Source organism: Bacteroidota bacterium, assembly GCA_016718825.1.
Taxonomy (GTDB): Bacteria; Bacteroidota; Bacteroidia; order J057; family JADKCL01; genus JADKCL01.
Map to the genome: position 1 here is coordinate 115343 of JADKCL010000012.1, position 82521 is coordinate 197863.

The 82521-nt window shown below is 50.0% G+C and carries 61 protein-coding genes, 1 tRNA gene and 1 pseudogene (1 of these 63 running past the window's edge); 38 read left to right on the plus strand and 25 right to left on the minus strand.

Features of this window, described 5'->3' with window-relative positions; genetic code table 11:
• Positions 1-494 carry the 3' portion of a type IIA DNA topoisomerase subunit B gene (locus tag IPN95_15470; protein MBK9450772.1) on the plus strand. The gene continues 1375 nt to the left of window position 1, outside the view, so 494 of the gene's 1869 nt are visible here — the last part of the coding sequence; its start codon lies beyond the left edge, outside the window; its stop codon occupies positions 492-494.
• A 127-nt stretch (positions 495-621) separates the two neighbouring features.
• On the plus strand, positions 622-1209 hold the full coding sequence (locus IPN95_15475; GenBank protein ID MBK9450773.1) for a Crp/Fnr family transcriptional regulator: 588 nt from the start codon (positions 622-624) through the stop codon (positions 1207-1209).
• A gap of 43 nt (positions 1210-1252) precedes the next feature.
• On the opposite strand, the gene IPN95_15480 is transcribed toward IPN95_15475, so the two are convergent.
• From IPN95_15480 to IPN95_15535, 12 genes are all read right to left on the minus strand, one after another.
• On the minus strand, positions 1253-1969 hold the full coding sequence (locus tag IPN95_15480; protein MBK9450774.1) for a DUF4386 domain-containing protein: 717 nt from the start codon (positions 1967-1969) through the stop codon (positions 1253-1255).
• Positions 1970-2136: 167 nt separating this feature from the next.
• Positions 2137-4542 (minus strand): T9SS type A sorting domain-containing protein, encoded by a 2406-nt coding sequence (locus tag IPN95_15485; protein MBK9450775.1) that lies wholly within the window; start codon positions 4540-4542, stop codon positions 2137-2139.
• 276 nt (positions 4543-4818) lie between these two features.
• Positions 4819-5517, minus strand: coding sequence for a class I SAM-dependent methyltransferase (locus IPN95_15490; GenBank protein ID MBK9450776.1), 699 nt, complete (start codon positions 5515-5517; stop codon positions 4819-4821).
• Between the two features lie 189 nt (positions 5518-5706).
• On the minus strand, positions 5707-6459 hold the full coding sequence (locus IPN95_15495) for a pirin family protein (GenBank protein MBK9450777.1): 753 nt from the start codon (positions 6457-6459) through the stop codon (positions 5707-5709).
• Between the two features lie 719 nt (positions 6460-7178).
• Complete coding sequence (locus IPN95_15500) at positions 7179-8777, minus strand: SDR family oxidoreductase (GenBank protein MBK9450778.1); 1599 nt, start codon at positions 8775-8777, stop codon at positions 7179-7181.
• A gap of 103 nt (positions 8778-8880) precedes the next feature.
• Positions 8881-9327, minus strand: coding sequence for a DUF4199 domain-containing protein (locus tag IPN95_15505; GenBank protein ID MBK9450779.1), 447 nt, complete (start codon positions 9325-9327; stop codon positions 8881-8883).
• 102 nt (positions 9328-9429) lie between these two features.
• A complete protein-coding gene (locus IPN95_15510) occupies positions 9430-10008 on the minus strand; it encodes a nucleotidyltransferase family protein (GenBank protein MBK9450780.1) in 579 nt (192 codons plus the stop codon).
• Positions 10005-11105 (minus strand): XdhC family protein, encoded by a 1101-nt coding sequence (locus IPN95_15515; GenBank protein MBK9450781.1) that lies wholly within the window; start codon positions 11103-11105, stop codon positions 10005-10007. The genes IPN95_15510 and IPN95_15515 overlap by 4 nt, the downstream gene beginning before the upstream one ends.
• Before the next feature lie 9 nt (positions 11106-11114).
• Positions 11115-12071: an FAD binding domain-containing protein gene (locus IPN95_15520; protein MBK9450782.1), complete on the minus strand. Its 957-nt coding sequence runs from the start codon at positions 12069-12071 to the stop codon at positions 11115-11117.
• Between the two features lies 1 nt (position 12072).
• Positions 12073-14772 carry a molybdopterin-dependent oxidoreductase gene (locus IPN95_15525; protein MBK9450783.1) on the minus strand — a complete coding sequence of 900 codons (2700 nt, stop codon included), beginning with the start codon at positions 14770-14772 and terminating at the stop codon, positions 12073-12075.
• Positions 14773-14776: 4 nt separating this feature from the next.
• A complete protein-coding gene (locus tag IPN95_15530) occupies positions 14777-15310 on the minus strand; it encodes a hypothetical protein (GenBank protein ID MBK9450784.1) in 534 nt (177 codons plus the stop codon).
• A gap of 480 nt (positions 15311-15790) precedes the next feature.
• Positions 15791-15862: transfer RNA gene (locus IPN95_15535), tRNA-Arg, on the minus strand.
• Between the two features lie 226 nt (positions 15863-16088).
• Here IPN95_15535 and IPN95_15540 point away from each other — a divergent pair.
• Together IPN95_15540 and IPN95_15545 are read left to right on the plus strand one after the other, a co-directional pair.
• A complete protein-coding gene (locus tag IPN95_15540; protein ID MBK9450785.1) occupies positions 16089-17474 on the plus strand; it encodes a hypothetical protein in 1386 nt (461 codons plus the stop codon).
• A 109-nt stretch (positions 17475-17583) separates the two neighbouring features.
• On the plus strand, positions 17584-19653 hold the full coding sequence (locus IPN95_15545; protein ID MBK9450786.1) for an ankyrin repeat domain-containing protein: 2070 nt from the start codon (positions 17584-17586) through the stop codon (positions 19651-19653).
• Here IPN95_15545 and IPN95_15550 read toward each other — a convergent pair.
• The 6 genes from IPN95_15550 to IPN95_15575 all read right to left on the minus strand — a co-directional run bounded on the left by IPN95_15550 (position 19650) and on the right by IPN95_15575 (position 27771).
• On the minus strand, positions 19650-20198 hold the full coding sequence (locus IPN95_15550) for a hypothetical protein (protein ID MBK9450787.1): 549 nt from the start codon (positions 20196-20198) through the stop codon (positions 19650-19652). The genes IPN95_15545 and IPN95_15550 overlap by 4 nt on opposite strands.
• An 18-nt stretch (positions 20199-20216) precedes the next feature.
• A complete protein-coding gene (locus IPN95_15555; protein ID MBK9450788.1) occupies positions 20217-21479 on the minus strand; it encodes a T9SS type A sorting domain-containing protein in 1263 nt (420 codons plus the stop codon).
• A 448-nt stretch (positions 21480-21927) separates the two neighbouring features.
• A complete protein-coding gene (locus IPN95_15560) occupies positions 21928-23916 on the minus strand; it encodes an FAD-dependent oxidoreductase (GenBank protein ID MBK9450789.1) in 1989 nt (662 codons plus the stop codon).
• 1349 nt (positions 23917-25265) lie between these two features.
• Positions 25266-26003 (minus strand): hypothetical protein, encoded by a 738-nt coding sequence (locus tag IPN95_15565; protein MBK9450790.1) that lies wholly within the window; start codon positions 26001-26003, stop codon positions 25266-25268.
• A 553-nt stretch (positions 26004-26556) separates the two neighbouring features.
• On the minus strand, positions 26557-27381 hold the full coding sequence (locus tag IPN95_15570) for an IS3 family transposase (GenBank protein ID MBK9450791.1): 825 nt from the start codon (positions 27379-27381) through the stop codon (positions 26557-26559).
• 129 nt (positions 27382-27510) lie between these two features.
• Positions 27511-27771 (minus strand): gliding motility-associated C-terminal domain-containing protein, encoded by a 261-nt coding sequence (locus IPN95_15575; protein ID MBK9450792.1) that lies wholly within the window; start codon positions 27769-27771, stop codon positions 27511-27513.
• 34 nt (positions 27772-27805) lie between these two features.
• On the opposite strand from IPN95_15575, the gene IPN95_15580 reads away from it, so the two are divergent.
• Positions 27806-28093: a hypothetical protein gene (locus tag IPN95_15580; protein ID MBK9450793.1), complete on the plus strand. Its 288-nt coding sequence runs from the start codon at positions 27806-27808 to the stop codon at positions 28091-28093.
• Positions 28094-28365: 272 nt separating this feature from the next.
• Here IPN95_15580 and IPN95_15585 read toward each other — a convergent pair whose 3' ends face one another.
• A complete protein-coding gene (locus IPN95_15585; GenBank protein MBK9450794.1) occupies positions 28366-29844 on the minus strand; it encodes a T9SS type A sorting domain-containing protein in 1479 nt (492 codons plus the stop codon).
• An 85-nt stretch (positions 29845-29929) separates the two neighbouring features.
• Here IPN95_15585 and IPN95_15590 point away from each other — a divergent pair, with 85 nt between their 5' ends.
• From IPN95_15590 to IPN95_15705, 24 genes and pseudogenes are all read left to right on the plus strand, one after another.
• A complete protein-coding gene (locus IPN95_15590; GenBank protein MBK9450795.1) occupies positions 29930-30502 on the plus strand; it encodes a helix-turn-helix transcriptional regulator in 573 nt (190 codons plus the stop codon).
• A gap of 172 nt (positions 30503-30674) precedes the next feature.
• Positions 30675-30887, plus strand: coding sequence for a heavy metal transport/detoxification protein (locus tag IPN95_15595; protein MBK9450796.1), 213 nt, complete (start codon positions 30675-30677; stop codon positions 30885-30887).
• Between the two features lie 83 nt (positions 30888-30970).
• On the plus strand, positions 30971-32191 hold the full coding sequence (locus tag IPN95_15600; GenBank protein MBK9450797.1) for a TolC family protein: 1221 nt from the start codon (positions 30971-30973) through the stop codon (positions 32189-32191).
• Complete coding sequence (locus IPN95_15605; protein ID MBK9450798.1) at positions 32176-33888, plus strand: efflux RND transporter periplasmic adaptor subunit; 1713 nt, start codon at positions 32176-32178, stop codon at positions 33886-33888. Before IPN95_15600 ends, IPN95_15605 begins: the two co-directional genes overlap by 16 nt.
• Positions 33889-33978: 90 nt before the next feature.
• Positions 33979-34998: a hypothetical protein gene (locus tag IPN95_15610; GenBank protein ID MBK9450799.1), complete on the plus strand. Its 1020-nt coding sequence runs from the start codon at positions 33979-33981 to the stop codon at positions 34996-34998.
• Positions 34999-35099: 101 nt separating this feature from the next.
• A pseudogene (locus IPN95_15615) lies at positions 35100-38296 on the plus strand (efflux RND transporter permease subunit).
• Entirely contained in the window at positions 38286-38537 is a 252-nt protein-coding gene (locus tag IPN95_15620; GenBank protein ID MBK9450800.1) for a hypothetical protein, read from the plus strand. The pseudogene IPN95_15615 and the gene IPN95_15620 overlap by 11 nt, the downstream one beginning before the upstream one ends.
• A gap of 26 nt (positions 38538-38563) precedes the next feature.
• Entirely contained in the window at positions 38564-40426 is a 1863-nt protein-coding gene (locus tag IPN95_15625) for a T9SS type A sorting domain-containing protein (protein MBK9450801.1), read from the plus strand.
• Positions 40427-40578: 152 nt separating this feature from the next.
• A complete protein-coding gene (locus IPN95_15630) occupies positions 40579-42150 on the plus strand; it encodes a CotH kinase family protein (protein ID MBK9450802.1) in 1572 nt (523 codons plus the stop codon).
• Positions 42147-43424: a hypothetical protein gene (locus IPN95_15635; GenBank protein ID MBK9450803.1), complete on the plus strand. Its 1278-nt coding sequence runs from the start codon at positions 42147-42149 to the stop codon at positions 43422-43424. The genes IPN95_15630 and IPN95_15635 overlap by 4 nt, the downstream gene beginning before the upstream one ends.
• 145 nt (positions 43425-43569) lie before the next feature.
• Entirely contained in the window at positions 43570-43821 is a 252-nt protein-coding gene (locus IPN95_15640) for a PKD domain-containing protein (GenBank protein MBK9450804.1), read from the plus strand.
• A 238-nt stretch (positions 43822-44059) separates the two neighbouring features.
• A complete protein-coding gene (locus IPN95_15645) occupies positions 44060-44944 on the plus strand; it encodes a T9SS type A sorting domain-containing protein (protein ID MBK9450805.1) in 885 nt (294 codons plus the stop codon).
• Position 44945: 1 nt separating this feature from the next.
• On the plus strand, positions 44946-46442 hold the full coding sequence (locus tag IPN95_15650; protein ID MBK9450806.1) for a multicopper oxidase family protein: 1497 nt from the start codon (positions 44946-44948) through the stop codon (positions 46440-46442).
• Positions 46443-46453: 11 nt separating this feature from the next.
• Positions 46454-47125 carry a hypothetical protein gene (locus tag IPN95_15655; protein MBK9450807.1) on the plus strand — a complete coding sequence of 224 codons (672 nt, stop codon included), beginning with the start codon at positions 46454-46456 and terminating at the stop codon, positions 47123-47125.
• A 137-nt stretch (positions 47126-47262) separates the two neighbouring features.
• Positions 47263-47916 carry a class I SAM-dependent methyltransferase gene (locus tag IPN95_15660; protein ID MBK9450808.1) on the plus strand — a complete coding sequence of 218 codons (654 nt, stop codon included), beginning with the start codon at positions 47263-47265 and terminating at the stop codon, positions 47914-47916.
• 314 nt (positions 47917-48230) lie between these two features.
• Positions 48231-48575: a heavy-metal-associated domain-containing protein gene (locus IPN95_15665; GenBank protein ID MBK9450809.1), complete on the plus strand. Its 345-nt coding sequence runs from the start codon at positions 48231-48233 to the stop codon at positions 48573-48575.
• A gap of 984 nt (positions 48576-49559) precedes the next feature.
• Complete coding sequence (locus IPN95_15670) at positions 49560-50429, plus strand: restriction endonuclease (GenBank protein MBK9450810.1); 870 nt, start codon at positions 49560-49562, stop codon at positions 50427-50429.
• Positions 50416-52764, plus strand: coding sequence for an HAD-IC family P-type ATPase (locus IPN95_15675; protein ID MBK9450811.1), 2349 nt, complete (start codon positions 50416-50418; stop codon positions 52762-52764). The genes IPN95_15670 and IPN95_15675 overlap by 14 nt, the downstream gene beginning before the upstream one ends.
• 332 nt (positions 52765-53096) lie before the next feature.
• Positions 53097-54365, plus strand: coding sequence for an efflux RND transporter permease subunit (locus tag IPN95_15680; GenBank protein MBK9450812.1), 1269 nt, complete (start codon positions 53097-53099; stop codon positions 54363-54365).
• Positions 54362-56257: an efflux RND transporter permease subunit gene (locus IPN95_15685; protein ID MBK9450813.1), complete on the plus strand. Its 1896-nt coding sequence runs from the start codon at positions 54362-54364 to the stop codon at positions 56255-56257. The genes IPN95_15680 and IPN95_15685 overlap by 4 nt, the downstream gene beginning before the upstream one ends.
• 58 nt (positions 56258-56315) lie before the next feature.
• Positions 56316-57560 carry a TolC family protein gene (locus tag IPN95_15690; GenBank protein ID MBK9450814.1) on the plus strand — a complete coding sequence of 415 codons (1245 nt, stop codon included), beginning with the start codon at positions 56316-56318 and terminating at the stop codon, positions 57558-57560.
• Positions 57561-57688: 128 nt separating this feature from the next.
• On the plus strand, positions 57689-58822 hold the full coding sequence (locus tag IPN95_15695; GenBank protein MBK9450815.1) for an efflux RND transporter periplasmic adaptor subunit: 1134 nt from the start codon (positions 57689-57691) through the stop codon (positions 58820-58822).
• A complete protein-coding gene (locus IPN95_15700) occupies positions 58815-59912 on the plus strand; it encodes an efflux RND transporter periplasmic adaptor subunit (GenBank protein MBK9450816.1) in 1098 nt (365 codons plus the stop codon). Before IPN95_15695 ends, IPN95_15700 begins: the two co-directional genes overlap by 8 nt.
• Before the next feature lie 103 nt (positions 59913-60015).
• Positions 60016-61695 carry a multicopper oxidase domain-containing protein gene (locus tag IPN95_15705; GenBank protein MBK9450817.1) on the plus strand — a complete coding sequence of 560 codons (1680 nt, stop codon included), beginning with the start codon at positions 60016-60018 and terminating at the stop codon, positions 61693-61695.
• Positions 61696-61858: 163 nt separating this feature from the next.
• On the opposite strand, the gene IPN95_15710 is transcribed toward IPN95_15705, so the two are convergent.
• Positions 61859-62284 carry a PKD domain-containing protein gene (locus tag IPN95_15710; protein ID MBK9450818.1) on the minus strand — a complete coding sequence of 142 codons (426 nt, stop codon included), beginning with the start codon at positions 62282-62284 and terminating at the stop codon, positions 61859-61861.
• A 303-nt stretch (positions 62285-62587) separates the two neighbouring features.
• Between IPN95_15710 and IPN95_15715 the strand changes: the two genes are divergently transcribed.
• Positions 62588-63388 (plus strand): T9SS type A sorting domain-containing protein, encoded by an 801-nt coding sequence (locus IPN95_15715; protein ID MBK9450819.1) that lies wholly within the window; start codon positions 62588-62590, stop codon positions 63386-63388.
• Position 63389: 1 nt separating this feature from the next.
• Complete coding sequence (locus IPN95_15720; GenBank protein ID MBK9450820.1) at positions 63390-65123, plus strand: multicopper oxidase domain-containing protein; 1734 nt, start codon at positions 63390-63392, stop codon at positions 65121-65123.
• Positions 65124-65383: 260 nt separating this feature from the next.
• On the opposite strand, the gene IPN95_15725 is transcribed toward IPN95_15720, so the two are convergent.
• Entirely contained in the window at positions 65384-65533 is a 150-nt protein-coding gene (locus IPN95_15725) for a hypothetical protein (GenBank protein ID MBK9450821.1), read from the minus strand.
• Between the two features lie 36 nt (positions 65534-65569).
• Here IPN95_15725 and IPN95_15730 point away from each other — a divergent pair, with 36 nt between their 5' ends.
• On the plus strand, positions 65570-65812 hold the full coding sequence (locus IPN95_15730; protein ID MBK9450822.1) for a hypothetical protein: 243 nt from the start codon (positions 65570-65572) through the stop codon (positions 65810-65812).
• A gap of 294 nt (positions 65813-66106) precedes the next feature.
• Positions 66107-66427 carry a helix-turn-helix transcriptional regulator gene (locus tag IPN95_15735; GenBank protein MBK9450823.1) on the plus strand — a complete coding sequence of 107 codons (321 nt, stop codon included), beginning with the start codon at positions 66107-66109 and terminating at the stop codon, positions 66425-66427.
• Between the two features lie 621 nt (positions 66428-67048).
• Here the strand turns inward: IPN95_15735 and IPN95_15740 are convergent.
• The 3 genes from IPN95_15740 to IPN95_15750 all read right to left on the minus strand — a co-directional run bounded on the left by IPN95_15740 (position 67049) and on the right by IPN95_15750 (position 72197).
• Positions 67049-70300, minus strand: a complete 3252-nt coding sequence (locus IPN95_15740; protein ID MBK9450824.1) for a gliding motility-associated C-terminal domain-containing protein — start codon at positions 70298-70300, stop codon at positions 67049-67051.
• 140 nt (positions 70301-70440) lie between these two features.
• Entirely contained in the window at positions 70441-70944 is a 504-nt protein-coding gene (locus IPN95_15745) for a hypothetical protein (protein MBK9450825.1), read from the minus strand.
• Between the two features lie 95 nt (positions 70945-71039).
• Positions 71040-72197, minus strand: coding sequence for a hypothetical protein (locus tag IPN95_15750; GenBank protein MBK9450826.1), 1158 nt, complete (start codon positions 72195-72197; stop codon positions 71040-71042).
• Between the two features lie 565 nt (positions 72198-72762).
• Here IPN95_15750 and IPN95_15755 point away from each other — a divergent pair.
• Positions 72763-72948, plus strand: coding sequence for a hypothetical protein (locus tag IPN95_15755; protein MBK9450827.1), 186 nt, complete (start codon positions 72763-72765; stop codon positions 72946-72948).
• A 724-nt stretch (positions 72949-73672) separates the two neighbouring features.
• Positions 73673-75115, plus strand: coding sequence for a hypothetical protein (locus tag IPN95_15760; GenBank protein ID MBK9450828.1), 1443 nt, complete (start codon positions 73673-73675; stop codon positions 75113-75115).
• Here IPN95_15760 and IPN95_15765 read toward each other — a convergent pair.
• A complete protein-coding gene (locus tag IPN95_15765; protein MBK9450829.1) occupies positions 75112-75504 on the minus strand; it encodes a hypothetical protein in 393 nt (130 codons plus the stop codon). The genes IPN95_15760 and IPN95_15765 overlap by 4 nt on opposite strands.
• Before the next feature lie 719 nt (positions 75505-76223).
• Between IPN95_15765 and IPN95_15770 the strand changes: the two genes are divergently transcribed.
• The 3 genes from IPN95_15770 to IPN95_15780 all read left to right on the plus strand — a co-directional run.
• A complete protein-coding gene (locus IPN95_15770) occupies positions 76224-79694 on the plus strand; it encodes a hypothetical protein (GenBank protein MBK9450830.1) in 3471 nt (1156 codons plus the stop codon).
• A complete protein-coding gene (locus IPN95_15775) occupies positions 79675-80763 on the plus strand; it encodes a hypothetical protein (GenBank protein ID MBK9450831.1) in 1089 nt (362 codons plus the stop codon). The genes IPN95_15770 and IPN95_15775 overlap by 20 nt, the downstream gene beginning before the upstream one ends.
• A 73-nt stretch (positions 80764-80836) precedes the next feature.
• Positions 80837-82521, plus strand: a 1685-nt coding sequence (locus IPN95_15780) for a hypothetical protein (GenBank protein MBK9450832.1), incomplete at its 3' end; no start/stop codon positions are given.

Sequence of the window (82521 nt, forward strand, 5' to 3'; positions counted from 1 at the left end):
AATTCAACCTGTTGCAGCACGCCCTCAACATCGAGGACGGCATCGAAGGGCTGCGTTACCACAAGATCATCGTCGCGACCGATGCCGACGTCGACGGGATGCACATTCGCTTGTTGTTGCTGACATTTTTCCTGCAATTTTTCCCTGAAATCGTGCGCAACGGGCATTTGTACATCCTGCAAACGCCGCTCTTCCGCGTGCGGAACAAGAAGGAAACCATCTATTGCTACGACGAAAACGAAAAGCAGGCAGCGATGGTCAAACTGGGCAAAAACCCCGAAATCACACGATTCAAAGGTTTGGGCGAGATTTCTCCGAATGAATTTGGAGCGTTTATTGGGGAGCACATGCGTTTGGATCCCGTGATCATCCGCAAGGATTCCAAGATCACGGAAATGCTGGATTACTACATGGGTAAAAACACGCCCGACCGTCAGGATTTTATCATTGACAACCTGCGGGTAGAGAAATTGACGGTGGAGGAGGTGGCCTAGTCGCCACCGGCGACTCCCTCCTCACTCACACTCTCTCTCACGCTCCCACTCTCACTCCCGCAAGAACTCCCCCTCGCGGCCCAAAATCCTATGGCTCTTTTCGCAAATCCTGCCTAAATTGCCTGATATGGGCAAAAATCCGCTGCTGCAAGATTTCCTGGAAAGGCTGCCGATGTTTTCGGAAAACGAGCGGCTTGCGATGTCCGAACAAATCGATATTCTCGAGGCAAAAAAGGGGACTCTGTTGCTTGCTGACGGCGAGGTGGCCTCCAAATGCTATTTTGTCTTGAAAGGCTGCATCCGCCAATATTCCATGGTCGATGGGGAAGAAAAAACAACGGCGTTCTTCACCGAAGAAGAGGCAGCGGTCGCATTCACGAGCTATACACAGGGCGTTCCCTGCTCCCACTTTTGGATTTGTGCCGAGGATTCAACCCTGATCGTCGGTGCCCAAAACATCGAAATGGAGATGTATGAACAATTTCCCCACCTGCAAGCGATGACAAGAATGATGGTGGAGCAGGACTTCGGCAAACGGCAGGAAGAATTTGCGGCCTTCATCGTTTCATCTCCCGAGGAAAGATATTTGCACCTGATGAACAACCGCCCTTCGCTGTTGCAGCGGGTTCCGCAACATCAAATTGCGAGCTATCTCGGCGTGACGCCTGAATCCCTGAGCCGCATCCGCAAGCGGGTGCAATCCAAACAAGCATAGCCTTTCTCAGTAAATGGCGCTTTCTCATTATGCCGAACGGGAATCATTTCGCGGTGGCGATCTTGGTTTTCCCGCCCCTCAGCAGGAGCCAAACGGCCAAACCCACTTCGCTCAAAATTCCTGAAAGGGCTACGACCACGGTCATTCCATCCTTGATTTGCGCATAATCGGGCATCCACAATTTGGCTGCATTGTCTACGCAGTAGGCGCAACCCGCAATGAACAGGAGAACACTCAGCAGCTTGGGCATAAATCCGGATCGCATTACGAGGAAACCAAGAACCAACACATGGATGCCAAAAATGATCATTGCAAATGCCCATTGGCCGTCAAACGCCTGGAATTGCTGCATTGCTTCCATATTTGCCGCCTCGGAACCGCCATTTTGCACCAGCGAAAATCCAAGGAATAGCCTGAAAATCGCAGCACCAAAGAGCAAGGAATACAACAACCGCAGTGCGGCAGAGACCATGGAGGCCCGTGGATGCACCGGCTTAAAAAAGACATACAGCCCCCAGGTGACCAGCAAATCGCAAAGCAAAACCAAGACGAAGCAACCCAAGCCGATGCGCGCAAGGCCGGAAGCCTCCCCGATTTTTGTGGCTGTCAAGCTTGCATTCCCCTGCACGATCAGCCCTTGGTGAAAGGCAAACTCGGCAACCATGGCTGCAACAAACATGACCAAGAGTGAAATCGAAGAAGTTAATGCCGCTTTACGCAGCGCGCCGGAACCAAGTAGTGGATTTTGAGCTGTTTTCATCTTTCCATTTAGTATTGATGCCGCAAAGTTCGGTGACCACCAACCCGCAAGACGTTGACTTTGGGTAAGAAATTCATTGAAGGCGACACTATTCGGAGGGATGGCATAAAAGCAATTGGGGCATCCCTAACGAGATGCCCCAATTGTCATTGGATGGGGAGATGCGCTTAGCGCATCACCTGTACTTTGGCATTCCGCGAAGTGGTTGCGGTTTGCATCCGTACGATGTACATGCCATCTGCGAGGGCATCCATATTGACGTCAATCGTGTTGGCACCTGCGATCAGGTCCACGCTGCGGTTGACCAAGATGCGTCCAGACAGATCCATGATGGTCATGGTGGCGGCACCTTCGGTGGTGGCAAGGTAGTTGACGAAGAGATTCTGGCTCGTCGGGTTTGGCCAGACTTGCATTTCGTCGACCAGCACGTCAACACCTTCCTTGGCGACCGTTTGCTGAGGACCGCTCATGCGGGTCCAATTGGCAGCCTGCGTCCCGGCGCGAAGGGTATAGCTCGTCGCCGTATTGAAGGCGCCGTTGTATCCTACGACCTTAATGCGGTAGGTTGCAGCTACCGTTGAGGTATTGTAGATGATGGCTTCCGAAGTGGTACTACCATTGGTAGACGAACCCAAAAGCGTTGTACCATTGCTAGCATACAGATACACATCATAGTCAGCAGGCAAAGTCGTCAAGGTAATCTTCACCTTTGGTGCCGTGCTGAGCGTGGTAAATGTAAACCAGTCAATGTCGGTTGCCGTGCAAATCTTGGCCAATACATTCGTATTTCTTGTAATCGTTTTGGCAGTTGCGGAGGTTTCATTGGCCTCGTAACTGTCGGTACAAGTTGCAGCCGAAGTGGTAAAGTTGGCGCCTGCAACGTAGGCGCTGTTGCCGCCGGAGCAAACTGCCTGCACTTGCCAGTTGTAAGTTGTTGCAGCTGCGAGACCGGTGAGAGCTTTGCTGTTGGTCGTACTCGTCGTGGTGGTCCAAGTCGTGCCCCCATTGATTTTGTATTGTACGTTGTAGCTTGTGGCGCCAGTGACTGCTGCCCAGTTCAAGGTTGCACCAGAGGAGGTGATGCCGCTCACGCTGAGTGATGCTGGATTGCCGCAAGTGGTGGAACTGCTCAAAGTGACTTGATAGTCCTCGACTTCACCGTAGCTAAAAGCCTCGCACTCCGTTTGTGCAGCATTGTACTTCATGGAAATACGCATGCGCGTGACGGTTGCTGTCGCAGTGGTTGGCACGGTGATGGATCCCGTGCGGGCACCTGTAGCGGCAGAACCGGAATTGTACAACAATTCACCAGCATCGGCGAAATCCTTGTCATTGTTCAAGTCGATCCACAACTTCCACCATTCTGGATAGGCAGTCGCGGTATACCCTGGGGTTAGGGTGATGCCGGTAGCGACACCCTTGGTCAGATTAACGTTGGTGCCTGTGTAGTTGCCGTAACCACCGTTGTTTCCGGAGTTGTTCGTGAATGCTCCGACCGCGACAGTTTGGATCCATTCGTCGGCCGTTGAGCTACCGGAAGATGCACAATAGGTCGTCGTACCAGCACCGCATCCATTGGAAGTGGCAAGGCTAGCACGAGCGCCAGTCATGACAGCGACCATTCTTGCCTTCTGACCCATGGTAAAAATATTCATGGCAGCATCATCGGTATAGTCCATGTAATTCTGGTACATCACCCCTGGGCTGGTGGTGGTGCAACCATCCGTGCGGACCGAGCCGACAGCAGGGTTACCATAGACCATTTCACATTGGTTGGGGGTATCGGTCACGGCATCGGAACCGCTGCATTCACTGCCTGCGGAGCAAGTACCATCCCCTTGGCCGCAATCATCTCCCCAAATGTGGTAAAGGTTGAGCCAGTGACCCACTTCGTGTGTTGCTGTACGTCCTTTGTTGAACGGCGCAGTTGCTGTGCCGCTCGTTCCAAAGGCTGTGTAGTTGATGACCACGCCGTCGGTTGATACCGGTCCGCCAGGGAATTGGGCGTAGCCCAACAATCCACCGCCTAAGGGGCATACCCAGAGATTCAAGTATTTGGTGGCATCCCAAGCAGTTTTGCCACCTGTCGCATTTGACTTCACGGCATCATCGTCGACAAAGGACGTTACAGCTGTCGATGTACGTGTGATACCTGTCGTAGCTGCGCCAGTCGGATCAACCGTGGCTAGACAAAAATTGATTTCACAGTCGGCCGCAATGCTGGTCCAAGCAGCAGGCGTATTTACCTTGTCGGCATTCAAACGGCGGAAGTCATTGTTCAGCACCGTCAATTGGGACTGAATCTGGGCATCCGAGATGTTTTGTGTGGTCGTGTTGTACACGACGTGTACCACCACTGGAATATTGTAGACGACATCTTGTCCTTGATCATCATACTGATCGACAAATGCCGCAGTTTGCGCCTCGATGCGGGCACGTACGCTGGCAAGATTGGGATCCAAAGCCTCCAAACGGGCTTGATTCTCCATCGTATTGCAATTTCTCACCTGCTGCCCGATCAAGCCACTGCTGACGACCAAGCCCAGGAAAATCCCAAGTACAATTTTTTTCATCTGACTGAGTGAATTAAATGACGAATTGATTCGGGGGTGAAGCTACTCAAAACCACGATGCCTACGGAAATCAGCAATGAAAATGAAAGGTTGCAGGACAATTTGCTTCACAACCAACACATTGAAGCCAGATTCGTCAGCGACCAATTTCCGCAAATTCTTCCTAAATCAATTTAGTTTATGCCAGCACCTCCCTTGCAGAACAAGGCGAAACAAGGCATGGTCCCAAACGAGAGATTCAATGATGTAAGAAAAATCAGGAATCCAACCCAAAGATTAGCGCTTGGGCCTAAAGAAGTAGAAATCAGCCTTGGACGAATTGATCGGGTCTTTGGGATCCACCTTGTATTTGTTGTCGATCTTCTTCCAAAATTCCCAATCGGGACGATTTTGGGCGATCCAGTCCGTGAAAACACGGTCAATTTCGTGATGGTTTTGGGCTTTCTGGAAATTGCTGGAATAAACCAGCACGTATTTGCTCGCCGCGTTGAATAGGTGGTTCATGTAGTTGTTGAACACCTCGTCTTCGATCAAGTGATACAGCACGTCCAATGACATCGCCAAATCGACCTTGAAGACCTCGTGGTTGTCTTGGAAAGCACGTGAATCATAGACGAAGAAGCTTTTGCTGTCATCGCCCTTGAACAGATGCATACAATGCCGGATGATCGTCGGCGACACATCCAAGCCGATGTAGTTGGGATACTTGCCCAAAGTCAATTGATTGCCGTCGCCACAGCCAAATTCGATAACGGTTTGGATGTCGTTTTCTGCGACGAAGGCATTGATGATCTCGGCCTTGTGCATCGCAAGCAAGCTATAAGATCCTGCACCGGAATTGCCGCCGGTGGCGTAGCGCGACTCCCAATATTCAGCCGAACCCGGGAATTTTTTCTGGCCAAACACGGCCTTCTTTACCTTGATGGCCGCAGGCCCTAAAACTGGGATGCGATTGACGATTTTTCCGACTGACATACGCGCTGAATTCTAAAAACTTGACCAGACGGGCAAAACAATTCTACCCTGAACAAATGCAAAAATCCGAATCCTTTTCCGGTTTTGCAATGTTGCAGGGATTCACCTGCAGAATCATGTTCAACTTTGAGGCAAAAGTCCCTTTTTCCGGCAAGGAGGATGTTGGGAATGCCCAATGTGCATCAGCGATCAGCGGGCAAACCGCGCGTAGGTCGGATACCCAGGCTCCAGTGGAGACCGGATCACGAACAGCTTGCTGTCTTCCAAGGCATCCAATGTCAGCATTTCCGCATTCGAAGCCGTGAAAAAATCATCCACTTCCAAAGTCGTTCCATGCAATTCCAACTTGCCATCCAGCACATAAGCCGACACAACCTCGCCATTGCCAATGGTGAGCGTTTGCGTTCCTTTTATCATGCGCAACTCCTCGATTGTGACACCTGGCGTGACCATGTGCAAGGGCGAACCCTCGCCTTTGTAGGTTTTGACCACCATGCCTTCGCGCTCCGTCAAAGGAAAGGCTTCGGTGGGATAATCGTCATAACTCGCAGGCTGCCCGAGGGTGACATTGAGGTTGGGATCCATCCAAATCTGGAAGATGGAGGATTTTTCCTTGATTTTCTCCGAATGCGAGACGCCGTTGCCGGCGCGAATGATTTGGGCATCGCCCGCCCGCAAGGTCCGCCATTCCCGAAGCTTGGTATCGTAGTGCTCAATTTCTCCGCGCAGAACGAAGGACATGATTTCGAAGCCTTTGTGGGGATGCAAGCCGATGGTGCTGTCACCGCCGGGCGTCCAGGCATGGGCCCAATAAAAAAGATTGGAATAAGGCTTGCCGCGGCCACCGTCGCCGGGAAATCCGATCGGTTTGTTTTCCAGAATCGCGCCAAAGTTGAATTCACCTTGGCCCTGTTGCGCTTTGTGGAGGATGTCGAGATGCATGTGCAATCGTTCTTTTGGATGTAATAACATGAATTCTGGAAACAATGTTTTTCGCGCTGTTAGTCCATTGATTCAAGGACCAAATTGGTGAATCCTTGCCTTTTATATCTTGGTAACTAAGTGTTGAAGCTGGAAGCGCGTCATTAAGCAAGGCATCTTGACCTCGATTGGGACTCGAAAAGCCCGTGGGCATTTCTGGGGTTATTGTCTCCGCGATGTAATCGCACGCAAACGTGCGACACTTCCACTCGTTTCAGGTCTGGAACGACACCCAAATCATGGCAAGCTGGAGCAGAGGGTTCGCCACTATGTCCTCGCATCTCCCCACTCATTGCCTGCTCGGCCTGAAATCCCGTGTCATGGCAGGTCGGAAGTCTCGGGGCGCTGGAAAAGTGGCGGAATCCAGCTATGGCCCGCACCGGCCTTTGCGGTCGGCGGTGGGGACGGGCTTTTTTGGGCGCCTTGCTACGGGCTTTTCCTGGCTTTCCTCCTGCGCCGCCGGTCGCCTGGTTTTTGGGATTTTTGTTTGTTGGTCGGTTCGCGGATGCTTTTCATCAACGAAAACTTCTACAGCGAACTCATGCCGTGGATGTCATGGATCCTCGCCAAAAAGGTCGAATACGTGATCACTTTTTTCCTGACGCCGTTTTTCCTTATGTTTCTCAGTCAGCTGTATCCTAGAGAATTCCGGCCTTGGGCTTCCAAAATTTTGCTGGGATTCAATGGATTGCTTGCGCTTTTGCAGCAGGCCATTTACGTGCGGGGGGTGGCGGGCGTTTCCGCCCCGATTTATGGATTGCTGATTTTGGTGCTGACCCGCCTCTCCCTGTGCCGGGGCCTCGGCGCGCCGGGGCCGCCCGGCTGCGCGCCCCCTTAGAATCCCTGTATGCGGCGATCCTGCGAATCATCCCGCGAAACACAAAAAAATGGAGTGGCACGACGGCATACCAATAAAGCCTTCCCAATAAACCTTTGGGTCTGAACGTTGCGGTTTGGATGAGCTTATCTCCTTGCGGGCTTGACACGATCTGAAACTCCAGCCAAGCCTCTCCGGGAAGCTTCATTTCCGCAAACAGCAGCAGGCGTCCGGCTGTGAAGTCCGCCTCCAGGACCCTCCAGAAATCCAAGGCATCGCCTGCTTCAATATTTGTGTCGTGCGTACGGCCGCGACGCAGGCCCACGCCACCCATCAGTTTGTCCAAAAATCCACGAATTTTCCAGAGCCAATTCCCGTAGTACCAGCCGCGTTGTCCACCGATCGCCCAGATATTCTCCAGAACCTGTGTACGGTTGCCCGTGATATCGAGCTCCCGCCTGTCTTTCAGGCACCCGAATTCAGGTACGCCTTTGAATATGTCCAAGCCTGACCCCGCAAAGCTCGAGCTGAGCGCATCCTTCCAGCTTGAAAACAGGCCTTGACCTTCGTAGAGGCTCAAGGCCATTTTGATCGCTTCGGGATAGGGAATCAGGTCAATATTGAGCTCCCCGGCAAGGTTGTTGGGCTTGCAGATCACATCGATCTTCATGCTGTTCACCAGATTGACCGCCAAAGGATAGGAAACCGAGGTCACAAAATATAACCAGTACGAAGATAGCCGTGGCGTCATCACGGGCACAGTAATGATCGTGCGACGCAAGCCACGCACCTTGGCAAATCCCAGCAACATCTCCTTGTAGCTCAGCACTTCGGAGCCACCGATATCAAAGCTTTTTCCGTAATAGTCCGGCTTCAAGGCAACGCCGGTCAGGAATTGCAGCACATTGGCGATTGCAATCGGTTGGCATTTGGTATCCAGCCACTTGGGGGTGATCATGACGGGCAATTTCTCGACGATGTCACGGATCAGTTCAAAGGAGGCGCTTCCAGCCCCGACAATGATGCCTGCACGAAGCGCTGTGACCGCAGCAGTGCCGCTGCGCAGCACCTCCTCCACATGTAGCCGCGAACGCAAATGCTTTGAAAGCGTCTGTTCGTTGGAGATCCCGCTCAAATAGATCACTTGCTGAATGCCGCAATCCCTTGTGAGCTTCAAGAAATTCAATGCCGATTTCGTCTCCAAATCATCAAAAGAATCCGTGGATGCCGCCATTGAGTGGATCAAATAGTAGGCAACATCGTACTTTCCGGTAATGCGCCGATCCTCCTCCATTTTCACAAAATCAACCTTGAAGAGATCAATTTGCGAATCCGCCCCTTTGGGCATGCGGAAAAGCGATGGATTCCGAACGCAACAGGTGACGTGATGACCTTCTCCCAGCAATTTGCGCAAGAGGTGCTGGCCGATGTAGCCGGTGGCGCCGGTAAGTAATACATTCATTTGTAAGAATTTAAAAACAATCGACGCGTAAAAAAGGGTATCTCCAAAGATTCATCCGGGAAGCCGGAAATGGAGTTTTCCTCCAACAAATTTACTCCCTATTTCAGACAACAGGTGGTACCTTTTCCATCACAGTGAGCATACGCATTCCCACATAGGAGGTGAAAATCGTAACGCCAAGGCCTTCCATCACCAAGAACACCGATGCGAAGGCCGGAGTCAAATAGCTCCCCATGATGGCGTTTTGATGAATGTAGACCATAAAATTGGGGTCAAGGAATTGTAGGTAAATGAATTGAAAGAAGGCAAAAGTGATGACAGCCCACATCGATGTACGAAATCCGACGGCAAACGTCTCGAGAAATTCAAACGGCGTTGCGTTTCGTTGCCGGAAGGCGCGCATCGCCAGAAATGCAAATGTGCCATGGATCAGGATATTCAATCCCCTCAAATTGAGATTAGTATAAAGCCCCAAACCTTTCATCGCGAAGAAAAAGGCGACAAAGCCCAGCAGCATATAGAGACCGTATTGAAGTTCTGTGCGTTTCATAAGACTAATTCTGTTTAACGTTTTATATACAAACATTAAACAGAATGGGGCCGCGAATGTTTCGGGGAAAGCGAAATGCAACCTTCGTCTCGAAAAGGAAGTTCAGCGAATGTCCCCTGACGCATCCCAATCGATCATTGCTGTCGGCATATCGACGGTCAACAATTGATCGGCAGGCAAGTTGCGAATGACAGCACGCGCCCCTTGATCACCTGTCAAGCGCATCAGCATCGGGAAATATTTGCGTGGAAGGATCACCGGCGCACCCGGTTGGCCACCGTAAAAAGCTGCGACCACCTTGTCAGGCTCCTTTTCCGCTGCTTCTACCAAAGCGTAATAATGTTCCGCTTCCACAAACGGCTGATCGACCAGGGCAAACATCAAATGCGTCAGGTCCGGATAATGGGCTTCTACAAAGGAAACCGCACAGCGAATCGACGTCGCCATGCCCGACTGCCAATCCAAATTCTCGAGGATGTCGAGTTCATATCCTTGCAGATAAGGCAGAATTTCCCTCGAATGGCCACCCAAAATCACCGTCGTGGGAAAGCATCGGCAGGCCAGAAGCCGCTCTGCGACGATTTGAATCAGCTTTTTCCCTTGAAATTCGATCAATTGTTTGGGGAAACCCATCCGCGAACTTCCACCCGCCGCCAGCAAAACGATTCCGACTTTGGTCATGTTTGCAATTCTTTTCGGTCATGGATAAAGCCTTCGCGTTGCTTCAAAAATCCAGCATTGCGTCTCGAAAACACGGCTTGAATCTCGGCCACAACGGCCACGGCGATTTCCAACGGCGTCTGCGCGCCAATGTCGAGCCCGATGGGCGCGTGAATCGCTTGATTGTCGTCCAAAACGCCGCCGAGCTCGGCATTCATGCGGTCAAAGCGCTTGCGTGGACCCAGCAAACCAATGTAGGCAACGTCGGTGCCCACCAATTCCTGCAAAATGGCCTTGTCGTAGCCGTAGTTGTGCGACATCAAGACCGCGGCGGTGAACCGATCGGGCTGCAATTCCTGCGCTGCCCGCTCGCGTTGAAGCTGCAAGACGCTTTCGGCCTCTGGAAACCGAATCGGCAGGGCCTTGGCCCCGCAATCGTCTGTCACTGTCACACGCCAACCCAGTTGCGCAGCCAATTGCACGAGCGGACGGGCGTCTTCGCCACCGCCAAAAACCAGCAGCCGGGTCGCAGGTGTCACGCATTCTACGAAAACTTGAATGGTAAACAGGCCGGAATGGAGGATTTGGATGCCAGGTTGAGCGAGCAACTCCTTTGCATCGCCCTCCGAAAAAATATCGGGATCATCGTCGGATGTGCCGAGGAAGCTCCATCTCCCGTCAGCCATGGCGTTGACCACCAAATCCCGCGCAAACCAAGATTCTGATTTTCCCAGAAATGCCTGTTTCAATGCCTTCAATATCGGCAGAGCCTCGGTTCCCGCCATCGGTTCGATCCAGACCTCGATGATGCCGTTGCAACCCAAGCTTGCGCCCAAAATTTTGGCGTTTTCATCGGTTCGGGTATCGTAGGCAATCAGGCGCGGCTTGCCCAAACGCATGACCTCGCGCGCGATGCGCAAGGCATTGCCTTCGAGACATCCGCCGGAAATCGAACCGACCCAGTTGCCATTTTCCAAAATCAACATCCGCGCGCCGATGCGCCGATAAGCGGAACCCTCGACATCCACCACGGTCGCAAGCGCCATCTGCTCCAACGGCAATGCTGAAGCCTCAATCGCGGCCAGGATATTGGAAATTTCTTGATGCGATGCGCCCATGGTGACAGCTCAATCCTCGCCCTCCAAGGAGATAAATGCGAATTCTATGGTTTCAGCCACCGTTCTTGCCACAAGTTCGACCTTGTATTGGGTTCCCGGCAACGGATTTGCACCCTCCACAGCGAGGCGACCGGCTGCATCGTAAACGGCGCGACGCGCACTGCGGCCGCTGAGATAAGCCTCGACTTTGCCCAAGCGCAAGGGCACATTGGCAACGCCGCCGATCACAACACGCACATTTGCCATCGCAATGGGTTTTGTTGCGTTGCCGATCACAAATACCTCGACCAATGGCCATTCAGCGCGTGCGCGGCTGATGGTCCGGGAATAGGCGGACAATTCGTCGGGGAATGGGACTGGCAAATGGACAAAGGTCAGCATTTCATGGGCGGCTAACAGATGGTCGGCAGCCGCTTGTTTGCCGTCACCGTAAAGGGCGGCAACGCTCCGGCGTCCTGCTCCGTCGACGGTGATTTCGGCATCATAGGCCATCAAAACCATGCCCAAGGTGCTTGGATGCGGTGCCACACAAGGCCCAAGATCAAAGCAAACACCATATTGATGGTTGCCTTCGCGCATGGGGCAGGAATTGCCGCCTTTTTTGAAGCAGGTGAATCCCTCGTGGCGATAATACCAGCAACGGCTGCGTTGCAGCAAGGATCCGCCGATGCTCGCCGCCCGCCGAATCTGCGGATTCGCCAATTCACCAGCTGCTTTCGCCAATCCAGGATAATGCTTTTGAATGACAGGGCTCTTGGCAACTTGGTCGATGGTTACGAAAGCGCCGATCGTGCACGTACCGTCATCGTTCATCACAATTTGATCCAGTCCAGGAATCCGCGAAATGTCAACAATGTCGCCCGAGGTCACGTGGTGCCGAAGGCGGTCCATCAAGTCCGTTCCACCTGCGCGGAATTCGCCGTTTGCAATTTTTGCGGCGGCAATGGTCGTTGCGATTGTGCTCATATCAGTTTCCCTCCCCTCCTTGAACGGTTTTCAGTCCCGCCAACAAACGTTCCGGCGTGATCGGTGCGACGAGCGGACGGTAGCCTGTCGCGTTAAAAATCGCGTTGGCAACGGCGCCTGCGACGGGGGTGGTACACAATTCGGCGAGCCCGATTCCCTTTTGTTTGACCATTTCAAAACCCTCCTCGATAAAGTCAATGCTGATGGGTGGAATGTCTCCCATGCCCGGCAAACGGTAATCTTCCAATCCGCGGGAAAGCAGCTTGCCTGTTTTGCTGCAGACGGCACGGTCTTCGTACAAAACGTGGCCGATTCCCTGAATGACACCCCCTTGGCATTGGCTTTCCGCAAGCGGACGCACGTGCACCTTGCCGACGCGCATGGCGCCGTTGACCTCGGTCACACGGGTTTTGCCGAGCCATGTATCGACTTCGACAGCAATCACATACACGCCATAAGCGCGATTTTGTCCCAATTCCATTCCTTCGGGCAGCGGCAACATTCCCATAGGATTGAAGCCGTCGTTGTGCCCACGGGTCGCCTTTTCGCGTATGAAGTCAATTTTGGAAAAGGCATCAAACCACGACATTGTCCCTGCCGCATGCACGATTCCCGTGAGACCTGCCTTTGCATCGACCAAGGATTCACTTTTGGAAACCTGCTTCAGGATCGTGTCACGGAGTTTTTCTGCGGCTTCGAATGCGGCGGGGTAAATCGTCGCGGTGGTGCGGCTTCCGCCGGAGGTTGGTCCGATGGGAAGGTTATTTTTTCCGATTTCGACGTTGACAGCATTCGCAGCTATGCCAAAAACATCCGCGACAGCCTTGGACAACACCGACCTTGCACCTTGGCCCATGTCTTGAACTGCATTTCGAATGGTAATTCCGGCGGGAGTGGCTTCAATTTCGACCTCGGCGGGTGGCATATAGATGTGCATCCATCCGCCGAAGGAAACACCAACTCCGGTTCGGTAACGACCGCCTTGGGAACCCACAGGTTTGCGACGATTCCAAATCGACAATTTCTCCACCCAATCAAAGAGCTGCAAATACCCCTCATGCTTTTCCCATTTGCGGCGAAGGGCGATCGGATCCATTTTCATTTGATGCGCCATGTGGTCAATCGATTGTTCCAAGGCAAAACATGCGGCAGGTCCGCCCGGCCCCCGGAAGGCCGCGCCGGGTTGGAAATTGGTCAACACATCGTAATCAAGCAGAGACTTGGCGATGCCCGTGTAGCCCAAGCCGGAAATGTCGGCCACATTGGAGCCGATTGCAAAACCCGAATTGCCGTAAGCCGTCATCGTATAGGCGGCGTTACTCCCGTCTTCCTCCGCGGTCAAAACCACTTCTATTTCGGCAGAGGGACGGTAACCCGTCTCACTGAATTCCTCAGCACGGTCGTAAATCACCGCGACCGGCCACTTGGCTGCGCGGGACAATTCGATGGCGGTTTTGATGGCCGTGTACATGGTAAGCTTGGAGCCGAATCCCCCGCCGACATATTCTGCGAAGACTTGGACGTCGTCTTCCTTGAGTTCGTAGCGCTCCGCGATTGCCTTTCCAAGTGCGTGAACTCCTTGTGTGGAGGCGTAAACGGTGAGCTTGCCGTCTGCTTTCCAATCTGCCACCGCACAATGCGGTTCAAAGGTCGTATGGAATTGCGTGGGTGTCTGGAAAGTCGCTGCAAAATGGGTCGCAAGCTTGGGATCGGATTTTTCAGTGAGGCGTTGTGCCTTGCCTTTGTCGGAGGAGGAGAGGCTGAGCAGCGTCTTGCGGACGTTCCCCTCCCAACTTCCGGGAAATGGCGGGGCTTCGGAAGCAGCAGCGATCTCCTTTTTGTCTCCGGAAAATAGCGGAACCGCATCCGGTTTCATGGATTCGCGGATTTCAAGAACAAATGGAAGTGGCTCGTATTCAACGACAATTGCTTGCAAAGCGGCGTAGGCAATCGCTTCAGTTGTAGCAGCGAGGGCCACAAGGGGTTCGCCCTCGTAACGGGTGATTTCGTCTTGCTTCAAGCGCAAAACGGCCTTGACTCCATCCATTTTTTCTGCAGCAAGGGAGTCGATGCGCAGAATCTTACCATGCGGGATGGTCGAGCGCAGGATTACCCCCACCAATTGCCCGGGAAGCTGAATGTCAGCGGTGTATTGGGCGAATCCCGTGACCTTTTGCCGGCCATCGTTGCGGAGAAATTCCGGGATTTCAGGCCCGTCAAATTTGCCTTCGCAGGCGTCCATCATGGCCTGAAAAATGCCTTGGTAGGCACCACAGCGGCAATAATGGCCTGCCATGGCGGCAGCAATCTCGTCGCGTTCGGGTCGCTGCCCTTTGTGTTTGGCCTGCCAATCGTTGTAGAATGCGATGCCCTCGTTGATGAAACCGGGGGTGCAAAATCCGCATTGCAGCGCATCGTGGGCGAGGAAGGCCTTTTGGACAGGGTGTGCATCGCCCTGTGTCGCATGGCTTTCGATGGTGTCGATTCGTTTGCCTTCCATGTGCAAGGCAGGCATGATGCAGCTGCAACGCGCCTCGCCATCGACGAGGATCGTACATGCACCGCAGGCGCCCGAACCGCAAACGAGCTTCGTCCCGGTGAATCCAGCCTGTTGGCGGATCACTTCGAGGGCCGTTGTTTCAATTTCGGCTCCAAATGTTCGTGTCTCCCCGTTGAAGGTGGTGGTGATGCTGTATGCCATGAGATTATTGATGAAGGAGAATGTCACAGAAAAGCGAATTCGGACCGTTTACAGGCAAATCCAGGCGTTGGCCATAGCGGAGCATGGCAGCATTCAGCCCCGCTTCCACCGACGCATCACTGGAATCATGTGCCACCACGGTTTCTTTGGAGAAATTCGCAGCAAGCCAATGGTTGCGTTCCATTTGCAAGGGCCGTTTTTCGTCGAAAACCAGCTGCATTTGCGCCCGAATTTCGTCTTGGGAAAACCGGGGAATGACCAATTTTCGCCAGCCGAACGGGGTACAAATCCGCATGCCGAGCAAGTCAGATTCAAGCAAACTCGTCGCGGCAAAATCTTCTGAATGGCCGAAAACTTCGCAAGGACCGACGGTCGCGTCCGCATAAGTGGCACCACAAGCCTGCGCGTGGGCAACAGCAAATTTCACCGCGTCTTCCGCTTTCCACTGCTCCGTCCATGCCGAAGCCAGCAAGGTCGGGACAAGGAAGGCAGCACCTGCGCCCAATCCGGTGAGTTTGAAAAAATCCCTTCTGTTCATTGCAAACTGTCTTTTCTCCTTGTCCATTGAATTGACGCACCCCATCTGCCTCGTCTTGCTTCAATCAATAGGCAATGTACACGATTTGTAGTTCAGCGGCTTGGAAATTCAAGCCCACCACGGCAATGCAAACGCAAATTATATGATCTGCTACAAGCAAATTTTCCTTCCGACAACATTCCAAGACATCCACTTACATGGCATGAATGCTTTTGGATACGTAATTCGTACCGCAAGTTGATTTTACGAACGTCCCCGAAACCGCGAATATTGGTCATTCTCAAGAATTGAACTTCTCAGCCCAATGAAAACAGCATTTAAGATTACCCGCACAACATTGACGCATATTCGCCCTCCACGGGGCAATGAAATGAAGCTGCATGCCTGCTAGGACCTGCAAGGAACAAGGCTTTGAGGGCAAGCAGCGCATGATGATGGACATCCAAAATTGAAAAAGTCGGCCACTGCCGACTTTTTTTGTAGCCCCGCCAAGGATCGAACTTGGATCTGGTATTTAGGAAACACCTGTTCTATCCATTGAACTACAGGGCCATTTTGGATAGTGGCTGCAAATTTGCACACATTTCGGCCTACTGCCAAACCATTCAGTGGGAAATTTTGGCTGTTGCGGGGGTGGTTGCGGCAGTTGCGGAGGCACGCAGGCCTTGCAAGAAGCTGAGGCTCGGCGGACAAACCTACTGAAAGTCAAGCCACTTCATGACACAGATCACAAACATCCCACTTTTTTCTTCCGAATTTTGATCAAAGAACCATTTGTATGAGAAAGATCTACATTTTGTTGCTTGTTGTTGCGACCTGCTTCGGCTCGACATTTGGTCAGGCTGTACCCAACCCCAGTTTTGAGCTATGGGACGTCGATACGACTGAGATTCCCGCTACATGGTTCAATTCCAATCTGTATGCTCAAATGTTTTTTGGCGCTCCGAATGTGACCAAAAGCACTGACGCACATGGTGGCCAATATGCCATCCGCCTGGAAACCTTTGCCAACGCCAACGATTCACTGTTTGCATACATCGCAAATTGCCCAGGCGATCCCAATTCGGGGGAAGGTGGCGTACCCTACAATCAACAACCCACAGCAATGACTGGCTGGGTAAAGTATGATTTGGTACCGGGAGACACTTCGATCATCATCGTGCTTTTCAAAAGCGGAGGAATTGTGCTCTCAACGGACTATTACTGGTTTACAGGGACTGCGAATACCTATACCTCCTTTCAAATGCCGCTGACCCTGAGTGCAATGCCAGATTCGGTAATCATTGCTGTCGGATCGAGCCTCGCAGATGGTCCAGGCCTTGCGGACGGAAGCTGGATCTTGCTGGACGACCTTGCATTTGACTCGCCCAATCCGATCCCGAATGGCGATTTTGAAACTTGGAGCACCTCCGTTCGCACGGAGCCGATCGGTTGGAGTTCGCCTGATATGTATGGCGATACTGCAGAAGTGGTGACCCGCACGACGGATGCCATTACGGGTCAGTTTGCGGCAAGCATTGAAACCCAAGCCATCTTTGGCGGGCAAGATACCATGGGATACATGACCTCGGGGGTCTTCAGCGGCGGCAATCAGGCTGGCGGACAGCCCTACAGCCTGACGACGGATACGCTCTGCGGCTATTACAAGTACAATGGCGTTGGATCTGACAGCGCCATCATCGGGGCCGTTTTCTTCCAAGGCGGGATTCTGACCAATGTCGCTGCGATCGTGCTCAATGATCAGGCATCCTACACCTATTTTGAGATTCCCTTCCAATTGCCCTCCGCTCCAGACACCGTGAGGATCGACCTGTGGTCCTCGCATCCGAACGGAAATCCGCAGCCGGGCAGCGTTTTGATCGTCGATTCGCTCCGGTTCAAATCAGATCCGCTGGCAGGGCTACCCAATCCGGCGCAAAGCATGCAATGGACTGCATTCCCCAATCCGGCAAGCGATGTGCTGTGGATCGAGGCGGTCGCTGAGCACGCGGAGACTTGCACATTGCAAGCATTTTCCATCACCGGCCAGAAGATCCGGGAGCAGGAAATGCAGGTTGGTCCGGGCTTGAACCGTATTCCCATGGACATTCAAAGTTTGCCGACAGGCCTGTATGTGATCCGGATCAAAGGGTTTGCATCGGCCATCAAGGTGCTGGTCGAATAAAAGAATAAGTTGAAGAAGTTGGCCAAAAGGCGCGGTCGCAAGGTTGCGCCTTTTTGGCATTGGGAAAGAGGGCTGGAAAAACGCTTCGAATTTCGTCTAAATTTGCAGCATGAATCTTTGGATCACCCGCCTACTGATACTGATTGCCCTTTTGTCGACCGAAGTTTCGCTGGTAGCCCAGGACTCGATTCAGGCGCGTTTGATGCTGGCCATCGAGCAATTTGACTTGCGCACCACCAAGGAATGCGTCAAAAAGGGGGCGGACGTGAACATGACCGTGGTTGCCACAAGCCCCAACTACATGTTTTTCATCAGCCGGCGGCTTTACCTTGAGGGATTGGCCAAAACCCGTCCCGGCGAGGTGGTTTATGTCGGTCCGATCCATGCCAATGCCGACCATGCCGACATCAAAATCCTGCAGTTTTTACGGCAAAAAAAGGCCAATATCGATGCAGGTGACAGCGACGGCAAGACGCCGCTGATGTATGCGCTTCGCAACCGCGGTGGCGAGGAATATGCACTCTACCTTCTCAAAAAGGGAGCCAATTACCGCGCCATGGACGTCGCTGGCAATACTGTGATGCATTATGCTGCCTACGGCGGCAACATTGAAGGCATCCGCATGACCGCAGGTGGCGGTATCGACATCAATGCCCGCAACCTCGAGGGCATCGCCCCCATCCACGCGGCAGCCGTGTTTTCAGATGTGACCGTTCTCCAGGAAATCGTCGGACTTGGTGGAGACATCCATGCCGTGGACAACATCGGCATGAATGCCTTGCATTACGCAGCGGCATTCGGGAACCGCGACAAGCTCGAATGGATCCTTGCGCAAGCCCCCGAACTCAATGTCGCCGCCAACAATGACTATACGCCACTGGATATCGCGCGTTTGTCTGAAAATCAAGAGGGCACCATCTACCTCCAACGCAAGGGTGGCAAATATTCCGTTTACCGCCATCAAGAAATGGTGAATGCGATCCAAACGCGTCAGCACGACGCCTTGCGCTTGGTACTTACGGACGGCGCGGACCCCAATCGCAAGGTGGATGAATGGCCGCTGCTGATCGCGGTCATGGCTGGCGATCATACCTCCACCGAGCTCCTGCTTGCTGCCGGCGCAGACATCGCACGCGTGAGCAAGGGCGGAAAAGGCCCTTTGGATATTGCACTGGAGAATGGCAATCCCGGAATTGCACTTTCGCTCCTGAAAAAAGGCGCAAAACCTCAAACCAAACATTTGATGGCCTGCCTCGATCAATTGGCGGGAAAACCCTGGGAACCTGCCACTTGGATTGACCTGGCAAAGGTCATTGCAGTTGCCCTTCCCAACGTGGACAGTGCGGGCGGTGCGATGGAAATTCCTGCCTTGCATTATGCCGCCTACCTCGGTCAAGAGGAAATGGTCGAAACCCTGCTCAAAGCTGGGGCCGATGTCAATTCCCGCGATGTGCAGGGCTGGACGGCGCTTCACTGGACAGCCATGAAGCGCGACCTCTTGCGCCTGCATTTGGAAAAACTGCGGATTGCTGAAAAACTCCTGCTTGCAGGTGCGGAAATCAACACAAAAGCCAAGGCAGCTAAAAAACTGCCGCATGTCGGCGCCTACCTTGCCAAACGTGTTCCTGCCAACGCCACGCCGCTCGACGTGCTCGCCTACGCACCTCCAAAGGATGCCGACTTGACCGAATTGTTCACCGAAAAAGGTGGTATCTCGGGCATTACGGCGGTTGATGCTTGTAAGAATGGCATCGTGCTGCTCGAAGCGAAGGAAATGCAAGCGGCACAGCTTGACTTCGGCAAGGCCATCGTGCTCGATCCCAAGATGTTTGAGGCCTACCTCGGACGGGCACGTTGCCTCAGCATGCAAAGTTTGTATGCCGAGGCGGAACGCGACCTAAACTTTGCCATCCAATTGAATCGACAGTATGCGGAGGCCTATCTCTACCGTGCCAAAACCCGCATCGAATTGGAAAAATTCAGTGAGGCCAACGCCGACGCCACCTTGGCCCTGGAAATGGGACACCCGGACCATGGCCAATGCCTTTATTGGATGGGCAAGGCCAAATTGCGGCTGGACAAGCGCGACGAAGCCTGCGCCGAATTTTACGAATCCGCCAAATTGGGCTACGCAGAAGGCATCACAGCCGTCAAACTGTATTGCCGAAAGGGAAATTAGCCGTTGCGCGGCTTGCGGCAGGGCTTGTTTTCCCGGACCTGCACGAGGTCATTGCCATTGACCAATGCTTTTGTTTCCTGCACAAAAGCTGCACGTTGCAAGGGTTTCAAGGTCGCCAAATCGTAGCAATAATCGACCTCGCCTTCACGGCCCCAACCTACCTTTTCAGCAACAAGTTTGACTTTGTTACGGGTTTCAAATCCGGCAACAAACTTCTCAAACTTCTCTTTTGCCTTGTAGTCGGTTCCGGCACCAATGCTGATGAAGGAGACGGTCAAACGTGTGGCGGTCACGATCGGATCCGGATTCACCTTTTTACCGTTGTCGGAGGTTGTCGCGTTGGGATCGGAGGCCACAACGGCAGGGGAATCGACTGGTACGGGCGGCACATCAGCCACTTCGACGGAATCGATCAGGACCTCCTTGGTCGTGTCAGCGGCAGCCGTTTGGGTGGAATCTGTACCCGCAGTTGTCGTGGTGGAGGTCTTTGTGCAGCCGGCGAATACCGCTGCTGCAAGCATCAGGATCGGGAATAACTTTTTCATTGTAGGAGTTCTGATAAATCAATGCGTGAGGATGACTTTTTTGGATACGAAGTTGCTGCCATTGGAAATGTGCAAGAAATAGATGTCACTTGGCATCCTGCTCAAATCCAATTCGAAGGGAAAAGACTTCACACTTTCTTGACGCAGCACCTCTACGCCCATGGCATTAAAAACGGCGATGGTCGCATTGCGGGGAACAAAATCCTTTGACTGCAGCGTAAAAACGCCTGTACTCGGATTGGGGCTCACAGTGAACCTGTCTGCATTCCAGGCATTGGTCACTGCTGCGATGCCGGTGCAACCTGGCGAGGACAACAATCCCGAACGGTCGCCATTCAAGGCAGCACGCATTCTGTTTTTCTGACCGAAGGTGAACATGTTCATGCAATTGTCATCGACATAATCCATGTAGTTCATGTACATCTCGCCATCGGCACCCGTTCCGCAGGCATTGAAGGCATTGTAAGGAAAGGTGGGGCATCCGTAGTTGGATTCTTCGGCAGGCTCGGTATCCGCCACGAGGTCATCGCCACAGAAGTCATCGCCCCAAATGTGGGAAAGGTTGAGCCAATGCCCGATTTCGTGGGTGCCTGTGCGGCCCAAGTTGGCTGGCGAAGTTGCGGTTCCGATGCTGCCAAATGCTTTGAAGTCAATCACAACACCATCAAAGTCGGGATCGGTTGCGAGTTCTGAAGGGAAGGTGGCATAACCATAAAGGCTGCTTCCGAGGTTGCAGACCCAGATATTGAGGTAATGGGTAGGGTCCCAATTGTCTTTGCCGCCAAGGGAGGTGAACTTCACATCGTCCAGGTTGGGATCAGAAAAAAGGCCATGCGTTGTGCTTGTGCGGGTGATGCCCGTGGTTGCATTGCCACTCGGATCGACTGCTGCGAGGCAAAATTCAATTTGTGAATCGGCAGTATTGGGCCAAAATGCATGACCAACCGGTACGGAGTCTGGATTCAGCAAGCGAAAATCTTCATTCAGGGAGACGATTTGCGTTTGAATCTGGGCATCGGAGATGTTTTGATTGGTGTTGTTGTACACCACGTGCACGACGACGGGGATCGTGATGATCGCCTGTGTCTCTTCTGTATTTCCGTGGGTAGCGATCCAGTTTTGTGTTGCCAATTCGGATTGTTGCTTGCGCTCCAAGGCGGCAGGGTCCTTGATCAGGGTCCGTTGCCAAATGTCCATGGTTGCACATTTGTGTGCTTGGGCATTCACCTGTGTGAAAAGGGTGGACAAGGCGGCGAGGAGGAGTAAATGTTTCAGTTTCATTCCTGTTGATTTGGAGGGTGAATCATGTTTCGACCGCGATTCGGTGAAACGGCTTGGAAGTTATGGAGATTTTGGGGGAAATCAATGGAGCGGGGAGCACGGCGAAGACATTACGAATATCAAAGGCGCCGGATAGAATGCCTTGGTTGCAAGGTAAGACAGCTGTTCACAGGATCCGTTCAACAGGCGGCTCCTTCGGAGCGAACAACGTGACTTTAACGATTTTCACCGGAGGCTATCCCGATTGCTCGCTTGTACTTCCTCTTCAAAGGCACGGCTTCGCGTTCTCGGGACTCATTGATAGGCCTTCGGGCGACATTGAACCGAGAAGTCCAAAATAGCATCACAATAGGCATACCGAGACCTTAGAAAGAAACAGTTGAGGGCGTGCAGGAAATATGACCAATGACAGGTGTGATGCGATTGCCGAGACATTTGAAAATTCCATTCAAAGCATGCCACGGATGACGAAGTCGGCCAGGGCCATGATGGACATCATGGGGTTGATGCCTGCGCTTGTGGGCATGAGGCTGCCGTCGGCGACGTAGAGGCCTTTGAAACCGCGGACTTGTCCGCTAGGGTCGACGGGGTGGCGCGCTGCATCGCTGCCCATCGCGCAGGTGCCCATTTGATGCGCGGTGAACAAGGCAAATTGATTCGCCTTCCAGCCCCAAGTGTGCATGTTGCCCAGCCAAGCCTCCGCCGACATCTTGCTCGTCTTGACCTTGTAGGTGCGCGGCGTGGCATGGGGAAATGTTATTTCATTTGCCCCTGCCGCGCGGTGGATTTCGAAGGCTTTTTTCATCCCCGTCAACATGTGGTTCCGGTCGTAGTCGGCCAATCGGTAATCCACGACAGGAAAACCATCTTTGTCCAACAAAACACGTCCGCCGAATTTATCCCGGGTGAGCACAATAAACGCCGCCATGTGGGAAGCCGTCGCCAAGGTCGACTTGTGGCGACCGGGAGTTTCCCAAGCCAAGGACATTGCCCCGACGCCCGGATGCAAGGGCGGGGTTTCGACCCAGAATCCATAATTGCCATCCATCTGCAAATGCTCCTTGTTCACGGCACTCATCATGACGCCCAACCAAGGGTTCATCGGCGCATCGTAAGTCCCCGTGACGCCGACGGTGGGATGGAAAAAGAGATTCTGCCCGATACCCCCATGTTGGATGCCGCTGCGCATCAGAATCGCGGGTGTGTGAATGCTGCCTGCTGCCAAAACCACACGTTTGGCCTTCACCGTTACATTCACTTGCTTCCCTCCTTCCAAGTTGACTGCGGCTTTTACGCCTTGTGCCTGCCCTTGGGCGGTCATCACGGTTTTGACCTCCGCTCCTACCACAATGCGCGCCCCTTTGTCTGCGGCGCGCTGAATGTAGGTGCTCAATGTCCCGCGTTTGTTGCCCCGGCGGCAGCCCATACCGCAGTATCCGCAGCTGTCGGTGCCCGGATGCAGCGCACAACCCTCGACATTTCGGGCAATCACTTCCACCCGTTCGCCGAGCTTCTCTGACCCTCTCCACAAGGCTTGGTTCTGCGGATTGTGCGGCGAATTTTGGGTATTCACGTGGAAATCGGCGTTGACGCGGTCCATGGACTTGCGGTATTCGTCCTTGGTGGCAAAGGCTAGGCCGTGGTCCTTGGCCCATTCTTCCAAAACATAATCGGGCGTTTCGAAGGCACCCGTCCAGTTGATGGTCGTGCCGCCGCCGAGACAGGATCCTGCGAATATGGTCACGCCGCCATCCTTGGTTTGGAAGGCTCCCTGCTTGTCGTAGGTCTTGCGGATCATCTCGGCTTCGTGTTCGGTAAATTCTTCTCCGCTGAGGAAGGGACCTTTTTCTAGGAGAATCACGTCCAAGCCCGATTCGGCCAATAAGCCTGCTGCCAATCCACCGCCTGCGCCGCTGCCGACGATCACCACATCGCAGGTCAACTCGGTGTCTTGGGTGATTTGCAAGGGCTTGATGCGGGCTTTGGGACCTGCCACGGAACCGAAGGCACCGCTGTATCCATTCGGCCCCCAAGTCGGATTCTGATGGTTTTGATGGCTACCGTAATGCAGAAACATGGTGAGTTTCTTGAGGGTGCCGTAGGCCTTGCGCAGCAGGTTGAAACGGCTTCCCATCCATTTCTTGAGAATTTCCACCCTGCGTTCCAAGGGCATTTCCCTGAATTTTGCCCAGCTGCCGCCAAACCAAAGCCCAGCAATTTTGGAATCCAACAAACCCAGCAACTGCCGGAATTCCTGCTGTTCGGCGGGACTTTGGGCTTCCATGAGGTCGAGAATCTGTTGCGGCACGTTAAAATCTGCCGGTGTTGCGGCCCAATAAGCCTTGTCGCCTCCTTCGGGGGCTTGCAATGCCGGGATCAGGGTTTCACAGGCGGCCTCAAGGGCGGCGCGCTGTGCGGGGGTTACTTCAAAAGCCATCAGGAGCAGAGATTATGGAGCGAATGTAAGGGATTGTCTGAATCAGAATTTACAGGATTCACAGAATTTTCAGGATTGCGCTTTGGATTGAATTATAACGTGTCGAGGCGGCGGCGTCCCGCCGCAACGCCGATGCTGCGGCCAGCCTCTGGCTGGGGAATTCGGGTTTTGGGTTTGGGGCGGAGGAGCTGGCTTTGCCGATTTGGGACCAGAAGCTTAAGCATCTGGCAATTAGCTTCGCTGATCTGAAGATTCATACAATGTTAGTTCCGTGATCGGGTTGGTTCTGAAATTAGCTTCGCTGATCTAAAGATTGAGTCATTGTTGGTTGTATGCATTGTTGTTCGCGCCGAAGGTGCAGTTCCCGAGAATCGGGGCCACGGGCGGAAGCCCGAGGTTGGGTGGCCCCCACGGTTATCTGCTTCTGTGGCGACTGTTTGGGTCGGCGCAAAAGCGGGGTTTGTGGCTTTGCTGCGGAGGGATTATTGGTGGCGGCTTGCCGCCTTTTTTGTGGCCTCTCCCCTGGCCCCTCCCCATCGCTGCGCTTTTGGGGAGGGGTAGGCAGCTGGCTTTTGGAGAGGGGAATTGGTCGGCTTTGCCGTCTGGGAGGCGTCGGCGTCTCGCCGAAACGCCGATGCTGCAGCCAGCCTCTGGCTGGCGAGCTTGAGGAAGCAGTTCAAGGACGAGCGGTTGGCGGTGCCGATTTGGGACGAGGCTTGCCTCGATTGTATGAACAATAGTTTTGGTGGAGAGCGCATGTTTGGCGGGGGATTGGCGGGGATTTGGCGTGCATTGCAGCACTCTTGTAGCAGGGTGGTTGGCGCTTCTAGGCGCTTGGATTGCAATCTGGGATGGCTTGATCGGTGGGTTGCCTAAAGGTCCGCCTGCGGCGGATGACAATTATTGGTGTTGCCTTGGCGTCTGCGACGCTTGGGCGTGGCGTTGGGAAATGGGTATCCTGGCCGAGGGCGGTGGCCCCGGCTATGGGATTTTGGCCTTTGCCTACGGCGATCTAAAGATTCAGGCCTTTTGTGAAAATTGTGGTTTTGGGCTTATTGCTTGCGGAGGGGTGGGGATTCCTTTTTGGGGAATAGCTTGGCTAGGGCGGCTTGGAGGAATTGCTTTGGGTCTTGGTGACGCATTCTGCCGTCGGATAGGGTTTTGGGATTGGGGACAGCGTGATGGGTGGCGTGGCTGGTGGCAGTGTGAGGTTGAGTGTGAGACAGATTCTTCGCTGCGCTCTGAATGACGATAGGCTTCGCGTGGGGCATGAAGCGCTGCGATTCTGACGATGCCGTGTTGGTGATGTTGGATTGTGCGGCGACCAACTGTGCGGATTTCGCGCCATTCTATAAAAATAGCTGTGAGGTGGTTGCGGGTTTCATCGACTGCTGGAATGGGGAGGGTGATGCCTTCTTTGGGGAAAAATCGATGGGGATCCAATCGCTGGGGTCGGACCATTTGGTTTGGATGCTGCTGCTGTTTCTGGTTTTGACGTCTTGGCGTTGCCATTGTTTGAGGATGGCATTGTAGAAGACGTCCTTGATTTCGGTCTGGCGGATGTGCAGGCGGAATTCTAGTCTTGCGTTTCCGTGGACGGGGATGGCATTGGCGGCGTTTTGTAGACCGGTGATTTTTATTGCCGTTGGGTTGTGCTGCGGGCCCATCGGGGTCATGTGGACTTTGGCGGATGGGGCTTCCGGGCCGCTGAGGTCGAGGCCTTTGAGGGCCGGGGCGATGTCGCAAAATTGGAACTTGTCGACGTAGGGCAGCTGTTCGCCGACGATGTGGACTTTGTTTCTATTGGGTGCGCGGCGAATGCGGCTGGTGAGCAGGTTTTGGGGATAGGCCCGGAAAATGGGGCCTAGCGGGTCATCGGGGCCGCTGGCTTGGAGTCCGGCATAGATTTGTCCGGCCATTTTGGCTGCGCCTCCGAATTCCATCCGGTTGTCGTGGTAACGCTGGGTGGCGTTTTTGACCTGGATTCTGTCGGGTGCGAGGTGGACAATGTTTTTGTTGTCCCGGACGCGGAAAATGAGGTTTTGGAGTTTACCGGAGAGCAAGATGGGGCCGTGTGCTTTTGCCAATTTACGTATTGTAGGTGGATTCGATTGTTGAATATACGCAATTTCTGGATCAGAATTTACAGGATTTGCAGAATTTTCTGAATTGGGGATTTGTGGACTAGGGGTTGGCTTTGCCTTTGGGGTGCCGGCAGCTGAAGGCAACCGGAAATTGATCCATTAGCCGTTTTGTGATCGGGTAGGTTTTGAAATTAGCTTCGCTGATCTAAAGATTGAGTCATTGTTGGTTGTGTGCGTTGCTATTCGCGCCGAAGGTGCCGTCTGTGGGTAGCCTCGGGCGGGAGCCCGAGGTTGGGTGGTCCCCACCGTTTTTTCGCTTTGGCGGCGACTGGTTGGGGTCGGCGGCAAAGCGGGGGTTTGCGGCTTTGCTGCGGGGGGGATTTTGCTGGCGGCTTTGCGCCATTTCGTTGGCCTCTCTGAACCGTCCTGAAAAAACCTTACAGGTTTTACAATAATCCTGATTTGGATTTACACTTTGAAAGAACGTCCTGAAATAGCTTTTCAGGTTGAGGTTTCGTCCTGGATTGGGTTGTCTGCTTGGCAATATTAACCAATTTCATTCAAACCTGCCTGGCGGTGTGGAGGGCGGCAGCGCCTCCGCCATGGGAGCTTTGGTTGGTCGCTTTTTCCAATGCTTTTTCAGGACTCCAGAACTAGCGTGGGCTTGTTCCGGGGTCATGTTATCGCAACTGGTATGAGGCCGACGATGGTTGTAGACTTCTACTGCCTTGATCAGCTTTGCCATTGCCTGTTGGTAGTTTTTAAAGGTTGCTCCCATTCCCAGTTGCTCCTTGAATGTCCTGTTGATGCGCTCGGCAATTGCATTTTCGTATGGATTTCCCTTTTCCGCCATACTGATCGCAATGCCTTCGTTTTGAAGTACTTCCACATAATTTGCGCAGCAATATTGGATGCCGCGGTCGGAGTGGTGAATCAATGGCTGCTCAGGATAAGCCCGCTGGCTCAGCGCCATGCGCAAAGCCGCGACTGCGCCCCTGGCCTCCAGGCGGTGGCTCAGGTTGAAGCCCATTACTTTTTTTGAATATGCATCGGTGATAATAGACAAGTACAAGAAGCCGTTTTGGGTTCGGATGTAGGTGATATCGCTGACCCAGACTTGTTCAGGACGATCAATTTTCATGTTTTCAATGAGATTGGACCATTTACGAAAGTGGTGATTGGAATCGGTGGTGTGCACATAGTGCCTCCTGGGGCGAATGAGCATATCGTGCTCAGCCAGTAGATCGAAGAGCCGGTCTCTCCCGATTTGAATGTGGTGTTCTGCGAATGCAGGTCCGAGCATTGTCATCAGCGTCCGCGTGCCAAACCTTCCGTCTCCCCGTTCCTTGTCAACGAGTTCCAGAATGAGTTCAGCCCCCAAATTGCGGTCATCCTGATGCCAACGGTGCTACATCGTCCTGAAAACACCTTACAGGTTTCTACAATAACCCTCGATCCGAATTGAGCAGAATTTACAGAATAATACCTTGTGTTGAATTCTTTGTGCTTCTCACCGCCTTCGAATTGTCAGCCCGCCGCTTTGGACTGCTCGCTTGTCACTTTTTGCTTCTTCCAAGACCCACCAATAGACGCCGTAGGGGAGGGTGCTGCCGTCGAAGTTTGGATGGAGACCGTCCATTTGGAGGACTGTGCCGCCGGCGCCGTTGAAAAGATGGATTACAAAGGCGGCGGGGTCGGTGTTGGGTAACCATGTGATTTGCGAGGCGTCGTTTTTGTTGTCGCTGTTGTGCGCGAAACCTTCCTTGGACAAATACCAATTGGGCTAGAGGCGAGGTGCGATTCTTTTGGCTCTAGGTCAGCTTGTTTTGAAGCCGAGTGCATTCAGCATCAACGGCACCAAGAGCGACCATTATCCTTACTTAATCCTGATCACCAAAAGCGGCACCGTGATCCTGCTTGAAACCAAAGACGAGCACCTCAGCAACCCCGAAAATCAAAGCAAATGCCACTTGGGCAACAAATGGCAAGAGCTTGCCGGGGACAAGTTCAAGTACTTCATGGTGTTTGAGCGGAATCCAATTGATGGGGCTTGGACGGTGGATGCCGTGAAGCGGATGGTGGGGATGTTGTGAGGGGGGTGGAGTTGGCGCCCTCAAGACGGTATCACTTCAAAAAGTTCTTCATCTCAAAGCGGTATCGAAGAATTTACCGATCGAATTCCTCATTCTGCTTAGCACTGTCTTGCTTGGGGCTATGCATCCTAGGCATCAATTGGTCGTTGACCACCATGTCACAGGCCTTTGATTCAATTTGGCCATGACTTAATCCTTCCTTTGTCTTCCGCGCGCTGGCGAAAATGGTATTTAGCCTAAATCTAATTGCGGGGATTGGGTGGAGGAAATTGTTATCTCGGAAGCACTACCAATTTGTTGCATTGGGAGCTATGCGGCGATAAAAGTTGAACGAGATAAACGCCAGGAACCCAAGTATCGGTTTGAAATTCAATGTCTGCGGAGGATTCCATCAACTGCCTCGCATAGATGACCTTGCCTGAAAGTGTGGTTACGCGCAAGGTCAAGTCAGGGAGATACCATGAAGTCGGGATCGACAACTTGACAGCGCCGTGGGTCGGGTTGGGGGAGATTGCAAACGATTCTTGTATAGGTGTAGTAATACCTACAAGTGGGGTAAAGGTACCTTTGCGGTATTTGGCTTTCCCCGTTGCATCGTCTTGCCAAACCACATGAATTTGCCCATCGGCGACCGCGACATCGACATTCACTACAGCTGACATGCCACTTCCTACAACAACAGAATCGTAGGTTGCTGGGAAACCATCTTGGATGTTGTTTGTGAAAAGGATGGGGATTTGTACATTCATGTTGAAGTTTTGCCGCCAAACGATGGCTACTGCTGGGCCATCGCTTGCGATGCGTGGAAAATTTTGGGAGGTCACGCCGCTTTGCATCCCAATGATAGGACCACCGATTGCGCCTGTTGCAGCAGAAAGTGAGGCTTTGCTCCAATAAACCAAGGCGCTTCCGCTTTCTTGGCTCATGAAAACAGAATGCAGGGTGTCTTCTAAAATCACCGCATCTGGCCCCGAAGAAGGACAATTCATCAGCATCCAATTCCCTTGGTCGATGGGCATACCTTGTGTAAAACTGCTACCGCCGTTGGTGGAGATGCCCGTCCAAGTATCGCGTACATTGTTGAGATTGTCGCGATAAGACACGCATACATTGTTTCCATCGGCGACAATGGAGCCTGGACAACAATCACAAACGGTGCCACCTGACCAACCGCTAGCAAGGTAATCGGGATTAAAGGATGCTCCGCCATCGGTAGATTTGGCCACTACCCATCGGGCATTGCCAAAGCCTGGATCAAACTTCATATAGGCAATCAATGGATTTCCCTGCGAATCTAGGTCTAGGGTTGGAAAGCGAGACATACTGTCGGCGATGGCATCCACTTGTACGGGGTTGCCAAAGGTCATGCCGCCATCCAATGAACGCAAAATGAACACATGATTGGTATCAATCGCTTCTGGGGTACGTTTCACAACAACAAAAACTGTATCGCCTTGGGCTGCAATGTGAGGCCCCATCCAGGATTGGGTTGCGATGGCGTAACCACTTGGATTCACCTTCATGGGCATGGTAAAAACACTTCCATTCCATCTGGCAATGAAGACAGACTCATCGGAGGACCGCCCCCAGATAACGAGAGGATTTCCATCGCCATCAACAGCAATGCGCGGATGCTGATTGTCGTATGTGTTTTGGGCGATATCCATAGGAGCCGACCACGTAACGCTGGCTTGGGAAAACAAAGAAATCGTAGCGAATAGCAAGGTTGCAAAAGTGAGCATTCGTACCATTGGGAGTTGCAATTTTCTAATTACCTTTTGTACCTAATGAATCAATAGAGTCTCAAGGTACGAAATTTGACTTAAAACACGCGCTATGGCGACGCTCTACATCAAAAACATGGTTTGCAACCGCTGCATAGCTGCGGTGAACAGTTTGATGATTGACTTGGGGTATGTGAATTTCCAAATGGGAATGGGTTGGGTGACTTTGAAGGAAGAGGAATTGCAGCCCGTCCAGAAGCAAGCGTTGATGGAAAGTTTGGAGCCGTTGGGTTTTGAGTTGATCGACGACCGCAAGAGCCGCATCATCACAGCGATCAAAAACCTCATCATTCAAAGGATACAGCATGAAAACCTAGATCAGCAGCGTTTCAATTGGTCAGAAATCATCGCCGAAGCCCTTCATTACGAATATAAATATTTAAGTACGCTGTTTTCTTCAGTGGAAGGTGTGACCATCGAGCATTACATCATTCTTCAAAAGGTTGAAAAAGCCAAGGATTTGATCGTCGATGATGAAATGAGCCTCAGCGAAATCGCAGATCGGTTGGGATACAGCACTGTGGCGCATTTGAGCAACCAATTCAAGAAAATCACAGGAATGCCACCCGGCAAGTTCCGAGAATTGGGGCTGGAACGCGGCAAACCACTGGATTTGGTGGAGTGAAGTGCCCAATTTGGCGAATCTTGCACAACAAATCGAAAATTCTGCAAAGTAGATACGATCCATGCAGTCCAATTTTGCATCATGGATGCATTGTCTGTTTTAGCACCCAAAAATGTGGCCTTCCTGACCAAAGGGATGACCGATATGTACTACATCAACTACTTTTATCAATATGAAATTCAAGACCAATATTAAATGTGATGGCTGCATCGCCACTGTGACACCCATCCTTGATCAAGCAGTCGGTGCAGGAAATTGGAGCGTGGATTTGAGTAGCCCTTGGCGGCTATTGACAATTTCGCAAATCGAAATTTCTCCCGAAGTCATCAAGACCGGGTTGGCAACGGTGGGCTATCAGGCAGATGAAATCAAGGGGCAGGAATAAGGGAATTGGCCTCTAAGTGTCGTATTTATATAATTATGACCGCTTCTCCTTGTAATCGATGGCTCAACCTACATTTGCAGGTAATGGTAAGAATTGCAAAATATGTGATCGCAGCGCACCTATCTTTAAGGTGGCTGGCTGTTGAAGGTGAAGGGAACCTACCACCCAAGCTGCTTGATGGGACTGCCTTGCCACTTTCAGCAATCGTGGACAGCGGCCTCAGTCATAGTCCAGCCCTCCAAGCTGCTGCATTGGAAATAAAGCGACAACAAGACTTGGTGTCATCGGCTGTGAATCTTCCCAATCCTCAAGTCCTGCTTCAAAACACCAATGGCCTTTTTTTCTCATTGGGAGTGCAGCAAAACTTGGATTTCCCCACGGTGTACGCCGCGCAAAAGAAACTGCAGAAAGAAACTGTAACACTTGCAGAGAAATCGCAAGCGGTGGAAATTCAAGACCAAAAGTACCTGCTTCATGTCTATTACATGGAATTGCAATACCGTTTCCTGCTATGGCGCTGGTATGAGTCGCAAGACAGCCTGTTTTCGTTGCTTGCCGACCAAGCACAACGACAATTCACTGCAGGAGAAGTGGATTTCTTGCAGTCTTCCTACGCCAAGGCAGAGGCGGCACAGCGTAATGCTGCATTAATTCAAGCCAAAGGTGAATACTTGGGGATGCTTCACAAAATCCAAAGGCTCACTGGAATCACGAACGATTTCATACCTACGCTTAATGCGTATCACGGTAATCGAAAAATGACCGATCCATCACATCTGTCGGTTGGGAACAATCCCACGCTGGGCCATCTACGGCAGGGCGTTGCTGTAAGTTCGCAAGCATGGCGGTTGGAGAGGAATCGCGCCCTCCCTAGCCTGACAGTGGGCTATATGAACAATGGAGTACGCGAAACGACATTTGGAAACCGAATATATGGTGGAATTGGCATTCCGCTCTGGTTTTGGCAATACAAGGGACGGGTTGCAGCCGCGAAAAAAGAGATTTCGGCAAGTGAATATCAGCTAGAAGCCAAGCAACTGCAATTGAATGCCGATTTGGAGCAAGCCTTGTCGCAAAACCAAGCCCTTACCGATGGACTGAGTGCTTATGAGATGAATGCCTTGCCAAATGCGGATGAACTCAAAAGTGCAGCCAATCGCATGTTTCTCGCTGGACTAGGCACTTATGCCGAGTATTTGCGCACGCTCAACGATGTCGCAAACATTGAGTTGGCCTATTGGGAGACTTGGAAAAATTATCAATTGAACAGTATCTATCTCCAATATCTATGCGGAACACTCTGAATTTTTGGATGTGCACCTTCATGCTCACAGCTTGGATCGCCTTGTCGTTTGCAGTGGTCTATGCTCATGGTGGCGAGGATCACGGCGAAAAGAAACCAACGTCCACAGTCATCCAAGTAGGTTATTATTCCGCCGAGGCCATTTCCGACAAATATGAGGTGTTGATAAAATACGGCTCACTGGAACCAGGCAAAGCGGCTGAATTGACCTTGTTTCTTTCCGATGCCAATTCGAATTTGCCAATCTCAGGAGCGCAACTCAAATGCAGCAATCCTGATGATGCAGCTCAGACATTTTTGTTGACTCCAACAGACAGTGGAATCTACGCCATCCATACCCAATTCAGCAACGGCAGCAAACCCGCCAAAATTCAGATCACCATCGATGGAGCATTGGGGGCAGATTTGATAGAAGTCTCGGAAATCGCCTTTGGCGAGGTGAAGCATCCCGTCGCAGTGGAGGAAAATGCCCCTTCGTGGCTACAATTGAAAAGCATTCTGGCCATTGTTTTGGCCTTGATCTTGGGTTTGGTCGTGGGAATGCTGATCAAGCGCAAGCCCAAAGTAGTGAGGATTGCCACAATTGTCTTGCTGTTAATCATATTCAGTGGCAAACCATTTACCAATGATACAATGGCGCACGGTGGTGAAGATCACAGCAAGGTCGAAGAAACGCATGAAACCACATCTTATTCCAATGAATTTGTCGCACTCAAAGAAACCCAATTCCTCTTTGAAATCGAAACCGCAAAAGTGAATCAAAGTGCTTTGAACAGTTCCTTGGAACTGGTTGGAACCATCGTTCCTACCGCTTCTGGTGCCGCAGTGGTTCAATCGCCACAGTCAGGCATTTTGAAAAGCCTCAACATAACTGTGGGACAAGACGTGCATCAAGGCCAATTGCTTGCGATGGTAGAGCAAACTGTCGATGCCAATACCCAAGTGGGATGGATTACGCAACGCAATGGTTTAGAAGCCGAAGTAGAAGCTGCCAAAAAGAATCTTGACAGGCTGAATTCCATCAAAGACATTGTAGCGGCCAAAGACATTGACGAAGCCCAAAGACGCTACGACACGGCGACGAGCAACCTTGAAGCCTTCCTAAAACTGCTCAGCAAGACAGGTGGCAATAGATTGACATCGCTTTACGCACCGATAGACGGCAAAGTGGAGCTGTTCAATTTCTCTATTGGCTCCACCGTGAATGCAGGACAAGACATTTTCCAGATCACCAATCTTGCCAATGTTTATGTCGAGGCCCAAGTGTATCAAGCCAACTTTGATGCTGTGAAATCGGGCAGCAGCTTTCTGGCAACGACCACAGGTGAATCCCCAAAATCCATCCCTGCAAAATTGGTGACGATGGGGCAGCGCGTCGACGCAAGCAACCAATCACAAAAGGCACTTTTTGAGGTGGACAATGCCCAAGGCATATTCCGGCTGGGTGAATATGTCTCCCTCAACGTAATGCAGGAAGCGGAAGGAACCATTATTGCCATTCCCAATACTGCCTTGGTAGAGTTGAACGGCAAACCCGCAGTCTTCACCAAGTCGTCAGCCGAGCGATTTATGATTCGCTACTTGGAAATTGGAGAAGCGGGTAGTCTGTCCACAATCGTATTGGCTGGAACCGCGTCTGGCGAGAAAGTCGTGACAAGTGGTGCCTATCAACTTAAAATGATGTATCTGAATCAATGAATAATGGAAAATGAATAATGAATAATGGACAAAACTCTCTGTTGCGAAGAACTCATTCTCGATTCTGAATTCTCAATTGAAATAAATATTATGAAAAAGTTTCTCATTCTCTTTACTGGACTTTGCCTATTGGCACTCGTCGGTTGCAATGGCGGCAAGGGTGGCAACGGCAGCGACCAAGATAGCGCCAAGGTGGACTCAAGCCAAGCCCATGCGGACATGGCCCATGATTATACCTGCCCCATGCACCCCAATCAGCACAGCAAAGGTCCAGGCAAATGTCCCGAATGCGGTATGGATATGGTACATACAGACGGAATGAAGATGGAAACGTATTCCATGAAGCATACGACCGTCCCAGCTACGATTGAAGCTGGAAAGCCATTTACCCTTTCCCTCACGCCAAGCATCGTCGGCAAGGAAGGCGAAGCTGTCGCATTGGAGTTGCACCATGAAAAGAAAATCCACCTCATCATGGTGAGCAGCGACTTGTCTTGGTTTGCCCATGAGCATCCTGAATACCAAGCGAGCGGGAGCTATGACCTTTCACAAACCCTGCCTTCAGGTGGCGAGTACTTCCTCTATGCCGACTACATGCCTACAGGCGGAAGCTCCCAATTGGAGAAAATCCAGCTCAATGTCACAGGCAAACCTGCAACCGCCAAGGTGTACAGCAAAGCTCAATTGAGTTCCAAAGTGGGTAGCTACGAAGTGAAGCTGTCCACCGAAGATGGTAAATTCATCAGCGGAGCCACGCAGCATATTTCAGCGACGGTGAGTAAAGGCGGTAAGGCGGTCGATCCCAATTCACTGGAGGACTATCTTGGTGCGAAAGCGCATGTGGTGGTGATCGGGTTGGGAGACAAAGACTATTTGCATGTGCATCCCAATATCGAAGGCATGGCCTTTGACTTGCATGCTTCGTTTGCCAAGGCTGGCATCTACCGTGGTTGGTTTCAATTTCAGGCGGATGGCAAAGTACAAGTCGCTGATTTTGTATTCGATGTGGCACAGGGCGCTGCATCAGACGGCGATGGCCACGACCATGAACACAGCGATGGTCATGCAGAGCATGAACACGGTGAAGATGGGCATGAGCATTCCCATTGATTGAATTGTATTGCATTGTGTTGTAGAGATGCGATGATTCGCGTCTTTACAACACAATGAGATAGGAAATAATACATCGATTCTGTCCTCTTCATAGAATTATGCTCAATCGACTGATACAGTTTTCCCTGCACAACCGCATGTTTGTCGTTGCCACGGCGGCCTTGTTGTTGGTATATGGAGTCTATACATTCCTGCAACTGCCAGTCGATGTATTGCCCGACCTCAATCGGCCGCAAGTCACGATTTTCTTGGAGGCTAATGGGATGGCGCCCGAGGAAATCGAGACACAAGTCACGACCCCCGTCGAGGTTGCGCTCAACGGTGCCCCCGCGTGGAGCGTGTGCGTAGTGCATCTTCCATTGGGATCGGGTTGGTTTTTGTAGAATTTGACTGGGAAACAGACGTTTTCAAGGCGCGACAATTGGTGGCTGAGAAGCTGCAAACCGTCCAATTCCCCGGAGGAATTACACCCGTAATGGGGCCTGTGAGCAGCATTATGGGGCAGATCATGATGATTGGTGTTTCGGGCGACACGACCTCCCCAATGGAATTGCGCAGCCTTGCAGATTTTACCATTCGCAGACGGCTCATGAGCATCAAGGGCGTATCGCAGGTGATTCCCATCGGTGGCGAGCGCAAGCAATTTCAAGTCCTGATTTCAACGGCGCGTCTGAAACAATTTGGGCTATCGCTCAATGCCGTGGATGAAGCACTCCGACTCACCAATGGCAATACGACGGGTGGCTTTGTGAATCGCAATGGAAGCGAAGTTTTGATTCGCAATATCGGACGGGCAGAGAATCTTGAAGACTTAAAAGCTACGGTAATCCGCAACCAACAAGGGCTTTCCGTCTTGCTGAGCGATGTTGCAGAGGTAAAGCTTGGCGGTGCAGTCAAGCGGGGAGATGCCAGCATCAATGGCAGACCATCGGTAATTTTGACGGTGGAAAAGCAGCCTGGCGCATCCACTGTGGAGCTTACGGATGCCGTGGAGAATGCCGTCGCTGAATTGCAGACTTCCCTCCCAGCCGATGTAAAACTCAACACCAAGATTTTCCAGCAAAAGAGCTTCATTGTCAATGCCCTCACCAATGTTGAGGAAGCATTGCGTGACGGCTTTGTTCTGGTTGTGATTATCCTGTTGCTCTTCCTTGCCAATTTCCGCACGACCATTATTACGCTCACTGCCATCCCCTTATCGCTTGTAATCACAGCCCTCATTTTCAAGGCATTTGGCATTTCCATCAATACCTTGACGTTGGGTGGATTGGCCATCGCCATTGGAGAATTGGTGGATGATGCGATTGTGGATGTGGAAAATGTCTATCGGCGTCTCAGGGAAAATCGCCTCAAGGAACAGCCATTGCCCACGATGCAAGTGATTTATGAAGCGAGTAGTGAGGTGCGCAATTCCATTGTTTATGCGACGATCATTGTGGTCTTGGTATTTTTGCCGCTCTTTTATTTGCAGGGAATCGAAGGCAAGATATTTGCGCCACTCGGCATTGCTTACATCACATCCATCTTGGCCTCGTTGGCGGTTTCGCTTACAGTCACTCCCGCACTTTGCAGCTATCTATTAGGTTCGGAAAAAAAAACCACGGACAAGATTGCAATTTGGCCCAGGATCAAGCGTTTGTTCACCAAAAAGAAACTTTCAGAGGAAGCCAAATCTGGATCTGAACCGCACCACGACACACGTTTCGTAAGATGGCTCAAGCGCCAAGACCGTAAGCTGCTTCATTGGTCATTGGACAATCCAATTCCGATTATTGTAGTGGCCATTGTGCTGATTTTGGGCAGCATATCCATTGTACCATTTTTCGGGACGGAATTTTTGCCACCGTTCAACGAGGGTTCGTTCACAATCAATCTGTCCACTGCCCCAGGCACGTCCTTGGAAGAAAGCAATCGCATCGGGACAGCGGCTGAAAGGCTAATCTTGCGCGTCCCCGAAGTGCAATTTGTGAGCCGTCGCACGGGGCGGGCCGAATTGGATGAACATGTGGAGCCTGTGAGCAATTCGGAGATCGAGGTGGAAATCAAGGAAGATACAGAGCGAGATCGGGCGGCTATTTTGACGGATATTCGAGATCAACTTGCGCTGCTCAAAGGCGTCTCAGTCAATATCGGGCAACCCATTTCACACCGCCTAGATCACTTGCTCTCAGGTGTGCGGGCGCAAGTGGCGATCAAAATATTTGGAAACGACCTTGCAGAGTTGCGGCAAGATGCGCTCAAGGCACAGACCATCCTCCAAACCATCCCTGGCGTGGTCGATGCGCAGGTGGAGAAACAGGTTTTGGTGCCACAGTTGCAAATCAAGATTGACCGCTTAGCCCTCCAGCGCTACGGCCTTCAAGCTGGAAAGGTGGCCGAAGACCTCGAAATCTTTTACAATGGCAAGGTCGAGGGGCAAATATTTGAGGGCCAGCAAGCCTATGATGTCTTGCTGCGCAGCACGGACGAAGGCCGCACCAACCTTGCCGCCATTCGCAACACTATGGTGGATCTACCAGATGGTTCGCAAGTTCCACTGCATCAAATTGCGGCGATTACTTACAACCCTGCCCAAAACAGCATCTACCACGAAAACACTCAACGACGTATCGTAATCAGTTGCAACGTACAGGGCCGTGACCTCGGCAGCACCGTCAAAGAAATCCAAGAACGGCTTGGAAAGGAATTGAACTTGCCCAAAGGCTATTACATCAACTACGGTGGCCAATTTGAAAGCCAACAATCAGCTTCGCGTCTTATTCTGATTCTCAGCATTTTTTCTCTATTGGGAATCTTTGTCGTGCTGTATGCCCACTTCAAATCGGGCCGCATCGTCGCGCAGGTGATGCTCAACATTCCGCTCGCTTTGATCGGGAGCGTGATCGCAGTAGTACTAACGGGAGGCACATTTTCCATCGCCACTTTGGTAGGCTTTGTGACCCTCACGGGCATCGCCTCTCGCAATGGAATCATGATGATCTCGCATTACATTCACCTGATCCAGCACGAAGGCGAGGTTTTTGGGAAGGAAATGATCATCCGAGGTTCGGTGGAAAGATTGGTTCCCGTGATGATGACCGCCATGGTGGCTGGTCTCGCTCTGATACCGTTGACTTTGGATGCAACGGCTCCTGGCAAGGAGATTCTCTATCCCGTGGCGACCGTAATATTGGGTGGATTGGTTTCATCGACCTTGCTGGATATTGTCGTGACGCCGGTTGTGTTTTGGGTTTTTGGGAGAAAGGCGATGCAGAGGGTTATGGTACAGTCTTCATTGCAGTCGGATGAAAGCTGAGGTAGCGGGACGGAGGGGTTCGCAAAATTGTTTTCTCTCCCGTTCGCTCGGATATGTTTTTGAAATCGGATCGAATATGCTTCAAAAATTAATGAAAATTACGCTTGTCTGCAAATTGTTGCTTCTCTCGGTTGTGGGCGCTCAGGCGCAGAGGTTATCTGAGCCATGCTATTTTGACCATTATCAACAAGAGAATGAGGCAGCATACAACGTGCCGAAAGCATCATCACCACCTCGCTGAAAAATTTGGGGCTCGCTGCGCGCTCGATGCATGGGACCAAAACCATACCTGTCGTGGTGCATATCATCCACAACGGTGGCACAGAAAACATCTCTGATGCCCAGGTGTTGGGGCAAATTGAGGTGCTGAATGAGGATTTTCGCAAGCTCGCAGGCACCAATGGCGATGGGTATGGTGTCGATACAGAGGTCGAATTTTGCTTAGCAAAAATTTCTCCCGATGGGAATTGCACAGATGGAATCGTGCGGGTACAGTCCATACTCACCAACCACTTGACCTATCAGCGTGCCCAATTGAAACAACTCAGCTACTGGGACAATACCAGGTATCTCAATATGTATGTGGTCAAAAGCATCAACGGTGGCAGCGGTATTGCTGGCTATTCCTCGTTTCCAGGTGGGCCGCCCGATGAAGATGGCATCGTGGTAAGGCATAACTATTTTGGGAAATCGGGAACGTCCGCTACGGGCACCAATGGCCGTACGACCACACATGAGATCGGCCATTGGTTTGGATTGTACCATACATTCAACAATGGCTGCGGAACAGATACCTGTACAGATGGCGACTACGTATGCGATACGCCACCAGTTGCCAATCCCAATTTTGGATGCCCGACCATCAATAGCTGCTCCAATGACCTGCCTGACGTGAATGATCAGATCGCAAATTACTGTGACTACTCCGACGATGCCTGCAAAAACATGTTTACCGCAGGGCAAAAGGACCGGGTGCATGCCACGCTTGCCAGCTTGCGCTCGGTGATTTGGAGCGACTCCAACCTTGTAAGCGCGGGCTGTGACTCCAACTACGTTGCGCCTAGCACATGTCCACCAATTGCCGATTTCACCACATTCCAAACTTCGATCTGCGTGGGCAGCAGCATTACCTATTATAGCCGGTCGCTTAACAATCCCGACTCACTCTCTTGGGCCTTCCCAGGCGGAACGCCCTCGACATCGACGTCAAACAACCCCTCCGTCACTTATACTTCGATTGGCACATATTCCGTTTCCTTGATTGTATCTAATGTACTCGGAATCGACACGCTTGAGTTTGTGAATTATGTGACTGTGCTTACGCCGCAAGTGGGATTGATCACCTCTTGGGCGCATGGCTTTGAAAATTCCAACTTCCCGAGCAATGGATTGATGATTGACAATCCGGACAATGGTATCACGTGGGAACGCACGACCGATGCAGCCATAGAAGGAGTCGCATCTGCCAGGATTCAAAACCTCATCAATACCAACTATGGCCAATCAGACGCCCTGCTGCTCCCCCGCATGGATTTCACGACATTGCTCACGCCGATCAAACTTGCATTTAAGTGGGCCTATGCACGCAGCGACCCCAACTATAGCGACGAGCTCATCGTGCTCGTATCCAGCAATTGCGGCACGACTTGGACCCAAAAGTTTTACCGGACAGGTGGCGGCTTGGTGAGTGCTCCCACGCAGACGACCTTGTTCATCCCCAATAATACCCAATGGAGGTCTGCACTGATCGACCTCAGCACCTATGCCCCGAGCGATCATGTGGACATCAAGATCGTCAATGTAACCGATGGCGGCAATGCGCTCTATATCGATAGCATCGATTTGAGCGGGTCATTGCCAGTAAATTTGGACGCGGCCAGTATCGAAGCACAACTTGTGCTCTATCCAAATCCCGCGTCGCAGACGCTCCAAGTAAGATTGGACACCCCGAGTCCAGAACCAATCAAGGAGCTTGTGATATTGAATGTACTTGGGGCTGAAATGGTAAGGCTACAAGACATCGATCAAGGGACAGTGTCGATTCCCGTAGCCACATTGGCTCCGGGTGTCTATTTCGTAAGTGTGTGCACAGCCGATCGATCTCTTCGGCGACGGTTTGTGAAGAATTAGGAATCGGGGTTTGGGAGTTTTATTGCATGGAATATTGAGTTTTCAGAGAACGATGACCTTTACGTATGGCCTTTTTAAGTTAGATAATTATGACATGATTCCTTGATCAACGGCCAAACATACTAACTTGAAGCTCACTTAGTGATTCAACGATGAGAAAAGTTACGCTACTGCTCGCATTTGCCGCTTATACCTTATTTCCCACTTTTTTCTGCTTTGGGCAGACAACGGTTGGGGACAGTCTTTTTGACGACAACACAGTGCATTCCATTTACATGACCTTTCCGCAGGGCAACTATTGGAGTTTGCTGGTGAGCAACAAGGCCTACGATGATGCCAATGATTCCTCGACTTATATCCCGGCCGGCGTCGTCTTTGATGGGCAGTCGCTCGACTCAGTCGGCATACAGTTCAAGGGCAATTCTTCTTATTACAACTACCCTGGAAACAAGAAGCCTTTCACCCTTTCATTCAATGAATATGTCTCCGGCCAAAAGATGTATGGATTAAAAAGCCTTAACCTCAACAATTTGTACCAGGATCCCTCATTTATGCGGGAGAAGATGTTTCTGGATTTTTGTAATGCCCAAGGCATCCCTGCACCAAGGGCAAACTATGTGCGGCTTTATATCAACGGCGATTATTGGGGTCTCTATATCGCTGTGGAGCGGATCCAAAAGTCATTTTTGAAAGATCGGTTTGGAGACAACGAGGGCAACCTTTTCAAAGGTGACGGCCCAGGTGCATCTTGCGCCGACCTGCGCTACCACGGGACCATCAATTCTTATTACAACTGCTACACCCTCAAAACCAATGAAACCGCCAATGATTGGACTGATCTGATCAATCTCACTGCACAAATCAACAACATGAGTGCCAGCCAGTTTATGGATTCAGTTGAAGCAGTCCTCAATACCAATTCCTTCATCAGTGCTTGGGCCGCCTACAATATTTTTGTGGATTTTGATTCCTACCCCTACCGCTTCATCCACAACTATTATCTCTACCACGATACGGTCTCAGACAAATTTCAATGGATTGTTTGGGATGCGAGCACGGCCTTTGGGATGGATGTGCCGATGACGGTATCGCAGATAGAAAACATAAGTGTGCTGTATCTCTCACCTCCTGCGACTGCACGTCCATTGGCGGATAAGATGCTCAATGACAGCATCTACAAAGATACCTACCTCCAATACGTCTGCCGATTTGCAAACAATTATTTTCTGCCTGTGGTGCTAAATCCCAAGATCGACGATTTACGCAACCGCGTTCAAAGCTGGGTGTATGCAGATTCGCTCAAGATGTACTCCGATCAGAACTTTGACCAAAATATCAACAATACCATCACGATTGGCAATCTTGATTTCCCTGGCCTCAAGTCATTCATCGCCAACCGCAGCGCAAGCATCCTCGCCGAGCTTGGCACGCTGGGCTATACAAATTGCCCATTGGCAGTTGGTTTGGCCGATCAAGGTAAGGGAGGAAAATTGGGCATCATGGTTTCCCCCAACCCGTCAAGTGGCCAAGTGAGCATGCGGATTTCAGGCAAACAATTGGACGTGGTTGATCTCCAAGTTTTTGACATTCATGGGCGATTGGTTTTGCAGTCAAAGCTGGAAAACGAAATCTCCAATATTGAGCTCAAGCAGCCTGTGGGCGTCTATTTTGTACGTTTGCAGCAAGGGTCGGAGCTTGCAACACAAAAGATCATCATTCGATGAGTGAAAATGGCGATGCATTGCAGGCTGTAATTGGTAAGTACCGAGCCGATGCCGAGTCGGTTTACAATACTTGGTTTGTGAACAATGAAGACCGACTGAAGGCGTTTCGCTCAATCCGTCGGGGCGTGCAGCAAGTAATCATTGACATCAAGGAAAAAAAGTTCCCCAACGATTTCAAAGGCAGCTCGTTGGAGTTTGTCTTGTCGTGCATCGCGGAGCAAAAGCAGGTTTTTGTAGGCGTGGCCCATCCATTTTACTGGAAACCAAAGTTGCGCATCCCCGACATCTATGAAAATGAGAAAAACAAGCAGGCTTTTGGGCAGTTTTTGGAAAATTGCCTTCCTTACAACGCCAAGGAAGAAACGATTCTAAAGGAAATCATCAAGCTCGATCAGCTCAAGATCAAGGGCTTGGGGCCAGCGGTGGCGAGCATTTTGTATTTCTTGCACCCCACCATCATTCCTCCCTTCAATACGGCCATCATCAATGGGTTCAACGCTTTGTTCCATGACAACAAGAAACTCGGCTCGTGGACCGAGTATCTGAAACTGCGTGAAACCTTGATTGAAACCAATGAAAAATACAAGTCCACGCTCTCCAATGATCTCGGTGCTATTGCGGGACTGCTTTTTGAGGTCGGTGCGAAGAAAATGATCTTGACCGACGAGCGTTTTATCTCGCAAGACGACAAAACCAAGTATGAGGCGCAGGTTGCAAAACGCCACAAGGAAGTAACTACTGAGCAATTGGAAGAGGATCTGCATACGGAAATGCAGTACCATCTCTTGAAAATCGGGCATAGCCTGGGCTACGATGTCATTAGCGCCTCCAATGACCGCTCCAAATCCTATAAGGAAAGCAATTTTTCATTTTTGAGTCTGGCAAATTTCCCCGAGGTAGCTGTCGCCAAAGATGCCCTCAGCACGATTGCCCTGATCGACATCGTATGGTTTGAAAAAGGAACCAACCGACCGATCTGCGCCTTTGAGGTCGAGAAAAGCACCTCGATCTACTCAGGAATCTTGCGATTGACCGATCTTTCCTATTCATTTACTGAGAGTGAGCAGCACCTGTACATCGTGCTGCCCGACAAGCGGGAAAAGGAAGTTTTGGCGCAACTTTCCCGCCCCTCCATCAGAAGCAGCCAAACGACGATTCAGTATATCCTGTTTTCAGAGCTGCGGGCGCATTGCGATGCGCTTTGCAAATTTGGGGACAGCCACAACATTTTGAAAAAGATCGCGCGGTCAGTGGGTGTTGGTGACGAAATTTGATTTGGGAAAGGTCATAATTATGTAATAACACTATTCATGGATGTTGGCTATCTTTACTTACATTTAAAACACGGTGATAAAAATGAAAACTACAGTTAAATTCTTTGCCTTGGTCATTATGGCCTGTTTTGCGTTTACAAGTTGTATGAAAGCCCCTATGGCTTGTGCCGAAGTGCCTGCAACTGGTACCGTGGGGCAGTCCTTAAGCTTTAACTCTGCCTGTAGCATGAATGCTGAAATGTATGAGTGGAATTTTGGTGATGGCAGTGCGGTCAGCACTTCAGCATCACCTACGCATTCCTACACAACGGCGGGCACCTATAATGTGACTTTGATGGTGATGGACATGAAAGAGAAGAATATGGATGAAACCTCCAAGACTGTCACGATCAACTAATGCCGTGGTCTAGATTGTCGTATTCATTGGAAGGGATTTTCTTTTTGGGGTGCGACATTTTATCGGTGTAGGATCGGAGTTGCCATGCGTCTTATCCTTTTGTCAAGTTGCAATTTGAAACGGAAGGGTCGCTTTATTTAGCAAGGCTCAGTCCTAGGAGCAACAGCACAAATGCGATGATAGTAATTTAATCAAAGTATTCTGTGCATCAATTGAGAAAAAAATAAATCTAGATTGGATGAAAGGGTTGCTGCGAATATTCTTGTTCTTGATGCTATTTAGGACGTTTGCCTATGGTCAAATTCCCAATGGTAGTTTTGATGATTGGTCAAATGCGAATGGTTACCCGAATCCTTCCAATTGGGGGAATTTAAATGCCATAACTGCAAGCAACGGTATTTATGTATGTGAAGAGGGAATTCCGGGATTTGCTGGCATATCCTATTTGAGGCTAACAACAAAGGCCATGGCGGGTAGGGGGATAGTTCCTGGAGTTGCCGTAAGTGGGGAAATAGACACACTTACGTATTTGCCAAAGTCTGGCTTTCCATTCTCAGGCAGACCGCAGTATCTAGGCTATTATCTTCAATACATGCCCTATGATGGAAGTGATTCATGTAGTGTATCGGTACTTCTAAGCAAGTGGAATCCCATTCAATCACAAAGGGATACAGTTGCTTACGGTGCAAGCTACTTCAATTCCATGGCGCACGAATGGTTCAATAATTTGACCACCTTGTACTATTACAGTAGCGCAATTCCAGACAGCGCGATAATAACCATTTCGGCAAGTGCTTCCGTTCCCCAAAATGGAAGCTATATCATGATAGATGATTTGCGATTTGATGGGTTTGTAATCCCATCAGACAATGGACAAATGGGTGGTAATGATCTTTTAGTCTTTCCCAATCCTTCATCAAGTATTGTAAATATCCAATTTGCCAACAATGAAAAACTTCCCGATGAGATTCTTGTTTATGATCTAAGTGGAAAGCTAATCGTGCATGAGGTGGTGGTCGCTGACAATTACCTCTTAGATGTATCAAAATGGGGCAAAGGTTTGTATTTTCTACAATTGAGGGGCAACAGCAAGACAATCACAAGAAAAATTTTTAGGAACTAAAATGAAAAGAGGCGATTTCATAAAGTTGACGGGCATGGGAACCACTGCGATCTTTTTGGGTGGAGGACTATCGACGTTTTTGACTTCTTGTAAGAAAGAGGGCATGATGAATATGGGTGGCGGTGCCGTGTCTGTAATCGAAGGCGATTTTTCCACCTTGTTACCTATGCCCGCAGTAGTGACTGGGCAGGCAACATTGGCCGCACAAGCGACCGTGCATAATATTTTTAAAGGCAAGGTGTCCAAAGTCTTGGGGTATCAACCCAATTCTATTTTGGGCCCTTCCATCGTCGTCAATTCCGGGGACAGCGTCCATATCCTTTTTCAAAACAATTTAGCCGAACCCTCCAATATTCATTGGCATGGACTCGATATTCCGGCCAACATGGATGGGCATCCAAAGGATACGATTGACTCAGGTGGCTCCTTCAACTATCAGTTTGTGGTATCGCAACGGGCTGCAATGTACTGGTACCATCCGCATCCACATGAACTTACAGCCAAGCAAGCTTATCTTGGACTTGCAGGTGCATTCATCGTGCGAGACCTCGAAGAATCGTCGCTCAATCTCCCCTCCGGAGAATTTGAAGTTCCACTCATCATTCAGGATAAGCGTGTATTTCCTGATTATTCCTTGGACTATTCCCCACAGATGGGTGATGTGATGACCGGCTATTTGGGGCCATATGTTACCGTGAATGGCGTTTATGCCCCATCTAAAGAAGTAAAAACGAGAAATTATCGACTACGGGTTCTCAACGGTTCCAATGCCCGTATTTATGATTTGGCTCTGAGTAACGGCGCCGCCTTTGCAGTAATTGGTTCCGATGGAGGATTGCTTGCGTCACCATCTTCAGTTGATTCACTTTTGCTTGGTCCAGGCGAACGGGTCGATCTCATCGTTGACTTTTCCAGCTATCCGATTGGTACGGAATTATTCCTAATCAGCAACGCGTTTAGTGCTGGCACATCGCAAGGATTGGAGGAGTTCAAAATCCTCAAATTCATCGTGGACGAAAATGATACAGATACATTTTCCCTACCTGTATCCTTATCGGTAATTGATCCAATCCCAGAAAGCAGCGCCATAAAAACCCGCACTTTCAATATCTCAAATCCTGGAATGGGGGGAGGAGGACATTCAGGCATGTCCATGAAAGGGATGCACCGAATCAACAATAAAGTTTATGATGAAAATCGCGTAGATGAAACTGTACAGGCAGGAACGACTGAAATTTGGGTATTTGACAATTCCACTGGTGATGAGCCACACCCCATGCACATGCATGCCTTGCAATTTCAAGTGTTGGATCGTACCGGGGGCAGGAATGTGAAAATAGCCACCGAAAATGGTTGGAAGGATACGGCAATGGTATTGCCTGGTGAAAAAGTACGCGTGATTATGACTTTTGGCGCCCACACTGGAAAATACATGCTCCACTGCCATAATTTGGAACACGAAGACGATGGTATGATGTTGCAGGTGGAAGTCGTTTGACCCTTGACCCTATGAAGCAGATACTCATCATCCTCTTCTTCCTGTTTCTTGGTTTGAACCTCGGGGCGCAATCAAAGTTTAGTTTGGGCCCCATCTATTCAATTGGAGCTTCTACAATTTTGAGCAATCGACCAATGTCTGAAATCAATGGTGGGACTCCAATTGTAAGCAAGATGAGCTTGAAAATGAGCATGGGGGCAGGCTTACGTGCTGAATATTCCTTTTCAGAAAAGTGGGGTATTTTTCTCCAAACGGGATTTCAGCAGCATGGAACCCTATTCAAAGAATACATGGACGACTTCAAGCCCAGGTACCGTCTCAACTATTTGGGCGTTATTGGAGGGGTTGCCTTACGTACAAAAAAAATGTTCAGTAATCAGCAGTTCTTCCTCAATTTGGGCCTAACGCAGCAGACTTTACTTTCCGCAAATAGAGTATTTGATACAGGTAGTGAGCGTATCGCGAGTGACATCAAGAAAGTAGATTTCGGGATGTTTTTGGGTGTTGGTGACAATGTTCATTTACAAGGCAGCCTGCTCCAATTTCAATTGTTTGCAACAATTGGAGCGCGTCAACCTTTTTCAGGAAATCTGTCTGCCAATGGCATGAGTGGCCAAAACTTTTTGTCCGGGTTGCAGATTGCTTATCTCTTTGGAAGTTCGGAAAACATGAAAGCCAAATAGGTCTCTGGCAAATGAGAACTTTGAGTATCTTAGAAAAAAGCATGTATTCCATCTATGGTGCAGGGTATGATCAACGATATCCGCCGGAATGGAAAGTAATTTCGACCATTTGAAGAACATAGAATTCCGGAATAATTATGTCCTCAAAAGAAAATCATATTCCCGCCCTGCGCTATCATTGGCTCACGCGATACTACGACCGTTTGGTAGCGTTTACGATGCAAGACGAGAAGTTTAAGCGCAGTGTTTTGAAACATGCTGATATCCAACCGCATCAGAAGGTGCTTGACTTCGGTGTGGGCACTGCCACCCTTTCCATCCTTGCCAAACTAGAATTTCCAACACTTGGCATCACTGGCCTGGATGTCGATGAAAAGGTGCTGAAAATAGCAGCAAAAAATGTAGAAAAGGCAGGTGTCAAGCTCGATTTGCTTCGGTACGATGGCGTGGAGATTCCTTTTGCTGATGGCTCACTCGACACGATTATTTCAAGTCTTGTGTTTCATCATTTGCAGCCCGATCAGAAATCAAAGGCATTGTCAGAAATTTTTCGTGTTTTGAAGCTGGGGGGCACACTAGTGATTGCCGACTGGCACCGCCCATCCACCATTTTCCATGCGGCGGGATTCTTTTTCGTACGGGTACTCGATGGATTTTCCAATACCTACGATCATGCCAAGGGAAATTTACCTCAAATCATGGAAATGGCCGCATTCAAAGAAGTGGAATTGAAGGCAAAGTACAATTCCATCCTTGGAACCGTTGGTGTATTTAGTGCGAAGAAAAATTGACGTACTCCATCGACGGAAATAGTTGCATAATTATGATATTTATTCGCGGCAGCATTTCTTCGTGAACAACTTGACTAGGATCTTTTTCAGTAAAAAGAGCCACTTGGGTTCTGATTCCGAGGATTCAGCATGTATTTTTGCAACTTTCGTCGTTTTCATAGCCTTGTCAAAAAATTGAACCAAACGCTTCTTGCCTTACAAATATCAGGAAATAGGCGGACTTTGAATGGATGCACGCTAGAGTATATAGCTTTAGCTCGGATGAATCGATAAATTCACTACATTATTTACATCTATTACTTGATTTGATAAATATGAAAAAATCGTTGATGAATCGCCTATTGCTTTCAGTCCTGTTTGTAGTATGCACATTCGCACAAGTAGTTGCCGGAGGAGGCAAGCAGGCAACTTTTAAAGTTTCGGGAAACTGTGGCATGTGCGAGCGCAAGATTGAGGGTGCTGCGACATCGCTCAAGGGTGTGAAATCTGCCGCCTGGAGTCAGGAAACAAAGGCTTTGGTGGTGGTGTACAATGAAAAACTCGTGAAACTCGATGACATCAAGGCCAAAATAGCCGCCGCAGGCTACGATGCAGAGGGCAAAGTAGCCTCCCAAGAGGCCTACGACGGCCTGCCTGGCTGCTGCAAGTATGATCGGTGAGTCTGTTTTGTTTTTTGATTGACGCTCATCGCGGCTGGTCGCTGTTTTCTATTTTTGCAAAGTCAATTGGACATTGCAAAATGGAATACAGCGACCTCGCGTTTTTCAGATACACTTGTCAAATGCCTAACGCGATGATGATCGCAATCCGCACATTTGAAGGGAAGGAAATTCTTGACAACCCAAATGAGAGTTATGCAAAATTTAGCAGGTAGTGTGTAAGCTCATTTGATTGATTCATGGCTACCATTGTACAATGGGCGACAGTACTACTGAAGACTGGGCAACAGCGGCACTGAAGGTAATTTTTTGATTAATTTTTATGAATCATACTACTGTAAACAGTTGTACAGCAGCCTGCTTGGCTTGCTTGATCGAATGCGAAAGCTGTATCACCCACTGCATCGCTCTGAACGATGCGACCCACCAAAAATGCATCGCACTTTGTCGCGACTGCGCAGACTTGTGCGCCCTGTGTGCGAGGTTTGAGGCAAGAGGATCGGCCTACTGCGGCGCAGTTTGCAAGCTCTGCGCTGAAATCTGCAATGCCTGCGCGGCAGAATGCGAAAAGCTTTCAACGCATGAATGTTGCCAGAAGTGTGCGGCAGCATGCAGGGATTGCGCGACTGCTTGTGCTGCATGATGTTTTGCCTTTAATGTCTCCATTGGGTATGCTTCAAATAGCATGCCCGATGGGTGAATTTCAACAGGGCAATAGACAACCTATCACCACACGCAGGGAAATCTCTTATATAATTTTGATATTCTTGACGGATTGTACGCCACCTTAGCAGAACCGTACGATGAAAAAATGATCTTTGTCATGCAATCCGACGATCTTGATCAATCTCATTTCCTGTAAGAACTCGAAAATTTGCACTGTCGTTCAATCTCAAAATATTGATAGTGAATCGTTTGGAACAGGTAAGAGCGAAAATCTGTGCGTACTATTAAGATCACCTACTTTTTACTCAGATATCGGCGATGAAGAAGAATCCAGGAAATGTATGGATCACAAAAGCATCAGGAGAAAAGTCTGATTTCTCTGATCAAAAACTACGCGCGTCTTTGTACCACGCAGGTGCCTCTGAAGATCAGGTGAATGGAATCATTGATGAAATCTACAGCAAGTTGTACGCTGGCATTACCACCAAGAATATCTACAAGATGGCATTTGAGCTGCTGAAAGACACCTCTCCGCACCTTGCTGCACGGTACCATTTGAAACGTGCGATCATGGAACTTGGACCATCGGGTTTTCCATTCGAGCGGTTTGTTGCCGAGATACTAAAGTGTCAGGGATTTTCAGTAGATGTGGGCGTGACGGTACACGGTGGCTGCGTAAAACATGAAATCGATGTGATCGCCTTGAAAGACCACCAACACTTTATGGTCGAGTGCAAATATCACAACAGCCAAGGAGTGGTTTGCGACGTTAAAATCCCCTTGTACATCCAATCGCGGTTTAAGGATGTGGAATCACAATGGGTAAAGCTGCAAGGGCACGCCAACAAATTTCATCAAGGATGGGTGGTCACCAACACCAAATTTAGTGGGGACGCGATTCAATATGGGATATGCGCAGGGCTAAATTTGGTGGGTTGGAATTATCCAGTAGGCGCGAGCCTGAAGGATCAGATCGATTCACTCGGTCTGCACCCCGTCACGAGCCTCACCTCGCTCACCGCTGAGGAAAAAAGAAAGCTATTGGATCACAATGTTGTGCTCTGTAGAGAAATTTGCCAAAACGAGCACCATTTGGACCGTCTCGGAATAGCCCCTGCAAGAAAAAAAGTGATCTTGGAAGAGGCCCACTTATTGTGCCAAAAGCTGATTCACGATGGAAAACACTAAGCAAAACACCAATTTCCATGCGATGGAAGCAGAGGCTGTGGCTGTGATGCTGAAATCGGATTTGGAGAAAGGACTCACATCAAAAGAAGTCGAAGTGAGGGGCAAGCAGTATGGCTTGAACAATATTGAAAATGCAAAACAACGAAGTGCCTTTCTGATTTTCCTCGCCCAATTTAAAAGCCCCATCGTGTATCTGCTCGTGGTCGCTGCCGGACTCTCCTTTTATTTTAAGGAATGGTTGGATGGTGGTGCAATCTTGGTCGTCATACTCATCAACTCCGCAATTGGTTTTTACATGGAGTACCAGGCAGGGCGATCCATGAATGCACTCAAAAAACTCACGGTATTCCCCGCAAAAGTGATGCGCGACGGGAAGCTCGGGGAAATCGATTCAGCGGAAATCGTGCCAGGCGATATTGTATTTCTGGATGCAGGCGACATGGTACCCGCTGATGGTCGCATATTCAAAAGCAACCAACTGCTCGTGAATGAATCCGCCCTCACAGGAGAATCAATTCCAAGTGACAAGGATGAAAGTATTGCACCAGCAGATGCATCTCTTGCCGACCGCAAAAATATGCTCTACAAGGGAACATTTAATGTAAAAGGAAATGCTTGGATGGTCGTGACAGCTACGTCGATGACCACCGAATTGGGGAAAATCGCAAGCATGGTGCATTCAGCAGACCAAGCCGTGACGCCCTTGGAAAAGAAGCTCCAAAGTTTCAGCAAGATTCTCATTCTTGTCACCGTTGGTTTGCTGGTATTAATATTCGTGGCAGGCTTGATCAATGGCAAAAATCCACTGGAAATGCTTCAAACCGCAATTGCATTGGCTGTAGCAGCGATACCCGAGGGCCTACCGATCGTTGCTACGATGGCATTGGCACAGGGAATGATGAAAATGGCGAAGCACAAGGTGATTGTGAAAAAACTCTCCGCTGTGGAAACGCTTGGAGGAACCAACGTGATTTGCACAGACAAAACAGGTACACTCACACAAAACAAAATCGAAGTCGCGGGCATATTTACCTCGGTGGAAGTTGCTGATTCCGCTGACAAGAAGAATGCTGAATTGATCCCAAAAGCCGCGATCCTTTGCAGCACGGCTGACCTTGTAATGAAGAATGGAAAATCTACTGAAATCGGCGATCCATTGGAGACTGGATTGTTGCATTTTGCAGTGAAAGAAGGGGTAGACATTGCGCAAGTGCGAAAAGACCATCCCAAACTAAAAGAGGAGCCTTTTTCTTCAGAAACAAAGGTCATGGCCACCTTGCATCCATCGGGAAATCAATTTGTGGTATTTGCAAAAGGAGCGACCGAAGAAATCTTGAAGTTATGTGACCGCATCTTGGAACCGACAGGTGAAAAGAATATGGACGAAGGCACCCATAAACACTGGTTGCAGGAATCCGAGAAACTTTCTGCCTCGGGTTTGCGCGTGATAGCGGTTGCCTACAAAGAGGCCGCAACAGCAGAAACCAAGCTTACAGCTGAGTTGGTATTCATAGGTTTAATTGGCTTAAACGATCCGCCGAGGCCTGAAGTAAATGCCGCAATTCGCGAATGCCATTTGGCTGGCATCACCGTGATCATGATCACGGGAGACCACCCCGCAGCCGCAAAAAACATTGCCCTACAGTTGGAAATCGTCGATGCCGATTCTGCCGAAGTGATCACTGGAACAGAAATGCATGATCTAGAAGGTCTCACCAACAAGGAAAAGACCCGATGGGCAAATACACGCATATTTGCCCGCGTGAGCCCTAAGCAAAAACTCGACCTCGTGACCTTGCTACAAGCGCAAGGAAACGTGGTGGGCATGACGGGTGATGGGGTAAACGATGCGCCTGCCCTCAAAAAGGCAGACATTGGAATCGCCATGGGCAAAGCTGGCACACAAGTCGCCCAAGATGTTGCAGACATGGTACTCAAAGACGATTCCTTCACATCCATCGTCAAAGCCATACGTCAAGGGAGGGTCATCGCCGAAAACATCAAAAAGTTCATCATTTACCTCCTTTCATGCAACCTCAGTGAGTTGGTCGTCGGTTACGGCCACTGCGGTCTTAAATCTCCATTTTCAGTTGTTCCCCATCCAAATACTGTTCATCAATCTGATCACCGACGTATTGCCCGCCCTTGCGCTAGGGGTGACAAGGGGCAATCCCGACATCATGAAAAGGAATCCTATTCGTGCCGAGGATCCGATCATCAATTCCAAGCGATGGCTGTCTATCGGCTTTTATGCATTGATCATTTCCGCCGCAAGCCTAGGTGCCGTCTTCCTGAGTCATATTTTGCTTCACAGCTCCGAGTCATGGAACCCTGAACTCTGCAACAATATCCTTTTCTTCACCCTCATCTTTTCCCAATTGTTCCATGTTTTTAATATGGGGCAGTCGGGCACAAATTTCTTTAAGTCAGAAGTGTTTGGGAACAAATATGTATGGGCTGCCATCGCATGTTGCCTTTTGATTCTTCTGGGTGTCTATCTCATCGTACCGCTTCGAAACGTGCTATCCATCTTTCCAATGTCGCTCTACGATTTGATGATTTCACTTGGCTTAGCGTCTGTAGGAACCCTCATCATCCAACTTGCTAAAACACTTAAAATCGTAGGGCAATGATCAACTTGGGCACAATAATTTCAAGCAGAAGCAGATGATTAAATACCTCATCACATGGGCGCTCAAAAGCCGCGTCATCGTGCTCATCATCGCAGCAGGAATCACTTTGTATGGCATTTATGCTGTGCAAAATACGCCTGTGGATGCCATTCCCGACCTCTCAGAAAATCAGGTCATCATATTCACCGAGTGGATGGGGCGCAATCCTCAAATCATCGAGGACCAGATCACCTATCCCTTGGTGAGCAACCTCCAAGGGATCCCCAAAGTGAGGGCCATACGTGCAAGTAGCATGTTTGGGATGAGTTTCGTTTTTGTACTCTTTGAAGACGATGCCGAAATTTATTGGGCGCGTACCCGCGTGTTGGAGCGCCTGAATTATGCGCAAAGGCTACTGCCAGAGGGTGTGACGCCCACGCTCGGCCCCGATGGCACGGGCCTGGGACATGTGTTTTGGTACACCCTCGATGCACCTGGGTATGACCTCGGCGAATTGCGCGCACTGCAAGATTGGTATGTGCGCTTTGCGCTGCAAAAGGTGCAAGGCGTGAGCGAAGTTGCATCCTTTGGTGGATTTCAAAAACAATACCAAGTGGTGGTGGATCCCCAAAAACTGCGCTATTACAATATCCCCTTGATGGATGTGGCCAACAAAATCAAGGCCAACAACAACGATGTGGGTGGAAGAAAATTTGAGCAATCCGACATGGGCTACATCATCAGAGGCTTGGGTTATATCAAGGACATCAAGGAAATTGAAAACATTCCGCTCAAGACCATCAATTCACTCCCAATCCGCATCAAAGACGTGGGCAGGGTGCAAATGGGTGGGGAATTGCGATTGGGGATCGTGGACGAAAACGGTTTGGGCGAAAAAGTGGGCGGCATCGTGATCATGCGTTACGGCGAAAATGCCAAGGATGTCATAGACCGCGTGAAGGAGGCGCTCCCTGATGTGGAAAGGGGACTCCCTGAAGGCGTGAAATTCAAAATTGCCTATGACCGTTCCGATTTGATAGAGGCTACATTGGCCACACTTTCAGAATCACTGATCGAGGAAATCATCGTTGTGGCCATCGTGCTGTTTATCTTTTTGCTGCATGTAAGAAGTTCCCTCATCGTGGTGATTACGATTCCTATCTCCGTGCTCATTGCTTTTATTTTGATGAGCTGGTTTGGGATCACCTCCAATATTATGTCGCTCGCTGGGGTCGCCCTTGCAGTGGGTGACTTGGTGGATGCAGGAATTGTAATGGTTGAAAATGCAATGAAATCCATCAGCGAGGAGGCGGAATCTGTATGACCAACGAAGAAAGAGAAAAGCGGATTGCAGATTCTTCCAAGCTCATTGGCAAGGCAGTGTTCAATTCCATTTTGGTGACATTGGTGTCGTTCAGCCCGATCTTGTTTCTCACTGGGCAGGAACATAAACTTTTTGCGCCATTGGTGCTCACCAAAAGCTTTGCAATGATCGGATCGGCTTTTGTTGCAATATTATTGGTGCCTGTCTTAATGTCTATTCTTCTCAAGGGAAAAGTCAGGCCCGAGAGCAAACACCCTGTTTCCAGGTTTTTTCTTTGGCTTTACAAGCCTGTCATCCTACTTTGCTTGCGCTGGAAAAAAATCACGATCCTACTTAGTATTCTCCTCGTCGGTGGCAGTGTTCCGTTGGTACTCAATCTCGGTACTGAGTTTATGCCACCCCTAGACGAAGGTTCGATTTTGTTTATGCCCGTCACGATGCCCGATATTTCCAATTCCGAAATCAAGCGCATCTTGCAGGTGCAAGACAAACTGCTCATGACCGTCCCCGAAGTACAAAACGTGCTCGGCAAGGCAGGTCGTGCCAACACAGCGACCGACAATGCCCCCGTAAGCATGATAGAAACCATCGTGCTGCTCAAACCGAGCGCTGAGTGGCGAAAAGGGTTGACCAAGGATTCCATCATCGCGGAATTGAATGCAAAAATCCAGATTCCAGGTGTGATCAACGGATGGACGCAACCCATCATCAACCGGATCAATATGCTTTCGACTGGCATTCGGACAGATGTAGGTGTAAAAATCTACGGTCAAAACCTCGATACAATCAATGTGCTCGCGCAACAATTCCGAAAAGAATTGGAGGGTCTCGAAGGTGTAGCAGATTTGTATGTAGAGCCCATCACGGGCGGAAAATACATTGACATCAAAATCAAAAAAGAAGAAATAGGACGGTATGGCCTCACAGTGGACGAAGTGAACATGTTCATTGAGACGGCATTGGGAGGAATGAATGCGACCACCACCATCGAGGGCCGCCAACGGTTCACCGTCAATGTCAGGTTTGCGCAAGATTATCGCGACAAGCTCATCAAAATCAAGAACTTGCAACTCCAAACCATGGATTTTGGCCCTGTACCACTTTCTGCCGTTGCAGATATTGCAATTACAGAAGGGCCTCCTATGATCAACTCTGAAAATGCCATGTTGCGCGGCACGTTGCTGTTCAACGTGAGAGGCCGCGATATGGGCAGCACTGTGTCAGATGCCAAAAAGCGTTTGGAAAATGCTGTGACCAAGCTTCCCAAGGGCTATTATTTGGAGTGGAGCGGCCAATATGAGAACCAGGTGAGGGCACAAAAACGGTTGATGATGATCATCCCTATGGTGCTCGTGATCATTATCGCAATCCTTTATTTTACATTTCATAGCTTCAGGGAAGTGCTGATTGTGCTTTCCGCTGTACCCGTCGCGCTCGTTGGTGGAGCCTATTCCATGTATTTTTTCGAGGTCAATTTCTCCGTTGCAGTCGCAGTGGGTTTTATCGCATTGTTTGGAGTGGCTGTGGAAACGGGTGTGCTCATGCTCGTTTACCTCAACAATTCACTCTTCATCAAAACCAGCAAACTCAAATCTGAAGGCAAGGCGACCACTAACAAAGACATCGAGGAAGCCATTTATGACGGTGCTGCGCTGCGTTTAAGGCCCAAGTTGATGACGGTATTGGTGGATATCATTGGACTCATGCCCGTCCTTCTCGCAACTGGGACAGGGAGCGATGTGATGAAGCCGATCACGATACCCTTCGTATTTGGGTTGATCACTTCGACGCTGTTTGTATTGATTGTCTTGCCTGTCTTGTATGCAATGGTAAGGGAACGCGAGTTGAAAAAACACGGGAAGATCGTGGTGCAGGAATTTGAAAATGATTGATGATGAAGAATTGAGAATGAAGAATCGAAGGCTAATGTATCGCAGGTTGATTTTGGGAATGATTTGTTTCCTGGTTTTTTCATTGTTTTTGGGTCGGGTGCGGGCACAGGCTTGGTCACTTGACAGTATTTTTTATACAATTGAGACCCAGAATCCAGAGCTGAAAAGGTACGATGCAGTGGTCAAGGCGATGGATGCTTATGCCGAAGGTGCCAAGGCCCTTGATCCGCCGCAGGTGGGTGGCGGGTTTTGGATGACACCCTACAATCCCATGATGTGGAAGCCAGAGGGCAATACAGGATTCCTTGGCATGGGCGCATTCATGATTTCTGCCGAACAAATGATCATGAACCCTGCAAAGCTCAACGCCAATGCCACCTATATGCAAAGCATGTCTGCGGTAGATGCAGAAATGCAAAAGGTGATGCGCAATGAACTTTTTGCTATGGCCAAAATGAGCTACTACGAATGGATGGTCATGAAACGCAAGTTGAAAGTATTGATAGACAGCGAAAACCTACTTTCCTATATGATCCAATCCACCGAACTCCGCTATACGTATGGCATGGACAAATTGAACGCATTTTACAAGGCAAAGGCCATGTTGGGCGACATCCAAAACATGAAAATCATGGCTACGCAGGAGGCCAATCAGAAAAGGATTGAATTGAATACCCTCATGAACCGTGAGAAAGAATTCGTTTTTGACATTGATACCGTGCTTTTAATTCCATCTTATGAAAACGAAAGCTTCGATTCCACAGCGATAGAAGCCAATCGAAGTGATTTTCAAGTCTTGGAAAAGTCGCGGCTTATGTTGCAAGCCCAGCAACGATTTGAGCAATCCAAGGCACTGCCTGATTTTGGGATCAAGTACGATCACATGTTTGCATTTGGTGCGCAGCCGCAACAATTCAGCCTCATGGCGATGGTCACCATCCCGATTGTGCCTTGGTCCTCCAAAATGTACAAAGCCAATGTGAATGGATTGCACTTTGAATTGGATGCCCTCAGAATTCAGCAGCAAGGATTGCTCAACCAAATTGCTGGCCAAGCCGAATCCCTCCAAAGTCAATTGAAAAGCAAAAAACAACAATTGGATTTGACGGAAAAGGCGATCCTACCGGCCATGAAAAGGAATTACGACATTGCCATGCACGCTTATGAGCAAAACACTGAGGAGCTTTTTATGGTGTTGGATGCATGGCAAAACCTCAAGATGGTGCAACTGAACTACCTGGATCAACTCATGGAATTGCTTTCATTGCAGGTAGAATTTGAAAAACAATTGGAGATCAGATGATGAAAGTGCAAGTTCAGTTCCTCGCATTGTTATTGGCCATTGTCGTAGGAATGGGTTTCATTGCTTGTGGAAACAATGGCCAAGAAATAGAAACTGGAGCAGGGCATAAAAGAATATATTCTTGCCCCATGCATCCGCAAATCATGCGGGACAAGCCTGGATTGTGTCCAATTTGCGGTATGACACTCGCGGAAAAGTCCGAACATGGCGGCAGTCACAATGTCGATGGTTTGCCACTCCTGATCAAGCCGACCAATGCGTTCGTCCTCAGCACAGTAAAAACCACGCATCCAAAGCAAATGGACATGCCCATGAAACTCCATACTACAGGCACTGTGGGCTATGACCTCAAGCAAACCAATACTGTTGCAGCTAGAGTGACAGGAAGGATCGACAAGCTTTATATTCGATACCGCTATCAGCCTATAGCAAAGGGTCAAAAACTCGCGGATATCTACAGCAAAGAATTGCTCACAGAGCAGGAAAATTTCATCTACCTGCTTGAAAATGACCCCGAAAACAGATCGATTGTTGCAGCAGCAGAAAAGCGACTCCTTTTGCAGGGACTTGCACACGATCAAGTCGAATCGCTCAAAAAATCCCGTAAGCCGCTTTTGAACATCCCCATCTACAGTCCCTATTCGGGCCATTTGCACGAACTTGCTAACGGTGCGCAATCATCATCGGAAAACATGACTTCCATGAATGCTGCTGAGCCACAAGCACTCACAGTAAGAGAGGGCATGTATTTTGAGAAAGGGCAAACCATCTTCAATATTTACGACACGCAAAAGGTCTGGGTGCTTCTGAATATTTATCCCGCCGATGCTGGAAAAATCAGCGTGGGGCAAAGAATAGCTTTGGAATTTGATGGCATAAAAGCGCCTCCTGTGGAAGTGAATATTGATTTCATTGAACCCGTGTTGCGGGAGGGAAATTCCACCATCACAGCAAGGGTTTACCTAGACAATCCTGGCCGACAAATCAAGATTGGCACGCTCGTGAGGGCAACGATTGAGGCAAGCATAGAGCAAGGACTATTTGTTCCATCCACTGCCTTGATCAACCTTGGCGTTCAAGATGTCGTGATGGTCAAAGAAAACGCAATCTTCAAGGCCAAACGCGTGCAAAGGGGTATTGAAACAGACGGTTGGATAAAAATCCTTGTCGGGCTCACGGAGGCCGATGAAATTGCAGAGAATGCGCAGCTCCTCATGGACAGCGAAAGTTTTATCAAATTGGAGGGAGGGAAAAATGAATAGGCGAATATTATGGGTAGGATTGATTCTCCTCATCGCTTCCTGTAAAGGCAAGCAACAGCCACCCAATGTGGATGAAATGGTGATGCCCTCCGATGTACTCCACCTCAGTGACTTGCAGGTGCAGTTGGGCAATATTGTGACCGACACGGCACGCATACAAGAATTGGGGGAAGAATTTCAGCTTACGGGAACCGTAACCGTCAATCAAAACTCAATGGTTACGATCAGCTCCAGGGTGATGGGCCGCATAGAAAGGCTCTTTTTTAAAAACGAAGGAGAAACCATTCGCAAGGGACAACCTATTTACAGGATTTACAGCGAAGACCTCACGCTCGCCGCAAAGGAACTTGCCATGACCATTCAAAAAAGGAATTCATTTGGCGCAAACAATTCCGACCTAGACAAGATCATCGCGAGTGGGGAAAGTAAATTGGCACTTTATGGATTGACATCAGCGCAAATCACAACCATCGAAACTTCAGGAGAGGTCCCCGATGTTTTTGACATTCTCAGCCCAACAGCAGGCGTTTTGACAGCCATTGCAATAAAAGAGGGGGAATACGTGATGGAAGGCGGAAAAATATTCGAGCTTGCCGACCTTTCCTCCCTCTGGATTGAAGCCCAGGTATATACAGACGACCTCTCCGAAATCCAGGAAACTATGACGGCAAGCCTCACATTTCCAGAAATGCCAGCCTTGCGAACCCAAGGCAAAATTGTATTTGTCAATCCAGAACTGAATCGCTCTTCCAAAATAAATCTTGTGCGCATTGAATTTGACAACCGCAAAGGCGAATTGAAGCCTGGAATGCTGGCCAACATCATTGTGCTGAAAAACAAGATATTTACGCTGGCCTTACCCACAGATGCCATCATTCTAGACGCAAAAGGGGCAGCCGTGTGGATGAAAATTGGCCCAAATCAATTCAAGAATGCAATGGTGGAAACTGGATTAGAAACAGACGCATTCACTGCGATCAAAAGCGGCATCCAAAAAGGCGACGAGATTGCCATCTCTGGAGCCTACCTGCTCACAAGTGAATTCACTTTCAAAAACGGAACGAATGCGATGGGCGGGCATGGTCACTGATTATTCTCAGCTAAGAAAGATACTTCAATCTTTTTTTTCTGTAACCAATGTTACCGTCGGTGCGAAAAACAACCTCTAATTTTATGATGCAATGAAAAATAATATGAATTCCATGCGATGGGGTTTGCTATTGGTACTTGGCTTCTGGTCCTCCACTCAAGCTCAGAACCTGATTCCGATTCCCGACACGCTTTCGGGTGCCGATATTTACCTCAGTATCGCCGACAGCAATCAACAGTTTTATCCAGGTTTCAATACAGCCACCATTGGGTACAATGGCCGCTACCTCGGCCCTACGATCCTGCTCAACAAGGGTCAAAATGTCGCGATGCACGTGACCAACATGCTCGCGGATACCACGACGACGCATTGGCATGGCCTCCATGTGGCACCCATGAACGACGGCAGCCCCCATAATCCAATCATGGCTGGGGACACTTGGATTCCATCCTTTACTGTGATGGACAATGCAGCAACCTATTGGTATCATCCACACTTGCATGGGAAGACAATGGATCAGGTGCTGAAGGGTGCGGCGGGGCTGATCATCGTACGGGATTCGGTCGAAGGTGTTCTGGCCCTGCCGCGTACTTACGGGGTGGATGACATCCCCCTTGTTTGCCAGTTTCAGACTATCGACAACAATACCAAGCAAATCGTGCTCAATGACGAACTGGACAATACCAGCATGGTCAATGGGACACTGGACCCCATGGTGAATGTGCCCGCCCAAGTGGTGCGCTTGCGCTTGCTGAATGCCAGCAGTCACCGTGTGTTGCAATTCGGTTTCAATGACGGCAGGACATTCCATCAAATCACAAGTGACGACGGCTTGCTCGATGCACCTGTTCCGCTCACACGGTTGCGTCTTGGCAGCGGAGAGCGCGCAGAAATATTGGTCGATTTCAGTGGGCAAACTGGCAACGCCTATTACATCAATCAATATGGCAACGAACTACCATCGGGATACCCAGGAGGCCCTGCCATGATGGGAAATCCAATAGGGCCGCTGGACAATACCACGTTTAACTTTTTGCAAATTAATGTTGTGGCTCCGACTTCCAATCCCGTCACCACAATTCCCACGGCGCTCACCACCAATACGCCCTGGCTCAGTGGCGGCGCATCTACAATGAATTTCCAGATTCAAGGTTCACCCATGATGAGCATGACCAACTTCACAATCAATGGGGTCCAATACGATGAAAACGTGATCAATTTCACAAAGAATTTGGACGACATCATGATTTGGAACATCACGAATCAGAGCATGATGGCCCACCCCTTTCACATACATGGTAATCATTTTTACATCCTTTCCATCGATGGAGTCACCCCACCTGCGAACCTTCAAGGAAGAAAGGACGTGGTCTTGCTAGGGCCCCAGGGAAGTTCAGTGAGATTGATAACAAAGTACTCCGATTTTGCGGACGCTTCCATGCCTTATATGTACCATTGTCACATTCTGAGTCACGAAGACAAAGGCATGATGGGCCAGTTTCTCGTCGAAGCAACGGCAACAGGCTGCTGCGACGGATTGCCCGCATTTGAAGTGGTAGTCTATCCCAATCCCGCAGCGAATTTCATCGAGGTATCATTGAGGCATCCTGATGAAAGAATCGAAAAGATCGAAGTATTTGATATGCTTGGGCAGATGCGTGAGAAAATTGAGGGTAGTGAAAATGCGCTGTCATTACCTACGCAAAAGTTTCGCAACGGCGTGTATGTTCTAAAGGTCTATGCGGAAGGCATGTGTGTTAATCGAAAAATTCAGGTGTTCTAGCCCGAATTTTGACCTCCAAGCAAATGAATAAAATACAAGTAAGCATCGTTGAGATTGATACCTATCGGTCACAGTTTCTGAATCCTCAAAAAAAGAGTCGTGCAATATGCACGACTCCTTTTTCTACAATCCCCTGTCGATGCGATGAGATCCGGATAATTCCTCATTCCTTTTGACTGGCTGATTTCAAACCCACTGGAGCGATGTCCCTTCCTTGAAATCGCGCAGCATGATGAAGATGATGCACGGGGTGATGATGTGAAACGGAGAAAAGGCCATTCACTGTAATGTGGTGACAGGATGTATGTGAGCACCCATGGCTGTCATGAATCGTAAGACAAACATTATAGACTCCGTGATGTGCAAATGTATGGGTCGGATTTTGAGCAGTTGAAGTATGGCCATCGCCAAAATCCCACAGCCACGACGTAATTGAGTGACCACTTGTCGATGCATCCCCAAATTGCAAGGTAAGGCTATGCATGGAGTGGTGATAGCCAAAGGTGGCATTGCAGCCACTTTGGGCATTTGACTGGATTGCGGAAAGCAGGAGAAGTAAAAGCGAAAGTACCGAAAGTGTTTTTCTCACATATTCTTTATTACAAAGTACTGAAAATGAACTTAGCCCATCAAAGCTAAATGTTTTGTGCGAAAATTCGCACGTCGAATCCAAAATGCTAGAATTATATAAATTGAGCTGATTTTGGTTGGTTAAAGCTGGATGATTGAAGCAATGCTTGTTTTGCAGAACGATGGAATCGTCGCGTATGATAGGCAGGTATCGCCCTCTGAAAGACTTTATAGGTTAGACAATCGACTTATATAATTTTGATGCAATGAAGAACTTGTCTCTAAAAGCACTATTTTTCGGTCAAATTAAAGGATAAGGTTTATGAAAAAAGGTATAATCGCATTGGTTTTGGGCTTTGCTCTCAGTCTTCTTGGATCTTCAGGTTTTGCCCAGACGACGGCAATGGATTTTGAGGGTGTCGATTGCAACGGCAATATGCACCATCTGTTTGCTGATTTGGACGCTGGAAACGCTGTGATCCTGGAATTTTTCATGAACAACTGCAGTCCATGCGTCACTGCAGGTACCAAATTGGAGGCACTGAAAGCTGATCTGCTGGCGGAATATCCAGGCATGATCAAATCGTATGCCTTTGGCTTCAACAATACCTATTCATGTACAACAATCAATAATTGGGTGAATAACAATGGCTTTTCATCCGCGCCCATGGACAGCGGCGCCGCCCAAGTCGCCTACTATGGTGGGATGGGGATGCCAACGATTGTGATTCTCGGCGGCGGCTCCAATCACTCGGTTTTGGGTAGTCCTTACATCGGGTTTTCTACGAGCGACACAACGCAAATGGCATCTGACATCCGTGGATTCCTAAATACAGCCACGGGCATCCAAGTTCAAAACGATCCTTTGGAAACTGTATCGGTATTTCCTAATCCCTCCCAAGATAGGATTCAATTGAATGTGAACGTAACTGCTGCCGGCAACCTCCGCATCGAGATGCTGGACTTGACGGGAAGGCAGGTGCGTGTACTGTGTGACGAAGTGGTAGGTGTCGGTACATTTACGCAATCGTTCAGCACATCCACTTTAGCGAGTGGAAGCTACATGATCAAGATGAATGCCAGTGGCAATCTCACCAATCGCAAGGTGAGCGTAGTACATTAAAATGAAAATCAATTTAGTTCCAACATTCTTGGCAGCCGCAATCTCCTTTGCGGCTGCTGGAATTTCCTATGGGCAAAACCCATTGTTCATTCCTGATACTTTGAGCGGCACGACCATTGGGTTGACTGTGCAAACTGGGAGCAAGACCTTCTTTCCAGGATTTACCACTCCTACTTTTGGCTACAATGGAGATTTTTTGGGGCCTACGCTCTTGATGAACAAAGGCGATAGCGTTACGCTCAATGTCACCAATTCATTGAATACCTCCACAACCGTGCATTGGCATGGCTTTCATGTGGCTCCTGAAAACGATGGCGGCCCTCATCAGGCTATTCTTCCTGGTACCACCTGGAGTCCTTCATTCAAAATACGCAATGAGGCCGCCACTTATTGGTACCATCCGCATGGCGAAGGCAAGACTGAGATTCAAGTTTCCAAGGGTCTTGCGGGCCTCATTATCATCCGTGACAGTGCAGAGGCCAGCTATGCGCTTCCCCGTACTTATGGGGTGGATGATTTTCCGCTCATCCTTCAATCCAAGGCATTCGATGTATTGCAACAAATTGCCATCGCCACGCACGAGGACTCTATCATGATTGTAAACGGCACGATCGATCCCACTTTGGAAGTTCCCAAACAGGTGGTACGCTTGCGTGTCCTCAACGGCAGTGCTGACAGGACCTATTATCTGGGCATGAGCGACAACAGCGATTTTCATTTGATTGCATCGGATGGCGGGCTTTTGTCCCAGCCTATTCAGACTAATCGTGTCAGGTTGTCCACAGGAGAACGTGCAGAAATGTTGATCGACTTCAATGCCTACTCTGTGGGCCAGTCCGTGAATCTGGTAAGTTATTCCTCCGAGTTGCCCAGGGGAATCATCGGGGCCGATTCGGTGGGGACTGTGACCAATCCCATAGGGGAAGGCTACTATTCCAATCCGCTCAATGGGTTGGATTTTAGTCTTGTGAGGTTTGATGTGGCGGTAGCAACCAACAATCCTGTGGTAGCTATTCCATCTTCCTTTGCCCCCCTCATCCCAATGGATACCTTGGCCGTGAATGCACACCGCTACTTGCATTTTGGCGCAGATACTACCCAATTTGGTGAAGTAGCTTTGGTGGATGGCCCGTTTCACATGAACAACGACCCTTTTGAAATGGATTCCATCAACATCACGATCCCACTCAACAACAAGGAAATTTGGACACTTACTAATTCCACCAAAGTGGCGCATCCCTTCCATATTCACGACATCCAGTTTTTTGTCTTAGACATCAACGGCACTCCGCCACCGCCGCAATATGCTGGCCTAAAGGATGTGATCTTGGTCAAGCCAGACGATACCCTGCGTTTCATTACCCAGTTTGTAACTTTTGCCGATGATTCGGTGCCTTACATGTACCATTGTCATCTTCTGCACCACGAAGACGATGGCATGATGGGGCAGTTTTTGGTGGTGAATACAGCGACTTCTGTGCCTGGGAATACGACCAATGACTTCGCCGTGTCACTTTATCCAAACCCAGCATCGGATCATATTTCCCTAGACTTTGGTGATCGGCCCGTTTCCCAAAACTACCTTGAAATTTTGGATGCTTACGGTCGGGTCTTGATTGAACAAAGGCTTGCCCCTGATGGAAAACTCAAAATAGAAGGCTTGGTTGCAGGATTCTATTTTGTGAGAATCAATGGAAGAGATGGAATAAAAACCTTGAAATTCTTGAAACAATAAGTCCTTTGGCAACCACAAGGAAAACATATCGCAAGCGTGGGCAAAGGCGCAAGGCTTTTTTTAGCCTGTGTTTGCTGTTACCCTTTTGCTTGCTGTTCCTTGTGGAGATGTCTTGCTTGCTGGGAAAGTTGCCGAAAACAAAGATCAATTGCCGTGAAAGCAATCTTTGTCAAGGCCATTCCAAGCTAGTTTCCATTCTTATTGAAAGTCCAACGGCCCAAAAGGCAGCCCTTGAAGACGATCATCATCACGAGAATGGATCACAAATCGAGCATCCATCGCATGAGCATGGTGGTGAGCCGCAAGGACATGCGCACCATCATCCTTCCACCTTTGAACATGAAGAAGAGCCAATTCCCGATGCGGTGCAACAGCATACATCTTGTGAGGCCCATATAGACCTCGAGCAAGCAGCGGAAGAAACCAATTTTGAAGTTGGAGTCGATATGGGAATGGCATCCCTTGAAAGTTGCTGCATCGACGACTCGGTGCGCTTTTTCTCGACACCAACCTATTTCCAATCCAATGATGCCATTGCCTCACTTCAAGTTCCGTTGATTGTTTTTTGCGAACTCCCAAGGGAAGTGCTGCTTTCATTCGAGGAAAAGACCGCATCGTTCAAGCCACCTGAAAACGAAGCACTACCCACATTTTCCAGATATGTACGCTTCCAAGTGTTTCTGATTTGAGAAGACACAGCAGTTTCTCCATGCCTCACATGGAGCAAGGATTGTTGTGTTTTCATTCTTCAAATCACGGACATGGAAGAGATTACGATTTGCCTGAAAGGCATACGTTCAAGTGACTGCCCACCGCAACTATTGACGGTTTTGGAACAACTACGGATCGAATTGGTGGAATTTCGTTTTGGATTTATCACTGTAAGGAAACCACATCACCTCAAATTGGCGGCAATAGAAGCCCAATTGGAATCCTCGGGATTCATTCCAATCAGGGGCAAGCAGGGTCAGTTAGTTGAAAAAGTGAAACACTTGGTTTTCTTGATGTTCAAAGACGACCAATTCCAAAAAAGCAGACTGAACGTATCGCATCACATTGCTACCCATACTGGCAAGTCTTATGCCCATATCAGCCGTATGTTTTCCAAACACGAGGGAATGACCTTGGAAAGATTCATCATTGAGCAGCGGATCGATCATGCGAAGCAACTCCTTTTGAGCCGATGCTTGACGCTTGCGGAGATCGCAACGAGGCTCGGTTATAGCAGTGTACAGCACCTTTCAAGCCAATTCCATGAGATCAGTGGAATGACGGTGAGGATGTACTTACAGTCAAATAATTAGGTAGCTAGTGTTTTGAAAACTATTGCCGAAGAGCCCGCACTGTAGGACGTTCATCGCATGTCAAGAAATGGATGTAGCACATTCGAAAATCGATGTGGTTTCAGCTAGGTGGGGAGAATGAGGATGGTTGGATGAATACATCCTGCCTACCGTATCCTGGAAGTACGGCTGTTTTGAGCGTTTTGTGGCAGGCCTAGATTGGTAGGCTGGAATCGGAATGATCAATAATTGGTTTTGCCCTCTCTCTATCGCCGTGCCAAGGCGCGGCGATAGAGAGGGGGGGGGCGTCCGCATTACCCGACGCTCCCGCATCGGGCTACCGACAAGCGGCCAAAAAACGGTGTGGGCAACGGCAAGGGTGTGGAAAACTGCGCGGGCGAGGACGAGACGGTTTGAGCAACGGCAAGGGCGTGGTAACGGTGTGGGCAAGGAAAACGGTGTGCGCAAGGGCAAGGGTGTGGAAAACGGAGTGGGCAAGGAAAACGGAGTGAGCAAGGGCAAGGGAGTGGTCTGGATCAGAATTTGAGCAGAATTTCCAGAATTTGAGCAGAATTAGCTTCGCTGAACTTACGTTTCACTGAATTTACAGAATCACACCTTGTGTTGAATTCCTTGGGATGCTTAGCGTCGCCTGATTGTCAGGCCGCCGGTTTGGATCGTTGCTTTTTCGCTTTTTGCTTCCTTTAGGACCCACCAATAGACGCCGTCGGGGAGGGTGCTGCCGTCGAAGTTTGGGTGGAGGCCGTCCATTTGGAGGACTTTACCGCCGGCGCCGTTGAAAAGATGGATTACAAAGTCGGCTGGGTCGATGTTGGGCTGCCATGTGATTTGCCAGGTGTCGTTTTTGTTGTCGCCGTTGGGGGTGAAGACTTCGGGGATAAAAACGGTGTGGGTATCGGGTGCGAGTGTGATCGCAAGGGAGTCGGGGAATCCTGTGCAGGTGGCGTTGCGTGGCGTCATCAGGAATTTGAGTCGGGCAAGATCATAGCTGGAATTCAGTGTGAGGGTGAGTGCCAGCGTTGCAGGTGTGGCTGGGCCAAAGGGTCCGATGGTTCCGGTATTGGGTGTGATTTCGCGGAGGTTGGTGCCGATGGCTTGCCAATCTACTTGGGTGCCGTCGGTGTCGGTGGCGATCTGGAGCTGGACTTTGGCGGTTCCCTGGGCGTTGGTTGCCGATGCGGTAACGGACGCAGTGAGCTTGGGGACCGGAAGGCCGCGCAAGACTGCCGAAAGGCTGTCGGTGCATCCGAGGGCGTTGGTCAGGACAACGGCGACGGTGTCGAGGGTGTCCAATTCGGTGCTGAGGAGCAGGAATTCGTCGGTGGTGGGGAGGGGGTTTTGGTTGAGGTACCATTGCCATTGGATGGCGCCGCCTGCGGTGGCTTCGAGCATCAGGCTTTGGCCTTGGCAATAGTTGGTGTCGGGCGTGACGGTGAGCCGCGCGGTGAGGGGCTTCGGCAGGATGGTGAGTTGCTGGGTTGCGGTTTCCGGGCAGGGGCCGGCGGTGGTGTATTGGATAAAATAGGGTCCGCCTTGGAGGCTCATGTTGGCGTCAATTTCGCCGGTTTGGTCGTTGGCGAAGGTGATGCTGGCGGTGGATTCCCAGAAAAGTCCGCCGGGAAGGGCAATGGTCGTGGGAATTGGGTTGGGCCCGCCTTCGCAGTAGGTGGCATTGGGATAGGCGAAACTGGGGTCGTCGGGCGTGTCGATCCAAATACTGTCGCGGGTGTCGATGGCGCAGCGGTTGGCAATGTCATAATAGACGATGTAGGGTCCGCCGGGCAACATGGCGTCGAGGTCGAGCTGGCCGCGGTCGGTGTTGCTGAAGACAATTCCGCCACCTGCCACGAAGCTCCCGAGCGTGTCGCCGTTGATCAGCGGGGTCGCGTCCGGATGGGCTTGGCAATAGTGGTCTTGGGGATAGAACATGGTGGTGGTGCTGTCGGTTGGGCTGATCTGGACGGTTTGGGTGAAATTTGCCTGGCAACTGCCCAAGAGGGAATAGGTGACGTTCCAGGTGCCGGGTTGGGACTGCGCGAGGAGGATGGCGCCCGTGGATGGGTGCACGGTGATCCCCGAATCGCCAGAAAAGGTGCCGCCGGGCGTGCCGAGGATCAGCGGCAGGGGATTGGTGTCGGCGGTGCAGAACAAGGAGGCGGGATAGGCAAAGTTGGCCGAGGCTGAACTGTGGATGGTCACGGTGAGGTCGAGGCTGTCTTTGCAGGTGCCGCCGGTGATGTGGCGAATGGTATGGGTGCCGGCACCGCTGGCGCTGAGGTGGAGGCGACCGTCGGTGTCCACGATGGTTGCCGTGGTGACTGGGTAGAATAAGCCGCCGTTGCCTTGGATCAAGGGCCATGGATCGGGGTCGCCGAGGCAAAAGTTGCCATTTGGAGGGTAGGTGAATGCGGGGTTGTCGGTGGTAAGGACTGTAAATGGAATGGAGGCTGTATCCGAACAAAATCCGCCAGTAATATGCCTGAGTGACAGTGTGAGTGGGAGTGTGAGATTGGAGGGTAGGGCGATCTGTGTCGTGTTTGTCGTTGTCAGGATCTGGTTTTGGCTGTTGAGGATTTGCCAAAGTCCGGCGGCGGTTTGGGCGATGGGTGCGAGCGTGTCGTTGGCGCAATATTGTGTTTGGGGCAAGGTAAATTGGGCGGAAAGGGTAGTGTCGATATGCAGGTTTGCGATTGCCGTCACGGTATCGGGGCATTGGCCTGTGGTGGCATATTGGATGGTGTAGGTTCCGGTTTGGCTGTTGGCTGGATCGATTTCGCCGTTGGGTCCGAGGTCGAGGCCGATGGGATTGGCGAAAAAGGTTCCTCCGGAATTGCCACTCGTGAAGGTGGGCCATGCTTGTGGTGCGCCTTGGCAGAGTGTTGGGACGCCGAGGTTCAATGGTATGGCTGGGTAGGCCACTGTTGCGGTCGTGGTCGGCAGGATCAAAACCTGTATTTCGACGCTGTCGAAGCAGGGTGTGATGGGGACCCACCAAAGGGAATGCAGTCCGACGGGCGAGAGTGCGGGATCGAATAATCCGACCAGTGGATTCATCAATGCGAGGCCTGTGGGAGAACGGAATATGCCCGCGGAAGGCAGGAGATTTGCGGTGTCGGCCATGATGGGTGCACTGGTTTGGCAAAGGGTAATGAAGGTTTGGCCCTGAATGGTGGCTTGGCCGGGCAAGACCGGTCGGATGTCCACGTCGAAAGCCACCGTGTCGGCGCATCGGGGATGATTGGTGACATACTTGAATTGGTTGCTGGCCCCTACTGCTCCGGGATGCAGGGGAATTTCGCCGGTGGAGGGATTCACCCAGAATCCGGGGGCGCCGGAGCGGCAGCAGAAGGCACCCGTGGCGGTGGGTGGTAACAGCGTGATGGACGGCCTTGGGTTGGTGTCTCCGAGGCAGAATACGCTTGCGCCGTAGGTCACGCTGGCTTTGTCGCCTGTGAGGCAGATGGTGTCGGCGGTGGCGTAAAAGAATGTGTCGAGGGCAAGGACGGTGCGCTTGACGATCTCCAATCGGAGGCAGGTGTCGCTCATGTAGGTAGAAGGGAGTGCGAGTACCAAACGGTCGTTGGTGCCGCCCATTTGCGAGACGATACTTTGCGGCCATATCCGTTGGCCCCCGAGGAAAACCTGGGTTGTGTCCCAGAGTTCGCCGCTGGTGGCCCGCTTGAAGTATTGGCCGTGAATGGTGATGGTGCGGCCTTTGCAGAAGGTGGTGTCTGAGTTGATCTGGTAGGTTGGCGGCAGGCTGGTGTTGTCGTAGTCCTGGATGATGGGGATGGGACTGTTCTGCGCCGATGCTAAGGTGGCCGTTTCGAGCAACAAAAGAAGCAATAGAAGCCTGTGGAGATGATTTTCCATATCCTTAACTGATTGATGATGTACTGCCTATTTTCTCAAAAAGTGGGGATCAAGCGCCGCAAGGCGGCATGGTTGCCCCGTCTCCCCTCCGACGGCTGCCGGGGTGGGGTGTGTCAACGGAAATATTGTGGTGGAGGTGGCTAGGATTTAGACTCCTGTTCGGCGAGGATGCGCCTTACGTCGTCCATCCATGTGGGGTCGCCGTCGTCTTTCTTCACCCAAATTGGGAAATATTCGGACTCGTCGATTTCCAACAGGTCGTCCAATTTCAAATCAAGCCTTTCGTACTCTTCATTGAATGCTTTCTGCTTGGGAACCCATGAAAAATCGCCATCCAAGGGTGCTGCAAGTTTGTCGGAGATTAGTACGCTATTGAAACCTTTGAGAACGTAAACGAACTGTTGTTCCAAATCCAATTCTTGTGGCGGTTCGGGACAATTACCTTGTTTCCCGCCATCGACAAAAGCATCAAGGTACTTTGAAAGGGAGAACTTTGTTTCTGGATCACCAATTGCGGCAAACTTGAAGCCTATTCCTTCTCCAAAGTTTTGAAGATAGATGATGCAGTGAGGATTCGAGAGTGTCACAACATCCCCGTTTCTCCTTCCTTGGAGAAAATGATATTTTTCGATGCCCTCAAGCATGTGCGATTCAGCAAAAGATGGGAGATCAAAATGGGTATTTTCGATCCATTGGAAGTCAAATTGGCATGTAATCTAATGAAATCGGTGACACAAAGTTAGGCGGATGCCTTTTCGCGAGGAGTACCTCCAAAGAAATTGGACTGGAATTCGATCACATTTCCATTAGCATCTTTGGCAGTCTTGGGCGATAGGTCTGGATTTTCAGATCGATACCTAAACCGATTGTAGGCTTCCATGTCGATGTCCTTTAGGTTCCCATTTTTGATCACCTTATTTCTGACATCTTTCCAATATTTCGGAAAAAGCGATGCTTCAAGCGAGCTGAATTTTTCTACATTCCCGGAGCTTTTGTCAGGCGCAAGCCCTTTATTGAGGAGAACTCCAAGTTCTTGCCCTGTCACCGTCATACCGCCATCGATCAATTCTCCATCCCTGAAAATCGTGCTTGGCAGCATTGGATCACTGATGAAGCGAATGATGTCGCCACGGTCCACGGCGGCTTGCAACCAAGCATTGTTTTTGGCCCAGGACCAGTCGGCAATGTCCAGAACGTTGGTGCCGCCCATGTTTTCGCCGACCATTGCGTCTTGCTGGAAGCGGAAATAGTTGGTGCCAATTGGCAGGTTCATGGCTCCTTGGAAACCGTCAGGGTGCTTGGCAGCATCCACGGCGCGACCGAGCACCGTAGTCGTCTTCTTGGGGTTCAGGATCACCGTTTTTCCAAAGTCGTCGTAGGGGATTATTGCGCGAATCCCAATGCGTTGTCCTTCTTGGGCAAGTTCCAGGAAGCCGCCCATCTTTTTTCCGTCGGCATTGGTGTAGCTAAAACCCTCCAAGACGGCAAGGGAAACCGCCGACTCGCTTGTGAGCCAGTCGCCTTTTTCATAGAAGTCAGCAAGGATCGTTGCCATTTGGGAGACAAGCCCAAGGCGTTTCACGGTGGGCCAAAGCTGTTGCCATTCTTCGGGTGCAAATCGGGTGCTTGCAGCAAGGAATTCGGTCATTATTGGGTAGGTCAAAGCCTCGATTTCGTCGCCGGTCAAGCCCAACCGTTCCAATTCGGCTTGCTGCTGTGGTGTGAGTCGATTGGCGTTGCTTACCTCGTCGGGCGGATTGACGGGAGTTGCAGTAAGAGCAAATTTCGGAGGCATGGCCGAGGCTTTCATTTCGGCTTCCTGTTCGGAAAAATCGTTGTGGAGGCCGGGCGGTTTTACCGATGGGCCATGCATTGTGGGTGAATGTGTTTCTTTCATAAAATCAGCGTTGAGTGGTGGTGAGGAATTAGAAATTAGAAATGAGGAATTAGAAATGAGGAATCATGCTTGGGGTACTTTGCTAGTTCAATATGTTCGACCCCGCTGGGGTCGTTACCATAAGGGAAATCTTCTTCTATAAAGGTTTGACCCCGCTGGGGTCTGACCCGCCGGAGGCGGATCAAACGATGGAGTCTACAAAACAGGGGTCTGACCCGCCGGAGCGGATCAAACGATGGAGTCTACAAACATTTGACCCTGCTGCCGTGTGCCGCGAAGCGGTGGGGTCTGACCCGCCGGAGGCGGATCAAACGATGGAGTCTACAAACATTTGACCCTGCTGCCGTGTGCCGCGAAGCGGTGGGGTCTGACCCGCCGGAGGCGGATCAAACGATGGGGATACCTTTGTTTACAGACCCTGCAGGGCGGTTTTTGGGGCCGCGCCTGCTTGGGATCAATCAACAGAAGGTAGATGTGGCAGGGCAGGCCATTTTTTGATGGCTAGCCGTGCTTTTGTCGGATTGGGAGACACATCAAAAATGGGGCAGCGCAGCTGAGCGCAGGGATGCTGTTATCCTCCAAGTGGTTGGGTAAAGGAAAATCCACTGCACCCAATGCTGCGACTGCACCCTTGGTAGAAGAAGGCTATTGCTGCGAAAAACCAAGGAAGGACGGCAACGGTGGGACGGGATCGGAGAATCATTCGATCCGTGAACATTTCCAGCAATGGTATTGGGATTTGCAGAACTAGGCGTTTGTCCCTTTCCGCTGCCGCCTCCTTGGAATCACCCGCTAATCAATTCGTTTGGGCCAAGATGTTGTTGTAACAACGTTGCTCATTGCTTGACGTCCCGCCCTCAAGCGGGACGGATAAGCAGCAAGGATGTTGCCTATCTTCCAACTACAACCAACCCTTTCCGCAGGGCGGAACGATGTGCCATTGCATACGAATGCCTCCTTCACATGGGCCTGTGATGGTGTCTCCAATAAATGTGTGTAGTTTTACGTCAAAGATCGGGCTTTCTCTGTGGTGACGTCGCCAAACAGCAACCACTTTGAAAGTATCAAGTCTTGAAAGGCCCGGTCCCGTCAGGGACCGGGTTATCTTTCTTAGGGCATTGGGTTGCGGTAATGTTGATCGTCTTCATCTTCACCAACCTGCATCCGTTTGCCTTTTCTATTCTCAAAAAACGTCCATCCCCGCCATCGTTCCATCCTGATGCCAAATAAGTGACTTGGTTGATTCCGAACTCGCGGAAGAAAAAAAATATTTCCGTTTTTCTCGGCAGTATTGCGCTTCGAATTGGGGCAAAACGTGGGGAGTCATGTTGCATCGCAGCCCAAAAGATTGCATGAATTAAAAATTCATGCCATATTGGGATGAACTTCGCTGCAAAAAGCAGGAATCGGTCAGCTTAATGTCCCGTAATCCCTTCAAAGGTACAAGGTCGCCCTCTACGCGCCTGAATGACACTGTGAATCAGTTGTCGGATGGCGAATTTGAGGACGTGGTGGGCATCCTCTCGGTGAGCCGGAAAAAGCGGAAATGGCTAGCCCTGATCGTATGGCATAGGGGTAAGCAACCTTATGAGACCGCAGCAGAAAAGGCTGCATTCGAGGGATATGACCTGAACTCGATGCGCGAACTGGCAATCAAGCGCCTGGACGCTGTGATTGCCGCGTTGAGGTCTGGATTGCCCCCGGAAATTGCGGGGATTGCTGACGATTTGAATGGCCTCCCCCGTACGGAGCTTTTGCAAGCATTGAGCGAAATCCATGCCGCGAAGGCCCATGCCATCAAGCGCTGCTACCTGGAACGGCTGGTGAAACTGATTGGCTTGGAGGCTGAGATTCTCTCCCTCGTACTTGGCGGGGAGGAGCGTGCCGTTGCCATCAATGGGTGCGAGGCCGAGCTGAAACAAGCGCGCGCCAACATCGTGCTTGCGCCGCAGATCGCTTATTATCGTGCCGAGTACTTGGACAAGGTGATCGCCACACGTATGAAATCAGGTGTGCTCGACCAAGAACGGATTAATCGGTACCTCACATCGGAATTTGCGAAGCTCGACGTTTCTGCCTACCCACCCTTGTTGAAAAGCGAAAAAACAATTCTGGACGAAGCGTTTCACTTCCTGAACGGGGATGGTGAAGCCGCTTGCAGGCTGGCTGAGTCGGTCTGGGAATTGGATCAGCTTTCCCCCTTCCTCAGCCCTGTCAAACGTGCCATGCTGATGGTTCGGCTCAATGATTACTACATTGCCTTCGGTAACCGTGAGAAAGGGGCGAGTTTGGTCCGTCAATTTGCCGCTTTTGATCCAGAATCGCCTCAGAACAGGGCGATCTACCTCATCAGATACTTGGTGGTGCTGCTGGAATGGGCGACGGCGGGTGATGGCTATGTTTCACAACAGACGGCATCGGACATCTTTGAGCGGCATGAAGAATTTGTACTCGCGTCACCTATCGGGGGAAACCGATCTCGGATCTTGATTGCCATCATGGCCATTTACCTTGGAAGGCATGATACTAAAAGGGCAAAGACTCTTTTTGACAATCTTTACCGCGAAAAGGATCAAAAACCACCATTGTTGTATCGAATTTCAGGCTTGATCTGCCACCTGATGATTTTGTTTGACTCGCATGAGGTCGCCGAACTCAAGCACCACGCCAAGAACCATCGGGAACTTATGTTGGAAAAGGGGGAGTTTTCGATCCCCGCCATACAGTTCTTGGGTTTTCTTCAAATCAATGCAAGGAGGTATGCTAGCCCAAAGCCATCGAAAAAGGTAGCCAATGCCTACAAGGCTGAGCTTGAGGCGATGATCAGTAGCCTTGAACGCTTCCAAGACGAAGATGGGAACGCTGTACGTTTGTTTTACGAGCCAATCATCACTTGGCTGGCTGCCAAACGGATTTAAATATTGTCAATAAGGACGTCAATATGAATCCCTCCATTCCGCACTCTAAACACCAGCATTGGCGGTGCCACCGATAGATAAGTCACAGTGAGTTGTCCCTGCACATACTTGGCAACCATTTGCCCGTAGTTCAAACCGAAAGTCTGCTGCCCCCATTCACGGGCCTTGAAGATTGCTGCAAGGGATATCAACTGCGGGACTTGACCGCCATTCTCCAGGTAGGTCACCAAGGCGTTGAATCCACCGCCATTGCCCCAAGCCCAGCCGTTCCCATTGTTGTTGCCGTTGCCTTGCCCATAAGCGTTTCCATTGCCGTTCCCATTTCCTTGGGCATGAATGGCGGCGAAAGCGATCAAGAAAAATGAAAACAGTACGAGTATCTTTTTCATACACACCCTACTTTTTGGTTGGAAGAAAGATGAAGACAGCGACAAGATAGCGATTTTGGAGGCATTTTGTGAATCCATCGCGGCAAATACCTTTCCCGCGTGGGTACCGTCTTGTGGGCCATTCTTCTCAATCTTACACCACTTGCCCCGCCGGAAATTGGCTGTTGTGGCTGAAATGGCCCCGAATGCGCATCTACTTGGTCCACGATCCAAGGCGGAGCGAAGGGCCAACACACGCTTTCCTTGCGATTTCTGCGCCAAAATTCGGCCTCCAGGCCTCAAAAAAAGTCAGTCCGCACGGGGTGGGTTGCTCTCACTTACTGAGCGAACCTTTTTTTCAGTATTGGTTTGGTGGGAGTAGGGTTGCTGAGTGGGGGCTGGAAATGGTTTGGGGTAAAACGGTTTGGGCAAGGGCAAGGGCGCGCCAGGGCAAGAAGGGGTCAGTGAAAATTTTATGTTAATGGGCTTGCTTTTTCGCTGGGGAATGCTGAGATTCGTTTTTGTCAGACATCTGCCATCCATGGGACAAATTTAGCCTAGAATGTGAGCGGTTTGTTTTTTGGTAGGGGGGGGCTGTCTGTGTGTTCGTGGAATCCAACGGCATCGCATTATGAGAGAAATAAGGAATTTTCTAGACTTCTTTGTCAAAGTCAAACCAATTCACTAACGACTTGATACTATGGCAACTGAAGTGTTTTTTTTTTGCTGAGACGGACTTGATGGAGGCACAGATGGGTGCGCCAGGAGATTCTGCATTCGGCCCCGTGACGGGATCAGAGTTTACCAAGTTCAGGGTGACTAGCCTGCATGAGGGAGTACTCAATGGAAATTCCAGAAGCGATCCTAGGGCATTTGCAGTCTGTAATGGTCGTGTTCGGGTTCAACAAGATGGCTCTAATCCTGATTTGTTAACGATTATACTTGCGCCTGATGTGGAATTAATACCGGGTATCCCAATCAAATACTTCGTTTATCGAGGCATTAAGAAGGACAGTCTGTTGAGCAATCCGACTATTTTGGTTCCGGCAGCTCCGCTCAATGATCAAATTTTCACCGATAATTATATCCTCAATAACCATCCTGACACGTTGGGACTTGCATTTAGGTCCTCAACTAATTCGCCACCATCTACCCTCTTTGAAAGGGAGGATAATGATACAATAGACTCAATATTTTTTGAATCAACCACCCTGCGTGCATTGCACGTAATGGCTGGAAAGGAACTTGGATTATTTGATGGGAATTCATTTGGCTTCGAGATATTGCTGGGTAGTGTTTGGGCTGAACATACTTTGGACATTATTAGGAACGTATCGTTGACAAACGGCGGAAATTTTGTTGAGGTCTTGAATTCGTTTTCTGGTGCCGAGATACGGGCAGTACGGGAAAAGGTATATACCTATCTTGACCCTGCGGCATTTTTTGGCATGTGCACTTCTAAGGGTCTTACTATAAGATATCTGAGCACAGTCAGTGGTTCCCCTACCGCAATCAGAACACCTCAACAACTGTTTGATGAACTATTGACTCTTTTTCTCAACCGGTCTAAGTCGTATATCGATATTCGAAATGAAAATGGGTTGTCCTACAATTTTTATCTTACCTACAATCCAGGGATCATAAATGTTGGTTTGGATTCCTTTGAACTTCATGACATTGAGAAGGACAATGTTCCAATGAGTAGTGCCAATAGCAGGTCATATGAAACAAGTGGCTGGCCAATTCTGATATTGGATTATGGTTCTCAGAGTCCGTTTGCAATTCCATCAGGTAGCGAAAAGGCTGGGATCAGAATTCAACTAGCCTGGGGTGTCAGCAATCCTGGCGACAGAAGGACAATGTACCTTGCAAATGGTCATTATTATTATGATCAGACAGGAAAGAAAAAAAGGGGACGCTTGTTTTCAGTCAACAACGCGAACAGTTACTTGGTATTGAAAAATCAGTCTGGATGGTGTAATGAGATAGTGCTGGGAATACATTCTGTTGATGAAGGGCAGACGACTGTTCCAGTTTCATGCTATTTTCGAGGACAGTATTCCCGAGAGTACAGTAACCAACCGGCCTCTCTTTCCCAATTGACAACGGCATGCCATTGGGACAATGTTTTCTCAATTGGAACAACTGGCCCTAGGTGGAAAAATAGTAATCTTTCCAATTGGCAATTGACTGGTCATATTCGAGAGGTCAATACTGGAAATTTGAACAATCAGGCATTTGACGGCATTGTTGAATCTGGCATTGCTGTTGATCGAGATCCTATTTCATTCGCAGAAGAAAGAGTCACGTTGTATTATGTCCCTATAGCGATCAGACGGAACCCTGACTTTTACTTCATTAACAGTAATGCGAAAGCCGTCGGCACCGGAGGGGAGCCGTCGTCCCCCAGAAGTTTTTTCCAATTGAAGGAGGGAAACGACATTGCCAGCGGAACAAAAGATTTGTTTCTTCAGAAAGTTAGCGAATACAGGGGTGCTGCCGCTCCTCCCAACCCAGGTCAATATCTTAGCTTCCTAACCTACACCACGAACCCTCGTGGGGAGGATCCTACGCAACCTAGTGGGCTTCAGGTTCAAGTTCGAAATAACCCCGAAAGCCTGTATGCTATCTCGATGTCCCGTTCTGAATATCAGCTCATCCTTGATGCGATATCAGCCAATCAATTAGTTCCGGATCTTCATCCCATATTTCTTAAAAGAGACCTTGAACAGGTTCCGAGAGAAACCGAAGATCAAAATTTACGTGCATATATTGGCATGACGCTAAAGGTGGTGGGCGCATTGGCTGATGGAACCATTGTTGAAGTCCCAATCAATGGAATTTCATTGTTCTCCTTGTTCGGTGATGGCCGCATTTTTTGTACTAACTCAGCCGCCCAATTTGAGAGCATTCCAACAACGTGGAGCTATACGTCGCTTTTTGTTCCATACAACCCACCCACTTCGGGTATTTCTGCAAACGTGTATGCAGATTTTGTCCGAGGGTTGGGGCAGATTGCTACCACCTTTAGGCGATATTCGCCGATGGGATATGCGATCCTTGAGCAAGTTCGTACGGTTGGAGCAAAGATTATTCTACACAGTAATCCTGGGGAGGGGAACCAACAACGGGTGCCCTATCAAGTAAGGATACAGCTTGACCCCCTATTGTATTACAACCCTAATGGTGTATTTACGGGAGGACGAACTGACAGCCCAACATATTATAGTGGGATTCTCCCAGGCGGATCATCGCCGTCGTCAAGTAGCTTGGGTTTTCGGTTTACCAATCTGTCCACGCTGCCTGCGTTTGTATATACGCTCCCATATTCTCTTTTTATTCGTATCGGCGGAGAACTTAATCTTACTCGTTACGCTGATCTGAACAAGGATCGAAATTTGAAATCCTCTGAGGTTTTTGAGTATTGGGTTCAAGACTATTCGGAGGATGATATTTCTCAGGGTTTGTTTTCGCTTTCAAAATTATACCTTGAACGGACAGATACTCCTTTGAGCAACAACCCCGGATACACCCGAACCACGCTAGCTAGGCTAAGGAGTCTAGGCTCTGGTACATTGGATTGGAATATCCCTATTGATATTCGAATCAATCATGATGCATTTGTGGCTAAAAGCACTACGTACTCGTTTACACCTCAAGGGGCATCCAGTTCTGTCCAGGTTGCTGACATCAATCCTAAGCAGGATTGGTTATTCCTTACTGTTTTGCATGAATTGGGACATGCTATTTTTAAGTTGAGAGATCCCTTGATGTCTCTGATATGGGATATGCTGGAAGGCTATTTCCCTGGTCTGGTGCGAATGGATTCCGGAATAACGACTCGTCCACCCTCGTTCGATGCAAATAGTACTAGGCTTTTGGAAAAGAGTCGGCTGATTCTTCTCCCTACATCAAACATCCCCTATCCACAGTTTCCAGATACAGTATCTGCAATGGGACCGTTGGTTGATGCCTACTTGGAAGCGGATGGATTCCTTCCCCAGACCGGAGCGGGGCATCTCAGAGGTGATCCCAATGCCCAGTTTGCAGCAGTATTGGGTGCCGAGGCTATGAAGGGTGTACTTGATTTACCGTTGAAATTACTGAGAGTGACGTCCCAGCACCAAATCCAAGCGCCTTACAACGAAGCGACACAGTGGTTTGATCAGGAATATATATTTTTAAATCTGGATGACTCGAAGCTGCAATAAATATCGAACAGGCTTTCCGCCTCTGTGGCTGGTCTTTCTGGGCATCGCCTTTTTTGGAACTGCCTTGGGACAAATGCCGATTTCATCAAGTGAAACTGGTGATAGCTTGGGTCAAATTCGTCAAGCCGTGGGGCTGGAATTGCTTAAAGAGAAGGCGCTTGATCCATTCATCGTCTCCAAGAGAGCATATATCGAGAAATTTGGTTCTGAGCCACATCATCGTGTGGTTCTAAAGCAAGCCTTGAAATGCAACAAGAGTCGTCGACTTAGGGAACAAATTTACATGCCTATCCCCGGAGATAGTTTTCTATTTGCCATTGATGAGGAGAACAGCCCAATGCGTGTCACACCATTTAGAGAAGAATTCGTTCCGTCTTCGGCATATGATTTTTACCTTATTGATTTTCGCCCATCCTATTGTGGGAATATGATTGGAAGCTACCAAATCAATCGAGCAACCAATGGCCAACCAATTCTAAATGGTATCCCGAAACCTTCGACTTTGCTATACGATGGCAAGTTTTTCGTCGGGATTGGCCACGAAGATTCCTTGATTAGGCTGGATTCGCATTCGGTGCTACCTCCTGTGATCTATCTTGGAGAGGATTTCGAGTCTTACGATAACTCCATGTCCTTGATAATGAGGCTTGCCCACGAATCGCTGCCTGAGGGTGACTACGGATTCCGTTGGCTATACGAGTTTGTACAGTTTGATGCCTATCCGGATTTTGGAATGATACGGGTAATTCCAGATTCATTGACGGCAATTCAACGTCGTGTAACCTTCGTAGATCTTACTAGCGGTCAGAAATACGTTGCCGAGGTAAAGGAGGACCGAATCACCTATCATTTGTTGGAGGATGCAGCGAATTTCATCCCTGCGGTCGACAGTGCCTATCGTGCAAGTTTCTCGCCTGATCCTAATTTTACAATTGAGTTTGAATCTCGAAAGGGTGCGCGGTTTCGGTACCGCATTCAAAGGTATTCAACTTTGATCGGACGAGCTACTTACCGAAAAGGGAAGGTGGATTTTGAAATGCTGGAGGGGATAAATAGAAGAAATGACTAATGGTTGAAAATCAAATAGTATAGATCAAGTGGAATACTACCCTTTACTTTCAGATTTGATCACAGTTGACAAGTTGCCGCAATTCCTAGAGAATGTGCAGGGCAATCTCAATAGCTTGCTTGGGAATATCCGGCTCAAGGAGTATCAGCATGACCGCAGTCCCTATTTTGGAGGAGGGGCTTGGTTCTTGGTGTTGCGGACGCATCAACGGGTGGACGTTAATCTGTTCGGGACTGGCTTGTTCCTTGTGCTGAACCCGGGCTTCAATGGAAACCTTCCAGGGAGTTATACGGATATCCCGATTTCCTTCTGTGCAAAATGGCCTATTCTGGACTATGTGCGAGGCTTCCGGATAGAATCCTTCTCCGCCTCTGCTGATGCTTTCTTTGAATTGCTCCTTGAAATTCTACAGCCATCCCCTGCTCGCATCGTGGAGGCAGTGATCGATGGAGTGGTACTAGGTCGCGATGGGCAACTCTTGGTGAATGAGATCAATGCCCACTACATTTTGTCACCCGCACTTTCGCCAACGTTGGGAGGTGGTTCGATGGCCGACTCCAAGGCCATAGCGGATGCAGTGGACATGCATCCCACTTTAGCTGGACAAGACAAAGACGTTTTGGATGTATTGTTGGACATCTATGTATTGGGAAGTAACCCGCCGTTGCCCCCGCTGGAGTTTCTTGAGAAGGCGTTTGCTCCTTATTTTTTGGATGGCGCCTTGGAGTTCGTGAAGGAGCTGCTCATCCCTGATATCGATGCCTCGATTCAATTGAGTGCCGGACTTGAGATTCCCCGGGAATATTTGATTCCTGTTGATGCGAATGGTGTGGTATCGACGAACCCATCAGTGAAGGTGGTGGTGCTATTTGATCCTGGGGAGTTGCGATTTTCTACTAAGGCTGGTTTTGGTTTCAGCAAGCCGATTTCTGTCACCTTCCCACCCCAATATCCTACTGCCCAGATCGGGCAGTCTCCTCTCCAATTTGGGTTCACAAATGCAAGACTTGATCTGTCGCGAACCAAGAGCATTCCCGAGGCTCTCTCGGACGGCCGCCCAGACGACTTCATCGGCGTGGCCATCGACCAAGCCACGATCACCTTCCCCAAGTTCTGGCAGCAGGATCCGAACGGCCCACCCTCCACGGCGCAGATCGTGGGGCGCAAGCTCCTGATCGGCACGGGCGGATTTTCTGGCACGATCGCGCTTGAGGCGAGCAACCAAGGCGACCTGTTCCACACTCGGCTGAACAACCCGAACGGCTTCGCGATCGGGCTTCATGCGTTTGAGGTCAAGTTCCGTCAGAACGCGATCATTGGCTCCACGGTCAAGGGATGGCTGACGGTCCCGGGGCTGGAGGACAGGAACAATCCCGGGCAGCCGGCGAAGATCGAACTGGATGTGAGCATCGGGAATGACACGTTTGAGTTGACGGCGGCGAGTCAGCAGGGGGTGGTGCTGGGGATCCCGAATGTGTTTGACTTTACGGTTCATAGCCTGTCGATTGGGCGGGCTCCTGATGCCAGCGATCCGGGGAATTACAAATTTCATCTGGCGCTGTCCGGGGACCTGAAGGTTACGGCGACGCAGCCGGGCGGCTCCGCTCCGGTGCTGGACTCCTCGATCCACATCGAAAAACTCGTCATCTACGACGATGGCTCGTACGAGTTTGTGGGCGGGGTGAACATCCTGCCGCGGGCGATCAACCTGCAGCTGGGCCCCGCGAAGATCACGGTGACAGCGCTGAGCTTCGGGAG

Coding starts and splice junctions, on each gene's coding strand:
- IPN95_15765 (MBK9450829.1), bottom strand. CDS start 75,504: ATGAAAAAGATACTCGTACTGTTTTCATTTTTCTTGATCGCTTTCGCC.
- IPN95_15750 (MBK9450826.1), bottom strand. CDS start 72,197: ATGAAAGAAACACATTCACCCACAATGCATGGCCCATCGGTAAAACCG.
- IPN95_15595 (MBK9450796.1), top strand. CDS start 30,675: ATGAAATTCAAGACCAATATTAAATGTGATGGCTGCATCGCCACTGTG.
- IPN95_15655 (MBK9450807.1), top strand. CDS start 46,454: ATGAAGCAGATACTCATCATCCTCTTCTTCCTGTTTCTTGGTTTGAAC.
- IPN95_15590 (MBK9450795.1), top strand. CDS start 29,930: ATGGCGACGCTCTACATCAAAAACATGGTTTGCAACCGCTGCATAGCT.
- IPN95_15675 (MBK9450811.1), top strand. CDS start 50,416: ATGGAAAACACTAAGCAAAACACCAATTTCCATGCGATGGAAGCAGAG.
- IPN95_15605 (MBK9450798.1), top strand. CDS start 32,176: ATGCGGAACACTCTGAATTTTTGGATGTGCACCTTCATGCTCACAGCT.
- IPN95_15480 (MBK9450774.1), bottom strand. CDS start 1,969: ATGAAAACAGCTCAAAATCCACTACTTGGTTCCGGCGCGCTGCGTAAA.
- IPN95_15545 (MBK9450786.1), top strand. CDS start 17,584: ATGAATCTTTGGATCACCCGCCTACTGATACTGATTGCCCTTTTGTCG.
- IPN95_15680 (MBK9450812.1), top strand. CDS start 53,097: ATGATTAAATACCTCATCACATGGGCGCTCAAAAGCCGCGTCATCGTG.
- IPN95_15650 (MBK9450806.1), top strand. CDS start 44,946: ATGAAAAGAGGCGATTTCATAAAGTTGACGGGCATGGGAACCACTGCG.
- IPN95_15645 (MBK9450805.1), top strand. CDS start 44,060: ATGAAAGGGTTGCTGCGAATATTCTTGTTCTTGATGCTATTTAGGACG.
- IPN95_15485 (MBK9450775.1), bottom strand. CDS start 4,542: ATGAAAAAAATTGTACTTGGGATTTTCCTGGGCTTGGTCGTCAGCAGT.
- IPN95_15560 (MBK9450789.1), bottom strand. CDS start 23,916: ATGGCTTTTGAAGTAACCCCCGCACAGCGCGCCGCCCTTGAGGCCGCC.
- IPN95_15690 (MBK9450814.1), top strand. CDS start 56,316: ATGATTTGTTTCCTGGTTTTTTCATTGTTTTTGGGTCGGGTGCGGGCA.
- IPN95_15475 (MBK9450773.1), top strand. CDS start 622: ATGGGCAAAAATCCGCTGCTGCAAGATTTCCTGGAAAGGCTGCCGATG.
- IPN95_15510 (MBK9450780.1), bottom strand. CDS start 10,008: ATGACCAAAGTCGGAATCGTTTTGCTGGCGGCGGGTGGAAGTTCGCGG.
- IPN95_15705 (MBK9450817.1), top strand. CDS start 60,016: ATGAATTCCATGCGATGGGGTTTGCTATTGGTACTTGGCTTCTGGTCC.
- IPN95_15745 (MBK9450825.1), bottom strand. CDS start 70,944: ATGCTTGAGGGCATCGAAAAATATCATTTTCTCCAAGGAAGGAGAAAC.
- IPN95_15620 (MBK9450800.1), top strand. CDS start 38,286: ATGAAAGCTGAGGTAGCGGGACGGAGGGGTTCGCAAAATTGTTTTCTC.
- IPN95_15720 (MBK9450820.1), top strand. CDS start 63,390: ATGAAAATCAATTTAGTTCCAACATTCTTGGCAGCCGCAATCTCCTTT.
- IPN95_15515 (MBK9450781.1), bottom strand. CDS start 11,105: ATGGGCGCATCGCATCAAGAAATTTCCAATATCCTGGCCGCGATTGAG.
- IPN95_15685 (MBK9450813.1), top strand. CDS start 54,362: ATGACCAACGAAGAAAGAGAAAAGCGGATTGCAGATTCTTCCAAGCTC.
- IPN95_15660 (MBK9450808.1), top strand. CDS start 47,263: ATGTCCTCAAAAGAAAATCATATTCCCGCCCTGCGCTATCATTGGCTC.
- IPN95_15550 (MBK9450787.1), bottom strand. CDS start 20,198: ATGAAAAAGTTATTCCCGATCCTGATGCTTGCAGCAGCGGTATTCGCC.
- IPN95_15665 (MBK9450809.1), top strand. CDS start 48,231: ATGAAAAAATCGTTGATGAATCGCCTATTGCTTTCAGTCCTGTTTGTA.
- IPN95_15500 (MBK9450778.1), bottom strand. CDS start 8,777: ATGAATGTATTACTTACCGGCGCCACCGGCTACATCGGCCAGCACCTC.
- IPN95_15635 (MBK9450803.1), top strand. CDS start 42,147: ATGAGTGAAAATGGCGATGCATTGCAGGCTGTAATTGGTAAGTACCGA.
- IPN95_15770 (MBK9450830.1), top strand. CDS start 76,224: ATGGAGGCACAGATGGGTGCGCCAGGAGATTCTGCATTCGGCCCCGTG.
- IPN95_15530 (MBK9450784.1), bottom strand. CDS start 15,310: ATGAACAGAAGGGATTTTTTCAAACTCACCGGATTGGGCGCAGGTGCT.
- IPN95_15630 (MBK9450802.1), top strand. CDS start 40,579: ATGAGAAAAGTTACGCTACTGCTCGCATTTGCCGCTTATACCTTATTT.
- IPN95_15555 (MBK9450788.1), bottom strand. CDS start 21,479: ATGAAACTGAAACATTTACTCCTCCTCGCCGCCTTGTCCACCCTTTTC.
- IPN95_15715 (MBK9450819.1), top strand. CDS start 62,588: ATGAAAAAAGGTATAATCGCATTGGTTTTGGGCTTTGCTCTCAGTCTT.
- IPN95_15700 (MBK9450816.1), top strand. CDS start 58,815: ATGAATAGGCGAATATTATGGGTAGGATTGATTCTCCTCATCGCTTCC.
- IPN95_15625 (MBK9450801.1), top strand. CDS start 38,564: ATGCATGGGACCAAAACCATACCTGTCGTGGTGCATATCATCCACAAC.
- IPN95_15540 (MBK9450785.1), top strand. CDS start 16,089: ATGAGAAAGATCTACATTTTGTTGCTTGTTGTTGCGACCTGCTTCGGC.
- IPN95_15755 (MBK9450827.1), top strand. CDS start 72,763: ATGCTGTTATCCTCCAAGTGGTTGGGTAAAGGAAAATCCACTGCACCC.
- IPN95_15775 (MBK9450831.1), top strand. CDS start 79,675: ATGACTCGAAGCTGCAATAAATATCGAACAGGCTTTCCGCCTCTGTGG.
- IPN95_15740 (MBK9450824.1), bottom strand. CDS start 70,300: ATGGAAAATCATCTCCACAGGCTTCTATTGCTTCTTTTGTTGCTCGAA.
- IPN95_15730 (MBK9450822.1), top strand. CDS start 65,570: ATGGGAATGGCATCCCTTGAAAGTTGCTGCATCGACGACTCGGTGCGC.
- IPN95_15505 (MBK9450779.1), bottom strand. CDS start 9,327: ATGAAACGCACAGAACTTCAATACGGTCTCTATATGCTGCTGGGCTTT.
- IPN95_15520 (MBK9450782.1), bottom strand. CDS start 12,071: ATGAGCACAATCGCAACGACCATTGCCGCCGCAAAAATTGCAAACGGC.
- IPN95_15610 (MBK9450799.1), top strand. CDS start 33,979: ATGAAAAAGTTTCTCATTCTCTTTACTGGACTTTGCCTATTGGCACTC.
- IPN95_15585 (MBK9450794.1), bottom strand. CDS start 29,844: ATGGTACGAATGCTCACTTTTGCAACCTTGCTATTCGCTACGATTTCT.
- IPN95_15495 (MBK9450777.1), bottom strand. CDS start 6,459: ATGCATCTCGACATCCTCCACAAAGCGCAACAGGGCCAAGGTGAATTC.
- IPN95_15600 (MBK9450797.1), top strand. CDS start 30,971: ATGGTAAGAATTGCAAAATATGTGATCGCAGCGCACCTATCTTTAAGG.
- IPN95_15640 (MBK9450804.1), top strand. CDS start 43,570: ATGAAAGCCCCTATGGCTTGTGCCGAAGTGCCTGCAACTGGTACCGTG.
- IPN95_15490 (MBK9450776.1), bottom strand. CDS start 5,517: ATGTCAGTCGGAAAAATCGTCAATCGCATCCCAGTTTTAGGGCCTGCG.
- IPN95_15670 (MBK9450810.1), top strand. CDS start 49,560: ATGAAGAAGAATCCAGGAAATGTATGGATCACAAAAGCATCAGGAGAA.
- IPN95_15695 (MBK9450815.1), top strand. CDS start 57,689: ATGCATCCGCAAATCATGCGGGACAAGCCTGGATTGTGTCCAATTTGC.
- IPN95_15525 (MBK9450783.1), bottom strand. CDS start 14,772: ATGGCATACAGCATCACCACCACCTTCAACGGGGAGACACGAACATTT.